Below are 115343 nucleotides of genomic sequence, written 5' to 3'. Positions count from 1 at the left end.
CGCCTGGATCGACTGGTCCGGCTTCAACGCGCTGGTGCGCACCGAGGCGCTGCAGATCTCGCCGTGGAGCCGACTGCAACTGGCCGAGCTGGCCACCCTGCCCGCCGACCCGGCGCAGTGGCCGATGCTGACCTCCGACTTACTGCCGCGGCGATGGCGCGAGCCACTCGGCGTGCCCGCTGCCGCCGCGACCACTTCCGGAAAGGAAGGGTAATGACCACCACTACCGCCGCCGGTGCCCTGCGCGAGACCACCCTCTCGCCCGCCGACCACGCTGTCGCCGAACGGATTCTGCGAATTGTCTTTCGCCGGCGCCGCACCGCCGAACCCGCCGATCCCTGCGCGACGAAGCCGTGCCCCGATTGTTTTGCGCCGCACCTGGAAACGGTCGGCCAGTTCATCGCGGCGAACAAGCCGATCCACTTCGTCATTCCCGCCTTCCCGGCGAAATCGCGCAACCGCCGCAAGACCATCGGGCGGCTGCCGGACCTGGGCGAGCAAATCGCGCTCGAATCCGTACAGGGCTTCTGCGAACAGGTCTCGGCGGTGTACAAGCCCGGTGCGGTAGTGACGGTCTGTTCGGACGGGCACGTGTTCAGCGATGTGCTCGGCATCCCCGACGAGCACATCGACGACTACGGGCACGAACTGATGCGGATGATCCGGTCCATCGGCGGTGGCGCGATCGGCCTGTACGGGCTGCGCGACGCGATGCCGGACCTGTCCTGGGACGAGCGCCGGGCGCGGCTGCTCGCCGAGTACTCCGAGTCCATCGCCGAGATCAGGGAGTCGGTGCGCACCGACCCCGCCGCGCGGCGCATGTTCAACGGCATCCACCGCTTCGTCACCGAGGACGACGCGGTGCTCTACGCCGAGCTCAGTGCCACGCGCAGGCGTAACCAGGCCAAGCAGACCGCCTACGAGGTGGTGCAGCGCAGCCAGGCCTGGAGCCGCCTCGTCGGCGAGGTCTTCCCCGCCGCCGTACGCCTGTCCATCCATCCGCAGGACCACCACAGCAGCAAGATCGGCTTCCACCTGCTGCGCACCGTCGACGGCTGGCTCACCCCGTGGCACGGCGTCGTGCTCGACGACGGTGTTCGCCACGTCCTCGTGAAGCGGGCGCGCGCAGAGGAATTGGGCGGGCGCCTGGTGTGGCGCAACAGCAGGCCGAGTCATTTCGTCATCGACGAACCGGTCGATGACCACACCGCATCAGCACTGGTAATTTCCGGAGGAGAGTTGTGAGCGACCAACTTCAGCAGACCCTGCTCGACGGCACCGACCTGGCGCCGTTCGGGCGCGTGGTGACCGCGCACGCGGGCGGGCGCACGCTGGCCGACGTGCCGATCGATCAGTTGCTGGCGACCACCCTCGCGGCCAAGGTCCTGGTGCTGCGCGGCTTCGACCTGCTCGACAAGACCGACCTGGAGGCCTACTGCATGGCCGCGGGCGAGCTGGTCCAGTGGGAGTTCGGCACCATCCTCGACCTGGTCGTCCAGGAGAACCCGCAGAACTACCTGTTCGACTCGGGGGACGTCCCGTTCCACTGGGACGGCGCCTGGTCGGAACGGGCCCCGCGCTTCTTCCTGTTCCAGTGCGTGCAGGGTTGTGCGCCCGGCGCGGGCGGGGAAACGGTGTTCTGCGATTCGACCCAGGTCTACCGCGAAGCGCCCGAAGAACTGCGCGAGCTGTGGGCCCGCACCTCGGTGACCTACCGCACCGACCGGCTCGCCCACTACGGCGGCACCATGACCCAGCCGCTGCTCGACACCCACCCGACCACCGGTGAGACGACCATCCGCTATGCCGAGCCGCTCGACCCGGCCCGGTACCGGAACCCGTTGTTCCTCACCGTCGAAGGGCTCGGCGCCGACGACGCGGTACGGGTGATGGACGACCTGCGCGACCGGTTGCACGACCCGCGCTACTGCTACGACCACGCCTGGCAGACCGGCGACATCGTGGTCGCCGAGAACCACGCACTGCTGCACGGCCGCAACCGATTCCTCGGCTCGACCGCCCGGCACATGCAGCGGATCCAGATCATCTAGCGCCGCCAGAGCTTCGACGCCAGACAACGACGGCGCTCGCGACGCGGGCGCCGAAGTTCTGCCGTCCGCCGCCGAGCGCCGCGTCGAACCTTGCAACACAACAAGATTGGACTACCAGTCGTGGTAGATGTCATGACACCCGTTAAGTCTGTGCGAGCGTACGGGCGGCTCGCCAATCTCTATTTCCTCGACTACAACCTCGCCTATCCGATGGTGGCGACGTTGCTGCCCGCCGCGGTCGTGCGCGAAGGGCGCACCTGGGCCGCGTTCGGGGTGATCATCGTCGGATACTTCCTGGTGCACTGCGCGCTCATCGCGTTCGACGACATCACCGGCTTCCGGGACGGCAGCGACGCCAAGAACTATCGCGACAACCCGAGCGCCCTGCGGCGCGCGCACTGGAAACCCTTGGTAACCGGGGAACTACGGCTGCCGCAGGCGCTGCGGTTCTCCTGGATCTGCCTGCTGTCCGGGCTGGCCCTGCTCGTGGTGGGGCTGCTCATCGCCCCCTACCATCCGCTGTGGTTGATCGTGCTCGCCGTCGTCGGCGCGTGCATCTCGGTGCAGTACTCCTACGGATTGAAGTTGAGCCACATCGGTTTTCAGGAACTGGTGCTGTTCCTGTTCACGATGCAGCTGGTCTTCGTGCCGTTCTGGGCACTGACCGGCGGTGTCACCACGCGCAGCATGATCGAGGGCGGCCTGTTCGCGTTCTGGCTGATGATGGTGTCCTGGTACTCCAACCTGCGCGATATCGAAACCGATCGCGGCGTCGGCCGGATCAACGTGGCCACCATGACCGGCGAACGCACCTACATCAACCTGCTCGGTGTGCTCGCGGTCGCCGACATCATCGTGGTGTTCGCGCTGATCGCCGTCGACGAGTTGCCGCTCGCCTTCGGCTTGCTGCTGTGCCCGGTGTTCGCGCTGCGGTTCGTCCAGTTCCGGCTCGGCGCGATCAAGCGCAATCCGCTCGTCGGCCGGCTACTCGGTCGCCGGCTGGCCTGGACCGGTGCGGTGTTGATGGCCATCGGCAACCTGTTCCTGGCGAACTGAGCTCGCAGCGAAAGGACACTGATGAACATCTCGAAAACCACACGGCGCAGCAAGATCTGGGTTCGCTGGCTGGTGCTGCACGGTGCGGCGGGCGTCATGCTGCGGATGATGGCGCGCCGCGGCGACCCGTTCGCCACTCTGCTGGTCGGGCCGGGCCGTGGCATCGACCCCTACCCGGACATGGAACGAATCCGCGCCGCCGGCCGGATCGTGCCGACCCCGCTGCTCAACCTCACCGTCGACCTCGAGGTCTGCCGGACCATCATGCGGGACAGTCGATTCGGGGCTACCAAGCCCAGCCACATGAGCATGCCGAAGCCGGTGCGCTGGATGCTGGAGCACACCGGAGGGGACCTGCCCAACCCCACCGATCCGCCCGCGCTGATCGCCCTGGACCCACCGGATCACAGCCGGTTGCGCCGTCCCGTCGTCGCCGCCTTCACCGCCGCCGCCATGCGGGACATGACCGATCGCATCGGCGTGGTGGCCGATCAACTGCTCGACGAGCTGGAACCGCGCTCGCACGCCGACCTGATCGCCGATTTCGCGGCCAAGCTGCCGGTCGCGATCATCGCGCACCTGCTCGGCGTCCCCGAGCAGGATCATCCGAAGCTGCTCGAATGGGGCAACAGCGGGGCGCCGCTGTTCGATATCGGGGTGCGGCACGAGGGCTACCGCACCGGCATCGAGGGCCTCACCGACGCGCAGCAGTACTTCAGCGACCACGTCGACCGGCTGCGAATCCAGCCGGGCCCCAGCATCTTCGGACACGTAGTGGCGACCAGCGGGCTGGCGCAGCACGAACTGATGGCCACCGCATCGATCATCATGGGCGCCGGGTTCGAGACGGCGATGAACATGCTCGGCAGCGGTATCGTGCTGCTGCTGCGCAATCCCGGCCAACTCGCCAAACTCCAGGCAGACCCGGAGCAGTGGGCCAGCGCGGTGGAGGAGATCCTGCGCATCGAAAGCCCCGCACAGATGACCATGCGCACCGCGCACGAGGACGTCGAGGTCGCCGGTCACCGGATCCGTGCGGGCGAGGTGGTGATGCTGCTGCTCGGCGGCGCCAACCGCGATCCCGAACGCTTCACCGAACCGGCGACATTCGATATCGGCCGCGAAAGAGTGCGTGAACACATCGCTTTCGGCCAAGGCATCCACACCTGCCTCGGCGCCCGCCTGGCCCGGCTCGAAGGCACCATCGGCCTGCGCAAGCTGTTCGAACGCTTCCCCGACCTCGCCCTCGACGGCGACCCCGAGCTGCGCGGCCTGGCCGTCCTACGCGGCTACGACCGCGTCCCCGTCCGCCTCCGCTCCCCCTCAACCCACCCAACCCCCCACCTCGCAGTCCCCACCCCCTAACCCCCCGCACCCCCTGGCCGCCCGCGAATTTCGGCATCACCGACCGCGGGCGGCCGACACGTTTCAGATCAAATCGCGTGTGCTGGAGCAGATCTCGCGACGGCAGCCAACGGTCCACTCGGCGTGGGCCAGTTCAGGTGCAACGGCTCCGCGCGATCGAGGGTACGTAGTTTGATCGGGCTGACCACGGAGTAGATGCCGCGGATCGTGTGGGCGTCCGGGTCTACGTCGAGTGCGACCAGGGCGAACGGGGTGTTGTCGCGGGAGAGCAGGATGGCGGGTCCGCCGTTGGCGTGCACCAGGGACGGCGTGAGGTGGTCCAGCAGTAGGACCGCGGCGCCGTCGCGTAGGCGCAGTACCTTGTCGCGTCCGATGATGACGCGCCGGGCGGTCTTGGCGAAACCGCCGCTGTCGGTCCACATCGCGACGTCGGGGGCGAGCAACTCCAGCAGCGCGGTGAGATCGCCGCCCTGCGAGGCGACCAGGAAGCGTGCGGTCACCGCCCGCCGCACCTCGGGGTCGGCCCGATAGCGTCCGCGCCGCCGGCGAATGTGCTGCTGGGCGCGATGACCCACCTGACGGACGGAATCCGGGCTGCGTTCGATGATTTCGGCGATCTCCCGATAGCTGTAGCCGAATGCCTCGTTCAGCACGAAAACCGCGCGTTCCAGCGGTGTCAGCGATTCCAGCACGACCATCATGGCGAACGAGATCGCTTCGGATTGCATCGCGTTCACCTCGCCGTCCACGTCGGTCGGTAACGGCTCCGGCAGCCACAGGCCGGGGTAGGTCTCCCGCTCGCGGCGGGCGCGCTGCAGCCGGGCGAGCGCGTCGTTGACCCCGATCCGCACCAGGTAGGCCCGCACGTTGACGATGTCGGCCCGGCGGGCCGCGGCCCAGGCCAGCCAGGTCTCCTGGACGACGTCCTCCGCCGCGGCCACCGAGCCGAGCAGGTTGTAGCTGACCGCGAAGATCAGGCCCCGGTGCGGTTCGAACTCCGTGGTGGCCTCGTCCAGCGCCGCCGAGACCGTCGCATCGCCCGGTGTGACATGAACCACCCAATCATGATGTCACACTTCCGGTTCGCCAAATCTCCTACAGGTACCTGAACCCTATGACGGGAGGAAAGTCATGTCGGAGCGGCTTTCAGCGCTGATCGTGCGCCGATCGCGAAGCTTTCTGATCCTCGCTGTTGTGCTCGTATTCGCCGGTGGCGCAGCGGGTTCCGCGCTCTACCCGAAGTTGTCGGCGGGTGGCTTCGCGGTGGCGGATTCGGATTCGGCACGCGGTGCGGACCTGCTGCAGTCGGAGTTCGGCCGGCATGCCTCGAATCTGACCCTGCCGGTGTCCAGCCCGGACGGAGTCGACGCTCCCGACGCCGTCCGGGACGGGCAGGCCCTGGCGCAGCGGCTGGCCACCGAACCGGAGGTCGCCGGTGTCAGCTCGTATTGGACCAGCGGGCACGCACCGCAGCTGCGTAGCCGCGACGGTAAGCAGGCGCTGGTCCTGGGAACCATCGCGGGCGACGAAACGGCTGTCGAGAAGAGAAGTGGCGGGTGCTCAAACATCGGCCCGCCGCGGTCGAAACCGATGTGACCGAGGGGTTCTGGCATCGACTGGCCTCGGCCGTCATGCGGCGGCCGATCCCGGTCGCCGTCCTGGTGACCGCGGTCCTGCTGCTGCTCGGCGCACCGGCGCTCGGCATGAAACTGGGTATGCCGGACGAGCGGATCCTGCCGACATCGACGACGGCACGGCAGGTCGCCGACACCATCCGCAGCGACTTCGACACCAGCGGTCAGAACAGCCTGCTGATCGTCGCCCCCGAAGCGAACGCCGATCCGGCGGCTATCACCGAATTCGCCACCCGACTCTCGGAGTTGCCCGCCGTCGCACAGGTGGACACGGCCACCGGCACGTTCGCCGTCGCGGTCGGGCTGGAACGCACCGGCCGGATCGTCACCGCGGCCGCACTGGTCATCTCGGTGGTCTTCCTGGCGTTCACGGTGTCCGGGATATCGCTGTCGAAGGCGTTCGGCATCGGCTTGCCGTTGGCGGTGCTGATGGACGCCACCCTGGTGCGCGGCGCCCTGCTGCCCGCAACGATGCGGCTCTGCGGAAAAGCCGCCTGGTGGGCACCGCCCATCCTGCGCAGAGTATTCGAGCGGACCCGGCTGCACCACGCGGCCGAGCCCGATGTGCCCGTTCGCTCGGCCGCGAGTTAGCTCAAAGTGCTTGTGCTGGAGCAGATCTCGGTTCGTTGGCCGGGTCCTGCCTGCCGTGCAGGTGGTGGGAGAGGAAGCGGTCGACGAGGTGGAACATTTCTATCTCGTTCTCCTGGTTCACGAAGCCGTGGCCTTCGTTGTCCTTGACCAGGTATTCGACCTCGACGCCGCGCTCGCGCAGGGCGGTGACCAGGTTGTCGGACTCGGCCTGGACTACTCGGACGTCGTTGGCGCCCTGGACGACCAGCAGGGGCGTGCGGATTCGGTCCACGTGGGTGATGGGCGAGCGCGCCAGCATGTCGGCCTCCTGGGCCGGGTCGTCCGGATCGCCGACGAACAGGTACCAGTTGTTGGCCATCATCGGGCGGGTGAACGGCGGCATGGTCCGCATGAAGTTCGCGAGGCTCGAAATACCGCAGTAGTCGATGGCGGCGGCGAAGACATCCGGAGTGAAGGTGACACCGACCAGCGCCGCGTAGCCACCGTAGGAACCGCCGAAGATCGCCACCCGCGCCGGATCGGCGTAGCCCTGCGCCACCGCCCAGTCGACGCCGTCGATGAGGTCGTCGTGCATCTTGCCGGCGAACTCACCGATGGCCGCTTTGACATGGGCCTTGCCGTAGCCGGTCGAGCCACGGAAGTTGACCTGCAGCACCGCGTAGCCGCGATTCGCCAGCAGTTGCACGGCCGGGTCGTACCCCCAGGCGTCCCGCGTCCACGGACCGCCGTGCACCAGCAGTACCAGCGGCAATCGGCTGGGCGGCACGCCGACCGGCAGCGTCAGATACGACGGCAGAGCCAGTCCGTCGCGCGCGGTGATGGTCACCGGCGTCATCGGGGCCAGATCCGCGGGGGTCAGGTGTGGGTAAGCGCGGAACAGCAGGCGGCTCTCGCCTGAACCGTGGTCGTAGAAATAGGTGACGCCGGGGTCGCGGTCGTGGGTGAAGGTGACCACCCAGCGCTGACCGCTCAGATCCGAGGACAGGGTGTGCAGGTCGCCGTCGGACAGGCTGGCCAGCTTCGGCAGCACCTCGGCGAACTGCGGGTCCAGCGCATGGATCACCTGTCGTTCGCCGGAGTAGCGGGCCCCGATCAGTTCGCCGGTGCGCCTGCTGACGATGAGCGGCTCGGCGAAAGCGGTGATCCCGGCATCGAGATCGAAGGTGGGATGGCTGTCGACCTCGGTCTCCTGCCCGGTCGCCAGGTCGAGCCGGACCAGGCGGGTCCGGTCGGTGCCGCGGTTGGAACCGAGCCACACCCCCGCGCCGTCGGGCGTGATCTGCAGCGGGTTGATCCCCATCGGATAGTCGGCGCCGTCCCAGACCGCAATGGGGCGCAGCGTCTTCGCGGCGCTGTCCCAGCGGCGCAATTCGACGTCGCCGTCGGCGGTGAGCGCCATCGCGAACAGGTCACCGGCGTGACTGCTCAGCCAGCCGTAGGTGGCGCCCTGACCCTCGGCGAGCAGGGTGAGTTCGCCGGTGCCGAGGTCGAGTGCATAGGCGTCGAACGCCGCCGGCGTCCGCTTGTTCAGCTGCACGATCGCGGTGCCCGGCTTGCCTAGCGGCAACTCGAAACCGAGCAGCCGCACGCCGGGAAACGGCGTCAGGTCGACGGCCGCGGCGTCCACGTTCTCCGGATCGACGCGGTAGAGGTGCCAGTTCTCGTCGCCGTTGTCGTCCTGGAGGTAGAGCAGCCACCGCGAATCGCCGGTCCAGCGGTAGTGGAACACGCTGCGGTTGTCGTCCGCGGTGACACAGCGGGCAGGCTCGGCCCCGTCGAGACGCTGCACCCACACGTTCAAGCGGTGCTGCCATGGTGCGAGGTAGGCGATGCGCGTGCCGTCCGGCGAGATCGTCGCCGCGGCGCGCGCCGGTGAACCGAACAGTTCCTCGACGGGGATGACTGCTGGTAATGCCATGACTGTCCTTTCGCTCGGTACTCCGCTGCCAGCAGACACCGTGCCGTTGCGGCACACTCAAGCCGAATGTGCGCGAGGACACGGAGGAGGGACAGCCCATGGCGTGGAGCACCAGTCAGCTCGCCGAGCTGGCAGGCACCACTTTGCGAGCGGTCCGGCACTACCACGAGGTCGGGTTGCTCGCCGAGCCCGAACGCCGCGCCAACGGCTACAAGAGCTACGGCGTGGCTCACCTGGTGCGGCTGCTACGCATCAAACGCCTGACCGAACTCGGGTTCTCACTGGCCCAGATCGCCGCCATGGGCGCGGCCGACGTCCCGCCGGAACAAGCGCTGCGCACCTTGGACGCCGAGCTGGCCGCGAACATCGAACGCCTGCAACGGGTCCGGACCGAACTCGCCACCACCATGGCGCAGGGCACGCCGACCGATCTCCCGCCCGCGCTGGCCGCCGCCTCCGCCCACATCGAACTCTCCGAAGCCGACCGCGCTTTCATCGTGGTGCTGTCGCGAGTGCTCGGCCCCGCGGGCATCGAAACCTACATCGAACTGTTCCGGGACTATCACACCGAACCCGAAGCCCTCGAATTCGATCGACTCCCCGCCGACGCCGACGACCACACCAAACAGCACCTCGCCGAACGCACCGTCCCCCGGATCCGCGCCCTGGTCGCCGCTCACCCAGGCCTACTCTCCAGCACCGACGACGCACCCCGCGGCCGCCGCTTCGCCGCCGAAGCCATCGAGACAGCCATCGATGACCTGTACAACCCTGCGCAACTCGACGTTCTCGCCCGGGTGAGTCGACTACTCGAGCGCACCGCTGCGGACTAGACGGCGAATTGTCATACTCCGGCAGCCGATCACCCGTAGACGAACGATCCCGAAGCGACACCGAAACTGCCGCAAAGATCTATGCGCACGTCAGCAAGGACCGCTACTTCGCACGGGCGGGGAAGAATCCGGTGCGGAGGAAGGCGGTGATGTAGGTGTCCAGGGCGTGGTCGTCGATGGGGTGGCAGGTGATCGCGCTGCCGGCGAGGGCGCGGGCGGTGTTGGTGGCGTCGATGACCAGGTCGGGTGGGGTGGTGGCGAAATTGCCGCCGAGCAGGGCGGCGCGGACCAGGGAGTCGTCGCCGGTCTGGAAGCGGGTGTGTGCTTGTTCGGCGAGGCGGCGGCGGACGTCGTCGAATGTCGCTGTCTCGATGGGTAATCCGTGGCGACGCAGACAGTCGAAGAGGGTGCGGATCGGCACCGGCTCCTCGTTCACCAGATGGTAGGCGGTGGCGGTGGCGGGGCTGAGCGAGATTTCGACGATGGCCCGCGCCACGTAGGTCACCGGCACCAGCGCGATGCTCGCCGCGCCGACGTCGGGGGCGACACCGAGGATCACCGCCGCGCGGATCATGTTCCAGAACGAGTCATCGGGGCTGTTGATGCCGACCTGAAGGTCCCCGGACACCAATCCCGGGCGATAGACCCGCGCGGGTACACCGCGCTCGGCGGCTTGCAGGATCAATTGCTCGGCAGCCCATTTGGACGAGATGTATCCCTGTCCCGGTAGCTCGTCCGCCGCGAGCCGGGTGTGCTCGTACACGGATGCCCCGGGCGCGGCCGAGATCACGGTGTTGACGGTCGAGACGAAGTGCACGGGTTTGAGCCGGCGAGTGGTGGCCAGCCGCAACACTTCCCGGGTCCCTTCGACATTGGCGGCACGCAACCGCGAATAGTGCTCGAGGTGATTGACGCGGGCACCGTTGTGGTAGATGACGTCGATCCGGTCGGCGAGCCAAGCATGTTCGGTGTCGGACAGGCCGAACGCAGGTTGCGCGAGATCGCCTGGTACCGGGACGATCCGGGTCCCCAACGCGTCGTCCCACAGCTGGTACCGCTGCAAAGCCTCCTCGATGCGCGCGCGGCCCGCCCGGGCATTCTCGGCGCGCACCAGACACCACACCACAGCGTCGGTGCGGTCCAGCAGTTCGCGCAACAGGTACGCGCCGACGAACCCGGTCGCTCCGGTCAGCAGCACGTCGCGGGCGCCACCGCGGTGACTCGGAGGGAGACCGTCGACCGAGATGTCCGGCCCGAGCACCGCATCGGCGGCGACCACGGCCGGGTCGTGCAGCGCGCCTTCCTGACCCGCGATGCGCGCGGCGAGCGCACGCACGGTGGACGCGCCGAACACCGCCGCGACCGGCAACTCGATGCCGCGCGCCGCCAGTACGTGTTGCAGGGTGAGTGTGCGCAGCGAGGTGCCGCCGCGCGCGAAGAAGTCGTCGTCGGCGCCGACCTGCTCGAGCTCCAGCACCTCCGCGAAGACCGCCGCCACGATCTCCTCGGTCGGCGTGGCCGGCGCACGGCCCGTCGCGACACCGAAACTGGGTGCGGGCAATGCTTTTCGGTCGAGCTTGCCAGCCGGGGTCAACGGGATCTCGTCCAGCACGACGATCGCGGCGGGCACCATGTGCCGCGGCAGGATGCGCTCGGCAGCCGCGCGAAGCCGGTCCGGGTCGAGCGCGCGTCCCGGCTCCGCCCGCACGTAGCCGACCAGAACCATCTCTCCCGTGGGCGTCTCGTGTCCGACGGTAACCGCGAACCCGACGTCGTCGTGTGCGCCGAGCACCGCGTCGATTTCACCGAGTTCGATCCGGAACCCACGGATCTTCACCTGAAAATCGGAGCGCCCCAGGTACTTCAGTTCCCAGGTCGACTGCCCGTCGGCCGGCGCACACCAGCGCACCAGATCCCCGGTACGGAACATCCGCTCCCCCGGTGCACCCCAGGGGTTGGCGACGAACCGGTGCGCCGTGAGCGTGGCGCGGTCATGGTAACCACGAGCCAAAGTAGCCCCTGCTAAATACAATTCGCCCGTAACCCCCGGCGGCACCGGATGTAGCCGAGCGTCCAGCACCACCGCGGTCACCCCGCGCACCGGTGTGCCGATGGTGACCTCGCGCCCGGCGTGCTGGGCGCCGAAGGTGGCGGCGATGGTGACCTCGGTCGGACCGTAGGCGTTGACGTAGCGGCGGCCGGGCTCCCACTTCGCCACCAGATCGGACGGGGTGACATCGCCGCCCACCAGGAACGTACGGGTCGGCACCTCGGCCGGGTCGACGGTGCTGAGCACCGCCGGGGTGACGCTGCAATGCGTCACCCGCTCGTCCCGCAGCACCGCGGCGAACTCGGGGCCGCCGAGCACGGCGGGCGGCAGCACCACCAGGGTCGCCCCGACCGACAACGCGCACAGCCACTCCAACGCGGCCGGGTCGAAACTCGGCGAAATCGAATGCAGCAGGACATGTTCCGAACCAATACCCAATATGCCCACGGCATGCTCGACCACCCCGGCCAGCCCCGCGTGCGTCACCACGACCCCCTTCGGCACACCTGTCGACCCGGAGGTGTAGATCAGATATGCCGGATTGTGCAGGCGCAGTGGCGTTCTCCGATCGATATCGGTGACCGGCGCTGCCGAGCGGCGCGCGCAGAGCGCGGCGACGTCGGGATGATCGAGTTCGAGCCAGACCACCTCGTCCGGCAACCGCTCCAGCTGTTCGGTGGTGGTGACACCCAGTACCGCCGCCGAGTCGATCACCATGTGGCGCACCCGATCCACCGGATACGCCGGGTCGACCGGAACGTAGGCGCCGCCGGCCTTGCCCACCGCCAGCGCCGCGGCGAGCATCGCGTACCCGCGCGGCAACGCCACGACGACGAGTCGCTCCGGACCCACGCCATGATCGATCAGCACGCGGGCCAACCGCGAAGAATGCTCGTCGAGTTCGCCGTAGCTGATCGAGCGGCCGGCCGCACGGACCGCGATGCGGTCGCGCCCGTACACCATGCCCCGCAGCAGCAGCTCCGGCATCAGCACCCCCGGCGGCATCGTCGCGGGGTGGTGCCGGGTGAGCGCGGCGTACTCGTCGGCCGCGAGCAGCGGCAGATCCCCCACCGGCCGGCGCGGCTGGGCGACGATCGCCGCGAGCAACCGTGCGAACCACTCGGCGGCGTGCCGAATCGTGGCTTCGTCGAACAGGTCCCGAGCGTAGGAGAACCGGCCCGCCAGCCCCGCGTCGGTCTCTCCGATCACCAGGGACAGATCACATTTCTCGATATCGTTCTCGAAATCGACCGCGGCGACCGACAGCCCGGGTAGCTCGAAGGCCGCCGCCGGGAGGTTCTGGAACGCCAAACCGACCTGGAACAAGGGATTCCGCGCGGTCGAGCGGTCCGGCTCGAGCAGTTCGACCAGTCGCTCGAACGGAATATCGGCGTGCGCGAACGCCTGCAGGTCGCTGTCGCGGACCCGCGCGAGGAATTCCTCGAAGCTCTCCTGAGCGCGCACTTGCGTGCGCAGGACCAGCGTGTTGACGAACATGCCGATGAGATCGTCGAGTTCGGGTTCGCCCCGTCCCGCCACCGCCGTGCCGACGGCGACATCGTCGGTACCCGACCACCGGGACAGCAAGACCGCGAAAGCGGCGTGCACCACCATGAACAGCGTCGCGTTGTGGTCGCGGGACAGGTCCGTCAGTCCGCGATACACCGCGCCGTCGATCGAAAAGGCTACGTGCCCACCGGCGAACGAGCGCGTCGCGGGCCGCGGTCGATCGAACGGCAGGTCGAGTTCGTCGGGCGCACCGGCCAGCGCGGCGCGCCAGAACCGCGCCTGGCCGGTGAGCAAGCTGTCCGGATCGGTTTCGGCACCGAGCGTCGCCCGCTGCCAAACACTGAAATCGGCGTACTGCACGGGCAGCGGCGCCCACTCGGGCGCGACGCCGGTCGAGCGAGCCGCGTAGGCCACCATCACATCTCGGGTCAACGGCAGCATCGACCACCCGTCGCTGCAGATGTGATGCGCTACGAGCACCAGTACGTGCTCGGTGACCGCGGCAGCCCCGGCGTCGATCCGGAACAGCTCGACTCGCAACGGAACCTGCACTGCCACATCGAATCCGGTGGTAGCCACCGCGACGATCCGGGGCAGCACCGCGGCCGCATCGATCGTTTCCACAGCGAGATCGATCGCCGCCTGGGCCGGATCCAGGATCGACTGGTAGGCAACGCCGTCGGACTGCGGGTAGTAGGTGCGCAGCGTCTCGTGCCGCGCGATCACATCACCGACCGCAAGGCGCAACGCGACCGGGTCGAGTTCGCCGGTGAGCCGCACTGCGACCGGGATGTTGTAGACCGCCGAGGCTGGGTCGAACTGATTGATGAACCACATGCGCTGCTGCGCCATCGAGAGCGGGATGTGCTCCGGGCGCGGTCCGGCCACGAGCGGGCGGCGCGCCCCCGTGCCCAGGTGTCTGCCGACCTCGACGGCCAGCTCTGCGACCGTGGGCGCGTGGAAGAGCAGCCGCGCGGGCACGCGCGCATCCAGGGCCGCGCCGAGCCGGGCCGCGGCCTGCGCGGCCAGCAGCGAGTTGCCGCCGAGCGCGAAGAAGTTGTCGTCCAAGCCGATTCGGACATCACCGAGGATTGCGGCGAACACCTCGGCGACGGTCCGTTCGAGGGGCTGGGTCGGCGCACGGAATACCGCGGTATCGATCACCGGCGCGGGCAACGCCTTACGGTCCAGTTTGCCGTGCGTGGTCAGCGGCAGTGCGTCGATGCGGACGATCGCCGAAGGAACCATATGCTCTGGCAACAGCTTGGCCGCCGCGGCGCGCACCGCCGCGGGCTCCACCTGTCCGACCAGGTACGCGACGATCCGCCGAGCACCCGGGGTGTCCTCGCGGACCACCACAGCCGCCTGCCGCACCGACGCCACAGCCAGCAGCGCGGTCTCGATCTCGCCGAGTTCGATGCGGAACCCGCGCACCTTCACCTGGTCGTCGGCGCGGCCGAGGTAGACGAGCTTGCCGTCGGCCTGCCGGACGGCCAGATCACCGGACCGGTAGAGACGGGAACCATTGGGAGCGAACGGATTCGCCACGAACCGGCCCGCGGTCAGACCCGCGCGGCCGAGGTAGCCTCGCGCCAGCTGCACGCCTGCGACATAGATCTCCCCCGGCACGCCCGCGGGGACCGGACGCATCCGGTCGTCGAGCACCAGAAGTCGCAAACCGGGGATGGCGGCGCCGATTACGCTGCGCTCACCGATGGCAACGGAATGAAAGGTGGTATGCACCGTGGTCTCGGTGATGCCGTACATATTCACCAGACGGACGCCGGGACCGTACCGGTTCTGCCACGCGTCCACGCGCCGGAAATCGAGTGCTTCGCCGCCGAATACGATGTACCGCAAAGACAATGGCGCCTGGACCGCGTCGTCCGACGACGCCACGCGGTCCGCCTCGGCGAGCTGATAAAACGCCGACGGCGTCTGGTTCAGCACGGTAACTCGCTCCGAACGCAGCAATTCCAGGAATTGGTCAGGGACGCGGGAGGTTTCGTAGTCCACGACCACCAATCTGCCGCCGTGCAGCAACGGCCCCCACAGCTCCCAGACCGCGAAGTCGAAGGCGTACGAGTGGCACATCGTCCACACGTCGCGCTGATCGAAGCCGAACTGCGCCCTGGTGTTCGCGAACAAGGCGAGCACGTTGCGATGCGGGACCTGCACGCCTTTGGGCTGTCCCGTGGATCCGGAGGTGTAGATCACGTACGCGAGGTTCCCCGGACGCAAGGCCAGCACACGCTCGTCGTCATCGATCGGCGCGCCGTTGAGGTCGACCACCCGGCCCACATCGATCGTGGGTGTCGTGCCGGGCAGCGTGATTCCGGCCCGGGTCAGCACGCACGCCGGTGCGGCGTCGGCCAGCAGATAGGCGATCCGATCGGCCGGATAGGCCGGATCGATCGGCAGATAGCCGCCCCCCGCCTTGATGATCGCCAGCAGTGCGACCACCAGATCCACCGAGCGCGGCAGCGCCACCGCCACCACGTGCTCCGGGCCGATCCCGCGCGCGATCAGCCTGCGCGCCAACCTGTTCGACCGCACGTCGAGCTCGCGATAGGTCAGTGCCGCGGGACCGCAGGTCACCGCGGTGGCGTCCGGGAACGCCCGGACCACCTCGTCGAACGAGGTGGCCAGCGTTTTGTCCGGGCTCGGATACGCGGTGCGCGGGAAGACGGTGCCGAAGAAGACGCCGAGTTGACCCGGCACCTGTCCGCGCTCCAGGAGCGGCCTGATCGCCGCCACCTCGGCCTGCGTCACGGGCGCGACTTCGCTGCCCGCAGCGCACGATCCGGACAGATAGGCGATGTCCGCACCTTTCACGGGGCGTAGCCGATCCGCGTAAGTCACCGGCTCACTGGACAACTGGGCGAGTTCGCGCCGCACACCGGGATCGTCGACCACCAGCCATTCCAGCCCGGACGGCGTATTCGCGACGGTCGCTACCGCCGTACAGCCGATGACCGGCCCCGCGGCCGTCACCAACCGCTCCCGCCGCTCGGACTCGTGCGGGTCGAGCACGAGGAAGCCCGCGCCGGTCTTCGCCACCGCCCACAGCACGAGCACCGCCTCGACCGAGGATTCGATCGCGACCGCGACCAGATCCCCGGGGCCTATCCCCCGCCCGATCAGCAGGCGCGCCAAGCGCGACGACAGATCGTCCAGTTCCCGATAGCGCAGCGCGGTGCCGTCGAACGCGACCGCGGTCCCGTCCGGATCGGCTTCCACCGCAACCGCCAGCAATCGCGGCAGCGTGGCGCCCCCGGATCGCGGCGCCCGCGCCCGTCGCGCACGACCCGGTTCCCGCGTCGGCCCAGCCGCTACGGACGCGCTATCCCGCACTTCGGTCTCCCCTGCACATTTCTTCGTCCAGCCGCTTGCTCAGCGGCTGCTGTCGCGATTGGTCGCTTGACCAGTTCGCGACATGTCAGATTTCCCTACGAACGACGCCACGGACGCCGATCGCTCGCCGGATTTTTATCATGAACCGCACCTTCCCACTCCCGATCGAGGTTTTCATTTGAAAGTTGCTGTCAGATAGCTTCCATCCGAGGCTACCGCGCGGTCGGTATCGAAAGGTTGCCGCATGGGTGACCTAGGGCTTGCGTCGAGTACAGGCGGTTAACAATGAGAATCGATAATCTGAACACAAAACCGGATTCCCCTTTGCCCGTCGTTTGCGGCACAAGCGAACTCACGCCGATCGGTGACCCATGCCACATATGCGATAGGGGCATTATTAGGGGTTCATGAGATTTATTTGCAAGACGAGTCGGAACCGTCTCCGAAGGCAGCGCCGAGACGAACATCCTAACTCTTTACTCGAAATAATGAGCAGCAGCTTCATTCGATGTAGCCGGCATAAATGAGATGAATTCGACGAGGCGGCCCGCAGCGTGCCGGAAGCGGATGGAGCACCGGGAGCGGGCTGCCCGCGTAGCCGAACAACGCTGCCGTGTAACAGTTTTCCCGTAAGGACAGACATAACCGGTCGGGTAACCGTGGGTCCGCTCGGCGCACCGCAAGCAGAGGGAGTACGCAAACAGATGCATGTTCGACTGAAGAGACGATCGTCGCGGGCCGGGGTCGCGGTGCGTACCACCGTCGTGGCACTCGCGGCGATGCTGTCGGTGAGCCTGCTCGGTGGGACCGCCTCGGCCGAACCGCAGCGGCCCTCGGCCATCACCACCCTCACGAAAGACGGGCGGCTGTGGCACCTGAAGGTGTACTCGGCGGCGATGGACACCGAGGTCGCGATCGATGTGCAGCGCCCGGCGGACGAGTCGGTGCCCGCGCCGAACCTCTACATGCTCAACGGCCTCGACGGCGGCGAGGGCACGGCCAGCTGGCAGGCCCAGACCAAGGCGCTGGAATGGCTGGCCGACAAGCCGGTCAACGTGATCCAGCCGATCGGCGGCCGCGCGAGCTACTACACCGACTGGCGGCAGCGCGACCCGGTGCTGGGGCTCAACAAGTGGCGGACGTTCTTCACCGAGGAACTGCCGCCGCTGCTGGACAAGGCCTTGCAGTCCACCGGTCGCAACGCGTTGACCGGCCTGTCGACCTCCGGCACCTCGGTGTTGCAGCTGGCCGAGGCCAAGCCGGGTCTCTGGAAAGCGGTCGCCGCCTACAGCGGGTGCGCGCAGATGGCCGATCCCGCTGGGCGGCAGTTCGTCAAGTTCGCGGTCGAGACCTGGTCCGGCGGTAGCACCGACAACATGTACGGCCCCGCCGACAGTCCGCTGTGGGCCGCGAACGATCCGGTGCTCAATGCCGAAAAGCTGCGCGGCACACTGCTTTACATCTCCAGTGGTAGCGGCATCCCGGTGCTGGAGGACGTCAACTACTACCTCGGCAAGGCGCCGGGCCCGACGGGTGCGGTGAACCTCGGCCTCGGGGTGATCATCGAGGCCGCCGTCAACGGGTGCACGGCAAATCTGAAGAACCGCCTGGACTCGCTGCAGATCCCGGCCATCTACCAGTTCAATCCGGTCGGCACGCACTACTGGCCGTATTGGGAAGAGGCCCTGCACAATTCCTGGCCACTGCTGGCCGAGGGCATGGGTCTGCCGCACTGACCGCTTCGAGTAAGCGGCACAAGCGAATTCAGCACGATTGCCGACCGACGCCGTACGGCCCCACCCCCCGGGGGCCGTACGGCGTCGGTCTTTGTCTGCGGTACGTGCCTCGCTCAGGCGCCGACGTAGTCGGCGAGATGTTCTCCGGTGAGCGTGGACCGCGCCGCGACGAGTTCGGCGGGCGTGCCTTCGAAGACGATCTTGCCGCCGTCGTGGCCCGCGCCCGGCCCCAGGTCGATGATCCAGTCGGCGTGCGCCATCACGGCCTGGTGGTGCTCGATGACGATGACCGACTTACCGGACTCGACCAGGCGGTCGAGCAGGTTGAGCAGGTTCTCCACATCGGCGAGGTGCAGACCGGTGGTCGGCTCGTCGAGGACGTAGACCCCGCCCTTGTCGGCCATGTGCGTGGCCAGCTTGAGCCGTTGCCGTTCGCCGCCGGACAGCGTGGTGAGCGGCTGGCCGATGGTGAGGTAGCCGAGCCCGACATCGACGAGCCGCGCCAGGATGGCGTGCGCGGCGGAGATGCGCGCTTCGCCCGAGCCGAAGAACTCCTCCGCCTCGCGCACCGACATGGCGAGCACCTCGCTGATATCGCGGCCGCCGAGGTGATAATCCAGCACCGAGGCGTCGAATCGCTTGCCCTCGCACACATCACAGGTGCTCGCGGTACCCGCCATCATCCCGAGGTCGGTGTAGATCACGCCCGCGCCGTTGCAGTTCGGGCACGCACCTTCCGAATTCGCGCTGAACAGTGCGGGTTTGACATCGTTGGCCTTCGCGAACGCCTTACGGATCGGTTCGAGCAGCCCGGTGTAGGTGGCCGGGTTGCTGCGCCGCGAACCACGGATCGGCGTCTGATCCACGGCGACCACGCCTTCGGACGCCGGAATCGAGCCGTGCACGAGCGAGCTCTTGCCGGATCCCGCGACGCCGGTGACGACACACAGCACCCCGAGCGGAATGTCGACGTCGACGCCCCGGAGGTTGTGCCGCGTGGCATTCCGGATCTCCAGTGCGCCAGTGGGTTTACGCACCGACTCCTTGAGCGCGGCACGATCGTCGAAGTGCCGGCCGGTGATGGTGCCGCTGGCCCGCAGACCCTCGACCGAACCCTCGTAACAGATGGTGCCGCCGCCGGAACCCGCGCCGGGACCGAGATCGACCACGTGGTCGGCGATCGCGATCGTCTCCGGCTTGTGCTCCACGACGAGCACCGTGTTGCCCTTGTCCCGCAATTGCCGCAGCAGGTCGTTCATCCGCTGGATATCGTGCGGGTGCAGGCCGATGGTGGGCTCGTCGAAAACGTAGGTGACGTCGGTGAGCGCCGAGCCGAGGTGGCGAATCATCTTGACCCGCTGGGCTTCTCCGCCCGACAACGTGCCCGACGGCCGTTCCAGCGAGAGATAGCCGAGCCCGATCTCGACGAACGAGTCGAGGGTGGCCACCAGCGAATCGAGCAGCGGCTGGACCGACGGCTCTTTCAGTGCACGCACCCACTCGGCCAGATCGCGGATCTCCATCGCGCACAGGTCGGCGATGTTCTTGCGCTTGATCTTCGACGACCTGGCCTCTTCGCTGAGCCGAGTGCCCGCGCAGTCGGGACAGGTGGTGAAGGTGACCGCACGCTCGACGAACGCGCGGATGTGCGGCTGCATCGACTCCTTGTCCTTGGACAGGAACGATTTCTGAATCTTGGGGATCAAGCCCTCGTAGGTGAGGTTGACGCCGTCGACCTTGACCTTGACCGGTTCCTTGTAGAGGAAATCGTTGAGTTCCCGCTTGGTGTACTTGCGGATCGGCTTGTTCGGATCGACGAAGCCCGACTCGGCGTAGACGCGCACCGTCCAGAAGCTGTCCGACTTCCAGCCGGGGATGGTGAACGCGCCCTCGGCCAGCGACTTGGAGTCGTCGTAGAGCTGGGTGAGATCGATATCGGAGACCGAGCCGCGGCCTTCGCAGCGCGGGCACATGCCGCCGGTGATGCTGAAGCTGCGCCGCTCCCGGATGGTGCGCCCGGCCCGCTCGATGTTGACCGCGCCCGCGCCGCTGATCGAGGCGACGTTGAAGGAGTACGCCTGCGGCGAGCCGATATGCGGCTTGCCGAGCCTGCTGAACAGGATGCGCAGCATGGCGTTGGCGTCGGTGGCGGTGCCGACTGTGGAGCGCGGGTCCGAGCCCATCCGCTGCTGGTCGACGGTGATCACGGTGGTCAGCCCGTCGAGCACGTCGACCTCGGGCCGGGCCAGCGTCGGCATGAAACCCTGCACGAAACTGCTGTAGGTCTCGTTGATCAGCCGCTGCGATTCCGCGGCGATGGTGCTGAACACCAGAGAGCTCTTGCCCGAGCCGGAAACACCGGTGAACACCGTCAGCCTGCGCTTCGGTAGCTCGATGCTGACGTCCTTCAGGTTGTTCACGCGCGCGCCGACCACCCGGATCGCGTCGTGACTGTCCGCGGCGTGACGTGCGGCCTGCTTCGAGTTCGCCCTGGTGGCGCTGCTCATCCTGTCTCCATCTTGGTTGGGCGGGGCCGCGTGGGCACGGTGCCGGTGTGCCCGGCGCGACCCCGATCGCCGAATCGCTCAGCGCACTTGCTGAATACGGATCAAGTTGCCCGCGGGATCGCGGAAGGCACAGTCGCGCACGCCGTAGGGCTGGTCGGTCGGCTCCTGCACCACCTCGGCGTCGCCGGCCTGCACCTTCTCGAAGGTGTCGTCGACGTTCTTGGTCGCCAGCAGCAGCGCGCCGTAGGTGCCCTTGGCCATCATCTCGGTGACGACGCGGCGCTCTTCGTCGGTGATGCCGGGATCCGCAGCGGGCGGGTGCAGCACGATGGAGGTGCCGGGCTGGTCGGGCGGGCCGACGGTGATCCACCGCATGCCGTTGAACCCGACGTCCTTGCGCACCTCGAAGCCGAGCGTGTCGCGGTAGAACGCGATCGCGGCCTCCGGGTCGTCTTGCGGGAGAAAGCTGGAAAGAATGCTGATGTCCATGGCAATCACGCTAGATCCGGCTGCCGGGTCGACGCTTCTCGATTCCTGATCGGTCTGGTGACCTGTTTGGTGATGAAGGTCGGCATCTCCGTGGTCTGGTCGGCGATCGCCTTCCGGTACGCGCTCGGCGACATGCCGACCAACTCGGTGAAGCGCGTGCTGAAGGTGCCCAGCGAGGAGCAGCCGACCGCGAAGCAGATCTCGGTGACGCTGAGGTCGCCCCGGCGCAGCAGCGCCATCGCGCGTTCGATCCGGCGCGTCATCAGGTAGGAGTACGGCGACTCGCCGTAGGCGATCCGGAACTGGCGACTGAGATGCCCGGCCGACATGTGCGCGTCGCGGGCGAGCGCCTCGACGTCGAGCGGCTGTGCGTACTCCCGGTCGATGCGATCGCGGACTCGCCGCAACCGGGCGAGATCACGCAGGCGGTCCGCCTCGGATGTACTGCTCACCTGCGTGATCATCGCACATCGGCAGGACAGCCGACCTAGGACCGACCCGCACGGGTAGCGCCGTAGCAAATCATTGCCATGGCGTCTTTCGGCCATGCGACGGTCGGCGCGCACAGGGCGATTCCCGGTGACGGGGCCGGCGCGGCCCCGTCACCGGGAATCCATTCGGGACGGTTGCGGGGGTCAGTCGCGGATGTTCTTCATCTGGTCGTACTGCTCCTTGGTCATCTCGTCGGGGGAACGCTCGGGCAGCCTGCGCGACTCGGGGCCGACGGTGCCGATGCTGCCGCCGTCGAATACCACTGACGCCCAATTGTTCTGGGCCCGCAGGGTGTTGTAGCTACCGTCGTTGTTGATGCTGCTGCGCACCGAACCGGAGGCGATGGAGCCGTTGCAGTTCCAGTCGATCGGCTGGTCGGCCGCGCCGGTCCGCTTACGGGAGCCGTCGGGGCAGAAGTAGACCGTGCGCCAGCCCGCGGACACCGGGCCCATGCCCTGCCGCTCCTGCAGCGCGGTTTCGTCCAGCGCAGGCGGATTCACGCTGGAGTAGCCGAAATACGACGTGCCGTCGGTCTTCGGCACACCGGCGAACTGGAAGCTGTAGTTCATCACGCTGAGGTAGTTCGGCTTGTAGTTGGTGTGATCCACGCCGCCGTGTTTGAGCCCCAGGTTGTGGCCGAGTTCATGGATGAACGTGCCCACGTTCTCGTTGTCGTCCGGCGTCCAGTTGCACTTCGGGCCGAGTGCCACGATGAAGGTGTCGGCCGGGATGCCCAGCGAGATACCGCTGCTGCATCCGTTGTCGTACGAGTCGGCCCAGATCATGTAGTGGAAGATGCGCGACCGGTTGGCGGCGAAGTTGGTTCGCTTGATGGCCGCCACCTGGCTGTCCACCGGCGACAGGTTGTTGTCGTAGGGCACCTGGTTGCCGCCGCCGAGGTTGTAGGCGGCGCCCCGGGCATTACCGGCGTCCAGGTGGATCTTGATCCCGTTGCGCCCGTCCGGGTTGGTCACCGGCGAGGTGGCGAACACCGCGACGACGCGATCGAGCGCGGCGGTGGTCGGCAGGCGACCGCTCATGTAGTCCATCTCGACGAAGAGATCCTTGTGCTTCGGATCCGCGCCCATGGCCGGAAGATCCACATCGATCTTCCCGTCACCGTTGGCGTCGTAACCCTTCGTCTCCCATTCGTCGCTGAGTCCGTCACCGTCGGTGTCCACGGCGGGCGCCTGGGCCTGTGACTCGGCGAGTGCGGTCGGGACGGTGACCGTGCCCAAGGCGGACAGTAGGGCGAAGCAAGCGACGAGAGCTGATCTGTAAAGCGACACTTCGAACTCCTTTCGGGTATCCGGCTATTTCCAATCCACCTGCGGCGAGCGGTAGAAGTTGATGCCCTGCGCGGCCCAGATCAGCCCTTGCTTGGCCAGTCGCGCGCGGTAGCTGTCCCAGTTGTGCGTCGCGGCCGGGGACCAGCCGATCTCGGCCGCACCCGCCAAGCGCGGGAAGGCCATGAACTCGATGTCGGCGCTGGTCCGCAGGGTCTCCGACCACAGCGGGGCCTCGATGCCGATGACCTGCTTCTCCGAGACGCCCTGCAGGAAGGTCACCGGATCCCAGTTGTAGGCGTCCTTCACCTCGACATAACCGGCCCAGTGCAGGCCGAGCGGGGTATTGGGGTTGTATTTCATGTCCAGGTAGGACTTGTTGGCCGGCGACATCAGGACCTTGTTGCCCCGGGCCGCCGCGGCGGCGACATCGGCGTTGGTGTTGGCCGGATCCCAGTACTGCGCGATGGTCGAGGTCGGCGGGTTGGTGACGACGATGTTGTGCCAGCCGATGGCCTTCTTGTCGTAGGTGGCCAGCATCGGCGAGACCTTGTCGTAGAAAGTCTGGTAGTCCGCGGGCGAGGTGGAGTGCGCCTCGTCGCCGCCGATGTGCAGGTACGGGCCGGGGGTCATGGCGGCGAGCTCGCGGATGACGTCCTCGACGAACTTGTAGGTGATCGGCTTGCCGATGCACAGCGAGCTGTAGCCGACCTCGATATCGGTACGCGGCGGCACCGGCTTTCCGTCGCAGTTCAATTCGCCGTAGGAGGCCTGCGCGGCGTTGGTGTGGCCGGGCATGTCGACCTCGGGGATCACCGTGATGTGCCGGGACGCGGCGTAGGCGACGATGTCGCGGTACTGCTCCTGGGTGTAGTAACCGCCCGGGTCGCCGCCCACCGCGGTCTGGCCGCCGATCTCGGCGAGCTTGGGCCAGCTCTTGATCTCGATCCGCCAGCCCTGGTCATCGGTCAGGTGCAGGTGCAGCGTGTTGATCTTGTACTGGGCGATCTGATCGATGTAGCGCTTGACCTGGTCGGGCTTGAAGAAATGCCGGGCCACATCGAGCATCGCCGCGCGGTGCGCGAACCGGGGGTAGTCCACAACTTCACCACCGGAGACGATCCAATCCTGTTTCTGCACAGTGGTTTTGTTGATCGAGGCGGGGAAGAGCTGACGCAGCGACTGCACGCCGCCGAACAGGCCGGCGGTGGTGTTCGCCCGCAGCGTGACACCGCGTTTGGTCACCGAGAGCTGATAGCCCTGGTCGCCCACGCGCGGGCCGGCGTCGCCGAGTTGCAGGGTGATCCCGGACTTGGCCAGATCGTGCCGCTCGACCACCGGCAACCGAAAACCGGTGGCGGGCCGCAACAATGCGGCCAGATATTCGGCGACCGGCTTGGCCTGGTGTTCGGCGCGAATAACGCTGTCGGCGGCGAGCTTGAAATTCGCCTTGGTGTCCGGCCGAGCCTGAACGGGCACGGGAACGATATCGGTCACGCCACGTTCGGTAGCCGGCGGCTTGTCCGCCGCGGCGGTAGCGGTCAGGCCGGGTAGCACAAGGGCGATGAGCGCGATTACCGCGCCGAAAACATAGGGGAAAAACAACTTCCGCATTGCGGACCTCCGAATGAACAGCAGGGTGCACACAGCAGTATGGGTCAGCGCCCGAGTTCCGACTGGGGACCGCAGAACTGGGGATACCTGCCGGTCGGACCGTAATTCAGGGCGGCGGAAGCGGTTCGGCGTCCTCCCCAGTGGGACTGGGGAATCCGTGCCCGCACATTTCGTGTCATGATTGCGCCGCTTGTTCGCCAACCGCACGACAGGAGTACCGGCGCCTACTGAGACATCCACTCGTACAACACTTCTCGATTACACCCGTCGACACCTTCGGGGTGAATTGTGGTGGTCAGCGAAATGCGGATGTCCCGGTAGATATTCGCGTGCGTGCTTTGCGTCGATGACGAACTTTCGGAAATCGTGGTGGTGCCGCGCAAGTCGCCGCCCGCGCTGTAGACGTACGAGAGATTGGTGTGCCGATGCGAATGTCCGGTCCATTTACCGTATCCGCGCTGGCAATGACCGGGTTGCTGATGACCGGCTCGGCCGCGCACACCGCGCCGCCCGCACACGCACCCGACAGCACGCTCGCGGCCGCGACCACCTCCACCGACCAGACCTACCCGGTCACCGACCAGTCGGCGAGCGTCACGCCCACCGGCACCGAACAACTCGGTGACTCGTCGACGGAAACTCCGCTGTCCGAGGGTGATTCGCTGATCAACGGCCCGTTGGACCTGCAGGACGTCGAGGTGCCGCAGGACGGCACCCGCGGCATCCCGGAGCCGCTGCTCGCCGCCTACCGCAACGCCGAACTGTCCGCGGAATCATCGATGCCCAAATGCGGCCTGCCCTGGTATCTGCTGGCCGGTATCGGCAAGGTGGAGTCCAATCACGCGGCCAACGGGCGGATCGACGAGAAGGGCACCACCAAGGGCACCATTTTCGGCCCCGCGCTGGACGGCACCCTGCCCGGCAACGAGATCATCAAGGCCAGCGACGGCAGTTTCGTGCGCGCCGTCGGCCCGATGCAGTTCCTGCCGGGCACCTGGGCGATCTACGCCGCCGACGGCGACGGCGACGGCAACACCGACCCGAACAACGTCTTCGATGCCACGCTGGCCGCGGGTAAATACCTCTGCTCGGGTGGACTGGACCTGCGCGATCCGCAGCAGGAGATGCGAGCGGTGTTGCGCTACAACAATTCCCGCGACTACGCGACGCTCGTGCTGAGCTGGGCCAACGCCTACAAGACCGGCGGTGCGACGCCGGTGGAGATCTCGGCCGCCGTGCCGGACAGCATGCCCGACGGCAGTATGCCCGAGGGCACCGGCTCGAGCATGGTGGTGGACGATCCGGCCGCGCTCGCCCCGCCCGCTGATCCGCCGGCCGATCCGGCGGCGCCCACGACGACCGAGACGCCGTCCACCACGCCCGCGCCGACGACCACGGTGGAGCCCACCGGTACCGCGACCCCCAACGGCACGTTGACGCTGCAGATCCATGTCCTGATCAATGTCCCCGGCCGGGGACAGATCCCGTGCGGGATCTTCTGCACGCCCCCGGCGCCCGGCACACCGGCGCCCAAACCCGGCCCGCTGCGCCTGCCCGGACCGCCGCCGACGATGCCGCTGACGATCCCCGGCTTGCCGGACAACAAGCGGCCGACCACGACGGTGCCGGTGCCCCCGAAGACCTCCGCCCCGGCCACGACCACCACACCGGCGCCGACCACCAGCACACCGCCGCCGGTGACGACGCCGCGCACAACCACGCCGACTACCTCCCCCAGCACCACCGTGCCGACCGTCGTCGAGCCGAAGTCGCAGCGAACACCGTCCACGGCACCGGGTTCGAGCCCGGCCCGGCCCGCGCCGACCTCGACCGCGACGCCGCCACCACCCGCACCAGCCGTAGCGCCCCCGCCCGCCGCGGCACCCTCGGCACAGCAGTCCGCGCCCGCACCGCAGCAACCACCGGCCGCGCAGTCGCAACCGGCGCAGCAGCCGCAGGCTGTACAGCCCCCTGCGGCGCCACCCGCGACCAAGCAGCCCACGGCGCCCGCACCGGCCCCGACCACTGCCGAACCGAAGCCGACGCCGGCGAAACCCGCGCCGACTCCGGCCAAACCGGTACCCACCACCACGCCGCCCCCACCCGATAAACGGCCGCTTTTGTCCGGATTCTTGCCCCGTTCACTCCGTGCGAATACGATCTGGCGCTCGTGGGAGCAACTGCGGTGGACGCGTCGCGGAAAGACACGCGAATCTGGGGAGCGGTAACCGTAGTCGGAGTGATCGCCGGGTACGCGGCGGTCCTGCTGGCCGACGCTCGGCACTACTACACCGACGACACCGAGGCGCAGTACGCGCCGATGTGGGTGGCCCTCGGCACGCACCTGCGGGAGGGACGTTTCCCCGCGCTGGTGCCCTGGGAATGGATGGCGGGCAACTACTCCCTGGAGGAAGCCGGCCTCTACAACCCGCCCCAACTGCTCGTGCACCTGCTCGCGCCCTCGATGGACAACCTGGCCGTGTACGCCACGGCCGTGAAGCTGATCTTCTCGATCATCGCCGCGCTCGGCGTGTTCCGGATCTGCCGCGCCTACGGTGCGCACGCCCCGTGGGCGGCGCTGGCCGGTGTGGCCTTTCCACTGAGTGGTTGGTTCCTCTTCTTCGATCAGGCCAGCTGGATGACCTCGCACACCGCCACCGCATGGCTCGTGCACGCCTGGGCCTCGGCGGTGTACTACGCGCGCGGACGCAGCGGTCCGATCCCGGTCTTCGTCTTCCTGTACCTGACCCTGACCGTCCAATACGCTTTTCCCGCAGTCGAAGCCGGGTTGATGATCGCGGCCGTCGTGGTCGGCGAGGTCATCCACCAGCGCCGCTGGGGGCCTTCGCTGCGGCTGATGGCGGCGGCGGGGTGCGCCGCGCTGGCGGCCATGGCGGCCAACCTGCCCGGCATCCTCTCCTCGCAGGTGACCTGGCGGGGCAACGCCAAGATCCACAATGATCCGTTCCTGACCGTGCCCTGGTCGGAGTCGTTGAACGCGAGCCTGCCGAGCACGACGCCCGCGTTCACCGCGTGGTGGGGGCACGTGCAGCCGTTGCCGATGGTCTATATCGCGTGGTTCCTGATTCCCGCGCTGGCCTTCATCGGCTGGCATGCCGCGGCGCGTTCCGCGCGCGAGTTCAGCGGAATCGCGATCTTCGCCGCGGCCATGCTGATGTGGACGGCCGGGCCCGGTGCGGTCGGCCCGCTGCGCTGGCCCGCCCGCGTGCTGCCCATGCTCGCCATCGCGCTGCTCGTGCTGGTCTGCGTATTGCTCAGCCGCCACGGCACTTTCGCGTCCTGGCGGCGGCGCGGCACGGCGGCCGCCGTGCTGATCGCGCTGCTGTTCGTGCGCTCGTTCTCGGCGGCGCCCGCGCTGGTGCTGCGGCATCTGCTCGCGGCCGCGGTGGTGCTCGCGGTCGGCGCCGCGACACTGTGGCTGCTGCGCAACCGCGGACCGGCACTGGCGTGCGCGCTGGCCATCTTCGTGATGTTCCCGATCGCCTATGCCCAGGTGCGCAGCGCACCCGAGACGCCGATGTCCTACAACTTCCCCGAGCGGCGGTCCGACATGACCGCGGCCTTCCCCGATTTCGACGGTCTCACTCTGCAACTCGCCGACCGCGCGGTGCTCGGCCCGCAGGACCGCTCGCTCGCCGGTGCGTACGGTTCGCTCGCGATCGGCAACTACGCGAAGAATCTGCAGTCCCGCTACGTCAACGGGTACACCCCGATCGGCCACGCGCCGTTCGCCGGGGTGCTGTGCATGGCCTGGGACGGCAGCACCTGCCCGGACGCATTCCGGCGCGCCTTCGAGACCGAACCGAGCACCGGCACCACGATTGTCGACCTGATGCAGGTCGATCGCGTTGTGCTGCACCGAGCCCAGTATCCGGACACGCGTAACTCGCCCGCGCCCAACGGCTGGCGGTGGGTCGACTACCCGGGCCACGAGCGCTACATCTCGGTCCTGGAACGCGTGCCCGGTGCGCAGCCCGCGCGCAACGGCGCGATCGCCGCCACCGCGGCGGGCGTGCGCGCCACCGCGCTCTCCGACGGTGACTACACCAGCCGGGCCACGGTGAGTTCCGCGAACGGCGGCCGGGTCGTGTTCGCCCGGCTCGCCTGGCCGGGGTATCGAATCACCTTGAACGGCCAGGAGATTCCGACCGCCGCCGTCGCGAAGACCTTCCTCGCCGCGGACCTCCCGGCGGGCACCCGCAACGCCGAACTCACCATCACCTGGCGCCCGCCGGGGTGGCAGATCAGCATCGGGACGGCCTTGCTCGGCCTCGCCGGGATCGGCGTGCTCCAGTACTACCGTTCGCGTCGGCGCGACCTGGACACCCCGCCGGAGACACCGGCGCAGGAGCCGACCTCCGCGCTGGTCGGCGCGGACACCTAGGACCGACCGCGCTGGATATGATCTCCGGAGCGAACCCGACCGCGCTACCGAGATCGAGATCCGCCGCTGATGTCCGCACATCCCCACCTGGCCGACGTGGTCGCCGCCCTGCACTTCGATCTCGCCGAATGGCTGAGTTCGAACGCACCGCCCAAGGTGTTCGACCGGTTCGCCAACGCGCTGCACGACGGGTTCTCCGCGGTGACCACGGTCGGCCAGGTGGTCGACCGGGACACCCTGCTCGCCGGTGTGTGGTCGGCGAAGAACAGCCAGCCCGGCCTGGAAATCGAGGTCACCGGCCTCGAGGAGCTCGCGCACAGCGGCAAGATCGTCACCGTCCGCTTCGTCGCGGAGAACAGCCTGGCCGAGGTGCGCACCCGCCGTTTGGTCACCGCCATCCTGTTCGTCGCCGACCACGGCTATCTGTGGCGCTCGGTGCACGAGACCGCCGTGCCCGCCGCCGAGTGAATCCGTCGGAAGCGGCCCGCCCCAGTCGTCCCGTTTGGTACCAAAGGTAAAGAAAAGGTAAGGTACCGGTCAGGATCGGATGGGGTTTGCAGTGAACATAGAGGTGACATCGCTGCCGGGAATCGGTGTGCGAAAAGACTCTCCGCTGACGAAATTGGGCCGTCGCATCGGCGTCGTCGAACACCGTGACGGCACCATCGACCTGATCTACACCAAACTCGGCGACCCGGACACCACCGTCCAGATACCGCTGACCGCCAAGGAGGCGGGTGTCCTGGCCAACCTGCTCGGCGCCCCGCAGCTGGTGTCCCAACTGCTGAAGGAACACCGCGGCATGGCCGGGGTGCGGACCAGGACGATGCCGATCATCGGCGGCTCCCCCTACGACGGACGCACCCTCGGCGAGACCGAGATGCGTAGCCGGACAACGGCTTCCACCGTCGCCGTGATGCGCGCCGGTCAAGTGCAGCCCTCCCCCGGGCCGGATTTCACGTTCACCGCGGGCGATCTGCTCGTCGTCGTCGGCACCGACGAGGGCCTGGACGCCGCCGCCGAGATCCTGACGGACGGGTGAGCCGATGGTGATCGAGGGAACCGCAATGGCGCTCATCCAGCTGGGCGCAGTCTTCTTCGGGCTGGGCGTGCTCGGCCGGATCGCGGCCCGGATCGGCCTGTCGCCGATTCCGCTGTACCTGCTCGGCGGACTGGTCTTCGGCACCGGCGGTCTGGTCGAGTTGCATCAGGTGGACGAGTTCATCCATCTCGCCAGCGAGATCGGCGTCGTGCTGCTGTTGCTCCTGCTGGGGTTGGAGTACACGGCCGCCGAGCTGGTGACCGGGATGCGAAGATCCTGGCCGGCCGGACTGCTCGATATCGCGCTCAACGCCACCCCCGGGGTGATCGTCGCGCTCGGCCTCGGCCTGGGCGTGACCGGAGCGATCGCGATGGCCGGGGTCACCTATATCTCGTCCTCGGGCATCGTGGCGAAGGTGTTGAACGACCTCGGCCGCCTCGGCAACCGGGAGACACCGGTCATCCTGTCGATCCTGGTGTTCGAAGATCTCGCGATGGCCGCGTATCTGCCGGTGCTCACGGCGGTGCTGGCAGGCGTCGGTCTGCTCGCGGGCCTGAAGACGCTCGGCATCGCGCTCATCGCGGTCACCATCGTGCTCGTCATCGCGCTGCGCTACGGGAAGTACGTCTCCGCCGTCGTCGCCAGCGACGACCGGGAAGTGTTCCTGCTCAAGCTGCTCGGCGCGGCGCTGCTGGTGGCGGGTCTCGCCTCGGCGGTGCAGGTGTCCGCGGCGGTCGGCGCCTTCCTGCTCGGCATCGCCATCTCGGATTCCACCGCGCACAGTGCGACCAAGATTCTCGAACCCCTGCGCGACCTGTTCGCCGCGATGTTCTTCGTGCTCTTCGGCCTGTCCACCGATCCGGCGAGCATTCCGCCGGTGCTCGGCTGGGCGGTGTTGCTCGCGGTGGTGACGACCGCGACAAAGATCGCCACCGGCTGGTGGGCCGCCAAGCGGGCCGGTGCCACCACCCTCGGCCGCGCCCGCGCCGGGACCGCGCTCGTCGCCCGCGGCGAGTTCTCCATCGTCATCGCCGGCCTGGCGGTGGCCGCCGGTGCGCTGCCCGCCGAATTCGCCGCCCTGGCCACCACTTACGTGCTGCTGATGGCGATCCTCGGACCCATCGGTGCGCGCATCGTCGAGCCGGTGGTGCGGCGCTTGATCATCCGGCCGCCACGACCGCAGGCCGATCTCGCGACCGAGTAGGCCGCACCGGATCACCGGTGCGCGTCGAGGAATGCGGCGGTGTCGGCGGCGATCTCGTCCGGGTATTCGCCGTTGATCGCGTGGCTGGCTTGGTCGTAACGACGCACCGTCGCGTGGCTCAGCGTGGCCTCGGCCTGCCGGGCCGCGGCGGCCGCATCGTGGATGACCGACCGGCCCGCGAGGATGACCAGGAACGGCATCGTCAGGCTGCGCAGCTGGTCGTCGGTGAACTGCTCGGGCGTGGGCAGTTTCATGGCGTAGTGCCGCATACCCGACTCGATGAGGTCGGCGACCGCGACATCCTCGACCGGCGCGCCGCCGGCGGTCCAGCTGTTGAAGGAGTCACGCCAGCTCTTCGGAAACCAGCGCACGGACGCGGGAATCGAACGCAGGATCGTCTCGAGCGGCATGGGCGCGAAGGTCATCGCCGGATCCAGCGCGATCACCCCGGCGATCTTCTCCGGCTGGTGGATCGCGAGATTCGTCGCGGTCCACCCGCCGATCGAGACACCGAACAGGTACACCTTCGGCTCGGGCAGCGCCGCCAAGGCCTGATGCAGCCAGCGGGCTTGGTCGCGATGACTTTCGATCGGCCGGTCCTGGATGCTCGCGCCCGGCTCGCCGAGCAGGTCGAGGGTGTAGACCGTGCGCAGCTTCCGCAGCGAGGGCAGATTGGCGGCCCACATCGGCGAGGACGCGGCATGGCCGGGCAGCAGCACGAGCGGCGGCTCGGATGGGTTCGCCCCGTCGAAACGGTACATCCGCACCACGCCGAACTCGGTGCGCAGATCCAAGGTGGCGTTCGGCGTGGGCAGGTCCCGCATCGCCCGGTCATACGCGCTGAAGAACTGGTCCCGGCCCGCGGCGGAGGTGAAGTGGCCGACCGGGGCGGTGTCGCGCAGGGCGAGCCAGGCCAGTAAGCCGAGCGAGACCGTCGCGCCCGCGAACATCAGGAGTCTTTTACGTCGCATGACTATCAAAATAGGACATTGATGTCTCATTAACAACACCTTATGTCTCATCGCGCCGATCTGGATGCTACTGTTCCGCCATGGTCAGGAGCGGGACGGCAGACGCGCAATCGATCGCGTCGAGCGGCCCGCGCGCCCGCACCCGGACCGCCATCATGACCGCGGCGCTCACGGTCTGGGCGCGTGATTTCACCGCCGCGCTGAGCGATATCGCCGAGCGCGCCGAAGTATCCCGCAGCACGCTGCACCGCTACTTCCCCGAGCGGCAGGATCTCGTCGACGCCGTCCTGCTCGACTCGCTGCAGACCATCGACACGATCGCCCGCGCCGCGGACGACGGCACCCGCTCGCCCCTGGACCACCTCATCTATCTGCTGCGCTCCTTCGTCGAAGTCGCCGACAACGTGGTCTTCCTCTTCACCGATCCGGGCCGCTTCACCGGCAACCCGCACTGGGGCGATACCGGCGACGCGTCACTGCGCCCCCTCATCGCCGCCGCGCAAGCCGACGGCGCACTCGATCCGGACCTGCCCACCGAATGGGTCGAAGGCATCTTCAACGCGCACCTCTACGTCGCTGCCACCACAGCCCAGCAGGCGAATGTGCCCAAGCACGTGATCGCCGACAATGCCATCCGTACCTTCCTCGGCGGCGTCGCCACCCGCAGGCCCGCCGCCGACGAAGCCAGGTAATGCGCGCGGCGGCATAGAGTTTCCCCATGACGAGCAACCCGTTCTTCGAGCGCAGCACGCTGCCCTACCAGTTGCCTCCGTTCGCCCTGATCCGTGAGGAGCACTACCTGCCCGCGTTCGAGCGCGGCATGGCCGAGCAGCTCGCGGAGATCGCCGCCATCACTGCCCTCGACACGGTGCCCACCTTCGCCGATACCGTTGTGGCACTGGAGCGTTCCGGCAGCCTGCTGACCCGGGTGGCCAACGTCTTCTTCAACATCGCCTCCTCGAATTCCACCCCCGGCACCGACGCGATCGAAGCCGAGATCTCGCCGCGCCTGGCCGCGCACCGGGACGCCATCTTTCTCGATCCGGCCCTCTTCGCGCGGATCGAATCGCTACACGAGCGCGCGGCCGAACTCGAATCGACCGCCGAGGAATCCCGGCTGCTGACCGAGTATCACACCAGGTTCGTCCGCGCGGGCGCGCGCCTCGGCCCCGGCGAGCAAGCGCGGCTGCGCGAGCTGAACAGCGAGTTGGCCACCGCCGCAACCGAATTCGGGCAGAACATCCTCGCCTCGACGAACGCCGCCGCGCTGGTGCTCGACCGCACCGAGGAACTGGCCGGGCTCACCCCCGCCGCCGTCACCGCCGCCGCCGAGAACGCCCGGGCGCTCGGTCATGCCGGCGCCTGGGCGCTGCGCCTGCAGAACGTCTCCAATCAGCCCGTGCTCGCCGAACTGGAGAATCGCGACGTCCGGCAGCGCGTGATGACAGCCTCGCTGAGCCGCGGTTTCGGTGCGGACGAGCCGAATCACGCGCTCGCCGTCCGGATCGCCGCCCTGCGCGCCGAGCGGGCCGCGCTGCTCGGCTACCCGGATCACGCCGCGTACGCGGTGGCCGATCAGACCGCTAAAACCGTTGCGGCGGTAGAAGATATGCTTGCGAAGTTGGTGCCGCCCGCGGTCGCCAACGCCGAACGCGAGGCCGCCGAGCTGGCGGCGACGATGCGCGCGGCAAACGGTGCGCCGGACGGCGAACTCCACTCGTGGGATTGGCAGTTCTGGTCGGAAAAGGTCCGGGCCGAACAGTTCTCGGTCGACAGCGAGGCCCTGCGCCCGTACTTCGAACTGAACCGGGTACTGCGCGACGGCGTCTTCTTCGCCGCCGAAAAGGCCTACGGGATAACCCTTGTCGAACGCGAGGACCTCGTCGGATACCACCCGGAAGTGCGGATCTTCGAGGTCTTCGACGCCGACGGCGCCCCGCTCGGGTTGTTCCTCGGCGACTTCTTCGCCAGGCCCGCCAAGCGCGGCGGGGCCTGGATGAACGAGTTGGTCAGCCAGTCGCACCTGCTCGACCAGCGCCCGGTGGTGGTCAACAACCTCAATATCGCGAAACCGCCCACCGGCGAGCCTGCCCTGCTGACCTGGGACAACGTCCGGACGCTGTTCCACGAGTTCGGCCACGCCCTGCACGGTCTGTTCTCCGACGTGCGCTTTCCGTTCTTCGCCGGCACCGAGGTACCCCGGGATTTCGTCGAGTTCCCGTCCCAGGTCAACGAGATGTGGATGGCCAGGCCGGAAATACTGGCGAACTACGCGCGTCACATCGAGACCGGTGCGCCGATGCCTGCCGCCTTGATCGAGCGGATGGCGGCGGCCGAGCGTTTCGGCACCGGCTTCCGCACGGTGGAGTATCTCGGTGCGGCGCTGCTGGATTGGGCATGGCACCGGGTGCCGGACGCCGACGCGCTGGCGGGCACCGACGCCGAAGCGTTCGAGGCGGCGGCCTTGCAGCGGGCGGGCCTGGCCATGGCGACGATTCCGCCGCGGTACCGCACAGCGTATTTCGCGCACATCTTCTCCGGCGGCTATGCGGCGGGCTACTACTCCTACATCTGGAGCGAGGTCCTGGACGCGGACACGGTCGAGTGGTTCACCGACGGCGCGGCCACCCTCCGCGACAAAGGCGAGGTGTTCCGGCGCGAATTGCTCGCGCGCGGCGGCTCGGTCGATCCGATGGCCGCCTTTGCGGCGTTCCGCGGTCGGACGCCCGAGATCGAGCCGCTGCTGGTCCGGCGAGGGCTGACCGGCTGAGCGCGCGGAAATTCGGTGTCCCCGTTTTCCGCCGATCGGTAGCGTGACCGACATGGACTCCGTTGCGGTCAGACTCATGCGCACGACGGACGTGCCGGGGGCGGAACGGGCGTCCGGCCTCGGTTTTCTCGAAGTGGACCGGCACTATCGGCGAGTCGACGAGCCGGAACCGGAACCGCGATCGGAGGCCGACGCGAAGCAGTGGTCGGATCGGTTGCGCTATTTCCTGACCGCGGATCCGGCGGGCTGCTGGGTGGCCACGCGCGACGACGAGGTGGTCGGCCTCGCAGTGTCGCAGAATCGGGAACAGCTCTGGTATCTGGCGTCTTACGTGGTGCTGCCGGGCCAGCAGGGCACCGGCATCGGCAAGCGGCTGATGGACGCGGTGCTCGCGCACGCGGGCGACCGCGCGGGGATGATCTCGGCGTCCGGGCACCCGGGCGCGACCCGGCGCTATCGACTGGCGGGATTCTCGCTGCACCCGCAGATGCGCATGGTCGGCACGGTCGATCGTTCGACGCTACCTGCCGTCACCGGTGTGGCCGAGGGCACCGCCGAAGACTTCGACTGGATGGATCGACTCGACCAGCAGTTGCGCGGCGCGGGGCACGGCCCCGATCACGGCTACCTGCTGGGCGCCAACCGGCTCGTCGTCTCGCGCGCCGAACCCGGCTACGTCTACCTCGACGCACACGGCAATACGAAACTACTGGCCGCCGGGCAGCCGGACACCGCGCGAAAGCTGTTGTGGGAGGCGCTCGCCACGGCACCGGGCGCGATGATGGTCAATTCGATCACCACCGCCAACGAATGGGCGATCGATGTCGGGCTCGCGGCCCGCCTCGACCTGTTCCAGGAGGGGTATCTGGCGCTACGGGGAATGACCGAGCCGAGGCCCTATCTGATCAACGGCGCGTTCCTCTGAGTGCTCGCGGTACGTCTCGGTACCGGAGTGGCCCCGCGATGGGCGGATAGGCCGTAATGTCGCATTTGTGATGCCGAATCTGGTCCACATATGGCGCGATGGCGGGCAACAGGTGCGTACCCGAGCGGGCTCGGTGTTCGTCCGCTCCGCGCCCGGTGACGGACCGACCGTCCTTCTGCTGCACGGATACCCGTCCAGTTCGTTCGACTTCCGCGGCGTGGTCGACCGGCTCGGCGGGCGTGGCTGGCTGGCCCTCGACTTCCTCGGCTTCGGCCTCTCGGAGAAACCCCGGCCGCACCGCTACAGCCTGTTCGAGCACGCCGATACCGTCGAAGACGTGGTCGCCGCGCTCGACCCGGGCCCGGTCGTGCTGCTCGCGCACGACATGGGCACCTCCGTCGCCACCGAGCTGATCGCCAGGGACATCGACGGCACGCTCCCCTTCCCGCTGGAGCGGGCGGTGCTCGGCAACGGCAGCATCATGCTGGAAAAGGCGACGCTGCGGCCGATTCAGAAGATCCTGCGCGGCAGGCTCGGGCCGATCGCGGCCCGTCTGGCGAACCGGACGATGTTCACCCGCGAGTTCGGTGCGGTGTTCTCGAAGGCGCACCCGCTGACCGAACGCGAGGCCGCCGCGCAGTGGGAACTGCTCGCACACGCCGACGGCCACCGGATCGCCCACCTGCTCACCGCCTACCTGGACGAACGAGTGACGCACGCCGAGCGCTGGCACGGCGCGATCCGCGACTGGGGCAAGCCGATCGGCTTGCTCTGGGGCACCGCGGATCCGGTCGCCACGGTCGAGGTCCTCAAAGGGTTACGCGCACTGCGCCCCTCCGCGCCGGTGATCGAATTGCCTGGCCTGGGCCACTATCCGCAGCTCGAGGACCCCGAAGCGTATGCCACCGCGGCGCGCCGACTGCTCGGCATCGACATCAGCCGCGAGCACCCGATCATCCGCCCCTGAGCGCGGCGGGCGAATTCGACTGCGCCATACTCTGTTTGGAATCGGTCGACCCGGGAATGCCGCGAACACCCGGTGATACGGCGCCGGAAGTCCGACCAAGAGGAGTCCTGCTCGTGACCCGAACCGCCCTCGCCCTCGCCGCCGCAGCAGCTGTACTCGGCGCTGCGCCCGTTGCCGCCCAAGCCGCGCCCGCTGTCGCGCACCCCGATTCGGCGCTGGCCCCGGCCGATTCGACCGTCGGCACGAATTCAGGCCCGGCGATCGGCGGTGGCTCCGGCATCGTGGTCGACGGACGCGCGGTGTGCACGTTGACGACCATCGGACGCGACAGCGCGGATCGGCTGGTCGGACTGACCGCCGGACACTGCGGGAAAGTCGGCGCGACCGTCGTGGCCGAAGCCGACCCCGACTCCGGTGTGCTCGGCCGGTTCGTCCACTCCGATCCGGCCCTCGATTACGCGGTCATCGAATTCGACCGAGATCGCGTCGATCCGGTGAACCGCATCGGCGGCACCACCATCACCGAACTCGGCGCACCCGCGCAATTCCCGGCGATCGTGTGCAAACGCGGCTCAACCAGCGGCACGAGCTGCGGCGTCACCTGGGGTGACCTCCGCGCGAAAAACACCGAAACCTGGACCCAAATGTGTGTGCTGCGTGGCGATTCCGGCGCCCCTGTCGTCCTCGGCAGCACCCTCGTCGGCATGGTCAACGCCTATTTCGCCGTCGGCTGCTTCGGGCCCGAGGTCGGCACCACGATCAGCGCCATCATGGCCGACCTGAACGCGCGCAACGACGTCGGTGCCGGGTATCGGCCCGTGTGAGCGGCGCACCCCTTCTCACCTCGCGCACCCGTTTCGTGTTCGCGCACCCGCTGTGGCGGGCCATAGGGGGTGCGGGAACACGAAAGGGGTGCGCGAATCGGCCGCTAGTCGAGGAAGGTGGCGGGGGTGCGGCGGTGGCGGTTCACGGTGACGGAGAAGATGTCGGGTCGGGCGTAGTGGCCGGTGGGGTCGAAGTTCTGGCGTTCCTTCGCTACTTCGGCGGGGTCCAGGTCGGCGAGGATCAGGCGTTCGGTGCCGACGACCGGCTCGACCAGCCAGGTGCCGTCGGGGGCGGCGACGGCTGAGCCGCCGTCGTAGCCCGCCGGTTTGTCCAGGGCCGAAAGCTCTTCGTACAGGGGGAAATCGGTGGGCACGTCGGCGTAGTCGAGGACGGCGCCGACCGCCAGGGAGTACACCCGGCCCTCCAGCGCGATGAAGCGGGTGATGTCCTTGGTGTTGCGAATCGAGCCGGGCCAGGTGGACACGTGCAGCGTCGTGCCGTCGGCGTAGAGCGCGTGCCGCGCCTGCGGCATCCAGTTCTCCCAGCAGGACAGGCCGCTGACCCGGAACACACCGAAATCGTGCGCGCGCAGGCCATTTCCGTCGCCGATGCCCCAGACCATCCGCTCCTCGTGGGTCGGCATCAGCTTGCGGTGCGCGCCCACGATGCCGCGGTCCGGATCGATCGCGACCAGCGTGCAGTACACGGTGCCCCGGACGCGCTCGGTGATGCCGAGGTAGCAGAACACGCCCAGGTCGCCGGCGGCCGTGCGCACCGTGTCCAGCTGCGGGCCGTCCAGGGTCACGGCAGCACCCAAATAGTAGGCGTAAGCGGCCTTTTGGGCCGGATTGTCGAAGCGGGCGCCGCCTGTTCGGGCCAGCCAGATCGGATAGCCGGACAGGAACGTCTCCGGAAACGCCACCAGCTCCGCACCCGCCGCCGCGGCCTTGGTCAGCCAGTCCACCACGATCTTCGTGCCCGCCGTCGGGTCGAGCCAGGCCGGGCGGGCCTGCGCCGCAGCAATCCGCATATCCCCGATGGTAAATGGCGCACAGAACTAGCGCAGGTACGCGACGGCCTGCGGTACCGCGTCTGCCAGATGACTCGCGTAGATGCCCGCGCCGATTCCGGCGTAGTACCAACACTGCTGGGTGCGAACGAGTTTGCCGATCACCAAGCCGGTGTGCTGACCCCCGCTCAACAGGTAGCGGGTGAGCTCGACCCCCGAAGTGGTGTCCAGCACACGGCAATACGCGTTCTCGATCCGGGCGAAACTCTGTCCCGAGTAGGACGTCGCGACGAACAACACCGTGGTCACCTGCGGTGCGACCAGCGTCAGGTCCACGGTGATCACCTCGTTGTCACCCGCGCCGGCCCCCGTCGGATCGTCCCCGCTGTGCGCGATCGCGCCGTCACGCGAGGCCAGCTGCTCGTGATAAACGGTGTCCACCAACGCATCTGCGCTGAACACCAGCGCGGCCGAATTCACGTCGATCCTGCTGTCCGCGGTCACCGAGCCGTCGACATCGACCCAGACCTCGGCGGGATCCCACCCCAGCGAGACGCCGACGTGCTCCAGCGGCAGGCCCGCGGAGTCGACCAGAGCTATGGACACCGGGTGTCCCCTTTCGCAGGGGCGACCACGGCAACCAACTACCGCAACGCCGTCTATCTCGATATCTATTCGGCGAACCCGTCGTCGTCCGGACCGGTGCGTCCCCGAACCGCCCGCTCGCCGTTGAGCGGCTCGTCGCCGTTGACGAGGTCAGGAACCAACCTGTCCGACCGCCGAAGCGGCCCGCCAACGGCGACATACCCCGGTCTGCCGCCTTCAATCACAGAACGACCAGTCTCGAATCAGAAGCGCCGTGCGCCGGCGAAGGGCATGGAAGAGATCGGCGCGATCGTGACGCCGGTGCTCTCGGTGCCGGCGTGAATGACGTTGCCGTCGCCCGCGTAGAGCCCGGAATGTCCACCGCCGTTGAAGGATACGAGATCACCGAGGCGCAGGTCGGCCTGCGCGACCGGGGTGCCTGCGGCAAGTTGGTCACCACTGGTGCGCGGCACTTCGCGACCGGCCAGGCGGTAGGCCCACACCACCAGGCCGGAGCAATCGAACGCGTCGGGGCCGGTGCCGCCCCAGCGGTAGGGCGAACCGAGTTTGGTCCATGCGGCGGCGAAAGCGCGTTCCGCGATCGCGCTCGGCGCGATCCCGTGTCCCGCCGCGATCTTGTTCTCGACCGGCTCCTCGACCGCGCCGGCGGCGCCGGACTGCGGCCTGGCCTGCGCCGGCGCAGCGGCGCCGAACAGCGAACCCACGGCGGCGGTAGCGATCAGCGCGGTCACCACGAGGCGGCGTCCACCCCGGTCGACTCGCGCGATATCGATGGATTTCATCGTGCGTTCCTCCGATCTCCGTCGACGACCGGCGGGGAGAACCACCGGCCCTGAATGGATTTCGAGAACACCCTGGTGTTTGTGATTCCATCGGATCCGAATGCCATATTCCGCCTCTTCGGATAAAACACCAAGCCCGACACGCGGCCTATAACGAATCAATTACCGAACAGATCTCCGTGCAATCACAGGAAAATCTCATAGCAATCTCCTGCCTGACCTGCCCTACTGTCGTGCCATGGCGACTCCTGACTTCATCCGAACCATCCGTGCCGACGCGGGCACCCAACTGCTCTGGTTGCCCGGGGTGAGCGCGGTGGTGTTCGACGACCAGGGCCGGGTACTGCTGGGGCGACGCGCCGACAGCGGCCGGTGGGCGATCATCGCGGGCATGCCCGAGCCCGGTGAAGATCCGGCCGCGTGCGCGGTCCGCGAGGTCTACGAGGAGACGGCCGTGCACTGCGTCGCCGAACGTCTCGTCGCGGTGCGCGCGATGCCGCCGCACACCTACCCCAACGGCGACATCTGCCAGTTCATGGACATCACGATGCGCTGCCGGGCGGTCGGCGGCACCGCACAGGTCAACGACGACGAATCACTCGAGGTCGGCTGGTTCGAGCTCGCGGCGCTACCGGAATTGCCCGAGCACGAATCGCTGCGCCTCGCGCACGCGCTGTCCGACGGCCCGGCTTGGTTCGAACCGGCACCATGAAAAACCCCACCCCGGGGCGAGCCGGGGCGGGGCGCAATCCGTGCCGCGCTAGCGCGCGATGGTGAACGCGGTGCCGCTCTTGGCAATCGGACCGGGACTGAGCTCACCGTTGGTCGCCCCGATGGAATAACTCACCGGTTCGAACGCCGAGAGCGGCTTGCCGTCGATCTTCACGTTGGTGAAATTGATCGGGCTGAAATCCGGCAGGGCGCTGTTGAGCTGGCCTTCGACAATGATTTCGGCGGTCTGCGCGGGGGCGGTGGAATGCGCGACGGTGGTGCGCGACCAATTCTGGGTCACGTTCGCGACGGTCATCGTGTAGGCCGAACCGTCGAAGGTCACCGAGGCCTGCATCTTGTCGCCGGGGGCCATGGTCACGTCGGGATAGATCACCGGGTTCGCCGGATACGCCTCCCACAGGGCCATTCGATACGTCTGCTGCGCACAGACCGCCGCGCCGGGCGCCGAACCGCTGCCCACGGTCTGGCACGCGCCCACCGCCGCCTGCCCGAGCTGGGTGTTCACGCCCTCGGCGGCCCGGACCGCGTTGCGGAACCAGGTGGGATTGTTCGCGATGGTCGCGCTGGCCAGGTTCACGATGGCCAAGCCGGGCAGCGAGGCGATCGCACCCGCCACGCTGACGCAGATGGCTTCGGCACCGGTCTGCATGAGCGGCAACGCCTGTTTGCCGTCGACCACGGTTCCGTTCAAGCCGACCCAGGGTACGACCCGCTGGATGACGCCGGTGTCGGTGCAGGACACCTCCGGCTCGACCCATTCGGCGGAGACGCTTTTGAAGTTGCCCGTCACCACGTACCCGGCCCAGTTCGTGCCGCGAATGCGCGGTGGCGAACCGCCCGGCGGTTCGTCCGGTGCGGCGGGCACCGAGGTCGGGGAGGCAGGCGCGGGCGCCCGGTCCGCCGAGGCCACCGGCGGCGAGAGCAACGCCGCGACGATCGCCCCCACCACCGAGGCGGTGAGACGGCTTCGAATTCGCGTCCGACCCGGGCTACTCATCATGAACAGGGACAATAGCCCATAGGCATCACTGCCGCGCGCCGCCGCGCGGCAGTATTTTGGCAGGTCGCAGCGGGTTTCGTGGGAACACGAACAGAGCTGACCTGGTTCCCCGGCGATCACGCGGACCGGCGTGTCGTCCGCGCGTCGACGACGGGCGACGCGCCCGAAATTTCCCATTCGATACCCGGACACTCCGGAGTGGCTGCACCACCGCGTCGATCACCAGTGATTTGCTGAATTCGCAGCACGGGCTTCGAGCTTCAACCATTGAAGGCGAAAGGACCGACGATGCGGTACGTCATTCCCACCCTCGCAGCAGCCGTATGTGCACTTTTCCTAGGTACGGCCCCGGCACACGCCGTGGCCACCGACTGCGCGGCCGCCGACGCGCCGGCGATCTGTGCGACCCCCTCGAAAGGGGGACAATTACACCCCGCCGGTTCGGTCCTCTCGATGCCGCGCGCCGCGGTGAAAGCCTTGGCGATGACCATGGTGCCACCGCACCATTTCTGGGCATTCGACAACATCATCACCCGCGAAAGCGGCTGGAACGTTTTCGCGGTGAATCCGGAAAGCGGCGCCTACGGTCTCGGTCAGGCGTTACCACCGGAAAAGATGGGAACCCACGGCCCGGATTGGCAGTTCAACCCGGTCACCCAGATCCGCTGGACCTACGACTACATGAACAAGCGCTACGGCAGCCCGATCGCCGCCTGGGACTTCTGGCAGGCAAACCACTGGTACTGAACTCAGCCGACCGCAATATCCCTGCGCCGGGCGATCATTCGCAGACCGTGCCGCGGCCGCAGCGTCAACGTGGCCTCCGGCGTGACGGGATGCCCGGGCACCAGATCGAAGACGAAGCGCTGACTCATCGCCGCGGTGATCAACACCGACTCCATCACGGCGAAACTCGAACCGATACAGATGCGCTTGCCCCCACCGAAGGGGAGGTAGGCCGAGCGCGCCCGCTCGCGGCCCGCGCCGGGCAGGAAGCGCGCCGGATCGAACTCCTCGGGATTCGGCCACCAACGCGCATCGTGGTGGATGTGATGGGTGGAGATCACCACCGTGGTGCCCTTGCGAATGTGATGCCCGTCGATCACGTCGTCCGCGATCGCCACCCGCGGAATGGCCCATGCCGGTGAGAAATAGCGCATCGCCTCTTGGAAACAGGCTGCCGTCCAAGGCAATCGGGGCAGATCAGCGGCCGTCGGACGACGCCCGCCCAGCACCGAATCGACCTCGTCGAGCAAACGCGTTCTGGCCGTGGGGTTCAGCGCGAGCAGATACCACATCCAGGACAGTGCGTTCGCCGTGGTCTCGTGTCCGGCCAGCATGAAGGTGAGCGCTTCGTCGCGGACCCGGCGCACCGGCAGGCTGCCCTGCTCGTCGGCGGCGTGCAGCAGGTGATTGAGCAGATCCGGGCCGTCGGTGGGATGCGCACGACGGTCGTCGACGACCTGCCAGACCTCCCGGTCCAGCGTCCGCGCGATCCGCTGGATGCGACGAAACGGCGGCGGCAACGGAACCGGCGTCAGCGCCACCCAGGCGACCGCGCGCCAAGCCTGTTTGGGCGGCGCCGCCACGATGAACAGCCGCTCCAACCGTTCGGCGAACCGCAGACCGTCGGTGACCAGCGGCGACATGCCCACCGCGAGCCGGCCGAACTGCCGGCCGAACAGCGCGTTGCCGACGACGTTGAGGGTGAGTTCGACCATTTCGCCGACCATGTCGACCTCGACCCGGCCATCCTGCGCGTCGAGCCGGGCGATGCTCGCCTCGATCGGCTCGAGCATCAGGTCGATCAGCCCGTGCAGGTGCCGTTTGGCGAACATCGGCGTGAGCATCGTCCGGTGGCGCTGCCAGGACTCGTCCTCGTCGGTGAACAGGCTGACCCCGAGCAGCGCCCGCAGGATCTCGTATTCGAAGGACTTGTGATACTTCGACCTGCCGGCGTGCAGCACGTGGTCCACGTAGTCGGGGTGCGTGAATGCGACGAAACGCCTTGTGCCCGCACGGAATCGAAGGATGTCGTGGCCCTTCGTCCGGCCGATCATCCCGCCCTCGTAGTCCAGGCCGATGGTCAGCGCCTCGATCGTCGCGGTGAGCGTGCCGGTGCGGGCCGAGGTCTTCGGCCGCGGCGCGGACGTGGTGGTAGCCATCAGGTCTCCTGAGTCGCGCGGACCGAGGCTCTCTACCAATTGGTGTCGTGTGACACCATTGTCCGCACCTGCCACCAGTTTGTGACCGGTCACGCCGAATGTCAATGGTCGCGGGGCTTTTGCTTCTACGCTTGACCGCGTGCGTCGGCTGCTCCTGCTCTTGCTCGTCCTGCCCACCGCCTGCGGTACCGAGGCGCCGCCCGCCGCGCCGCCACCGCCGCCCGCCCCGACCGCATACGTCCGCACCCCGCAGGATTGCGCGAAACTGACCGTCACCGCGTCGACCGTCGAGCCGGGTATCGGCTACATCCTCGGTACGCACGCCGAATGGCTGCCCAAGGGGCAGTTCATCCGCATCAGGGTGGCTATCGTCAACACCGACAACACTTTTCACACCACACGGCCGGCCGACTACCAGCTCGACGACACCGCGGACGCGGCCCATCCGCCGAGCGTGGACGCGATGGCGATCAAGCGGCAGCCGACCGAGCTCACCCTCGGCGCGGGCAATCGCCTGGAAATGGATCTCTGGTACGACATTCCGGCGAACTCAGGGCCGCGTCAGCTGCGGGACGCGGTGTGCGCCAACACAATTCCGCTGCCCAAATGAGCCCGCCGGACCACCGACCGATCGGTCGGACTTATCGCGATAAACTGGACCGATGGCGCAGAGCACTCCGGGCGACGGACGCCGGGCCCGCGGCGATCGCGCACGGACCGTCGTGCTGGACGCCGTCATCGAGCTGGCCTCTGTCGAGGGATTGGACGGATTGAGCATGGGCCACGTCGCCGCCACGGCGGGCGTGAGCAAATCCGGGCTGTTCTCCCTCTGGCGAGACAAAGAAGAACTGCAACTAGCGGCCATCGAGCGCGCCCGGCTGCAGTGGGCGGAGCTGGTCGTGGCGCCGGCCTTGCACGCGCCGGCCGGTGTGCGGCAATTGTGGGCGCTACACGAAGCGCGGCTGCGGTTCTACACCGATAAGCAGCTGCCCGGCGGCTGCTTCTTCGTAGCGATCCAAGCCGAGTTCGACGACCGGCCCGGGCCGGTGCACGATCGCCTGGCCGAACTGGCCCGCGAATGGGATGTGTTCGTGCGGTCGATAATTCGCGACGCGATCGAGTCCGGCGAACTCCGGCCGGAGACCGATCCGGGCGTGCTCGCCTTCGAACTCGACGCCCTCGGTTCCGGCGCGGTCCCGCGCTCGCGCCTGCTGAATTTCGAGTCGGCGTTCGCGCAGTCGCGCGCCGCGGTCCTGTCGCGCCTGCGGGCGCTGTGCACGGACCCTGCACTGCTGCCGGAGTCCTGAGCCGGGGCCGGGGCTGACAACGCGCCCCGCACCCTGGACACTGGACTGGCAGAGCCAGATGCGCCGCGTCGGCCTCCTGCCCGAAATCGAGGTAGACCAACCGATGACCAGCACAGTAGCCGGGCCGCCGAACACCGGGCAGTTCGTCCATCCGGCGCTGTTCTATCGCGATGCCGAGGAATACCTGGCGGGCACCATCGGGTTCATTCGGGCGGGACTGGCCGAAGACGAGCCGGTGGCCGTCTCGGTCCCGGGGCCGAACCTCGCGCTGATCCGGGACGCGCTCGGCCCGGACGCGGCCGCGGTGCAACTCATGGACATGACCGTCGAGGGCCGCAACCCCGGCCGCATCATTCCCGGCGTACTGCGTGCCTTCGCCGATCGCTACCCGGCCGGACGGGTGCGGATCATCGGCGAACCCATCTGGGCGGGCCGCTCTGCATGGGAGTACCCGGCGTGCGCGCAGCACGAGGCATTGATCAATGCCGCGTTCGCGAGGCGCGAGGTCAGCATCCTGTGCCCGTACGACACCACCGCCCTAGACGCGACGGTGCTCACGGACGCCACCGCGACGCATCCCACGCTGATCGACGGCGACGGCGAACGCGCCAGTGCCGCCTACGATCCCGACCATATCGTCAGCCGGTACAACGAACCGCTGCCCGCTCCCCCCGCGGCCGTACCTGTCATCGCCTTCGACGCCGCATCGCTCACCGGCACCCGGCACCGCGCGGTCGAGTTCGCCCGCCGCACGGGCATGAGCGCGGACCGCCTCGTGGATCTCGAGCTGGTGATCGGGGAAACCACCACCAATTCGGTGGTGCACGGCGGTGGCCGCGGCACGCTCGCCCTGTGGGTGGACGGCACGCGGATGCGCTGTCAGATCCGCGACGCGGGACACATCAGCAACCCCCTCGCCGGCCGCGTGCCGCCGCAGCCGTTCCAATTCGGCGGGCGCGGACTGCTACTGGTGAACCAGCTCGCCGACCTGGTCCGCATGCACACCGGCGGGCACGGCACCACGCTGCAGGTGGATCTGCAGCTCGACGCCCCGGTCAACGGCCGATGAAGTTCGCCTTCCGCCGCTCGACGAACGACTGAATGCCTTTCGCGCCGTCCGCGGTGGCGAACACCCTATCGAACGTCCGAAAGCCGACGATGCACCGCGGCCACGACCGCGTGGGCGCGGTCGTCCGGTTCTGACGGCAGCATCAGGTCCACGCTCAACCGCCCGTCGAAACTCGTGATCACGAAGTTGAGCGGCAGTCCCGACTCGGCCGGCGCCACGCCGACCACCGGGTTGTACTGGAACATCGGCCGGAAGTCCGTCAGTGTCAATTCCGGCGGATGCCGCAATGTCGGTACCCGGCCCCAGTTCGTGCCCAATGCCGAGGCGCGTGCCCGTTGCAGTTCGCGGATCAAGCCGAGCCCGGCGAACTCCCCGGCCCGGCGGTGCACCGCCCGATCGGCCAGGTCGGCGGCGAGTCGCGCGTTGATCGAGCGGGCGATGTCCACCAGTTCGAGCGCACCGTTGTCGGGCCGGTACAAGACCGGCCCCAGCGCGTTCGTGACTGCCGTGAAGGCGACGGGCGGCGCGACTCGCGACCGCAGATCGACCGGAAACATATACAGCACACGGTCGGCGCCAACTGTCGAATCGCTTGTGTAGCCGTCATGCCCGACCTCTCGGAGTCGCTGGAACGGTCGCCGGTACAGCACCGGCACAGGCCACGCTACAATCTGACCGATCGGTCGTACAGTCTCGTGCTCAAGCTCACAGAGCGCTGATCTGCGCCCCGCGAGGTGGTCTCAGGAACTCGGCTCGATGCGCCCGTGCTCGGCGATCAGATACTGGAAAACACCGGAGAAGTATTCGATGCGCGCGTCTTCGAGTTCCGGCCGCGGATAGGCGGCACGCAAGATCGCTTCACCGTCGAACATGTGCACGATCGAGGTGACCAGCAGGCGGGCGATATCCGCAGGCACCGCCGGCGTCAGCGCGGCGACCGCGACGCGTTCGACATCATCGATCAGCGCCTTGGTCACCGGCGCGAGGCGAGCGCGCAGTTCCGGTTCGGTGCGCGCGGCCACCAGCAGTTCGAACCAGACCGTGTTGGTTTCCTGCCGGATCTGATTGCGTGCCCGGTGCAGCACATGCGTCACGTCCAGTGGACGATCGGCCTGCTCGCGGGCCCGGATGTTGTCGAACGCGCGCATGTGCCGGCGACCGACCTCCTCCGCGGCCGCCACGACCAGGTCGATCCGCGAGTCGAAGTGCCGGAAGATACCGCCCTTGGAGACACCCGCGCGCCGGCTGATCTCGCCGAGCGAGGCGTTGTGGTAACCGATTTCGGCGATGGTCTCGATGGTCGCCTCGACCAGCTTGGCGATGGTCGAGGCGCGCCGTTCGGCCTGGGTCCGGCGCAGCGCCGGTGGTCGTCGCTGCTGTTCGCTCACCGGGCCAGTGACCTGAGGAAACGACCCGTGCGCCTGGTGCCGAGGGCAGGCGCGGCCGTGCCGTCGCCGAAGACGTACTCGCCGCCGATGAAGACGGCCGAGACCGCGCCGTCATTGCGATTCACCATGCGGGACAGGTTGTCATACTGCGCGACCGGGCTTTCCGCGTAGTCGTCCAGCGTGGCGTCCAGGTGCGCCGGGTCGATCACCACCAGATCGGCGCGATCCCCCTCGCGCAGGTGGCCCGCATCGATGCCGTACCAGTCCGCGAGTTCACCGGTCATCCGGTACACCGCGCGCTCGAGCGAGAGGAACGGTCGGCCCGCCTGCTCCGCCTCGTGCACCCGGCGCAGGAAGCGCAGCCCGAAGTTGTAGAACGCCATATTCCGCAGGTGCGCGCCCGCATCCGAGAAGCCCAGTTGCACACCGGGATCCGCGCCCAGTTTGGCCAGGAACTCCGGCCGGTGGTTGGAAATGGTGGTCCGCCAGCGCACCTTGGTGCCGTGCTGGAGCACCAGATCGAGGAACGCGTCCACCGGGTGCAGGCCACCGCGCTCGACCCCCACCTGCCCGAAGGTCTTGCCGATCACCGAATCGTCCGGGCAGGCGACGATTTCGGCGTCGAAGAAGTCGCGATGCCACACCCGCATGCCGAATTTCGCGTCGTAGTCCTTGCGGAACTGCCGCCGATAGGTCTCGTCCTGCAGCAGCGCGTTGCGCTCGACCTGATCGGCGAGGTGCAATGCCGCTGCGCCGGAACCGAATTCCTCGAAGATCACCAGATCGATGCCGTCGGCATAGACCTCGAACGGCACCGGCAGGTGCTGCCAGCGGAAATCGCCGCCCAGCGCGTTCAACACGCGCGCGAGCGGTCCCATGATGTGCACCAAGGCCGGGTTCGCCTTGATGTCCGCGGCGGAGAGCAGCGTGGTCTTCAACTGCTTACGGAAAATGCCCAAGGTGCTCAGTGTCATCGCGGCGATGCTGCGCACCGACGCGATATCGGGACCAGCCTGCAGGATTCGCCCGCGCTTGCGCAGAATCGCGTTGAGCCGACGGCGTTCTCGCGCCTTGGCATAGGTCGAGGGCAGCGTCCGGGACCGGCAGGTGTCACCGTCGAGCTTGTCGAACAGCAATTGCTGGGCCGACATTCCGACGAACCCGGCATCGAGCGCTTCGGTCAAGGCCGCTTCCATCGCGGCGAGTTCGGCCTCGGTCGGGCGCACGTCTGCGCGGGTGGCCCGGTCCAGCCCCAGCAATGCGGTGCGGATATCGGAATGTCCCAGCATCGCGGCGATATTCGGCCCGAGCGGCAGCTCCTCCAGCGCGGCGATGTATTCGCGCGCCGAACGCCACGTCTTGGTCTGCTCGACCGCCTCGATGACGTGCCGGCGCGGGATGGCCTCGACGCGGCCGAACAGGTCGCCCGCGTCGGTGGCGCCGACGTGCACGGTGGACAGCGAGCACGACCCGAGCAGCACCGTGGTGATGCCGTGGCGCACGGACTCCGACAGGGCGGGCGTTTTCAGCACCTCGACGTCGTAGTGCGTGTGGATGTCGATCATCCCGGGCACCACCCACTTGCCCGCGGCGTCGAGGACCCGCGCGCAGCCGGTCTCGTCGAGCGGGTCGGCCGAGACGGTGACCACGCGGTCACCGCGGAGTCCGAGATGGCGCACCGCGGAGGCGGAGCCTGCCCCGTCGAACCAGCGGCCGCCCTTGATGATGGTGTCGTAGCTCACTCCAACATTGCAACCGATCGGTCACTAACTGTCAATGCCCGGACGCTCGGCGCTCCGGCGCGGGTGGTAGCGCGCGGGACGAACTCGGGACACACTTGATGCCGTGAATCGGATGGCATTCGACCCGGGCGGGTCGCGATGACGGCCCTGGCTCGCGGGGAGAACCGGCCCGCACCTGCCGATCGGATGACGGTCACCGTCGCCTGCGCCGCCGGGGTGGACGTGTCGGCGCTGTTGCTCGGCACGGACGGACGGGTCCGTTCCGACGCCGACTTCGTGTTCTTCAACCAGCCGGTCGGTCCCGGCGTCACCTACCGGCACGGCAGCGGCCGCGGCGACATGGTGGACGTGCAGACCAGCGCCCTGCCGGCCGATGTGGACAAGGTCGTCGTCACCGCGAGCCTGGACGGCAGCGGACCGGCCACCTTCGCGGGCGCGGGCACGCTGCTGTCCACCATCGGATCCGATTCCGGGGCACTGACTTTCCCGATGGACGGACTCACCACCGAGACGGCCGTGGTCTGCGTGGAGATCTACCGGCGCGGCGGCGCATGGAAGGTGCGCGCGGTCGGCCAGGGCTACGACAACGGCTTGGCCGGTATCGCGACCGCGTTCGGCGTGAACATCGACGACGAGCCCGCGCCGCCACCGAGTCCGCCCGCCGCCGCGCCCGGTTACGGACAGGCACCGCCCGCGACGCCACCGCAGTACGCCGCACCGCCCCGATATTCCGCGCCGCCACAGCAACCGGCCGCACCCCAGTACCCTGCGGCGCCCGCCTACCCGCCGCCCGCCGCGCCCGCACCTCAGCAAGGAGCACTGCCGATGCAGAGCGATCTGTTCAACCCCAGCCACGCCGAAGTCACCGGCGTCGGTATCCAGAAGCAGGGCAGCAAGATGATCAAGGTCGCCGTCAACGGCGAGGTCATGGCGCGGGCCGGCTCGATGGTCGCCTACCAGGGCGACATGCAGTTCAAGGCGCTCGGCTCGGGCGGCATCGGCCGCGCCATCCAGCAGCGGCTCACCGGCGAGGGCGTGCCGCTGATGAATGTGTCCGGCCGGGGCGATCTTTTCCTCGCCGACAGCGCCGCCGACGTGCACCTCATCGATCTCGACGGCTCCGACGGACTCACCATCAACGGCTCCAACGTGCTCGCGTTCGATACCTCGCTGTCCTACAACATCCAGCGGGTGCAGGGCGCGGCCGGCGTCGCCAGCAACGCGGGCCTGTTCAACTGCGTCTTCACCGGCCGCGGCCGGATCGCCATCACCACGCACGGCTCGCCGGTGGTGCTGAACGTCGATCAGCCGACCTACGCCGATCCGCAGGCCGCGGTCGCCTGGTCGTCGAGCTTGCAGACCGGGATCAAGCGCAACGACTCGTTCGGTCTCGGCAGGCTGATCGGCCGCAGCACCGGCGAGGGTTTGACGCTGTCGTTCTCGGGTCGCGGCTTCGTCATCGTGCAGCCTTCGGAACTGCCGCCGGGCGGCCTGCTCGGCGGGACCGGCGGCGGTCAGCAGGCCGGGCAGAGCGGCGGCGCATTGGGGGGATTGTTCGGCTAATAGCGGGATAGTTCGGCTAACAATTCGCGCGCCGCGATTGACCACGTGCGCACCGTCCGCGATGATCTCAGCACCTCGGATTTCTGGAGCTTTTGCGACGAGGTACTCCTATTCACCCTGGCATTCGGCACGCAGTGTGGCGGCAAGGCGAAGAGAGGTCGGAAATTTGATGAGCAGTAAGCGTTTTCGGAATTGGGCGGTCAGATCCGTGGCGGTGGCCGGGGTCGTGGCGGCCGGATTCGCCATGACGGCCACCGCGCAGGCCGAACCGCTATGGCCCGGCGGCCCCGATATCGGCACTCCGGCGATCATCCAGCCACCGCCGCCCCCGCCGGTCTACGCGCCGTGCACCGCGCCGAAGACGCGCGCGTGCATGCGGCTGTCCACCAAGGAAGTGTGGCTGATGGAGGACGGCAAGACCATCTACGGTCCCAAGCCGATCGAGATCGGCAGGCCGGGCTACGAATCGCACGTCGGCGTCTTCGACGTCGATTTCAAGCGGGAACACTTCTGGAGCACGATGCACAATGCTCCGATGGAATTCGCCGTCTTCTTCGACGGTGACATCGCCACCCACATCGGCCCGCTCGATTCGATGTCCCACGGCTGTATCCGAATGAACCCCGACGCCGCCGAGGCGACCTACCGCCACCTCGAGCCGGGCGACATCGTCCAGGTCGTGGAATAACCACCCGGCACCGTTCATGACCCGAAACGGGATGTCCAGCACGGACATCCCGTTTTCTTTCACCCGGCCGGCCCCGGCCCCTTCGAGGAAGCGAGTCGATCGTGCGCGTAGCAGCGGAGATCCTGGTCGGGCTGGTCGCGGCCCTGCACGTCTACATCCTGGCGATGGAAATGTTCCTGTGGACCACGCCGCGGGTGCGGGCGGCGTTCGGCAGCTCCGCCGAATTCGCCGAGCAGACAAAGGTGCTCGCGGCGAACCAGGGACTGTACAACGGTTTTCTCGCCGCCGGTCTGATCTGGGGATTGCTCGCCGCGGACCCGGTCGGGCATGCGGCGATGATCTTCTTCACCGCCTGCGTGGTTGTCGCGGGAGTCTACGGCGCTGCCACTGCGAGTCGGCGAATTCTGCTGGTACAGGCGTTGCCGGGCGCGATCGCGCTCGTCGCCGTGCTCGTCGCGGGCAGCGACGGGTAGTCGGCGTTACGGGACCGGGCCGGGATCGGTGCAGCCGTTGTACCAGTCGACGACGTGGCAGGGGGCGGGCTCGCGGGTCGGTTGGTAGTCGGCGGGGACGCCGCCGTCGCCGATGATCGCGGTATAGGTGGCGACGGCGTCCGTCGGCTTGCGGGCCAGACCGGGATCGACCGCGACGTCCACCTGGTAGAGCCCGAATCGCGGTGTGTAGCTACCCCATTCGTAATTGTCGGTGATGCTCCAGTAGTTGTAGCCGATCAGGTTCATGCCATCGGCCTTGGCCCGCTGCAGCCAGTAGATGGTGTCGCGCAGATGGTCGCTGCGGGTGTAGCCGTCCAGACGAGGCGTGCCGTCCTCGGTGGGCATGCCGTTCTCCACCACATAGAGTGGCTTTCCGGGAAACAGTCGCGAATACCGTTGCAGCGCATAGTAGATGCCTTCGGTCCGCAGCGGTAGCTGCCACATGCCGATGGACTGCGCGTCGGCGATGGCTCGGGCCGGGGCGGACACGCTGGACGGGGCGGCGCCGCGCGCGAAGTAGTAGTCGACGCCCACGTAATCGAGCCGGTCCCGGATCTTTTCGATGATCTGGCCGTTGGCCTGCTCGTCCTCGCCCGCGACATAGCCGAAGTTGCTGGTCACCTTCGCCGTACGACGCTTCTGGTGGATGTAGTCGTAGATCGCGTTGTGCGCCTCGACGACCCGGTCCTCCATCACCCGCTGGTCGGTCTCGTTCTTGTGCACCTCGTGCATGATGTAGGCGACCGGCTCGTTGATGGTGACCCACAGGGGATCTCGCCGGTCGTACCGGTCGACCACCTTCTTCATGTTGGCCAGCCAGTGTTCGACCATGCCGTCGGAGTCCCAGCCGCCCTCGTCGAAGGCCCAGCCCGGATACACCCAGTGATCGAGGGTGATCATCGGCCGCATGCCCGCCGCGACGATCTTGGCGACCACCTTGTCGTAGAACGCGAAACCGTCGGCGTCCCACTGGTCCGGGCCGGTCGGTTGCAGCCGTGCCCACTCGATACCGATGCGGAACACCTTGACGCCGAGCGATTTCGCGAGATCGATGTCGGCGGCGTACCGGTCGAAGAAGTCGATCGAGTTCCCATACGGGTCCAGACCTTCGTCTTCGATGTAGTTGGTCCAGTTGCTCTTCGGTACATGGCCTTCGGATTGAAAGCCGGACGCGGCGACGCCCCACAGGAAATCCGGTCCGAGCGCGGGCACGCCTGCCGCGGGTCCCGGCGGCACGGCCACCGCCACGCCGGGCACCAGCAGCGCAACCAGCGAGGCCGCGACCGCGTTCGCTGCCCGCCGAGTCCAAGTACGCATAAACCGTGAATATAACCGGAAGATAGCTGAACTCGGCGCAGGCCCGCTTCGCCCGGCGAGTTCGCGGACCCCCGGGGCCGCGGCTAGCTGCGATCGATGCGTGGGATCGACACGGTGTGCGGGGCACCGTATGCGCCGTTGCTGACCGCCGCCGCGGCTTCCTCTGCGGCCGCGGCCAGATCGGCGATCGCCACATCGTCCGGGGCGAAGGCGGCCGCCTTCGCCGCCTCGAGCGCCCGCGCGGCCGCCAGTTGCACCCTGGTCACGGCCTCGGCGGCGGCCACGGCGTAGCAACTGACCTTCAGGGCGTGGTTCGCCGTGACGTAGGCATGCCAGGCGGCGTCCCGGGCGTTGTCCGCCGTGGCTACCGCCCGCGCGGAACCGTACGCGGAACCGACGTGTTCGAGTACCTTCTCCCGGTTCACCGCCCGCCCGCTCGCGGCGCCGGCCCGGTTGGCCGCGCTGTCCGACCGGGCCTTCGCCTGCGCGAGCAGGTCACGGGTGATGTCCGGCTCCAGCAGCGCGGTCGCGCCGGCACCGCCGGAAAGCAGTGGAATGACCTTGCCTACCAACGGGACCCGCCCAGCGCCGGTGCCACGGACCTCTCCGTCATCAACGAACCTCCTCGGTCGACAGTCGGACGCCGGCCCGCCGATGGCCACCACCGCCACCCCGGACCAGCCGCAAGGAAACAACGTGAAATAGGGATATTCCGTCTTGAATGTGACGGAAACATATCGATGTCATTTGCCGAACGCGAACAACATGAAGGACCGGAAGAAAGGCTAGCGCACCAGTCCCACTCGGGACAAAACGCCTGAGCCGACGCGCCGGAGACATCGCCCGGAACGACCGTCGCGGACCGCATCGACCCACGTCACCCGGCCGACAGTCGCCTGAAATTCTTTCCATCCGAACGTAGTTGGGCTACGAAGGCACTGCGGGCCGCGGCGGCTCGGGGCCGTGGCCCGAGCAGATCCACGGTCGATCTGCCCCGAAAGCCGACCGCTGTCCGCGAAACACAAGCAATCGCCCTATTGTTGCGAATTCGATACACAGGACCAGCTGGAACCAAGGGCATTCGAACCCGACGATGGCCCGGATAGGAAGAATTCCGCAGAGCATCGCCCCGCGTCAGATAAATCACCGGTATGCGCGTGAGTCGCGCGGCAAATGTCCGCCGCCGAATACACACCAATGAGGCCCGAGGATTACCCGGGCCTCATCGGACTGTGTACAGCGATAGTGAGCCGCAGGGGCGACCACGACCCACTCTGCGGAGCTGTCCCGAACTGCGTGGGACTCCACCAGATTACCCACATTCTCCACGTTATGGGGCGATTCCGGATGGAATGATCCCCTGACCCGGCATATGCCGGAAAACGCACTATTGCATTCGGAATAGACCACACATTGTGGTATGAACCCATCGTCGAAATAGGCCATCCGGCCATTACTGGACACTTGTGCAATTCATATATCCGCTGGTCTCCACTGATTTCCGCGCCGTCGGCGCAGAGCCGGTGAACTGCGCCAACCGCGGCGTGTCGGCAAGTGCGACGCACTCGGCGCTGGATAATTCCTCTGGTGGCAGACGTGCCGATGAGTCGCAGATCCGCGCTGGCCTTGGCGGCGGCGGTGCCGATCGCCCTGTGCGCGCCGCATCGGGCCGCGGCGGCCGGACCGATCGTGCGGTACACGATGACCGCGTTCACCGACGCGAGCGAATCCGATTTATATGTCTACGAATCCGCCGACGCGCTGAACTTCGAACTGCTGCGCGGGCCCGCCTATCGACCACCCACCGGGCTCCTGCGCGACCCGTCCGTCTTCCGGCACGTCGATCGCGCCTACTACCTCGCCTACACCACCGCGTGGGAGGGCCAGACCATCGGCTTCGCGCGCAGCACCGACCGGCGTACCTGGAATCACCTGTACGACTTCACTGTTCCGATACCGGGCGTGACCTCCACCTGGGCGCCCGAGTGGCTGATCGACGCGCAGCGACGGGTGCACGTCCTCGTCTCACTGTCCGACGGCTGCTCGTTCACCCCGCATCTGATGACCGCCACCGACCGATCGCTGCGCACCTGGACCGACCTCACTCCGGTGTCCGTCCTGCCGCCACCGGACGAACCGGCCCCCGTCGATACACCGGGACCCGATGGAAAACCCTGTTCGCTCTACGGCTATATCGACACCACCGTCGTGCGGCGCGACCACCGCTACTACGCGTTCACCAAGAACGAGACCACCAAATACGTCGAACTGGCGGTCGGCGCCGAGCCGCACGGGCCGTACACCCTGATCAGGACCGGCGATTGGGCCGGTTGGGGCAGCCCGCGGGAAGGCCAATGCGTGGTTCCGCTCCCAGCTGGTGGGTGGCGGATCTTCCTCGACTCCTACGACGAAGGCAAATACTTCTACAGCGACTGCCGCGACGACTTCACCACCTGGACCGAACCCCGGGAGCTGCCGGGCCTGTCGGGCACCGTCCGGCATTTCACGGTGCTACCCGAGTACGGCAGGGAGTCCGGCTGAACGACCTGCCGCGCACCACCTTTCGACACGGACCTCGTTCCACCCCGACCCCGGGCCGATTGCGGAGGCATAACCGAAGCGGCCAAACCGGGGGCATTCTGACCCGAATCAGACTTCCGGCGAGCCGCGCGGCGGACGAAACTGGTACTCGCATCCGACGTCGGGCGCTCTGCTCCCTTATCTCGGGTACGCACAGAACGACCGGCCGAGCTTCGAGGACATGGCTGGTCGCCGGCGTCGGGTGCACCTCGACCGTCGCCAGGGAAGGCCTACCTTGCCCACGCCATCGGACATCCGAGAGCTGCCCGACACGTATCGCCGCACCCGTTCGTCGCGGCCACCACTACGCGGCGAGGCTCGTGCGGGTGGCGTTTGCCACCGGCACGCCCGGCGGCGGCGCGACCCCCGCTGTTGACCGTGCAGACCGCCGACGGACCGCGATCGCGCCTCCTGCCGATCGAGGGCAGCGGACTCCGCCCGATCCTGCCGGACTGGCACGAGCTGTCGGCCGCGCTGCGGCTGCAGATCGGCGACCGGCCGGGCGACCACCTGGTCACCCAGCTGGCCCGCGCGTTGGCACAGTTGCACCACACCCGTCGCGCCCAACCCGAGCGGGCCGCCGAAATCGACCGTCGCCGAGGTGACATCGTCACGGTGATCGACGGCTGGGTGGCCAAGCAACTCGCGCCCCGGCAGCCACGAGACCGGGCGACCGCCTCGCTCGGCGGCGCGGTCGACCGGATGGCCGCCGCCCAGATTCTCGCCGACCACCTGCTGATGACCGCCGAGAACGTTGCCGAGCAGCGCGTGCACGTGGCCTGGTCGCGGCTGGCCGCGCTGGCGAACGAGTGGACAGATCTGGTTCGCGAGGTCGGCGCGCGCCGAACTCGCCCGATCGAACGCCGATAGGTGCGCTCCACGAATTGCGTTGCCGCCGGGAAAGCCTCGGCAGATCAGGTCGGGAGGGTCCAGAAATATTCGGACAACGGGGGCAGTTCCGCGGTGTCGACGAGCGGATCGACCCGGAGTAATCCGATGAATTCTTCGATCGACTCGTACCGCGCCAATATTTCCTCCAGTAGTCGGCGCGCGCCTTCCTCCGGTTTCATGAGCCGGTTATGCCCGGCAACGGACCGGACAAACGTCAGAACAGGGTCATCGGTTCAACCGGTACGGGCTGCGGCAGCGGTGCCAACTCCGGCACCCGCGCCGCGACCTCCTCGTGGAAACGGCGGGCCAGCGACACGGCGTCGGCATTGTCCGGGGTGTGGATGAACACGGTGGGTGAACGTCCTTCGCGCAGCCACTGCGCCACCGTGCCGAGCCAGGGCTGCCACCCCTCGACGGTGCGTTCGATCGCGGCGCGACCGTGATACCGGACGATCGGATGCTCGGTGAGCGCCCGGGTCCGGCGCGGCACCCGCGGCTTCTTCGACCAGGCCTCCTGTTCGGTGGGGCCGATCGGTTGTCCGTCGAACAGCGTGGTGGTGTCGAAGGTCACCCACTCGGCGCCGAAGCGGCCGAGGACGCGCTCCAGGTGCGTCGCGGCGTGCTCGTTCTCGAAGAAGGCGCGGTGGCGGACCTCCACGGCCGGGCGATACCCGCCCGGCAGCTCACGCAGGAATCCGGCCAGCGTGCCGAGGTCGGTCGGAGCGAACGAGGCGGGCAACTGGATCCACAGCGCGTGCACGCGCGAGCCCAGCGGTTCGATCGCCGCGAGGAAGGCGCGCAGTTCGGCGTCGGCCTCGGCCAGCCTGCGCTCGTGGGTAATCGACTTGTGTACCTTCACCACGAACCGGAAATCGGGTGCGGTCTGCCGGGCCCAGGACTCCACGGTGCGCCTCGCCGGTACGGCATAGAAGGTCGTATTGCCCTCCACCGCGTTGCACCGCTGCGCGTACGCCGCGAGCCGGTCCCCCGAGGCAGGCTGCCAGTCCTGCCAATTCGCGTGCGTCCACATCGCACATCCCACGTGAAGCCGCATGCCAGCGACGGTAGTACAGCGCCGGGAATGAAAGGGACGGCCCCGAGGTAGGACAACACATGAAACTCGACGACTCCGCTCGCGCGCTCATCGGTGCCGGCGCCGATGCCACCCTGGTCACCCTCAACCCCGACGGCAGCCCGCAGGTCAGTCTGGTCTGGGTGGCGCTGCAGTCGACTCCGGACGGCGACGAACTGGTCACCGCCCATCTCGGCGAATACAAGAAGGTACGCAATGTCCGCCGCGACGGCCGGGTCGCGGTGACCATTCAGGCCGCCGAACGCGGCGAGCTGATGCGGCCCTACCTGTCGATCACCGGCACCGCCCGGATCGTCGAGGGCGGCGCACCGGAACTGCTGAAGGAGCTGGCGGCGACGCTGGCCGATCCCGGCGTCGACTTCCCACCCGCCGACGCGCCGCCCGGCCTGCTCACCCGGATCCGCATCGAGAAGGTCGGCGGTATCGGTCCCTGGGCATCCTGACGAGGACTTACGCCACCGCATCGGCAAAATATTGCTATAGTGGCAATTAACTCGCCGACCCCTCGAATTATGCAGTGTGGCAGAGGGTTTCGTGTCGTGAGTAGTGGATCGCGGATGCCCGGGCAATCAGCGGTCCGGTAGCTGCTCGGACGGAACGTCAACCTTGGGTCCCCCGGCGTTTCGACAACGCCGTTACGGGCACCCCGCGTTCGCGGGGCTGCCCGTGCACGTACCGACTCCAAGGAGATCGTCGACCGTGTTCCGCCAAGACAACTCGACACGCGCCAACCAATCATCCGTCGATATCGCCGACGACACCGATTCCACTGTCGTATGGCCGGATCCGAGCCCACTGGCTTCCTGGTGGGCACAGGTCATGCAACCCGGTGCGGGTTCGCGCACCGCGGCCCGCGGACGCTGAATCAGCGGTCTGGGCCGGGCAGTCCGAGGACCTCGGCGGCGATCGCCGCCGCCACCGCGTCGACATCGCGGTAGGCCCGCACCTGCCGGGTCGAGGCCAGGTCGTTCAGCATCGACTGGGCGGCTTGCACCCTGATGCGGGCGGGAATCGGCTCCCACTCCGGCCGAAGCCGACGCAGCAGATGCACCCACTCGGCGATGTAGGCGCGCTGTGCCGCTTTTGCGCGCCTGCGATCGGCCTCGGGCAGATGCCGGGTCTCGGAGACGAGGGTCTGCATCAGATGCGGGTTCTCGAAAACGAAAGCGCTGTAGCTCGCGAGCAGTCGTTCGAGCGCGTCGCGCGGACCGGCGGCCTGCGCCAGCGCCCGGTGCAGGTCGCGGCGCAGCCATTCGTCCCCGCGCACGATGGCCGCGAGCAGGATATCGGCCTTGCCCGGAAAATGGTTGTAGACACTGGGGCCGGCGATGCCGACGGCGGCGCCGATCTCGTCCATCCGGACGCTCGCGAAACCGCGTGCCGCGAACAGCTTCGTCGCCTCGGTGAGAATCGCTTCCCGGCGGTCCAGCGCAGCGAGCGGCACGGGGTCACGCTCGCGATCGCGAAGTTCGCCGAATACCGGCCGCGGGGCACCGACCACCGAGTCGACGAGTTCGCCGAGCAACGTGCCGAATTCGGGCTCGGGCAGCGAAAGGCTGTGGAACGAGACGCTGTTCGCGACGGCGAGCGCGGACCAGGCGAGCAGATCCGCGGCCGCCGGGGTCAGATCGGGGCGGCGGACGGCGATGAGCGCGGCGAGGCGGGCGCCGATGCGGCGCGCGGCGGCACGGAATTCGGCGCGGTCGTCGACGGACAGGTGGCGCGCCTCGCGGCGCCACAGCACGCCGACATCGCGGCGGGCGAGCGTGGTCGCCGCGAGCGTGGCACCGATCTCGTCCGGCTGTGCCGCCGCGGCATCGACCGCCCCGGCGAACGCGGTCAGTGCCTCGCCCACCACGGTGGCCAGCAAGCTTTGTTTACCGCGGAAATGCCGGTACAGCGCGGACGGCCCGATCGCCACCGCCGCGGCCACATCACCCATCCCGACATCGGCATATCCGTTACGGCAGAACAGCTCGGCGGCAGCGGCGACGATCAGTGCACGCCGGTTCGCCGGCCTGGTGCCGCGGGCCGGACGGACCAGGTCCGGCCCGCTCACCATACGATTTCGCTCCCTCAGGACACTTGACTCGCGTCCGGCTCCCAATACTTCCTGCGCAGTTCGCGCTTGAGAATCTTACCGGCACCCGAGACCGGCAATGCCGCGGCGAACTCCACGGTGCGTGGCGCCTTGTACCCCGCGATCAGCGATTTGCAATGCGCGCGCAACTCCGCTTCCGTGGCCTGCGCGCCGGGCAGCAGCACGACGACGGCATGCACCCGCTCGCCCCACTCGTCGTCCGGCACGCCGATCACCGCGCACGAGGCGACGGCGGCGTGCGCGGCCAAGGCGTTCTCGACCTCGGCGGAGTAGACGTTCTCCCCGCCGGTGATGATCATGTCCTTGAGCCGGTCCACGATGAAGACGTAGCCGTGCTCGTCCATCCGGCCGCCGTCGCCGGTGTGCATCCAGCCGTCCCGGACCGCGGCCGCGGTGTCCTCGGGCCGATTCCAGTAGCCGAGCATGACGTTGTCACCGCGCACGACCACCTCACCGACCTCGCCGCGCGGCACCTCGTTGTCGTCGGCATCGACGATGCGGACCTCGACGTGCGGCGTCGCCCGGCCCGCCGAGCGCCGCAGCACCGGGTCGTCGTGCTCGGCCGGCCCCAGCAGCGTCGCGACGGGTGCCAGCTCGGTCATGCCGTAAGCCTGGGTGAACCCCGCCATCGGAAAGACCTTGCGGGCGCGGGCGAGTACCGCCTCCGAGATCGGCGAAGCACCGTAGGTGACCGTGCGGACACCGCTGAGATCGAAATCCGCGACGGCCGGATCGTCGACGAGCAGCTGAATCATGGTCGGCACCAACAGCATATTGGTGACGCCGTGCGTACCGATCGCCTGCAGCACGCCGCCCGGGGTGAACATCGGGACGAAGACGTGTGACGCGTTCACCAGATTGCCCGCGACCCACATGGCGATATCCGCGAGGTGGAACATCGGCGCGACATGTAGCACCGTGCCGTACGGGGTGACGAAATCCCCCACGGCACAGCTGCCGAGCGCGGAGATGATCATGTTGTCGTGGCTGAGCATGACCCCCTTCGGGTGCCCGGTGGTGCCGCCGGTGTAGAAGACACCGGCCAGCTCGTCGCCGCCGGTTCTGGTGTCCGCGACCGGCTCGTGCTCGGCGACCAGTGTCTCGTAGTTCAGCGCGGCGTCGGGCGTCGGGCCGTCACCGCAGAAGATCACCGTCGTGAGGCCCGGAAATTCTTGCCGCAGTTGCGGAATCAGGGCCGCGAACGCGTCGTCGACAAGCAGCACCCTGGTATCGGATTCCCGCAGCGAGTAGCTGATCTCCGCCGGGCTCCAGCGAATGTTCACCGGGTTGACCGCGGCCCCGAGCCAGGGCACCGCGTAGAGGTATTCGTAGTAGCGGTCGGAGTTCAGCGCGAGGATGCCGACCCGATCGCCGCGCCGGACACCGAGTTCGGCCAGTGCGCCCGCGAATCGCGCGATGCGATCGGCGGATTCGGCAACGGTGCGCACGCGGTCGCCGAAAACCGTGAGCACACGATCCGGATGCTGCTGCAGCGTGCGGTGCAGCGATTGGGTCAGATACATCGTCGTCCTAGATGTTGAAGCCGCCGCCGCAGACCAGGGTCTGCCCGCTGACGTAATCCGATTCCGGAATGCAGAACAGGTAGACCGCACCCGCGGCCTCTTCCGGCGTCCCGCCGCGCCCGAGCGGCACCATCTGCTCCATCGCGGCGAGCAGATTCGGGTTGACGCCGACCTTGATCTCCTTGCCCGCCACGTCGATCGTGCCGCCGGTGCCGGCCGGCGCCTCGGTGAGCCGGGTCTTGATCAAGCCGAACGCGACCGCGTTCACGGTCACGTTGTAGCGGCCCCACTCCTTGGACAGGGCCTTGGTGAGACCGAGGATCCCGGCTTTGCCCGAGGAGTAGTTCGCCTGTCCGGCATTACCGCCCGTGCCGGCCAGCGAGGAAATATTGACCACCTTGCGGCACGGCACCGGCTCGCCCGCCTCCTTGGCCCGCTTCGCGGCCGCGGCGATCACCGGCTGCGCGGCCCGCAGGATCCGGAACGGCGCCTTGAGATGCACGTCGAGGATGGCGTCCCACTGCTCGTCGGTCATCTTCTGGATCACCGAATCCCAGGTGTAGCCGGCGTTGTTGACGATGATGTCCAGCCCGCCGAACTCGTCCACCGCGGCCTGCACGAACCGCTCGGCGAAGCCCTCCTCGGTGACGCTGCCGACGCACGAAACCGCCTGTCCGCCCGCGGCTTCGATCGCCGCGAGGGTTTGCTTCGCCGGTTCCGGATCGAGGTCGTTCACCACCACCCGCGCGCCCTCGCGGGCCAGCTTCAGCGCGATCTCCCGGCCGATCCCGCGGCCGGAGCCGGACACAATGGCGACCTTGTCATCCAGAGTTCCCATGTGCTGCAAATCCTTTCAGAGTGCGACGACGGCGTCGCCGAGCAGGGTGACCGTGCCGTCGGCGAGGACGACGGCCAGTTCCAGGGTGGCGCGGCGCTCGCCGTCCACCTCGTCGATCGCCACGACCTTGCCGGTCGCGGTCGGCTGGGCGTGCACCGGCGTGATCGCGGCGAAGCGCACCCGATACGCGCGGATCGCCCGCAGGCCGAACCGATCCGAGACCAGCCTGCCCAGATAGGCCATCGACAACATGCCGTGCGCGAAGACGTCGTCGAGCCCGGCGGACTTCGCCACGTCGAGGTCGATGTGGATCGGGTTGTGATCGCCGGAGGCACCGGCGAACAGCGCCAAGGTGGTTCGGGTGATCGGCGCGAGGCGCAGCGGCGGCAATTCGGTGCCGACCTCGATGGGCACGAGACCAGTCATGCTGCGGTGACCTCCGGGTTGCGTACGACGATCACGGATTTCAATTCGGCGACCAGGGTGCCATCGGCCCGCGTCACGGTGGAGGTCTTCTCGATGAACTCCAGTGCGCCGCCTTTTTTGCTGTACACGTTGCCGATGGTCGGCGTCGCGGTCAGCACATCGCCCGCCACCGCGGTGCTGTGATAGACGAACGACTGCTCGCCGTGCAGCACCCGGCGCAGGTCGACGCCGAGATCGCCGAGCCAGCCGAACGAATCCGGACTGTCCAGCTCGATGCCGAACAGAAAGGTCGGGGGCACCGGTAGATTCGGATAGCCCGCCGCCTGCGCGGCGGCGAGATCGGTGTAGATCGGGTCGGTCTCGCCGATCACCTCGGCGAAGAAGCGCAGCCGCCCTGCCTCCACCGTCAGGGTGCTCGGCGGCAGCTGTTTGCCGATCACACTCGGGTCCACGGGCATCCGCTCAACCCACCTTCTCGTACAGGGTCACCACGGCCGCGCCGCCGAGACCGATGTTGTGTTGCAGCGCGATTTTCAGGTCGTCGGCGACCTGACGGCCTTCGGCCTCGCCGCGCAATTGCCAGACCAGCTCGGCGCATTGCGCGAGTCCGGTCGCACCGAGCGGGTGTCCCTTGGACAACAGGCCGCCTGAGGGATTGGTGACCACCCGTCCGCCGTAGGTGTTGTCACCGTCGTTGACGAACTGCTCCGCGGTCCCCTCCGGCGTGAGGCCGAGCGCCTCGTAGGTGAGCAACTCGTTGGCGGTGAAGCAGTCGTGCAGTTCGACCACCCGGATATCCGTCGGCGCGACACCGGAGGCTTCGTAAACCTGGTGTGCCGCAGCCTTGGTCATGTCGTAGCCGACGATCTTCGTCATGTCCTTCTGCTCGAAGGTGGACGGAAAGTCGGTGGTCATCGCCTGCGCCCGGATCACCACCGAGCGGTCGATGCCGTTGGCCGCGGCGAACTCTTCGCTGACGAGCACCGCCGCGGCGGCGCCACAGGTGGGCGGGCAGCACTGCAATCGGGTCAGTGGACCGTAGATGTGCGGGGAGGCGAGCACTTCACCGACCGTCAGCGGGTCGCGGAAGACCGCGAACGGATTGTTCGCCGCATGCCTGCGCGATTTCACCGAGATCTTCGCGAAGGTCTCCGGGGCGGTGCCGTAGCGCTCGGCGTAGGTACGCCCCGCACCGCCGAACATCTGTGCGGCGAAAGGAGATTCGTCGCGTTCCTGGATCTCGTCCATCACCTCGTCGAAGCGGGCGAACGGACTCGGCCGGTCGGCGTAGCCGCGCGCGAGCGCACCGCGCTGCATCTGTTCGAAACCGACCGCCAGCACCGCGTCCGCCGCGCCGGACTCGACCGCCTGGCGCGCGAGGAACAGCGCCGACGAACCCGTCGAGCAGTTGTTGTTGACGTTGATCACCGGGATACCGGTCTGGCCGAGCCCGTAGATCACCGCCTGCCCGCAGGTCGAATCACCGTAGACGTAGCCGGCGTAGGCCTGCTGGATACGGGAGTAGTCGAGGTCGGCGTCGAGCAGTGCGGCCCGCGCCGCTCTGGTGCCCATGACGTCGTAGGTCTCGCTGCGGCTCGGGGTGGTGAACGGGATCATTCCCACACCCGCCACGACTGCACGTCTGCTCATGTCCGTCCCATCAACATTGACTAGCGACTGTTCACTTATTGAACAGCACAATGCGATGAGCATCCAGGAATTCGCGAAAGTTCCTGGTCAGCGGCGTGAATTACGCTATCGATGATTCACTTAGGCCGAAAGGAACGGCCCCCGGAACGGCTAGAGCCCCCGCATCTCCGGTGGAGGTGCGGGGGCTCGCGCGTCATGTCCGGCGTCAGGCGTGCGGCGGAGCGACCTCCCCGACAACAGAACCGGAGCCGTCCTCGGCCCTACTGAACACCGGCTGATGATGTACTTCACTGCTCTCGGCAGGCTTATACACCTGGATGGGAATGGTGTCGTGGCTGAACAGCCCCGACCCTTGCCCGCTTTCCTGACTCATTCGTCGAGCCTCCTCCGATCGGCCGCCAATAGCCGATCCCCTCTATTCAACCCTCTCCGCGCCGAGAACCTCGCATGATCCCCACCGTGGTGTCGAAATTCCCCTGCCGGAACGCGTGATTCGCGGCGGCCACGTGCCGTTTGTCTCGCATCCGCCTGCTGTTGCGCCTACCGTCGCCGCGGCGGTGGTAGCGTCGAGGGCAGGAATCATCGACGTCGGCTCTCAATCTCCGACCGTCCCAGCTCGAATTCCGAGCAACGCCGATCGAGACGCGCATCGGCGGCCGGTCCGGCGTCCCCTGCGCTGGGCGGCGATCAGCCGAGAAGGACCTATGGCCATCACCGATATTGCCGTGTATTCACACCTGAGCAAGGAGGACATCGAGTCGCTCGGCGCCGAGCTCGACACGATCCACCGGGACACCAGCGAATCGCTCGGTGGCCGCGACGCGGCCTACATCCGGCGCACCATCCGCTTCCAGCGGGCCCTGGACATCGCCGCCCGCCTGCTGATCGCGGTCAACCGCAACCGGACGACGTGGTTGCTCGGCACGGTGTCGCTGGCCGCCGCCAAAAGCATCGAGAACATGGAAATCGGCCACAATGTCTCGCACGGCCAATGGGATTGGATGAACGATCCGGAAATCCATTCCACCAGTTGGGAATGGGACATGGTCGGGCTGTCCGCCCAGTGGAAGTACTCGCACAACTTCCGCCATCACGTCTACACCAACGTCATCGACATGGACGACGACATCGGTTTCGGCGTGATGCGGGTGACCAGAGACCAGGAGTGGAAGCGCGAGCATCTGTTGCAGCCGCTGCAAAACCTGATCCTGGCCACCACTTTCGAATGGGGCATCGGCTTGCACGGCCTGTACGCGGATCGCGACCGGGTCGAGACCAAGGCCGAGAAGACCGCGCTGACAAAGGCTTTCCTGCGCAAGGTGGGACGCCAGGCGGTCAAGGACTATGTCCTGTTCCCCGCGCTGAGCGGAAAACGCTGGCGGCGTGCGCTGACCGCGAATATCGCCGCCAATGTCCTGCGCAACGCCTGGGCCTACGTGGTGATCTTCTGCGGGCACTTCCCGGACGGCGCGGAGAAATTCACGCCCGCCGCGCTGACCGCCGAGACCAGATCCGAATGGTATCTGCGGCAGATGCTGGGCACCGCGAACTTCGATGCGGGACCGACGCTCGCCTTCGCCAGCGGAAACCTCTGCTATCAGATCGAACACCACCTGTTCCCCGATCTGCCGAGCAACCGCTACGCCGAGATCGCCACCCGGGTTCGCGCCCTCTGCGACAAGTACGACCTGCCCTACACCAGCGGCTCGCTGCTGCGGCAGTACCTGCTCACCATGCGCACCATCCACAAGCTCGCGGTCCCCGACCGCTGGCTGATCGCCACCTCCGATGATGCGCCGGAAACCGCGTCCGAGAAGAAGTTCCAGGCCGGCGCCGCGCTGGCGGTCGCCGAACTCTCCGATGTGACAACGGGTTTGCGCACCGCGCTGCACAACGCGCGGCTCCGCCTCGAACTCGAAGCGGGCCTCGAGGGCAATGCGCTGCGCCGCGCCGTGGCCAGGGTCAGGTCCAATATCGCCGGTTCGTTGCGCAGGCCGGTCGCCGACGCCGGATGATCATGGCGTTCGCGCCTCGTCGCGACGGCGCTTCGAGCGCAACCAGCCGAAGGTCAATTGCACTGCGCGCTGCCAGTTCTCGTACTCGTCGGCGCGGTGCAGCGGGTCCATCTGCGGGACCCATTGGGCGGCCAGGCGCCAATTGTTGCGCAGGCCCTCCAGGTCCGGCCAGTAGCCGACGGCCAGACCGGCGGCGTAAGCCGCTCCGAGCGAAACGGTTTCGGCGACGAACGGGCGCATGACGGGCAGATCCAGCACGTCGGCCACGATCTGCATGAGCAGGTTGTCCGAGGTCATGCCGCCGTCGACGCGCAGGGCGCGGGCCTGTAAACCGGAGTCGGCGTTCATCGCGTCGACCACCTCACGGGTCTGCCACGCCGTCGCCTCCAGCACGGCCCGTGCGATGTGGCCCTTGGTGATATAGGACGTGAGACCGGCGATGAGACCGCGCGCGTCACTGCGCCAGTGCGGCGCGTACAGCCCGGAGAAGGCGGGCACGATGTAGCACCCGCCGTTGTCCTGCACTGTGCGGGCAAGGGTTTCGATCTCCGGGGCACTGGTGACCAGGCCGATGTTGTCGCGTACCCACTGCACCAGCGAGCCGGTCACCGCGATCGGCCCCTCCAGCGCGTACACCGGCTTCTCGTCGCCGATCTGGTAGCCGATGGTGGTGAGCAGACCGTGCGAGGACTGCACCAGTTCGCGGCCGGTGTTCATCATGAGGAACCCGCCCGTGCCGTAGGTGCACTTGGTTTCCCCACGCGCGAAACAGGTTTGACCGAACAGCGCCGCGTGCTGGTCACCGAGCGCGGCAGCGATCGGGATACCGGGCACGACGCGGCGGGTGGTCCCGTAGGACGCGGTCGAGGGCTGGATCCGCGGCAGCATGGCCGCGGGGATACCGAAGAAGCTCAGCAGCTCCGGATCCCAGGTGAGCGTGGTGAGGTTCATCAGCAGGGTGCGGCTGGCGTTGGTGACATCGGTCAGGTGCAGGCCGCCGTCGACGCCGCCGGTGAGATTCCAGATCAGCCAGGTCTCCATGGTGCCGAACAGCACCTCACCGCGTTCGGCCCGGTCCTGTAGTCCGGGAATGGAATCGAGCAGCCAGCGCAGCCGCGGCGCCGCGAAATAGCTGGCCAGCGGCAGCCCGCACAGCTCCCGAATGCGGTGTGCGCCAGGCTTTTCCTCGTACTCGCGGACCAGGTCCTCGGTCCGCACGTCCTGCCAGACGATGGCGCGCCGGATCGGTGCGCCGGTGCGGCGGTCCCACACCACCGTGGTCTCGCGCTGATTCGCGATGCCGAGGGCGGCCACCTGTTCGGCGGCGATGCCGGAGTCCCGCAGGGCTTGCGGCACGATCCGGTCGACATTGCGCCAGATCTCCATCGCGTCCTGCTCGATCCAGCCGGGCCGCGGATAGTGCTGCTTGTGCTCGCGTTGCGCGACGCCGACCAGGCGAGCGCGCTGATCGAACAGGATGCACCTGGTGGAGGTGGTGCCCTGATCGATCGCCAGCACGAAACGTTGGGTCATCCGCGTCCTCTCCTGCGATGAGTCAGTGGGTCAGTGTCCGCCGCCCAGATCTCGCGAGACCGCGTGCGCGGCGTCGCGTACCTGCCCGACCAGGGCGGCCCGGTGTCGTAATTGCGCGTCGCAGAGCCGGTCGACCGGTCCGCTGATGCCGATGGCGCCCACGACGAGTCCGCCGTGCGCGCGGATCGGCGCCGCGATGCCCGCCTCCCCCGGCCGGTATTCCTCGGTGTCGCCCGCCCAGCCCGCCTGCCGGACCGCGGCGAGCGTACGAGTGAGGACCGTACGGTCGATGATCGTGCGCCTGGTGAGCGAGGGCAGGTCGGTGCCGCGCATGTCCGCCAAGAGATCGGCGTCGTAGGCGAGCAGCACCTTGCCCAGGGCGGTCGCGTGCGGCGGGAGCAGTTCGCCCAGTTCGAGCGCCTGTTCGGAGTTGTCGGGGCGAAAGACGTGGTGCACCACCACCACGCTTCCGTCGACCGGCGCGCCGATGCGCACGGCTTCGCCCGTGCGCGCCGCCAAAGCATCCGCCCAGTTGATAGCGCGCGAACGTAGCTCGTTGGCATCCAGATAGCTGGTGCCGAGGTGCACGAGGGCCGCGCCGAGCTGATACTTACCGGTCGCCGGATCCTGCTCGACGAAACCGACGCCTTGCAACGTGCGCAGGATTCCGTGCGCGGTGGGTTTGGCGAGACCGAGCGCGCCCGCGATTTCGCCGACGCCGAGCCGGCCTGCGCCGCGGGCGAGCAGGCGCAGGATGGCCGCCGCTCGCTCGATCGACTGGATCGGTCCGGGCATGCCCCGAAACTAGCGGCCGGATTCGACAATGTCGAACATACGGTGAACAAACAGCAACACTCCCGGCGCTCAGTGTGACGTGCGTCATGCCCGCTTCCTCGGCCGCCCGACACTAGCGGCAGCAGCTGGGGGCAGCCAGGCTCACCGTTCGGCATTGTCGAACGCGCACTATGTCCGGGTTCGCGGCCGGGTCGTAACGTCTCGATGCGCAGGGTCGCGTGGGGCGACCACGGGCGAACGGAGACTCAACGATGAACTTCGGCTCGATCTTCCTGAGTGAGGCACTCGGCACAGGGATGCTGGTCTTACTCGGTGTCGGCGTAGTCGCGAACGTATTGCTGACCAAATCCAAGGGCTTCGACGGCGGCTGGCTGTTGATCAACTTCGGGTGGGGTCTGGGCGTGCTCGCCGGTGTCTACGTCGCCTACAAAACAGGCGGTCACCTGAACCCTGCGTACACGATCGGCGTGCTGGCCAGCGGCGCGGACGAGTACACGGCCGGCGTCGAGATCACCCTCGCCACCACGCTCGCCTACATTCTCGGCCAGTTGGTCGGCGCCTTCGTCGGCGCGAACCTCGCCTACGTCGCGTACAAGCGGCACTTCGACGAGGAAACCGACGAGGAGAAGAAGCTGGGCGTCTTCGCCACCGGCCCCGCGATCCGGGGGCTGTCCTGGAACTTCGCCACCGAGGTGATCGCCACCTTCGCGCTCGTGCTGGTGCTGCTGGCCATGGGCCACACCGCCACCGGCCTCGGGCCGCTCGCCGCCGCGCTGCTGGTGGTCGGCATCGGCGCCTCGCTCGGCGGGCCCACCGGCTACGCCATCAACCCGGCGCGCGACCTCGGGCCGCGGCTGGCGCACGCGCTGCTGCCGGTGAGCAAGGGCGCCGCGGTCCGGCCGGTGCGCGAGCCCGCCACCGTCGGCGGCGGCGCGGCCGAGCTCCGGGCCGATCCGGGCCCCACCGATCTGCCGGGCCGTAAGAACTCCGACTGGGGTTATGCCTGGGTGCCCATCGTCGGCCCGCTGCTCGGCGGCGTGCTCGCGGGTCTGGCCGCACAGGTCCTTTTCTGAATACCTTTCTCTTTCCACAGCTTTCCCCGAAAGGACCACCGATGACCCAGTATGTCGGCGCCATCGACCAGGGCACCACGAGCACCCGCTTCATGGTGTTCGATCACAGCGGCAACGAGATCGCCCGCCACCAGCTCGAACATCAGCAGATCCTGCCGCAGGCCGGCTGGGTGGAACACGACCCGACCGAGATCTGGGAGCGCACCCGCGCGGTCATCCAGAGCACGCTCACCAAGGCCGATCTGCAGGCGAGCGATCTGGCCGCGGTCGGCGTCACCAACCAGCGCGAGACCACCGTCGTGTGGAACCGCCGCACCGGCCGCCCGTACTGCAACGCCATCGTCTGGCAGGACACCCGCACCGATCGCATCGCGGCGGAACTGGAGCGGGCCGGCCACGGCGACACCATCCGGCACAAGGCCGGATTGCCGCCCGCCACTTACTTTTCCGGCGGCAAGCTGCGCTGGATCCTGGACAACGTCGCCGGCGTCGCCGAGGCGGCCGAACGCGGCGAGGCCATCTTCGGCACCACCGACAGCTGGCTGCTGTGGAACCTGACCGGCGGGGTCGACGGCGGCGTGCACGTCACCGATCCGACCAACGCCAGCCGCACCATGCTGATGAACCTGGAGACCCTGGACTGGGACGACGAACTGTTGTCCATCTTCGGGATTCCGCGCTCGATGCTGCCCACCATCGCCCCGTCGTCGAATCCCGAACTGTTCGGAAAGACCAGGGCCGACGGCCCGTTCGGTGGCGAGGTGCCGCTGGCGGGCGTGCTGGGCGATCAGCAGGCGGCCACGGTCGGCCAGGTGTGTTTCCGCCCGGGCGAGGCGAAGAACACCTACGGCACCGGAAACTTCCTGCTGCTCAACACCGGCACCGATATCGTGCGCTCCGAACACGGCCTGCTCACCACGGTGGCCTACCGGCTCGGCAACGACAAGCCGGTGTACGCGCTGGAGGGCTCGATCGCGGTGACCGGTTCGGCGGTGCAGTGGCTGCGGGACCAGCTGGGCATCATTTCCGGTGCGTCGCAAAGCGAATCGCTGGCCCGGCAGGTCGAGGACAACGGCGGGGTGTACTTCGTGCCCGCGTTCTCCGGGCTGTTCGCACCGTACTGGCGCTCCGACGCGCGCGGTGCGATCGTCGGGCTCTCCCGGTTCAGCACCAACGCCCACCTGGCGCGGGCGACGCTGGAATCCATTTGCTACCAGACCCGTGACGTCGTCGAGGCCATGCAGGCCGACTCCGGCGTGCAGCTCGACGTGCTGCGGGTGGACGGCGGCGTCACCGCCAACGAGCTGTGCATGCAGCTGCAAGCCGACTTCCTCGGCGTGCCGGTGTCGCGCCCGGTCGTCGCGGAGACCACCGCGCTCGGCGCCGCCTACGCGGCCGGCCTCGCGGTCGGATTCTGGAGCAGCACAGACGAACTCGTGCAGAACTGGCACGAGGACAAGCGCTGGAACCCCACCTGGACCGAGGAGCAGCGCGAACGCGGCTACGCCCGCTGGAAGAAGGCCGTGGCGCGCACCCTCGACTGGATCGACGTCGACGAGTAGCTCGTCGGCGCTTGGCGACTTATCACCGAAGAAGGAGAATGCAATGTCCGCGAGATTGGATCCGAGCTACCGCGCCCGCGCGGTCGAAGCCCTGGGCGACAACGACATCGATGTGCTGGTGATCGGCGGCGGCGTGGTCGGCGCCGGTGCCGCGCTGGACGCCGCGTCCCGCGGCCTGAGCGTCACCCTGGTGGAGGCCAGGGATTTCGCCGCGGGCACCTCGAGTCGTTCCAGCAAGCTCATCCACGGCGGCCTGCGCTATCTCGAACAGCTCGACTTCTGGTTGGTGCGTGAGGCGTTGAAGGAGCGGGGCCTGCTGCTGAACAAGCTGGCCCCGCACCTGGTCCGCCCGGTGTCGTTCCTGCTGCCGCTGCAGCACCGGGTCTGGGAACGCGCCTACATCGGTGCGGGCGTCGCGTTGTACGACACCATCGGCGGTGCGCGGGCGCTGCCCATGCACCGGCACCTGAGCCGCACGCGCGCACTGGAATTGGCGCCCGCGCTGCGCGAGGACTCGATGACCGGGGCGATCCGCTACTTCGACGCGCAGGTCGACGACGCCCGCCACACCATGATGATCGCGCGCACCGCGGCCCAGCACGGCGCCACGGTGCTGACCCGCACCAAGGTCACCGGGCTGCTGCGCGACGGCGAGCGGGTGATCGGCGCGCAAGTGACCGATCTGGAGACCGGCCGCGAACACACCGTGCGAGCCCGTCGCGTGATCAGCGCGACCGGGGTGTGGACCGATGAGATGAACCGCATGACCGGCGTCGACTTCCCGTTCCACGTCAGGATGTCCAAGGGTGTGCACATCCTGGTGCCGCGCGAACGGCTCGACCTGGACACCGGCCTGATCATGCGCACCGAGAAGAGCGTGCTGTTCGTGATCCCGTGGCACAACCACTGGATCATCGGCACCACCGACACCGATTGGTCGCTGGACAAGGATCATCCGGCCGCGAGCAATGCCGACGTGCAATACATTCTCGACCACGTGAACGCGGTGCTGCGCGAGCCGCTGACCCGGGACGACATCGTCGGCACCTACGCCGGGCTGCGTCCGCTGCTGTCCGGCGCATCCAGCGACACCTCCACGCTGTCGCGGGAACACGCAGTGGCCGAACCGGTTCCGGGGCTGTTCGTGATCGCGGGCGGCAAGTACACCACCTACCGGGTGATGGCCGCCGACGTCGTCGACGCCGCGGTGCAGGGTCTCGGCCGCGCCGTCGCGCCGTCGGTCACCGACAAGCTGCCGATCCTCGGTGCGGTGGGCTACCAAGAGATGCGGGCCGATCTGGACAGCCTGGCGCAGCGCGTCGGCTTGCCCAAGGCCACGGTCGAGCACCTGCTCGGCCGGTACGGTTCCGGCGCGCACGACCTGTTCGAGCTGATCGCGACGGATCGGGCCCTGGCCGACTCGCTGCCCGGCGCCGAAGAGTACCTGGCCGCCGAGGTGGTGTACGCCGTAACCCACGAGGGCGCACTGCATCTCGACGACGTGCTCACCCGCCGCACCCGGATCTCGATCGAGGCCTCCGACCGCGGACTGCTCGCGGCCCCCGAGGTCGCGCTCCTGATCGGCCCGCACCTCGGCTGGGATACCGCGGACGCCGAGCGGGAACTCACCAGGTACCGGGATCGCGTCCAAGCCGAACTGGCCGCCAACAAGGCGGCCGACGACGAAGCCGCGAACGCCGCCCGCCTGGTCGCCGTCGCCTGACCCGTACACTCCGGCGGGCTCGAAGTGCCGGTCCGGCTTGCGATTCCGCACCGCACCGCCGAGTCCGCCGGTCAGTGCGCGCTCAGCTGGAAATCCCAGATGAGCAGGGCAGGCACGCCCGCTCGGGCCGCCTGCGCCGCCTCGGGCACCATGGCGGCCAAGGACCACGGCCAAACATCCCAGGGGCCAAGGTCTTCGGCCGGTGCAGGGGTGGGTCCGGTCGGCAACTCCGGTTCTTCGCAATGCCGCAGCTGGAACCCGAGCGGCAGTGCGGCACGCAGGTAGTCACCGACGAGGTAGCGGTAGACCGGAAGGCGCCCGGGTTGTCCGGCGCTGTCGCGCACCGTCGGCACCGAGCCGAACGCGACAGCATCGGGATGCGTATCGGCGATCACCAGATGCCCGCCCGGGCGCAACACCCTGGCGAACTCGGCGAGGATCGGCTCCAACGCCGAATTGTGGTTCAGCGCAAGGGCACACACGATCAGATCAACCGCGTCGTCGGGGACCGGCAAGTCGTGCAGATCTCCCGTTCGGAACTCCGCCTGCGGCACTCGGGCCCGCGCCTTGCCGAGCATCTCGGGTGAGCTGTCCACCCCGATCACCTGATGCCCGCGCTCGACCAGCCATCCGGCATGCCGCCCGGTCCCGCAGGCGGCATCGAGGACCGCGCCGACGGGCAACGCGTCGACGAGCCGCTGCACCACGGGGGTGTCGATATCGAAGGCCGCGTTCCCCGGCTCGTCGTAACGCGCCGACCAGATCCGGTACCCCGTCACCGTGTCCACCCGCTCGACCTCGACGGCGGCATCGATCAACGCCTCGTCCGCCAGCAGTTCGCGCACCTCGGCGATCCGGGCCGCCACGAAGTCCCGATCGTGCGCGCCGGTGAACGATCGCAACAACGCGATACCTTCGAGGCCCAGCAGGTACGCCAGCGGATGTTCGTAGCCCATGCCGGGTCACGGTACAAACCATTTCGCCCCCGCTCCAGCGATTTTCGGCCGTTGACCTCGAGTGCGGTTGAGGTCCGATAGTGGGGGTATGACTCAATCTGTCGAGCAATGGAATGCGGTTTACGACGAGGATGCGGCACCGTGGTTGATCGGACGTCCGCAGCCCGCGATCGTGGAATTGGAGCGCGCGGGATGGGTGCGGGGGCGGGTGCTCGATCCCGGGTGCGGCGCCGGTGAGCACACCATCCTGCTGACCAAGCTCGGGTACGACGTGGTCGGCATGGACCTGTCGCCCAGCGCGATCGAATACGCCCGGAGAAATGCTGCCGCGCAAGGGGTTCCGACCGCGCGCTTCGAGGCCGCGGATCTGCTCGCCCTGGGCGGCGCGCAGGCTGCGCCGACCTACGACACCATCGTGGACAGCGCGCTGTTCCACATCTTCGGCACCGAGCCGGAGAACCGTGCCGCCTACGTGCGCAGCCTGCACGCGCTCTGCAAGCCGGGCGGAGCGGTCCACATCCTGGCGCTCTCGGATGTCGAGCCCGGCTTCGGCCCTCGGATCAGCGACACCCTCATCCGTGAATCCTTCAGCGAAGGCTGGGAATTGGAGGATCTGCAGCCCTCGAAGTACCACGGCACGGTGACCGCTTCGGTACTCGGCCAGGACACCGGTTTCGATCTGCCCGCGGGCACCGCCGTCGAACTCGCCGCCTGGCAGGCCAGGTTCCGCCGGCTCTAACCGTCCATGCCCGCGTGTCCGTCCGGTGTCGATTCGTCGGTCTCCACATCGGCGCCGGACGGGTGCTCGTCGGCGTGGGTCGCCTTGGTGTGCTCGTCGGCGAAATCCGCCTCTTCCAGCTTCGATTCGGCCGTCGCCCGATCCATCTCTGGTCCGCTCATACCCGCCGCATACCCGATTCCGGCGCCGCGACGCTCCTCGGCTGCGCGGATGGTGCGCCGAAGCATATTTTGTGCGTGGCCGTGGCAGGTGAAGCACGTTTCGTGTGCGTGCCCGCTGCGTACAGACCGGACGGTGCGCGACGGGTTAGGGTCGAATTATGGAGACGGTGGGTGTGGACGAGGCGGCGCGGGTTTCAGCCCTGCTGGCGGCCGAGGCCAATGCGGTGGCTTTGTTCGATGAAGTGGTGGCGCGGGGCATCATCGCGGCGGGCGCGACCGAGTCGGAAGTCAGCGACGCGGTCCGCGACCTCGCGAACGAGATGTTCGGGACACGGCGGTTCTGGCACAAGCGCATCGTGCGTTCCGGGGTGAACACACTCGAGCCCTACAGCGCCAAACCGCCGAACCGGGTCATCGAAGCCGACGACATCTGCTTCCTCGACTTCGGCCCCATCTTCGAGGAATGGGAAGCCGACTTCGGCCGCACCTACGTACTCGGTGACGACCCGGCGAAACTGGCCCTGCGCGACGCGCTCGAACCGTTGTGGGAGCAGGGCCGCGCCTACTTCGAAGCGCACCCCGATATCACCGGCGACCAGCTCTACCAATTCGTCGTAGACCAGGCCGCCACCCAGGGCTGGGCCTTCACCGCCGAGATCGCGGGCCACCTGGTCGGCGAATTCCCGCACAAACAGATTTCCGGTACCCAGGTCACCTCGTACGTGGCCCCGGGCTCCACCCTGCCGATGCGCCGCCTCGATCCCAAAGACCGCCACTGCCACTGGATTCTCGAAATCCACCTCATCGATCAGGCCAACAACATCGGGGGCTTCTTCGAACAGCTACTCGACCTGCGCCCGCCGGCGAATTGACCGGTGGCTCAACGCCAGTGGTGATCGCCGAGGGCTGATACCTCGGAACCGCCGTCGGCGAAGACGATCTGGCCGGTGACGAATCGGTTGTCGGCGCCGGCCAGCCAGCAGATGAGGTCGGCGACCCATTCGGGCCGGCCGGGAAAGCCGCCGAACGGTTGCGGCGCAGCGGTTTCGACGGCGGCGCGGATCTCGGCGTCGGTAAGGATATAGGCGGCGGCGGGCGTATCGACGACGCCCGGTGCGACGACGTTGAGGGCGATACCGGAACCGGCCCACTCCTGCGTCGGGGCAACTCTGCGCACCCAGCGGTTCAGTGCGCGCTTCGCGATCCCGTAACCGCCGGTCACACCACCGGCGGCGGGATCAGCGGCGAGACGGGCGACCGCGGCGGCCTCGTCGCCGTCGAGGCAGGCCTGCACGATGCGTTCATCGGCCGGGGCCAGCGAGGCGGTCGACGACACCGCCACCGCGCGGGGCGCCGGACTCTGGGCGAGTAACGGTCGCAACCCGGCCAAGGTCGCCACCGCCCCGAAGTAATTCGTTTCCAGCAGACCGGTTCTGCCGCCGCCGGCGATAGCCAGCACGGCGTCGATCGGCCCGCGCACCTGCTCGATCAGCGATTGCCTACCGGCGGGGGTGGACAAGTCGGCCTGGATCTCGGCGTTGTCCAGATCGCAGCCGATGACGATGGCGTCGCGCTCCCGCAGCAGGGCGGCGGTCGCCGCACCGATACCGGAAGCGGACCCGGTGATCACATATCTGCGACCGGCAAAACCTGTGTGCGACATCGCATTCCCTCAGTCGGCAGCGGATTCCGCGGCCTTGGCGATATCGTCGAGATCACGCTGCAGCATGCGGCGGGTGGGACCTTCGAAGAGCCTACCGATGAAAGCTGCTGTGCGCGTGACCTTGCCGTGCGGCTTGCCTTCGAAACCCATGGCCAGCAGGGTGTTCTGGCCTTTTGCTGTGAGCGTGAAGATGGAGCGGTAGTGGGTGCCGTGCGAATCGGCTTCGGTGGTGTAGGTCTGGCCGGGTGCCAGTGCGGTGACCGTCAGGGTCTCGGTGGCTTCTTTACCGAACATGACCCGGGTTTCCCGCCACTTGGTGCCGACGGTGAATCCGGCTCCGTTGTCGAGGCGTTCCAAGCGGGTGATTCCGCGAATCACCTCGGCGGTGCGCTCCAGATCGGTGATCACCGCCCAGACCCGGTCGGGGGTAGCGGCGACCTCGCGGGTAACCGTGATCATCGACACAACGCCTCCTCGGACCGTGGACCGTGTTCGGCCCGGACTAAGGCAACACCGTAGCGGGCAGCTCAGGCGGCGTCGTGCTGATCCGTCCCATCGGCCCGGTACGAGCCGACACCGTAGCCGGGAACATTGATCCCCGGCACGTCCGCGCCCAGCGCGATGACCTCGTGCAGCGCGTTGTGATACTGCTGCACCCCGGCGATCCGGCCGTCCCGGAAACGGACCTCACTGAGGAAAACCGCGTGATACCGGCGTTCGCTCTCGCGCGCGGTCAATTCGCCCTCGATGGTCGCGAACCACAGGTGCGGCGCGGCGAACGGACGGACGGTGATGCGGGCGAGGCTGCCCGCGTGCCAGAGTTCGGCACCCCAGGAGTCGAGGCTGTCCCGCAGTTCGTCACGGCTCACCACCATGTCGGGCAGCCCGGGCAGTTGCCACGGCGCGTGGAATCGCACGTCGGCGGTGACCAGTTCCATCGCCTGCTCGTGGTCCTGCAGGAAGATGAGTTCGTAGAAGCGCTCGACCACCGCGCACTCGTCGGCCGCGTCGAGCAGGCTCGCGACGGAGCGGTCGCATCGGACAGCCGCGCGCCTCCGGTCCTGCGGAGCGGTTGTCATGTCGGTCATCACAAGCCCTTCCTGTCCCGCCGGTTGATCGCTCAATAATTACAGCAAACCAACAGCAAACAAGTGGTGTCAATGTCAGCTTTCGCTAAGATCGCGACATGCGGATGGTCGCCATCCTCGTACCGGCCGGTGTGAACGCCTTCGATCTCGTCCTGGGCGGTCAGGTGTTCGCGTCCTCCTTGCTGCCCGACTATCGCCCGGCCTATGAAGTGCGCATGTGCGGCGACGCGACCACGGCACTTGCGGCCGGACAGCAACTGTTCGCACTAGGCACGCGCTGGCCGCTCGAGACCGCGGAGCAGGCGGATGTGGTGATCGTGCCCGGTGCCGAAAGCATGCTGTCGCCCGATCCGCGGATGAGCGAAGTCCTGCGTGCCGCGGCGGCGCGCGGCGCCGTCATCGCCTCCATCTGCACCGGAGCCTTTCTGCTCGCCGATTCCGGCCTGCTCGACGGACTGCGCGCCACCACCCACTGGCGGCTGGCCGACCTGTTCGCCGCCCGGTATCCGCGGGTCGAGGTCGACCCCTCGGTGCTGTTCATCGACAACGGACAGATCCTCACCTCGGCCGGCTCCGGCGCGGGCCTGGATCTGTGCCTGCACCTGGTGCGCCGCGACTACGGCTCGGCGATCGCGGGCGACACCGCACGGCAGATGGTGCTGCCGCTGCAACGCGACGGCGGCCAAGCACAATTCATCACCCGGCCCGACCCGCCGCAGGACGCCACCGCCTTGCAACCCCTGCTCGACTGGATCGAAGAGCACATCACCGAGCAGCTCACCCTCGCCGATATCGCCGAACATGCAGGTCTGAGCGTCCGAACGGTGCAGCGCCGCTTCGAAACCCAGCTCGGCACCACCGCGTTGCACTGGATTCTGAACGCCCGCATCCGCCGTGCTCAACGTTTGCTGGAAACCACCGATCTGCCGATCGACCGCGTCGCCGAGCAAGCCGGCTTCGGTTCGGTGGCGTCGCTGCGATATCACTTCACCCAGCTGGTGGGCACCGCACCGCGCAACTACCGCAAGGCATTCGGCGATCCCGCGAGCGTGTCGCGGTGACACGCCGCGTAATTCGACAGTCGACCAGATTCGCGCCCACAGGTTGCCCAGTGTCAACGGCACCCTTAGCCTGAAATGGACAGTGTGCAAGGTCACGCTGCGCCGCCGAGACAGCGCCTGTGGCGCCGCGGCCTGGTAGTACCGCATTACACGATCGGGGCTGTGCCGATGTCCATGATTCTGTTCCTCCTCCTGCAGCCGTTCCTCGGTGACGAAGTCGCACGCGGCTTGGCGACCCAATTCCGGATCGGCCCCGACAACTGAGCTCCGCCTCGACCAGGGCACCCCTCGCGGGCCGGTAAACTCGCGGGGCGGGATCGAAAGTCGAGGGTGCGCAGCGGGAAGCGCACGGCGAGCACAGGAGAAATCATGTCGAGTCGCCGCTTCCGATCCAGCGCCGCCGGGATCGCCGTCCTGGTTGTGGCGCTGGTGGTTGCCGGTTGTTCAGGGTCGGATTCGAAGGCACCGGCATCGAAGGACCCCGCGCCCGCCGCGATCGCCATCACACCCGCTCCCGGCGCGAAGGGTGTCGACCCCACCACCCCCGTTCAGGTGAGCGCGGGTGACGGCGTGCTGACCTCGGTGACCATGACCAACGAGGCGGGCAAGCAGATCGAGGGCATCTTCACGCCCGACAAGACCGCGTGGAAGCCCGCCGACGCCCTGGGTTACGGCCACACCTACACGATCACCGCCGAGGGCCTCACCATCACCGGCCGCAGCGGACCGCTGACCTCGACGTTCGCCACGCTGACGCCGAACAATCAGACCAAGGTCTACTTCGAGACCACCGGCGGCGGCCTGCTCGACGGCGGCACCTTCGGAGTCGGCGCCGTCATCGCCGCGCATTTCGACGAGGACGTCCCCGACCGCGCACTGGCCGAGAAAAGGCTGTCGGTCACCACCAACCCGCCGGTCGAAGGTTCCTGGTACTGGCTCGACAACCGGCACCTGCACTGGCGGCCCAAGGACTACTACACGCCGGGCACGAAGGTGAACGTCGCCGCCAACATCTACGCGGTCGACCTGGGCGGCGGACTCTACGGCCAGGAAGACAGCAAGGCCTCGTTCACCGTCGGCGCGTCGCACGTGTCGATCGCCGACGACAACACCAAACAGGTGCAGGTCTTCGAGGACGGCAAGCTGATCCGCACCATGCCCACCTCGATGGGCATGGGCGGGAGCGAGAACGTCGGCGGCAAGACCATCACCTTCTGGACCCAGCCCGGCACCTACACCGTGATGAGCAAAGCCAACCCGGTGATCATGGACTCCTCCACCTTCGGTCTGCCGGTCAACTCCCGGCTCGGCTACAAGGAAACCATCAACTGGGCCACCCGGATCAGCACCGACGGCATCTACCTGCACGAACTGGCCTCCACCATGTGGGCACAAGGCAACACCAACACTTCGCACGGCTGCCTGAATCTCAGCCCGGACAATGCGCGCTGGTTCTACGATTTCGCGGTGCCCGGCGACGTGGTCGAGGTCCGCAACACCGGTGGCGCGCCGCTCGAGGTCTGGCAGAACGGCGACTGGGGCGTGCCCTGGGACCAGTGGCAGCAGGGCAGCGCGCTGCGCTGAGTGACTGTCGGAGCAAGGTCACTTTCCGAAGCAAGGCCAGCACCTTTCGACTGGCTCCGGACACGCCGGGGCGCGGCTCGTAGCGTCGAGCTGTGGATCAGAACCTTGCCGGCGACCTCGCCGAACTGCCCGCGCTGCTGGACGCGGTGCGTGCATCGGCGACCGAGCTGCTGACCGGCCTCGGCACGCGACCGGTCGCGCGGTCGGCGAAAGAAGTTGGCCCGGAACCGCTTCCCGAGCAGGGCCGCGGCTTGCGGGCTGCGCTCGCGGAGTTCCGGGAACGCTGGGAGCCGCAGTTCTCGGCCAGCGCCGGCCCCCGGTATTTCGGCTTCGTGACCGGCGGCGCCACGCCCGCCGCGGTCGCGGGTGACTGGCTCACCGGCACCCTGGACCAGAACGCCATGTCGGGGGAGGACTCCTCGGCGGCCGAACTCGAGCGTCGAACGGTCGACTGGATCGGGCAGCTGTTCGGATTGGCCGGGCACACCGGCGCTTTCGTCAGCGGCGCGACCATGTCGAACTTCGTCGGCCTGGCCATGGCGCGAGAGTGGCTCGGCGACCGGCTCGGCGTCTCGGTGGCGCAGGCCGGCGTCGGGGTGCTCGGCCCGGTATCCGTGCTCTCGGGTACACCGCACTCCAGCATCAGCAAATCGCTGTCCATGCTCGGAATCGGCCGGGACAGCCTGAAATACGTACCGACCCGGCCCGGTCGCGAAGCCGTCGACGTGCGCAGGCTCGCCGAGGCGCTCGACGCGCTCGACGGCCATCCGGCCATCGTGGTGGCGAACGCGGGCACGGTGAACACCGTCGATTTCGACGATCTGCGCGCGATTGCCGCACTGCGCCAACGGTATCCGTTCTGGTTGCACGTCGACGGCGCGTTCGGCGCGTTCGCGGCACTGGACCCCGAGCACGCCGAGCTGGTCGACGGACTGGCCGAGGCTGATTCGGTGTGCGTCGATCTGCACAAATGGCTCAACGTGCCCTACGACGCCGCGGTCCAGTTCAGCAAGCACCGCGAGCTCCAACTGCGGGTCTTCCTGAATTCCGCCGCGTACCTGACCGCGCCCACCGGCACACCGGATTTCGGGCACCTGGTGCCGGAGAACTCCCGTCGGCTGCGCGCCTTGCCCGCGTGGTTCTCGCTGACCGCTTATGGTCGCGACGGTCACCGAGACATCGTGCGGCGCAACATAACCTGCGCGAATCACCTCGGCGAGCTGCTCACGGCCGCCGGGTTGCTGCGGCTCGTCGCACCGGTGCGGCTCAACGTCGTCTGCTTCACCCTCGCCGACCGGCCGACACCGGAGCGGATCGCCGCGCTCGCCGAATCTATCGCGGAGAGCGGCGAAACCTTCGTCACCCCAACGGTTTATGAAGGACTGCCCGCACTGCGTGCAGCGTTCAGCAACTGGCGCACCAGCACCGACGACGTGGACCGTGCGGCCGCGGCCATCACCGCCGCGGCCCGCGCGCTCGGCTGACGCTCAGCCGGTCGCCTCTGTGATGGGCGAGGAATGGAAGCCCGGGCCCGGCCGCGCCTCGACCTCGCGCGGGTCCAGCTCGGTCCGGCAGTGATCACACACCATGACCGGGGTGATCGTGTGCCCGCAGGTGCGGTGCTCGAGCACGAGCGGCGGGCCCTGCGGATCGGTGAGGTGACGATCGCCCCAGGCCATCATGGCGATGATGATCGGGTAGAGCTCACGACCGGCGGCGGTGAGGTGGTAATCGACCCGGCCGCCGCCCTCGTCGGTGCGGGCGAAGATCTCCGCGTCGATCAACATGCGCAACCGGCTGGTGAGCAGATTGCGATTGGTGATGCCGATATTGCGGGCGAAATCGCTGAACCGCCGCACACCGAAGAACGCCTCGGCGATGAGCAGGATCGTCCACCGATCGCCGAGCAACTCGACGACGCGGGTCACCGAATCGTCAGGCGGACGTCGGATGGTCATGGGGCACATCCTCGCATGCGGTGATGGTATTGCATTCCTACCATCAGTATCGCAATAATACTAACAACCGGTCGCCGCCGGGCGATCAGATGCCGACCCGCAACGACGCGGCGCGTCAGGTGGGAGCCTCATGACTACAGCCCGAGAACCGACCGCCGACTACGTGCGCCTGCTCGATCCCGCGCTCAGGCCGGACCCCTATCCCCTGTTCGCACGGATACGCGCGGCCGGGCCGTTCCGGATCGGCACCGCGCCGGTCGTCGTGTTCTCCAGCCATGCCGACTGCACGGCGGTACTGCGCGACCAACGGGTGAGCGTGGACCGCTCGCTCGCGACGTTGCCCATGGGCCCGATGCCGCTGTACACCTCGTCGAAAACCCCTGCGGAACAAGTGAAGCCGTCGTTCCTGTTCCTCGATCCGCCCGACCACACCCGGCTGCGACGGCTGGTGTCGAAGGCGTTCACGCCGCGGGTGGTGCAGCAGCTGGAGCCGCGGATCACCGAAATCGTCGATGATCTGCTCGACAAGCGTTCTGCGGCAGGGGCCTTCGATGGTGTCGCCGACTTCGCGTACCCACTGCCGGTCACTGTCATCTGTGAATTGCTCGGCGTGCCACTCGAAGACGAAGCGCAACTCAGCCATTGGTCCGGGCTACTGGCCCGCACACTCGACCCGACCTCCCGGCGCGCCGCCGAATTCCAGGCCGACCCGGCGGAAATGGCACGTGCCGGCACCGAACTCAGCAACTACTTCGAGGAACTCGCCGAACGCCGCCGCGCCACACCGGGGCCCGATCTGCTCTCACAGCTCATCGCGGCCGAAGACGAGGGCGACATGCTCTCGCATCAGGAACTGATCTCCACCTGTGCGCTGCTGCTCATCGCCGGACACGAGACCACCGTCAACCTCATCTCGAACGCGACACTGGCCCTGCTACGCCGCCCGGACGAGCTGGCTGCCCTGCGAGCGAATCCCGCACGGGCGCAAGGGATCGTCGAGGAGACGCTGCGGTTCGACCCGCCCGTGCAGTTGATGCCGCGGATCGCCGCCGATGCGTTCACCGTCGGCGGCATGGACATCGCACGCGGCGACCTGTTGGTCATGCTGATCGCCGCCGCCCAACGCGACCCCGCCGTCTATCCCGACCCCGACCGCTTCGACCCCACCCGCGAAAGCCGCCACCTCACCTTCGGCCTCGGCGCCCACTTCTGCCTCGGCGCTCCCCTGGCCCGCCTGGAAGCCCGAATAGCCCTCACCCGCTTCGCCCAACGCCTGCCGCACCCCCGCCTCCTCATCGACCCCCCGCCCTACCGCGAACACGTAAACCTCCGCGGCCCCGCCCACCTACCGATAGCGGTTCCCGAAATCCTGCCCTGCTAGGGCCGCGGAGCCGGCACCGAACGAAACCCACCGAATGCCACGCACCGGGCGACCCGCCGCGCGATTCAGCCTCCCGCGCACGAATTCGCACTGCTGTGCATAGATTCTTGCGTTACCCACGGATCATCCGGCAACGCGGCAGCCCTCGCGCAGCGCGCGAATCATCTCGCCACGCACGGATTGCCCTGCCGCGTGTAGATTCTCGCGTTGCGCACAAATCACCGGATCCACGACAGCCCGCGCACCGCACACTGATCACCCGCCAGACGGCAGCCCGCGCACGGCGGGCAAATTGTCCTGCCGCGCACGGATTGTCTTGCCGCGCACTGATTTGCCGACGAATTCGTGCGCGGGGTGCTAGAAGGTGCGCGCGGGGTCAGCCGTTGTAGGAGGTGTGCGGGGTCCAGTCGGTGAGGGGGCGGGTGGCGGCAGCGTGCAGGGCGGCGGCGACGCGGTCTCGGGTGAAGGCGCCCTCGCCGAGGACGCCGTTGATCTGGACTGCGACGGCGCGGAAACCCTTGGGGGCCAAGGTGGTGTCCAGGCTGGTGACCAGGTTGCGGACGGCCGCCTTCTGCACGCCGAGTGAGGCGGCCTGATTCCACGGCTTGTCCGCCGCGGCGCTGCCGGTGACCAGCACGCGGGCGCCTGCCGCGAACAACGGCAGGGCGGCCTGGACGGCGGGCAGCAGCGCGGCGGCGCCGATGGTGAAGTCCTCGATCAACTCCGGCACGGTCAACTGGAGCGGATCGGACTGGCGGAACATGCTCGGGTTGAAGTGCAGCACGTCGATCCGGCCGTGCCGCTCCCCCACCCCGGCGACCACCCGGGTCACATCGGCGGAGTCGGACAGGTCTACACCCACCCCGTCCGCGTCGAACCCTTCCCCGCGCAATTCGGCAACGAGCGGCTCCGCCTCTTCGGCCAACCGGCAGGCCAGCACTACCGCGTATCCGTCACGGGCGAAGAGTCGGGCGACAGCCAATCCGACACCGGGGCCGGCGCCGAGCACGAGAAGAACGGGAGCAGACATGGACCCGAGCCTACGGCCGCCCCGGCGATCCCGGCGAAACCCCCGGTTGACGCAGGCTGTGTGCCGATTTCGCCGCAACAATACGCGCAGGGGCGTGTAGAGTTGTGGTCGTCACCTAGTGATGCTGGGTGGCGGGACGCCGAGGGCTAGTCGACGCCCCGCCTGGTGGGTTACTCAGCCAGCGGACCAAGACGAGTGCTCCGGCGATTACAGCAGCTCCGGTTAAGAGGATGCCGTAATCGACCGGAGCCTCTCGCTTTTTCCGGCGATGTTTCGCCATACCCACCACCTCCTTCCTCGGCACGATGCGGCCTGGACCAACTGCCGCATCGTCCCTCGAGGGGAGGTGCCATCACCCTAGTACAGGCCGTCGACGAAAACCATTGATCCCCAACCACTTACGACCTTTCCATACTGGAATGGTCAGGTTGGAACGTTCGCGTTGGAACAGGTCGGACGGCGACTTGCAGCGGTTGCGCCGAAAGAGGTGGTCAGGCCCCCTGCCGATGGTTGCCCCGGCGTAGCCAGCGCAACATCCGTACTCTCGATGGGAAAGCGCGTAGAACTGACGACGAGGATGATCCGGTGGAGCGAGTGCCGAAGAGGAAGCCGGGCACGGAACCTGCCGCGATGCTGGACGACGACACCGTCGAGTTCGCCAAGGTCGGCGACGAGACCAGTGGCCGGGCGCGGCATCGCAGGGCGGCCAAACCGCGCCGGGTGGCCACCCGGCGCGCCTCCGCCCCGCGCGAGCAGTCATCGCGTCGCGCGACCAAGGTGGCGAAGAACGCCGTCCGCGCGGTGGTGGCCCTCACCGCCCTGGCGGTGGTCTCCGGCACCGGTTTCGCCTGGTCGGCGAAGCTCGAATTCGATCACGGGTTCACCCGCACCGACGCGATCGGCGAGGACGCGCCGCACTCGCTCGGCGGCGACCTGAACATTCTGCTGATCGGCTTGGACACCCGGAAAGACCTGAACGGCAAGGACTTACCGAAAGAGATCCTCGATCAATTGCACGCGGGCGACGGCGACGACGGCGGTTACAACGCGAATTCGCTGATCCTGATGCATATTCCGGCGGACATGAAGAAGATCGTCGCGTTCTCCATCCCGCGTGACGACTACGTGCCGGTCACCGGCATCCCCGGCTACGAGCGCGCCAAGATCAAGGAGGCGTACGGCCTGAAAAAGGCCGCCGCGCAGGACAAGCTCGTCGCGGCCGGCGAGAAGGACCCGGTCACCTTGGAGCGGAAAGGTCGCGAGGCCGGTCGCGCGTCGATCGTGTCCACGGTGCGCAACCTGGTGGGTGTCCCGATCGACCGGTTCGCCGAGATTTCGCTCGCCGGGTTCTACGACTTGGCCACCGCGCTCGGCGGCGTCGACGTGTGCCTGAACAAGGCGGTCGACGACAGCTACTACTCCGGCGCCAAGTTCCCGGCGGGACCGCAGCATCTGAACGGTTCCGAGGCGCTGGCGTTCGTGCGGCAACGGCACGAACTGGAGAACGGCGACCTGGACCGGACGCACCGGCAGCAGGCGTTCCTCACCTCGGTGGCCAAGTCGCTCAAGGAATCCGGGACGCTGACCAATCTGAGCAAGCTGTCCGCGCTGATGGACGTGGCCCACCGCGACGTGGTGCTCTCGGACGGCTGGAATCTGATCGACTTCGCGAGCGATCTGGGCGCCGCCGGGTCGATCGCGATCGAATTCCGGACCCTGCCCGTGCTGCGCTACGAGACGATCAACGGCCAGGACGTCAACATCATCGATCCGGCGGCGATCAAGAAAGAGGTCCGCACCGCGTTCGGGGTGCAGCCGCCCGCCACCGCGGCACAACCGCCGACGAGCACGGTCGATATCCAGAACGCGGGCACGGTGTCCGGCGCGGCCGCCACCCTGTCCGCCGCGCTGACCGCGCGCGGTTACCGGGAGGGCGCCCTCGGCAATCGGAGTACGGCGAGCGGCGCGGTCTCGACGTCGATCACCTACGGTGCGGGCGCCGAAGCGGACGCGAACCAGTTGGGCGAAACCCTCGGCGGTCTCACCCCCACCGCGTCGACGAGCGTCGCGCCGGGACACGTCCTGGTAGTTCTCGGCGGCGACTTCACCATGCCCACCGAGCTGACCGCGAGCACGTCGACCTCGACCGCACCGACCACTACGACGACCACACCGGCCGAGCCCGCACCGGACGCAGGCAAACCGGTCACCACGACGATCGGCAATACGATCCCCTGCGTGAACTGACCTACTCGACCACGGCTTTGATGCGCTCCAGCGTCTCGCGCATCCCCTCGACGTTCGTCTTGCGCCTGGCCCGCCCGGCCAGCAGCCAGTACAGCCGGATCGGCGGGCTGGCGTGCAACTGGAACGACTCGGTGACGTCGGTGCCACCCGCGACCGGTTCGAAGCGATAGGTCCAGGTGTTGATCGCCATGCCGCCGGGCCCGAGCACGGTGAACGCGAATTCGCGGCCGGGTTCGCTGGCGATGATCCGGCACACGGTCCAGTACTTCAGACCCCAGCCGTTGCGGTTGACGTGTCCGCGGAATTTCACCCCGACCGCCGGGCCGGTGGCGCCGCCGAGCCACTCGGCGGCGAAGGTCTCCGGACTGAACCGTCCGGTGTTGGTGATATCACTGACCAGTTCCCAGATGGTTTCGGCGGGTGCGGCCATCCGCACCGTCACGCTGTCCTGCATGCCCGAACGCTAGCAGGCCTAAGGTTTTTCGCTACCCCTGCGCGCGTGGCGCATGCGGCAGCACCGCGTCGAACGCGGCGTCCCAGGAATCCGGATCGTCCAGCAGCGCGCCGGGCGGCAACGCCCAGCAGGCGGCGAGCAGGTCGTAACCGAGATGGGCGATGGCCGCGTGCACCGGCCAGTGCGCGGCGGTCCATTTCGGTTCCTCGGTGGCCGAGTCCAGGCCGGTCCGGGCCACTCCGACCAGCTCGAACTGCAACTGCTGAACCAGCACCACGGCTTCGGCGCCGGCCGGTTCGGCACGAAGCAATTCGACCAGCGCATGCGCGGCGGCACGAACCCGCAACTCGATCCAGCGGAAGGTGCGCCGGTGCGCGCGCGGCGTGACGACATGCGGGGCGAGCATCGCGACCGCCACGCCGAGCACGGTCTCCACGAACCGATCCCGGATCAGCGGCCCGACCGCCACCTGCGGCGACGCGCCGACGGCGAGCAGCGCGATCGGCGTGATGAAGACGGCCGCGATCGCGTAGTTGCGCGGGACGTACAACTCCATGAGGAAGATCAGCACGGCCACCAGCGCGGCGAGCGCGTAACCGGTCGGCGCGAGTTGGTGAATGCCCGCGAAAAGCGCCAGCCCGACGACGGTTCCGGCGAAACGGTGAATGCCGCGGACCTTGCCGCGGACCCGGTCGGGGCCGATCTGCAACACCATCACGGCCGTGAACACCGCCCAGTGCGGCCGGTCCTGGCCGAGCAACGCGCTCAGACCGCCGGCGACCAGGCAGGCGAGGCCGACCCGGTACGCGCTGATCATCGCGTGGGAGTCGAACGACAGCGAGCGCCGCAGCCGGAACCCGACACCGGGCCGGACGAACGAGATGAGCGGATCGACGACCACATCGTCGGTGTCGTCGTAGGCCGGTCCGGCCAGCCGGTTCCGGGCCGCGACCAGGGTGCTCAGCAGCTCGGAATCCGGCATCCTGGTCGGCAGCCGCGCGTCGTAGACCGCGGCCCACGCCTCCGCGATCGCGCCACCCGCCTGATGGCGCAGGTCGATGGCGGGTCGACCGGTCGCGCGCGCCGCCAAGTAGGCGTCGACGGCGTGATCGGCGGCTTCGACGGCGACCCGCTCGGGCTTGCGCCGATCGCGCAGCACCCCCGCCATCGAGACGAGAACCGACACCGCCACACCGAACGCCGTGCAAGCCAGCAACACCGCGGCCGAGATCCCCGCCTCGGTGGCCATCATCGAGCCACCGCACACGATCACGAACAGCAGCGCGCCCGGCGGACCGAGCCGCATCGCGTCGATCACGTAGACGGCGACCGTCGCGACCGCTGTCAGCAACGCCACCGTGAGCAGCGCGGCACCGAGCCCACCGGAGAGCACCTCGCCGAGCAGCGCGCCGACGGCACACGACATCAGTAGGGCCAGTCCCGCGGTGAGCACCACGCCGGCCCGCAGCAGATAGGCCCGGCGCTCTCCGTACATGACGGCGAGCGCGCCAAACAACACGAACAGCGCGTACCCCGGATGCCCCAGCGCGACCACCACCGCGGCGGGCAGCAGGAACGCCAGCGCCGAGCGCAACGCCGGACTCCATCGCCGTCCCGCCGGCGGCAGCGCGAACAGCAGCGAACCGATCCGCACCTGCGGCGGCAACGGGTCGGAGACCGGCGAAACCATCTACTTCCTTTCGAGATAGCTCAGAGTGACCTGCCGTTCCACCGTAAGCGCCGGTCGTTGTGCCACGAACAACCGCCTCCGGCGGCCCGATCGGCCGCTAAGTTCGAAATGTGACCGCTGACGCTCCGCCCACCCGTTTACATTCCTTCACCGACGACGCGCTCGGTACGCACGACGCGGTCGCACTGGCCGAGCTGGTGCGGCGCGGCGAACGCAGCCCCGGCGAACTGGCCGAGGCGGCGGTGCGACGGGCGGAGCAGGTCGAAGAACTCGCGGCGGTCGCCTATGCGACGTATGCGCAGCCGCTGGCCCCGCCCGAGCCGGGCGGCCGCCTCTACGGCGTCCCCACGTTCATCAAGGACAACATCGATGTCGCGGGAATGCCGACCAACCACGGCAGCGCGGCCTTCCGCGCGCGGACCGCTCGCAAGGACGGCGACTACACCAGCCAATTCCGCAGCGCCGGAATGACGGTGCTCGGCAAGAGCGCACTGCCGGAGTTCGGCTTCAACGCGACCACCGAGCCGCCGTTCGCGCCGCCGACCCGAAACCCTTGGCACACCGGCTATTCGGTGGGTGGCTCGTCCGGCGGCACGGCCGCCCTGGTCGCCGCCGGGGTGGTGCCGATCGCACACGGCAACGACGGCGGCGGATCGATCCGCATTCCGGCGGCGTGCGCCGGTCTGGTCGGGCTGAAACCCAGCCGGGGACGGCATATCGACGCCCCGATGTCGCGGAAGCTGCCGGTCCGGATCGTCAGCGAGGGCGTGCTGACCAGAACCGTGCGCGACACCGCGGCGTATACCGCTGCGGCGGAAGAATATTGGCACAATCCGGCACTGCCGCCGATCGGCCGGGTCGAGGGGCCGGGTTCGAAGCCGCTGCGCATCGCGCTCATCCTCGAAGGCATCGGCGGACCGGTGCCGCCGGGCCCGATTCGCGACGCCGTCGAAAACGTCGCTGCCACACTGGAATCGCACGGGCATCGGGTGGAGCCGGTCGCGCTGCCGTTCGATGCCGCGCTGGAGAACGCGTTCGTGCACTATTGGGGCCTGCTCGCCGCGGTGATCGCCTCGACCGGCAAACTCGCCGACCGTCGCTTCGACACGGGCAAGCTCGACGATCTGACGATCGGCCTGCGCCGCCTCTATCTTCGCGACGCGTGGCGCACACCGCTGACGTTGTATCGGCTACGCGCGGCGGCCGCAACCTATCGGCGCGCCTTCGATCCCTACGACGCGGCGCTGCTCCCCACCCTCGGGCACGAAACTCCCGAGCTCGGTTTCCTCAGTCCGACAGTGCCTTTCGAAGTGCTGATCGAGCGCCTGCGTACCTATGTGGCCTTCACCCCGATCAACAACATCACCGGCACACCCGCGATCACCGTGCCCGGCGGCTACACCGCCGCCGGGCTGCCCATCGGTGTGCAGTTCGCGGGCACCATGGGCACCGAACGCACCCTGCTCGAACTCGCCTATCTCGTCGAAGCCGAACAACCGTTCCGGCGCTTGGACACCTAGGTTCTGTCTCGAAGTGGTGAGGCGGGGCCATTAGCAGCTGTGTGGCTTTCGCATGTCGACACGGGGCTAACTGTCGCTTGGTTTGCTTGCGTTCGGGGTTGTCGGCTGGCTGCCGAAGTGTGACTTGCCCGGATTGGTGTGCCTGCCGCGGGAGTTACCGGGATAGTGCTGAGCACGTCGGGTGGGGTTCCCGGCTTTAGGCGCAGGTCAGATCCGTGAAGGTGGGGTTTCGGCGTGGCCGTCTGGCTGTGGTGCTGTTTCGAGAGTTCCTTGACGAGGTGTCAGCGGTTTCGGGTGGGTGACGTTGTGGCTCGGCGTGTTTTGCTGGGCGAGTCGGGGGGTCACAGACCTTCCATACCCTTCACAGCAGCTACAACCCCTGTGAACCGTAGGAAACCCCTGTGACCCCCCACCTATCTGTCGCTTGGTCCAGACCAACCGGTCCGCTCCCCAACCGCCCTCTCTTTCCCAAGCCGCTCGAGACGCCACCACAGCCAGATGACCACGCTGGAACCCGTCTCATGCACTTGACGTGCACCTACAGCCGGGTACGGCACACGACGTGCTCAGCACTATCGCTGTAACTCCTGCGGCAGGTACACCGCACTAGGCAGGCGCGGATGGGACTTCGAGACAGAACCTAGTGCCGCGGGTGGGTTTCGCGGTGCACCGGGCCGTGCGCGTCGTCGCAGTGCTCTGCCAGCACCGGGAGCAGCCGTCCGGTGTCGGAGGTCGCTGCGGCGGAGACCAATTGGGAGTGGTCGACCTGCAGGGTGGTGTGCGTGATCTCGTAGTCGTGGTCGAGTAGGCGCTCGATCTGCTGGCGCAGGCCATGGCAGTCCGCGCCGGGCTGGACCAGGACATGCGCGGACAGCGCCACGTTGCCCGAGGTGATCTGCCAGACGTGCAGATCGTGCACCTCGTCGATGCCGGGCATCTCGACGAGCCTGCGGCCGAGTGCGTCGGGGTCCAGACCGGCGGGCGCGGCCTCGAGGAAGATGCGGCCGGACTCCCGGACCAGGCCCAGGCCCGCCTTGACCATGAGGGCGACGACGACCAGGGTGGCGATCGCGTCGGCGCGGGCGAAGCCGGTGAGCAGCACGACGACACCGGCCACCGCGGTCGCGATGAACCCGTACAGATCGTTGAGCACGTGCTGGAACGCGCCTTCGACATTCAGGCTGGATCGGTTCGCCTTGCTGATCGCCCAGGCCGCGGCGATATTGACGGCGATGCCGAACAGCGCGGTGATCACGACCAGCCCACCGGTCACCTCCGGCGGCTCGAGCAGGCGCCGGATCGCCTCGTAGGTCAGCCAGCCCGCCAGCACCAGCAGCGTGATGCCATTGGCCTGCGCGGACAGGATCTCGGCGCGCTTGAAGCCGTAGGTGTATTTGCCGCGAGCCGGCCTGGCGGCCAGCCGAATCGCGGTCAGCGCCAGTACGATCGAGGCCGCGTCGGTGAGCATGTGCGCCGCGTCGGAGAGCAGGGCCAGCGAGTTCGCCAGCAAGCCCACGACGACCTCGATCATCATGAAGCCGCCGATCAACGCCAGCGCGACCGTCAGCCAGCGGCGATCGGCATCACCGGACACCCCGTGGGAATGCGTGTGTCCGCCACTCCCATGGCCGTGTCCGTGCTCGTGTTCGTGTCCCATCAGCCGCCCGCCTCACCGCGATGTATGCGCATATCTGCATCGGTCGTACCCACCTTAGCCGACCCTATGCCGACCGCGGCGTGCTACCTGGGATGACCTGGGTCACACGCCGCGGTCGGGCTTCATCAGCTGTAGAGGCCGCGAGCGAGCACCGGCCAGGACGCGATGAAGGCGTCCTGCCAATAGCCCCACGAATGGGTGCCGGTGAGGGTGAAATCGAAGGTCGCGGGGATGCCCAGCTCGTTCAACCGGTTCTGCAGATTCTGCGAGCACATCCGGATACCGGCCTCGATCGCGCCGCCGACCACCAGCTGATCGGCCCACTGCTGGACGCCGGGCTTGATCTGGAACGGTCCGTCGAGGGTGTCGTGCGGACCGGGCAGCCCGCTACCGCTGGAGACGAACAGGTTGACGCCGCGCAGCTTGTCCGCGTGCACCAGCGGATCGTTGGCCGCCCACAGCGGGTCGCCGGGCGGGCCCCACATATTGTCGATCGTGCCGTGCCCGCGTTCCACCGTCATCTGCACGAAGGCCTGACCGATCGGGTCGCTGGTCTGCGCGCACCCGCTGTAGGAGGCGACGCTGCGATACAGCTCCGGGTTCGCCTCGGCCAGCGCGAGCACCGAGGTGCCCGCCATGGACAGACCCGCGATCGCGTTCACCCCGTTGGCGCCCAGGGCCGCGTCGATCAGCGGGGGCAATTCCTCGGTGAGATAGGTCTTCCATTTGTTCGGCCCGAGTACCGGGTCGTCCTTGATCCAGTCGGTGTAATAGCTGAACTGCCCGCCCACCGGCTGGACCACGTTGACGTTCTTGTCCGCCAGGAAGTCGAGCACGTTGGTGCGCAGCTGCCAGCTGGCGTCGTCGACACCGCCGCCCGCGCCGTTCAGCAGATACAGCGTCGGCCGCGGCTGCGCGTCGTCGGCGGGTCGCTGGATATCGACCGGGAAGGTCGCGCCCTGCATCGCGGTGGAGCGCACCCAGATCCGGATGTTGCGTCCGTCGGGTTCCTCGACCCGCGCGATCACCGACCCGTCGGGCGCGGCGGGCGTGGACACCCAGTCGCGCGGCACGCTCGCCTGTGCGGGCGCGCCGGCCGCGACACCGAGTCCGAGACACAGTGACGCCGCCAGTACTACTGCCCGAGCTCGAACCACCCAGGTCGATCTGCGATCCACGAACACACTCCCAAAACCCCGACCCGCACGGCTTCGAACTCACGCACAACTCCCCCAGCGTGTCGGTCGGGTGTTCAGCGGCGTTACCCGATCGCGTTGTTCGATCGGACACAGTTGTTCGATCAACACAGTTGTTAGATCAACACAGAGGCCGGGCGAGGAACCGCCTGAACGCGTGACAACCCCTCCGCGTTCAGGCGCCCCTCCGGCGGGCGACCCAGTTTCGCCCGTGCTTCAGCGCGCTCCCTCGGCGCCGCGGCGGGCCACCGAATCGATGGCGACGGAGACCGCGAGGACGGCGCCGGTGACCATGAAGCGCACCGAGGAGTCCACATTGAGCAGCAGCATGCCGTTGGTGATCGACTGGATGACGAGAATGCCGAGCAGCGCGGCATAGGCGCGCCCGCGACCACCGAACAGGCTGGTTCCGCCGATCACCGCGGCCGCGATGGCGTTGAGCAGGATGTCGCTGCCGCCGGAACTCTGGTTGACCGCGACCAGCCGGGACGCGGCCAGGATGCCGCCGAGGGTGGCCAGCACCGAGCACCCGATGAACGCGGAGATCCGGATCCAGGTGACGTTGATACCGGCGCGCCGCGCCGCCTCGGCATTGCCGCCGACGGCGTACATGCGCCGGCCGAAAACCGTTCTGCGCAAGATCAAGTCGAGGCCGAGGACCAGCCCGCCGAAGATCACCAGGGTCAGCGGCACGCCGCGATCGGAGTTCAGCACCAGCACGGTGGCGCCGAGCAGCGCCGCGAGCGCCGCGGAGCGCAGCACGATCCACACCGGCGCCGAGGCATCGAGCTCGGCGTGCACTCGCTGGTGCCGGGTGATCAGGCTCGCCACGAGATGCCCGCCCGCGAGCAGCACCACGAGAATCCAGCCGAGCAGCGGCGAGAGCCAGGTATCGCTGATCGTGGCGATGCCGCGATCGAACGGCAGGTTCACCGTGCCGTCCTTACCGAGCAGATACAGCATCAGCCCCTGCCAGCCGATCAAGCCGGCCAGCGTCACCACGAACGACGGCATGCTCAGCATCGTCCGCATCAAGCCGTGCAGTAGTCCGATGGCCGCGCCGACCGCCACCGCGGCGAGCACCGAGAAGATCGGATTCCAGCCGTGCTGCACGTACAGCAGCGTCATCACCACGGCGGTCAGGCCGCTGACCGAACCCGCGGACAGGTCGATCTCGCCGAGCAGCAGCACCAGCACGATGCCGAGCGCGATGGTCCCGGTCGCCGCCATCTGCAACGCGAGGTTGGTGAGATTCTCCGCGGACAGGAAGTGCGCGTTGAGCCGATAGAACACCGTGGCGATGATGACCAGCCCGATCGCCACCGGAACCGATCCGACTTCGCCGCGGCGCAGCCGGTCAATCGCGGCGTCGACCAGACCCCGCCCCCGATCTTCCTGTAACACAGGTCTTTTCATAACAGCTTCACTCATGACCTACCTCGCCGTCGCTCGGCTCGGTCATGTGCGATACCCGCTGTGACATGATTCGCTCACTGCGTTCTTTCATGCGGCCGCTCCCGTGATCGCTGCCACGATATCTGCTTGAGTCGCCTTAGCGGTCTCGAACTCACCAGCATTGCGGCCCAGCCGCAGCACCACGACGCGGTCGCTGACCGAGCGCACGTCCACCAGATTGTGCGAAATCAGCAGCACCGCGAGCCCGCGCTCGCGCAGCCGGCCGATCAACGCGAGCACCTGCGCGGTCTGTTCGACGCCGAGCGCGGCGGTCGGCTCGTCCAGAATCACCATGCGCGGCCGCCCGAGCAGTGCCCGCGCGATGGCGACCGACTGGCGCTGACCACCGGACAGCGCGGAGACCGGCGCCCGCACGTCCTTGATCCGCACGTCCAGCGAGGCGAGCAGATCGCGTGCGCTGCGCTCCATTTCGATCTCGTCGAGCACCGAGCAGATCCGGGTCTCCGCGCCGAGATGCAGGTTGGCGACGACATCGAGGTTGTCGCACAGCGCGAGATCCTGGAACACCGTGGTGATGCCCAGCGCCTGCGCGTCCTGCGGGCGCGCGATCCGCACCGGCGCACCGGCGAAGACGATTTCGCCCTCATCGGCGACGGTCACTCCCGAAATCGCCTTCACCAGTGTCGATTTGCCCGCGCCGTTGTCGCCGACCAGGGCCACCACCTCACCGGCGCGCACCTCGAGATCCGCGCCCGCCAGCGCCTGCACCGCGCCGTAGCGTTTGGTCAGGCCGCGGGCCGAGAGAACCGCTGTGGGAGCTGTCATTTGATACCCGCGGCCTGACATGCCGCCGCGACATCGGGCGTGCAGATATCGGCGACGGAATAGAGACCGTCCTTGACGATGGTGTCCTTGATGTTGTCCTTGCCCACCGCGATCGCATCGAGCAGGAAGGACGGGATATCGGTGGCACCGTTGTTCGTCTTCGCGGGCGCGGTGGGCTTTTCGCCCTTGGTGAGCGCGACGGCGAGTTCGGCCGCCTTCTCCGCCTGGGCCCGATAGTCCAGGTAGATGGTCATGGTCTGCTCGCCCGTCAGGATCCGTTGCACGCCTGCCAGTTCCGCGTCCTGCCCGGTCAGCGGAGGCAGGGTGGCGTAGCCGGCCCGCTTCAGCGCCGCGATCGCGCCACCCGCCATGCCGTCGTTGGCCGAGTACACCCCGACGATCGCGTCCTTGCCGAGGGCGGTGATGGCCTGTTCCATCTGCTGCTGCGCCTTGTCCGGCGACCAGTCCGGGGTGTCGAACTCGCGGCCCACCTTCACCTTTCCGTCCAGGGCCTCGTGCGCGCCCTTCTTGTAGTCGCCTGCGCTGGGGTCGGTCGGCGAGCCGTTGATCACCACGACCTGGCCCTTGTCGGTGGTGCCGCGCTTGCTCAGTTCGGCCAGCAGCGCGTCGCCCTGCACCTTGCCGACCTTCACGTTGTCGAAGGACACGTAGTAGTCGTAGGCGATGCCGGAGATCAACCGGTCGTAGGCGATCACCGGGATCTTCTTCTGCTGGGCGGTATTCACCTGCGGGGCAACGGCATCGGCGTTGACCGCGTCGAACACGATGACGTCGGCGCCCTGGGTGAGCGCGGACTCGAACTGGCCCTGCTGCTTGGCCGCATCCTGGTCGGCGTTGAAGTAGAGCACCTTGCACTTGTCGCAGAGCTGCCTGACCTTCGCCTCGAACAGCGGGCGGTCGAAGGCCTCGTAGCGGGTGGTCTTGGATTCGGGCAGCAGCAGCGCGATTGTCGGGGTGTCACCGCCCGATTTCGCGTCTTTTGCGCTGTCGCCGGAGCTACAGCCTGCCGCCAGGACGAGTGCGGCCGCCGCCGCGGTGAAGAGCTGAATTCGACGCATGAGGTCACCGTGCCGAGTGGAGTGAGAGCGCCCGGTTGAGCGTTGGTAAGAAAGGTAGTTTACTAACAACGAGGTGTCCAGTGGTGCGAGCAGGAGGATTCATGAGCGAGCGAATCGTGTCGCGGCGTGCCCGCGCGTGACGAGGCCGCGCGCCGCCGAGGCGAAGTCATGAGCAGGGTGGGCAATCCCCAACTGCTCCGGACGATGAACGAACGGCTGCTGCTCGACTACCTGCGGGTCAGCGGGCCCGCCTCGCGCGGCGAGCTCGCCAAAGCCAGCGGATTGTCCAAACCTACCGTGTCGGCGGCACTTTCGGGCCTGGAACAGTCCGGGCTGGTACAGCTGGTCGGCTCGCTGAGCGGCCGGCCGGGACCGACCACCGCGCTGTACGACGTGAACGTACGCGCCGGGGTGGTGGCCGGCGTCGATATCGGCCGGAACTGGATCCGGCTCGCCATCGCCGACCTGCGCGGGGATTTCATCGGACGCCGCGATGTGCGCAATTCCGCCCGTTCGGCCGCGGATCTGGTGCGCCGGGTGCGCAGCCTGGCCGACGAGGTCGCCGCCGACGCGGGGATCGACTGGGCCGCAGTACATTACGCGGTGATCGGCAGCCCCGGCGTGCTGAATCCGAGCACCGGGCGACTCGACTACGCGCAGAACCTGCCCGGGTGGGGCCGGGCCGGGCTGGTGGGGCAGTTGCGTGCCGCGCTCGAGGTCGAGTCGAGCATCGAGAACGACATCAACCTCGCGGCCGTCGGCGAATTGACCTTCGGCGCCGGGGCGGGCGTGCGCAATTTCGTGCTCATCTCGATCGGCACCGGTGTCGGCATGGGCATCGTGATCAACGGCGAACTCTACGTCGGCAACACCGGTGCGGCCGGTGAGGTCTCGTTCCTGCCCGCGACCGAGGTCGACGCTCCCCCGCTCGACGCCCGCGAACGCGGTATGACCGAAACCGTCGCCGCGGCAGGCGGTGTCGCGCGTGCGGCCGAACAGGCCGGACTGCCGGGTACTTCCGCGAAGGAGATCTTCAGTGCCGCGGCGGGCGGCGATGCCCGCGCGATCGCGGTGGTCGAAGCCGAGGGCCGCCGCATCGGCGCGCTCATCACCGCGGTCGCCGCCATTCTCGATCCCGAACTCGTCGTGCTCAGCGGCGGTATCGGCAACAATCTCGACCTACTCGGCAGCGCGATCAGCCGCCGGATGAGCGAACTCGGTCCGCTACGCCCCCGCATCGTCGCCAGCACGCTGGGCGACGACGGCGTCCTCACCGGCGCCGTCTCCCGGGCGCTCGCCGTCGCCCGCGACCGGCTCTTCGAAAGACGTTCCGCGGGCGCGTGATTCGCTATCGGCGACGGACGGCAGGACCGTACATCCTGGGCAAGAACGCTATGCGGATCGGCCGAGCAGCCGCGGCACGGGACGGCAGGAACAGCATTGCGCGCGGCCCGACGCGAGTTCAGAGTCCGCCGCACCAGCTTGCCGCACACGAAAGCATCGCCGACCCTCCGGACGTTGTGGCCGCATCCGCCCGAACCGAGTCGATCGAGCAGATGTCGAAGTCTTGGGCAAAGAAATTCGACGTCATGGGCGAGTGTGTCCGTGGCATAGTCGGGATGCGCCGACCTACTGGGGACTATAGGGTGCTGACGGCTAGGGCGGTCAGCACCGGTCGATCCAATGCGGGTCCCGGAACGCCGAGTGGAGGAGAACCCATGAGTACGCAGCTCACCATCTACAGCGTGAGCCTCGAGAACGTGCAGTTGTGGGTTCGGCGGCCGGGACCCGGAGTGCTGGAGGACAGCCGCCGGCGAGCGATCGCCATGGACGCGCAGAACAGGGAATACGGGTCGCCGTCCGTGGTGGAGGCCGTCGACGACATCTTCGGTGACCGCCCCAAGAACCCGGCTGCCGGGGACGCCTACGCCTGCGTGTGGCAGGACCTGATCGAGTACGGCGAGTCGACCCGCTTCGAACTCGGGCCGCTGCGGCGGGGCGCACAGTTTCTGGAAGAAGCGAGTGCGGAGCTCGAGGCCGCCGGAGTGCCCCGGGAACTCACCCCATCGAGCTTCGTCTTCGACAACCCCTTCACCAGTACGCCCCAGGCCGGCAACGCGCCGGTCGTCGGACATGTGGTGGCCCAACGAGTGCCGGATTTGCGCGAGGTCTACGGCGCGGTCACCGTCGGGACGCAGACGGCAGCTCTGGTCAACGTCCTGCTCGACGCTGCGGACGAGACCCTCCACTTCAACGCGTTCGCCTTAAGCTTTGATAACCCATGGCCACTGCAGGATCTGGTCACCTTCTATGGCTGAGTGGTAGATCACCTACGCCTGCACGTCACCTTGCCGCTGACGAATCAGGGCTCGTGAATGACCTTGGTCAGAGGTGATCGTCGGTGAGGGTGAAGGGGTCCTGGCCGGATTTGTAGGCGCACCATTCCTGCCAGAGATTGTCCGGATCGATGTCGCGGTATCCGCGCGACTGATTCAGCCCTCGCTGCATCGACAGTGGCAGCATCACGGTGGCGGCGTTGTCGCGGGTGTCGAGAAGCTCGGCCTCGGTCAACGCTGCGCCCTTGTCTTCTTCCCGGCGGAGCAGCACGGCGATCAGCGCGGGAATCGGGGTGGGGACCAAACGATCATCGTCGCGCGTTGCCTGGCCCGGTCGGGGCTGATGGGTGTTCACCACAGATCCATTCCGTACGACGGGGTCGTGCTTCGCTCGGGGTTGACTACAAGGCGGCGACGGCGTCCGTGTGGATCATCTCGACCTGCAGTGGGCCGACACCGCGAGGTGGATCCAGCTCGAAATCCATGCGTGGATCATTGCAGAGCAGCGGGAAACCCCGCACCCCCAGTTCCCCCGTCTCCGCCTCGGAGATCCGCGGCCCGTGGCTCGCGGCAGTTCACGCACCACTTTCGTGTTCGCGCACCCGCTATGGACAGCCGTAGGAGGTGCGGGAACGCAGAAGGGGTGCGTCGAGTCGGAAAGGGAAACCGGCCCGGTTCCCGGGCCTCGCGGTCGCTCGCGACCGGCTTTACGAAAGACGTTCCGCGGGTGCGCGATTCGCTATCGACGGCGGACAGCGGGACCGTAGGTCGGGCTCGGTTGGTCCGGGAAGACGGTGGGGCAGGCGCGGCGCATGCGGTCCATGGCGGTGTTGAGCGAGGTCAGGGCGGTGCTCACGGCATCGGCGGCCGGCTGGGCCTGCTGATCGGCATCGAGTGCGGCGGCGAACTCGGCCAGCGCGGAACGCAATCCGCCGCCTGCGGTGGCGACGTCGCGATAGGTGCTGCCGATGAGGGGTGAACCCATGCGCTCGACCGCTGGATGGATCGTCGCGGTCACCTGGTCGGACAAGCGTATGCCCTGGGCGACACGGGATTTCACGTCGGTCAGGTCACCACGTTGCGCGGCGGGGCCGAGGCCGTTGAGCTGATCGGACAGCGCGCGGAAGGTGTCGCGCAAGCCCGCGACGGCCTGGCCGCCCGCCGCGCAATCCGCGGTGCCCGGATCGGTCACCTTGAGCTGTGCAGCCGTCGACCCATTGTCGGAGCACGCACCGAGCAGTCCCGCGACGAGCAGGAAGAAGACGGCGACGGCCGTCGCGCCGAGGAAGGTCGTCCCTCGACGCGACGGCCGCCCGCTACCCGGCATGGGTCAGCACCGTGAGGATCGCGTTCTGCACGGCAGGCACGAAAGCGAGCGTCGTGATCAACGCCAGCCCGAAGCCGGTCTGCGCGTGCCGGTGCCGATTCCACCACCCGATCGGGGCGGTCCGGGACCGGGTGTTCCACTCGACACCGGCGTCCGCGGTGGCCTCGTTCTGCTCGTAGTAGCCGAACGTGACCGGTGCGGATCGCACGTCGAGCAGGCCACCGAGGGCGTCGGTGGTGAGCCCACCCGAGCCGATGTTTCGCGAATCGAACATGATGCCGACCTCTTCCCGCTACTCGTCGCCGCGCTCACCCGTCGATGCTGGTGCTCCACGGACGCATCAGCTCGTCATAGACGTCCTGGGTGAAATCGCCTTGCCCGACAAGGTCACTCAGCACCGCCGCGGTCACCGCCTGGCCGACCACGGTCACCACGCCGATCGAGCCGAACGACTCGAGCAGGCCGGTCAGATCGCCCGGGCCCGCCGCCGAATTGGGCGCGACCGCTTGGCCCGCGATCATTCCCGCGACCTGTACGTTGCGCGAGCGGCCGAAGGCCTTCGCCGTGGCGGTGGCGATATTGATCGGCATACCCGGCGCGGCGGCGTTCGTGCCCTGGCCCAGCCCCGCCAGCAGGCCGGCGAGGCCGCCCTCCAGGCCGAGACCGGTGCCGTTGGACAGCGACGAAACCTTGTCCTGCACCATCTGTTTCGCGGCCGCGTTGAGCTTCTCACGTTCAGCCGCGGTCAGCTGGCCGGACCGTTCGATGATGCGGACGGCGTCCTGCCAGCGCGGGCCGTAGAGGTATTCCAGATGCAGGGTCTCCGTTGTGTGCGTCATGTCTGACTCTCCTTGTGCTGAATGCGTTGGGACAATGCAGGATTCGTCACAGCGAAACACTGACGAGGTGCGGCGCGCGGTCCCGCGCCACGGCTTCGGCAGCCCCCTTTCCGGAGTAGGGCAGATCGGCGTAGGCGACCGGTGCGGCCGCGGGTTTCGGAACTGCCTGCGGTTGGCTCGGCAGCGGGGCGAGCAGTTTTTGCAGCGAAGCAGCCAGCTGCTCCAGGGACGGGTCGTCGGGGATGTCGTCGAGGAACTGACTGCCGGCCGCGGCCGCGCCGCCACCCGAAGCCCCGAGCGGCCCATTGCGATCCAGCGCGGCCCGGATACCGGAGATGATGCCGACCCGCGCGCCGGGCGTGAGCAGCACGGCGAGCGCGAGCGCCAGCGCCGCGGCGGTCACGGCCCCGAGCACGGCCAGCGGTGTGCCGACCAAGGCGGCGAGCGCGACCAGCGGCGCCGCGACGAACGCGGCCACACCGAACGCGGCGGCCGGAGCCAGCGCCGCGGCCACCGCGGCCGCGATCGCACCACCGAGCAGCAGCTTCGGAATCTCGATCAGCGCGAACAACCCGAACGCGGCCAACGGAACCCCCACCAGCGCCGCCACCGCACCACCGGCCAGCAACACCGGAAGCGCCAGCAACGCAAGCACACCCACCGCAGCGAGCGGAATCCCTACCAGTGCCGCCAAGCCCGCAAGCGCACCACCAGCCAACAGCACCGGAAGCGCCAGCGCGCCCACGGCAGCGAGGGGTACACCGACCAGCGCCGCGAGGCCCGCGAGCGCACCACCGGCCAGCAACACCGGGAGAGCAAGCAGCGCAAGCGCACCCACCGCGGCGAGCGGGACACCGACCAACGCTGCCAAGCCCGCGAGCGCACCACCAGCCAGTAGAACCGGAAGGGCAAGCAGCGCAAGCGCACCCACTGCGGCGAGGGGGACACCGATCAGTGCGGCGAGGGCGATGAGGCCGCCGCCGATGACCAGGATCGGGAGGCCGAGAACTGCGAGGGCGGTGAGCGCCAACGGGATACCGACCGCGAGCGCACCACCCGCCAGCGCGAGCGCACCCGCGACTGCGAGGGGCGCGCCGATCAGCGCGGCCAGCGCGAGTGCGCCCACAGCCGCGACAGGCACGCCGATCAAGGCTGCCAAAGCGCCCCCGATCAACAGTGGCACGGCGAGCAGTGCCGCCGCGCCCAGCGCCAGCGGGAGACCCACCACCGCGGCCACACCGAGCAGCGCAGCGCCGACCAGCAGCACCGGGAGGACGACTGCGCCCAGTGCCGCCAACGGGATGCCGATCAGCGCGGCCAGGCCGGCCAGCGCGCCGCCGATCAGGACCGCGGGCAGTGCCAGCAGAGCGAGGGCACCCACTACTGCCAGCGGGATGCCGATCGCGGCGGTGAGCGCGCCGCCGATCAGCAGGACCGGCAGGGCGAGCAGCGCGAGCGCGCCGACGGCCGCGAGGGCCAGCACCGCGATGACGGCCAGCGCCGCCACCGGAGCACCGAGCGCGAGTGCGCCGAGCACCGCGACGGCGAGGGCGGTCGCGCCCACTGCCGCGCCGGCCACGAAGGTCGCACCGAGCGCGGCCAGTCCGGCCAGGGCGAGTAGTGGCAACGCGACCAGTGCGAGCAGTGCGAGCACCGGCAGCGCAAGCACGGCGATCACCGGAACCGCCACGGCGGCAAGCACGCCGAGCGCCGCCAAGGCCAGCACCGGCACCGCCACCACCGCCAGGACCGGCAGTGCCACCAGCGCAAGCGCGCCCAGTGCGGCCAAGCCGAGCACCGGAAGCGCCAACAGCGCCAGCACCGGAAGCGCAAGCAACGCAAGCGCACCCAGGCCCGCGAACCCGAGCACCGGAAGCGCCAACAGCGCCAGCACCGGAAGCGCAAGCAACGCAAGCGCGCCGAGGCCCGCCAGTGCGACCAAAGGCGCGAGCACTGCGGCGGCGACACCGAGGGTGGCGAAGTCGAGCACGAGGCTGATCGCGACCAGGGTGGCCGCGAGCGCCGTCGTGATGGCCACCAGCGCCGCCCCGATCACCAGCGCCAGCACCGGCAACCCGACGAGGCCGAACAGACCGACGCCGACACCGAGCGCCGCGATCGCCGACCCCGCCACCAGGATCGGCGACCACAGGGCCAACAACGCCAGCGCGAGAACCGGCGACAGCGCCGTGGAAACCACCACCGCGAACGGGCCGAAGATCAGGAACGGCAGCGTGAGCACCGCGGCGAGCACGAACCCGGCCAACCCCACCACACCCGTCGCCAGCACCGCGGCGACCGCCAGCACGGCGGCGATCAGGTTGCCCGCCAACAGGATCGCGCCCAGCCCGGCACCGCCGACCAGCAAGGTCGCGAACGCGAGCACCGCCATCACCACGAAGGCCGCGGCCGCGAGCGGAACCGAGATCAGCAGCAGCGGCGGGAACAGCGCCGAGACGGCGACGAAGGTGCCCAGCGCCAGCACGCCGAAGAACATCCAGGCGGCCACCAACCCGAGCCCGAGCGCCGCGACGAACCCGCCGAGCAGCGTGCTCACCACGGCCACGGTGCCGAGGGTCGCGAGCGTGCCGAGCAGCACGCCGCCGAAGAGCAGCGGCAGCGCGATGAGCGCCAGCGGCGGATTGACGACGATCAGCGCCAGCGCCCCGAGCGCGAGCAACACGAACGACAGTGCCGAGACCACGAGTCCACCCGCGAACACGGTCGCCACCACCGCGAGGGCGAAGGCGAGCAGCCCGAGCACGATCGCGCCGCCACCGATCCAGGTGGCCACCACGAAGGCCGCAGCGACGACACCGATACCCGCGCCGGCGATGATCGAAAAGGCCAGCGCGCCGAGCAGAATGAACGGAATCGCGTACGGCATGGTGACCATGAACACCACGGTCGCGAGCAAGGTGAACGCCGCCAGACCGGCGATCGCGAGCAGCGCCACCGCGGTGACGGCGAACGTCGCGAACGCGAGCAGACCGAAGCCGGCGAACAGCATGGTCAACCCGATCGCCGCCGGAATCGCGACCAGACCGAGGAACAGCAGCGGAGCCAGCAGCGGCCCGAGGATCGGCACGGCGATCACGAGTGCGATCGTGGCGAGCAATCCGCCGACCACCGCGAGCGCCACGCCGACCGCGCCGAGCGCGGCGAAAGCGATTGCCGCGGCGGCGAGTCCGGCCCAGACCAGGGCGGCTGCCACGAGCTGCAAGGCGGTCGCCACCACAGCGAACGCGAGGAGCACGATCACCGCGGCCCCGCCCGCCACCGAGAGCACCAGCAGCCCGGCCAGCGCGACCACCGCCAGGATCGCGCCACCGGCCAGGGCGACCGCGCCGAACAACACCACGGCCACGACGGCGAGCACGGCCAGGATCGGCAGCGCGATGAGCCCGAACGGCGTGAGCAGCGAGAGCAGCCCCACGCCGACAAACAGTGCGGCAGTGACCAATCCGGCGATCCCGAGCACCCCGAAGAACGCCACCGCCGTCCCGATCAGGCCGACGGCCAGGAACGCGAGCGCGACCGTGAACAGTACCGGCGCCACGATCAGGCCGAGGAACGGCACGAAGATCGAGGCGAGCAGCGCCGCGGCGATCAGCACCACGAAGCCGACGAGGGTGAACACCAGGCCCGCCGCCAAAGCCAGTACGGCGAGCGCGATTCCGACAACGGTGGCGACCGCGATCGCCGCGATGCCGCCCACCAAGAGGACCGGCGCGAGGACGGTGAACGCGACGATGGCGACCGGAATCGCGATGAGCAGCACCGGTATCGCGATCACCGCGAGCACGATCAGCACCGGAATCGCCAGGACCGCGAGCACGATCGCGCCCACGATCAGCGCACCGATCACCAACGGCGCGAGCAGGATCGCGCCGAGTACCACCGCACCCAGGGTGAGCACGGCGGCCAAGCCGAGTCCGCCGACGATGGCCAGCGGCACGACGGCGAGCAGCGCGATCGCGGGCAGCGCGAGCAGGCCGAGCGCGGCCGGATGCCTGGCGTCGGAGACCATCCCGCGCACGGCGTCGCGCAGCTGGGTGAAGACCACCCCGATCGCGGCGGCCGGATTCGACGCCATGGCCAGCAGCGGCACGATGAGCGCGAGGGCCGGTGTCATCGCGCCGAGTTGCGGCGCGAACAGGCCGAGCAGGGGTGCGGCGACGGCGAGCAATCCGGGTGGTAGCTGCTGAGCGGATGGATCCTGTTGTCCAGCAGTGGTTCCGGTCAGCAGGTCGCGGAGCCCCTGGACCGGATCGGGCCCGTCTTTGGGGAAGCCGAACAGCGTTTTGGCCTGGCTGATCAGATCGTCGATGGCCGGTGTCGCGGTACTGCGGCGCGTGCCCGCCAGCTGTGTGGCCTGTTCGACGAAGACGAGCAGGTCGTTGACCGGTCCGCGCAGCGGGCCGCTGGGGAAGGTCTGGTCCGCCCAGGAGGCGAGTTGTTCGAGTGGCAGACCGCCACCGGTGATCTGGGCGACGGTGGCGGCGAGATCGGCGATCGGTGCCGCTACCGCGCCCGGGGCGCTTTCGGCTCCGGCGGGCGCCACCGCGGGCACGATCCCGGGGCCGAAGTAGAGCGGTTGCGGCGCACCGCCACCGCGAAACGCGTCGATGGCTGCATTGATGTCACCCGCCGCGGGGGTGTAGCCGCCGACCGTGCCCGCGACGCCGATGGCATCGTTCAGCACGGCCTGCTGCCCGGGATCGAGCATCTGGCTTGCCATTTCGCCGCCCACGGCAGGCAGCGTGCCTTCGAGGTCGCCGGGATCGATGCCCGGCGGCAGTCCGGGAAAGCCGAAGTCGTCGGCGGCGGCCTGGCCGGTGCCGAGCATGACGGTCGCCATGGAGGCGAAGGTGGCGGCCGCGTACATGCCGCGCCTGGAGCGTTGGACGACCTTTCGGTGCCGTCCGGATGCCTTGGTCTCTCGTGAACGTTCCTTCGTGACTACACGCATCAGCTTGAAGCCTCTCGTGAACGCGCCCTAGGGGGCGTGCCTGGTCAGACGCGTCCTGGCCCTGGTCGAGCGGTGCACGGGCAATCGACGCGAAAAGTGTTGCGGGAACTCCCGCTTGGTCAGATCGGACCGTTTTCGTACGGGGCGCATACGGCCGTGGACCAGCCGCCTTCGGTGCCGATGGCCGGACCGATATGGGTGTGCGGCATGCCGAGCAGGTCGCGGCAGCGGATGAAAGCGTGTTCGCCTGCTCCCGCTCCGGGTTCACACCGGAGTGTCAACTCATTGGTAACCGAGGTGTCGGTGGTGCACCCGGTCGGATCCGCGGCCGCCGTTCCCGTCCCGCCGGCCCAACCGGCCGCCAGGACGGAGAACAGCATCAGCAGCACGGCCCCGAGCGCGGGTGAGTTCTTGCGGACAACTCCCCTTTGCTGAAGATTTGCTAGCTGCGTCATGCGGTCCATGGTTCGCCTTGGGCAGAATCTCAGTCAACATAACGCAGATCACTTTCCGCCATTTCCCCCGCTCGGAACGCACTTATTTGCCGTAAAAGCCCGCGATACCCAAATGTTGTGCAAATAAGTCTGTACCGATGCTGGTCAGCGGTCTACGATTCGAATCTCAAATACCGATGTTTTAACCCCTGGTACAGCGGCTTTCGGGCATTTCGGCGTTATTGCCCGAATTATTGCTATCGGCGAGCGGACACCTCCGCAGCCGCGCGTTCACCGGAGCGAATGGCCCCTTCGATATAGCCCGACCATTCGGTGGCCGTCTCACTACCCGCCCAGTGGATCGCACCGACCGGATGTCGCACCCCCGATCCCACAGTGGTCAGCACACCGGGCGGGAAGAACGCGCCGTAGCCACCACGGACGAAGGGATCGTCGGCCCAGACCTTCTCGTGCCAGCCGATCGGATCGCGGGCCCGATGCCCGAAAGCGCGCACCAGGGAGCCGACGATCATGCCGCGCCGCTCCGGCGCCGACAGTGCGGCGAGGCGATGCGCGGCCCGGCCGGGCACGAGCGCACCGAGGCAGCCGGGTCCGCCGGGGCGGGTGGCGTCGAACGTGACCGGGACCGGGTCGTGCAGGTTCAAGGCCTGACCGGTGAGGAACTCGTCGCGCCAGAACGGGCGCTCGTAGACGGCGAACGCCTTCAGCACCGAACCCATCGGCATGCGCTGAGTCAGATGGTCGCGCGCGGCGGGCAACGGTGGGTCGTAGGCGATGCGCCCGGCCAGCACCGGCGGCACGGCGACGATCACGTGCCCGGCCGCCACCGCGCCGAACCCACCCCGCACCGAAACCCCCTGCGCCCCTTGCTGAATAGACGTCACCGCGGAACAGAGCCGGAGTGCGTCGCCCAGTTCCGCCGCGATCGACAGGGCGGGACCGTCCGCACCCTCGACGAAAAGTCGGGTGACCGTTTCCGCCGTCACGCCCGCCTCGACACCGCCGGCCGCGCGAATGGTGGTCAACAGCGCGAGCATCGAGACGCTGCCGACATCGACGCACAGTTCCTCGCCGATCATCACCTCGGCGAGTTGCCTGGCCCGTCGTTCGGGCAGATTGCGGCGCAACCAGGTCGCCGCGGTCATCGCGTCGAGCCGGTCGGCGCCCGGAGTGGTCCACGGGTGGGCGAGGTCGATCCGGGCGGCGAGCCGCTCGATCCGCCACATGGCCTGGCCCAGCACGAGCAGCACGAGCGGCGACAGGGGTGGACGCGTACCTCGGAACGGGCGGCGCACCGCGCCCTCCACCAGCAGATTCGCCCCGACGGACGGGGAGGGATAGGTCTCGGCCCCGTACTCCTGCGCGAGCGCCGCCAATCTGGTGTGTCCGCCGGAGATCCACTGCGCCCCGAGGTCCACCGCCCAACCCCCGTCGATCCGGGCACTCAGCGCCCGACCGCCCGCGCGGTCACTCGCCTCCAGCACGACGACGGTCCGACCGGCCGCCCGCAGCGCCCGCGCCGCACTGAGCCCCGCGTATCCGGCACCGACCACCACCACGTCCACGCGGTCCATGCTGGCCTCCCGTCGCCACATCCACCTCGGACACCCCACTGTTGATCACCCACGCCGGATGCGCAACCGAAAACGGTGCGGCGCTGGTGGATACCGCCTTCGCCCCGCCCGGCCGGACGGCGGAGGGAAATCGGCAGCGGCGTGGGTTGCCTGGAAGTGTGCGGTTGGGGTGAGAGACTGCGGGAATGGCGGAGTCGTTGGCGGGTGCGGCGGGGCGGCAGGCGCGCAAGCGGGTGGCACGGCGGGCGCTGGGCGGGTGGGAGGCGCCCGCGAATCGAGCGGATCCGGTGGCAATTCTGGAGGAGCAGGCCGCTACCCGGGTGCCGGAGTTGGTGCCTATCCGGTATGCGCGCATGGCGGCCGGGCGGTTTCCGTTTCTGCGTGGCGCGCCCGCGATCATGGCGGCGGATCTGGCGGCCACGCCGGATACCGGGCTCACCGTGCAATTGTGCGGCGACGCGCATCTGTCGAATTTCGGGTTGTTCGCGTCACCGGAACGCGCACTGGTCTTCGACCTGAACGACTTCGACGAGACGCTCCCCGGCCCGTTCGAGTGGGACGTGAAAAGGCTCGCCGCGAGTATCGCGGTGGCGGCTCGCGCCAACGGCTTTGCCGATACCGATGCCGAAACCTCGGTCGGGGCAGCGGCTTCGGCTTACCGGGCGACGATGGGCCGCTTGGCCGGCCTCGGCGAACTGGCGGTCTGGTACGAGATGATCGACGCCGACAAACTGGCCGCGCTCGCCCAGAAGTCGAAGCGGCGCAAGGGAGTTGAGCAAGCCCTCGCCGACGCACGGGCCCGCACCAACCTGCAGGCGCTGGAAAAGCTGACCGAACCGGACGCCGACGGCGTGCCGCGCATCCGGCATCGGCCACCGCTGTTGACCCCGATCGAGCAGGTCGACGCCGACACGGTGCGGCGGGTGTTCGCGGACTTCCGGCGCACCCTGGCGGAGGAACGGCGGGTGCTGCTCGACCGGCACGAAATGCTGGACGTGGCAGTAAAAGTCGTCGGCGTGGGCAGTGTCGGCACTCGCTGCTTCGTCGCGCTGCTGGCCGGACGAGAAAGCCGTAGTCCGCTGTTCCTGCAGGTGAAGGAGGCGCAGGAGTCGGTGCTCGCGCGGCACACCGCGCCGAGCAAGTTCCGCAACCAAGGGCACCGAGTGGTGCACGGGCAGCGGCTCACCCAGGCCGCGAGCGATATCTTCCTCGGCTGGGCGGCCGGATCGGACGGCAGGCACTACTACTGCCGCCAGCTCCGCGATATGAAGGGTTCGGCGACGATCGAAGAGATGTCGCGCCGTTATCTGCGCGACTACTCCGCGCTCTGCGGCCATACGCTCGCCCGGGCGCACGCCCGCTCCGGTGATCGAGTCGCGATCGCCGCATACCTCGGCACCAGCGACGCCTTCGATCGCGCCATGATCGACTTCGCCCTCGCCTACGCCGACCAAACTGCCGCCGATCACCAAACCTTGCTTGCCGCAATCGAATCGGGCCGAATAGTAGCGGCGGACAGGGCCTACTGAGCCGCGCGGCCACAGCGAGCCGACCCGGACGAGAACGACGTTTGCAAGTACAGAATGTGGCGACACAGCGTCGACATGATCGCCGGACACGCCACTGACGGACACCGGGCCCAGGCTCTACTGCCATTCTAGTCGCTCGGCGGGCCCGGCGATTTCGGCCGTCGAGAGTGCCGCACCACACGCCGGAACGGTGGTTCCACCGGAAGAAAATCGCGGCGCGAACGGTCACATCGGTAAAGGGCTGTTGACAATTCGCAAGTTATTACGAGATCTCTTTTCCGCCACAAGCACTCGGTTTCACGCAGATCGAGAAATGAAAGCGACATCTGCAAGTGCAAAGTGCTGCGACGAATGTCATCACAAAGGAGCCGGCAGCCTGCCTGATCGCATTCCGGACCAAGCCCTCGAGCCCCACCGTGGGTGTGCCGAAAGCCCCACGCCCGCATTCGCGCTCAGACCGTTCGGTTCGCGCCGGCACAGACATCTGCAATTGCAGAAGATGGCGACGAAACGTCGTCATACGCGCCACGCATCGGTAAAGGCCGAGGCCAGCGCACTCTCAGCCCGCCCGGCGGGAGCGATGCTCGGCCACGTGCACCCGGGTCGAGCAGCGAGTAGAGCAGAAGCGCCGCCTGCCGTTGCGGGAGGTGTCGACGAAGACCTTGTCGCAGCCCACGCGGGCGCAGCGGCCGATCCGCGTGGGGTCGTCACAGAACAGCGCGGCGAGGCCGACCGCGGTGTAGGCCTTGACCCGCTCGTCGACCGGGGCGGTCTCCTGCGCGAAATGCAGGTGCGGCGGGCGGTCGTCGTGCGTCGAAATATAGGGCTGACTTGTGGTTTTGGCGAGCAGGGCGTTGAGCCGGCACACGGTGGGGTGATCGAACATCGCATCGAGTTCGTGGATCCATCGGCGCAGTTCCGCGGCTTGCGCGGCGGTCACCGAGCCGAGCGGTCTGTAATCCGCGTCGGCCAGCAACTGCCGCAGATCTTGGTCCGGGCCTGCGTTCACCAGCCGCGCGGCGAGCTCGGCGGCCGCGCCACCGTAAGGGTTGAAATGCACTAGACCATTACATCAGGCTGAGTTCATGGACGTAACCTGCCCCGCATGTTCCTGGCCGGCACCCGCACTGGTGTCGTCGCACGGCACCGTCCGCTACCTGCGCTGTGTGTGCGGGCAGTGGCTGATCATCGATGCAGGTCTCGTTGTGGCCACAACCGGAAACAGCATGTTCGGTACGGGCGATACATCACCGAGGCGATGATTCCGAAAGACCGTGGTGTGCCCGGTCTTAGAGCTAGCCTCGATGGGGCAGTCTCCTGTGGAGGGATTTCGACATGACCACGGCTACCGTCATCCGGCCGTTGGCACCGAGTGAAGAGATCTTCGCGAGCAGTGAAGTCGTCGTCGGCTATTCGATGCGGCTTTCCGGTCGGTTGAATCTAACCGCACTGTCGGTAGCCTTCGACACCGTGCTCCGGGCGTACCCCGCGCTCGGGGCACGTCTGGAGCCGGACGGCAAACGCCACATCCTGGCCGAATCATCAGGTAACACAACACAATTGACCGTTTCCCAGGGAGATCCGGAACTACTGCTCACCGGCGCGCAGCTGGATCAGCGCAGTGCACTGGCCGCGCTGTGCGTCGTCCTGGACGGCGACCGGGCGGGCGTGACACTGGTGACGCACCACAGCATCGCCGACGCCTGTCATTCGCTCGCGGTGCTCACGGATCTGTGGGCCTGCTACACCGAGGCGTGCCGCGGACGCGAACCCGCGCTGCCGATGCACGGCTATCCGGAAGCGGTCGAGAATCTGCTGGGGTGCCGGGGCATCGAGAAGTTCTCGGACCCGTCCGCACCGTTACGGCCGTTCGTGCACGACACCGCGCACAGTGTCGCACTCCCGGTGGACGACGCCCCCTACCTGATTCCCTTGACGGCCCGTTGCCGCCTGTCGAAACAAGACACCGCCGCACTCGCCGACCTCGCGCACCGCGCAGGCACCACGATCAACGGCCTGGCCTCCGCCGCGATTCTGCTGACCGAGGCCGAGATACGCGGGCTGGCGCTGCGCGAACTCACCTACACCTACTCCGTCGACCTGCGCAGCCGCGTCACCCCCAGCATCGGCAGCACCGAAGGCTCCAATGTGCTCGGCTTCGCCGATTTCGTCCCCCCTGCGGGCGCGACCACCATGGTCGGCTTGGCGTGCGCGATCAGCGATGCCCTGCACGCCGGACTGGCCACCGGACTCGTGCAGCAGACCCCGCTGCACATCCCCGATATCGCGTCCGGTCCCGCGCCGCGATCCCCCGGCATCGTGCTCGCCACCAACTGGGGCCGCATCGAGCGCCCCCTCCTGCCGAAAGGCTTGTACGTCAACGACTTCCGCACCCTCATGGTCGCGAAGCCGGACAAGACCGGGCATCGGTTACAGCAGCCGAGCGGCACGATCATCATCAGCACCTTCGACGACCGGCTGAGCATCGAGATCCACCACCCCGAGGAAACCACCGCCGAGCAACGACTACGCGTCCACCTCCTCGGCAGACATCTGCGCATGCAGTCACAGATCGACGCCGCCTGACCCACCGATGCCGAATCGGCTTCCGCGGCGGGCGTCCCATATCCTGCAAGCACGAGCGGCAGTGAGGTGTGGGGTGATGGTGGAAACCGCGGTGATCGGCGCAACGGCCAGGACACGGTGGGCTGAGCACACGAGCTGGCGAGGGGCCGTGCGGCGCATGGAAATCCCTGGTGGGCACAAAGTTTGGGTCATTGCGGGATACGAGGAGGTATCAACGTTGCTGGCCGATCCACGGCTCAGCGTGGACAAGCAGCACGCACTGGACGGCTACACCGGCTTTGCGCTGCCGCCCGCGCTGGACCGCAATCTGCTGAACATGGACGGCGATCAGCACTCCCGCATCAGAAAGCTTGCGGCACCGGCGTTTTCCCGCCGTTCTGCGGATACTCTGCGCAGCGCGGTGGACCGGATCACGGCAGACGTCCTCGCGTCGCTACCCGAAAAAGGCAATACCGCAGTCGATCTGCTCGACCGTCTGTGCGCACCGGTGCCGGCGATCGTCATCGGCAACCTCCTCGGCGTACCCGCCGATCTCTACCCGGACCTTCGTGACGCGGCGACAGCGATGTTCACTGCCGATACCGCGTCGCCGGAGTCCGTGCTGCGACTGAAGAAGGCCATCGGCTGGCTGACCGCCACCTTCGCCGGGTTGATCGACACGAAACGCGCGGCACCCGGCGACGACCTGATCAGCGGTTGGATCCGCGCAGGTGACGACCAAGGATCGCTCACGCCCGACGAACTCGTATCGCTGGCATTTCTCATGATGATGGCGGGCATGGAGAACGCGGTGCACTCGTGCGCGAACATCATCACTACACTGCTGATCTCGGAGTCGGGAACCGCAGCGACCGCAGATTGGCAGGCACAACGCGGCAAGCTCATCGAGCACGCCAATCCGATGCCGTTCGCCTTCCGCCGGTTCGCGGTCACCGATCTAGCCGTGCGCGAAACCACGATTCCGAAGGGCGACACCATCCTGCTGTCGCTGTTCGGTGCCGACGCCGATCCCGCTCGCGGCGACCGCCCGAGTCTGCTGTTCGGCCGTGGTCCGCACTACTGTCTCGGCGCGCAAGCCGCGGACCTGATCATCGACGCCGTCGTCCCGGGATTCTTCGCGCGCTACCCTCGGGCCCGACTCGCTGTTGCGGAGAGCGAACTCGTCTACCGGCAGTCCTGGCGCTCGCACGGCCTGCTCAGCCTGCCGGTGCAGCTGGTTCCCTGACTGCGAAACACCGCTGAGACGCGGTTGAAACGCGGGGCGGGGAGGGTGGGCGACGGCCGGAAAACTGGTTGCTCCGGCGTGCGTGTGGGGGCTTTGATCGTCCGTTGGGCACGCTAGTCGTCTAGGTGAAGGGGAGCTCTATGACCACGTCTACGGTTGTTCGTCCGCTGGCGCCGAGCGAGCAGATGTTCGCATGGATCGGTGTTTACGTGGGGTACGCGGTGCAGGTGGCGGGACGGCTGGATCTCGCGAAATTGTGCGCGGCCTACGAGGCGGTGGTGCGGGCCTACCCGGTGCTCGGGGCACGGCTGGAGCCGACCGGCGACGGCGGCTACTCGCTGGTCGCCGGGGCCGGAGCCGCTCCGGCGATCTCGGTCGTCGACGACGATCCGGACCGCCTGCTGATCGATCAGAAACTCGATCAGGGCGAGACGTTGAGCGCGGTATGTGTGACCCGCGCCGGCGACACGGCGAGCGTGACCTTGCTGACCCATCACAGCATCGCGGACGCGTATCACTCGCTGGCCGTGCTGGCCGAATTATGGTCGTGCTACACAGAATTGGTGTCCGGGCAGACACCGGTACGGCCCGTCCACGCCTATCCGGTATCCATCGAAGAGGTGCTCACCGCGCGCGGCATCGAGAAGCGGGAGCTGCCGAGCGCCGGAGATCAGACCGGCACGCCCACCGAACCGCATCCGGCGCCGCCCGCCACCGAGCCGGACGCGGGAGAGAACCGGCAGACCGTGCCGGATTCGTCGCGGTGCCTGCTGTCCGAGGCGGAGACCACGGCCCTGGTCGAGCTGGGGCACCGGGCCGGGGTGACGATCAACGGCTTGGTCTCGGCGGCAATCCTGTTGACCGAGGCGGAAATTCGCGGTCTGCCGTTGAACGAGATCGTCTATGTCTACCCGGTCGATCTGCGCACCAGGCTCACGCCGACGGTGGGCCGAACCGACGGCACCAACCTGCTCGGGTTCGCCGACTACCACCCCACCGGGGACACCACCGACCTGGTCGAACTCGCCAAGGACATCTGCGCGGCCTTGCACACCGCCCTCGCCGACGGGACCGTACAGCAGACACCGCTGCACATCCCCGACCAGATCGCCGCGGGGCCGCCGCAGCTGCCCGGCATGATGATCGTCTCCAACTGGGGTCGAGTGCCCGCGCTCGCAGCCCCGGATGGGTTGCGTATCACCGACTTTCGCTCGACAGTCACGGCCGCTCCCCCCGCGGGCACGCCCCCGCCACCGGAGCAGCCGGAGGGTGGTGCGGCCATCGTGAGCACGTTCGGGGGCCGCCTGAGCATCGAGACCCACCATTCGAAGGAACGCACCGCGCAGGAGCAGCGCCGCGTCGACACCTACGCGGCAAAACTGCGCAGCGTAATCTCCTAGCCACCAAACCCCCACCACACCAACAGGTCCGGCGCGAGCAAGAGCTGAGCCGAGCGCGCAGCCCCCGCGCCGGACCAACCGTGCGCCCACTTCGAGCGGCAACTAACGCTTGCCGCGCTACTGTCGCGCGTCGATG

General features: G+C 68.0%; 99 protein-coding genes (1 of these 99 running past the window's edge). 48 read left to right on the top strand and 51 right to left on the bottom strand.

The window, feature by feature from the left end:
- From idi to TY25_RS36725, 5 genes are all read left to right on the top strand, one after another.
- Window positions 1-214 carry the 3' end of an isopentenyl-diphosphate Delta-isomerase gene (gene idi, locus TY25_RS36745; protein ID WP_042264313.1) on the top strand. Its footprint begins 410 nt before the window's first position, so 214 of the gene's 624 nt are visible here — the last part of the coding sequence; its start codon lies beyond the left edge, outside the window; its stop codon occupies window positions 212-214.
- On the top strand, window positions 214-1245 hold the full coding sequence (locus TY25_RS36740) for an L-tyrosine/L-tryptophan isonitrile synthase family protein (RefSeq protein WP_052383438.1): 1032 nt from the start codon (window positions 214-216) through the stop codon (window positions 1243-1245). The genes idi and TY25_RS36740 overlap by 1 nt, the downstream gene beginning before the upstream one ends.
- Complete coding sequence (locus TY25_RS36735; protein WP_042264311.1) at window positions 1242-2051, top strand: TauD/TfdA dioxygenase family protein; 810 nt, start codon at window positions 1242-1244, stop codon at window positions 2049-2051. Before TY25_RS36740 ends, TY25_RS36735 begins: the two co-directional genes overlap by 4 nt.
- A 132-nt stretch (window positions 2052-2183) precedes the next feature.
- Complete coding sequence (locus tag TY25_RS36730) at window positions 2184-3107, top strand: UbiA family prenyltransferase (protein WP_081869343.1); 924 nt, start codon at window positions 2184-2186, stop codon at window positions 3105-3107.
- Between the two features lie 21 nt (window positions 3108-3128).
- On the top strand, window positions 3129-4472 hold the full coding sequence (locus tag TY25_RS36725; RefSeq protein ID WP_052383437.1) for a cytochrome P450: 1344 nt from the start codon (window positions 3129-3131) through the stop codon (window positions 4470-4472).
- A 68-nt stretch (window positions 4473-4540) separates the two neighbouring features.
- Here the strand turns inward: TY25_RS36725 and TY25_RS36720 are convergent, their stop codons facing one another.
- Window positions 4541-5530, bottom strand: coding sequence for a sigma-70 family RNA polymerase sigma factor (locus TY25_RS36720; RefSeq protein WP_063602794.1), 990 nt, complete (start codon window positions 5528-5530; stop codon window positions 4541-4543).
- Between the two features lie 73 nt (window positions 5531-5603).
- Here TY25_RS36720 and TY25_RS43765 point away from each other — a divergent pair, with 73 nt between their 5' ends.
- Window positions 5604-6068: a hypothetical protein gene (locus TY25_RS43765; protein WP_146154072.1), complete on the top strand. Its 465-nt coding sequence runs from the start codon at window positions 5604-5606 to the stop codon at window positions 6066-6068.
- Window positions 6029-6697, top strand: coding sequence for an MMPL family transporter (locus TY25_RS43760; RefSeq protein ID WP_042264307.1), 669 nt, complete (start codon window positions 6029-6031; stop codon window positions 6695-6697). The genes TY25_RS43765 and TY25_RS43760 overlap by 40 nt, the downstream gene beginning before the upstream one ends.
- Before the next feature lies 1 nt (window position 6698).
- Here TY25_RS43760 and TY25_RS36705 read toward each other — a convergent pair whose 3' ends face one another.
- Complete coding sequence (locus tag TY25_RS36705) at window positions 6699-8615, bottom strand: alpha/beta hydrolase family protein (RefSeq protein WP_042264305.1); 1917 nt, start codon at window positions 8613-8615, stop codon at window positions 6699-6701.
- 98 nt (window positions 8616-8713) lie between these two features.
- Between TY25_RS36705 and TY25_RS36700 the strand changes: the two genes are divergently transcribed.
- On the top strand, window positions 8714-9448 hold the full coding sequence (locus TY25_RS36700) for a MerR family transcriptional regulator (protein ID WP_042264303.1): 735 nt from the start codon (window positions 8714-8716) through the stop codon (window positions 9446-9448).
- Window positions 9449-9551: 103 nt separating this feature from the next.
- Here TY25_RS36700 and TY25_RS36695 read toward each other — a convergent pair whose 3' ends face one another.
- Window positions 9552-16262, bottom strand: coding sequence for a non-ribosomal peptide synthetase (locus TY25_RS36695; protein WP_052383436.1), 6711 nt, complete (start codon window positions 16260-16262; stop codon window positions 9552-9554).
- 803 nt (window positions 16263-17065) lie between these two features.
- Between TY25_RS36695 and TY25_RS36690 the strand changes: the two genes are divergently transcribed.
- The gene (locus tag TY25_RS36690) at window positions 17066-18097 is read left to right on the top strand and encodes an alpha/beta hydrolase (RefSeq protein ID WP_172595845.1); all 1032 of its coding nucleotides are present in this window, start codon (window positions 17066-17068) and stop codon (window positions 18095-18097) included.
- Between the two features lie 113 nt (window positions 18098-18210).
- On the opposite strand, the gene TY25_RS36685 is transcribed toward TY25_RS36690, so the two are convergent.
- The 5 genes from TY25_RS36685 to TY25_RS36665 all read right to left on the bottom strand — a co-directional run bounded on the left by TY25_RS36685 (window position 18211) and on the right by TY25_RS36665 (window position 24485).
- Window positions 18211-20604, bottom strand: a complete 2394-nt coding sequence (locus TY25_RS36685; RefSeq protein WP_042264301.1) for an ATP-binding cassette domain-containing protein — start codon at window positions 20602-20604, stop codon at window positions 18211-18213.
- 78 nt (window positions 20605-20682) lie between these two features.
- Window positions 20683-21093, bottom strand: a complete 411-nt coding sequence (locus TY25_RS36680; protein ID WP_042264299.1) for a VOC family protein — start codon at window positions 21091-21093, stop codon at window positions 20683-20685.
- A 5-nt stretch (window positions 21094-21098) separates the two neighbouring features.
- Window positions 21099-21557, bottom strand: a complete 459-nt coding sequence (locus TY25_RS36675) for a helix-turn-helix transcriptional regulator (RefSeq protein WP_042264297.1) — start codon at window positions 21555-21557, stop codon at window positions 21099-21101.
- 171 nt (window positions 21558-21728) lie between these two features.
- Window positions 21729-22874, bottom strand: coding sequence for a hypothetical protein (locus tag TY25_RS36670; RefSeq protein WP_042264295.1), 1146 nt, complete (start codon window positions 22872-22874; stop codon window positions 21729-21731).
- 24 nt (window positions 22875-22898) lie between these two features.
- Window positions 22899-24485: a beta-N-acetylhexosaminidase gene (locus TY25_RS36665; protein ID WP_042264293.1), complete on the bottom strand. Its 1587-nt coding sequence runs from the start codon at window positions 24483-24485 to the stop codon at window positions 22899-22901.
- Between the two features lie 464 nt (window positions 24486-24949).
- Between TY25_RS36665 and TY25_RS43755 the strand changes: the two genes are divergently transcribed.
- From TY25_RS43755 to TY25_RS36640, 5 genes are all read left to right on the top strand, one after another.
- The gene (locus TY25_RS43755; protein ID WP_052383434.1) at window positions 24950-26713 is read left to right on the top strand and encodes a lytic transglycosylase domain-containing protein; all 1764 of its coding nucleotides are present in this window, start codon (window positions 24950-24952) and stop codon (window positions 26711-26713) included.
- An 11-nt stretch (window positions 26714-26724) separates the two neighbouring features.
- Window positions 26725-28890, top strand: coding sequence for a hypothetical protein (locus TY25_RS36655; protein ID WP_063602793.1), 2166 nt, complete (start codon window positions 26725-26727; stop codon window positions 28888-28890).
- Between the two features lie 69 nt (window positions 28891-28959).
- A complete protein-coding gene (locus TY25_RS36650; RefSeq protein WP_042264287.1) occupies window positions 28960-29358 on the top strand; it encodes a hypothetical protein in 399 nt (132 codons plus the stop codon).
- A 91-nt stretch (window positions 29359-29449) separates the two neighbouring features.
- Window positions 29450-29932, top strand: a complete 483-nt coding sequence (locus tag TY25_RS36645) for a cation:proton antiporter regulatory subunit (RefSeq protein ID WP_042264285.1) — start codon at window positions 29450-29452, stop codon at window positions 29930-29932.
- A 4-nt stretch (window positions 29933-29936) separates the two neighbouring features.
- Window positions 29937-31136, top strand: coding sequence for a cation:proton antiporter (locus TY25_RS36640; protein ID WP_042264283.1), 1200 nt, complete (start codon window positions 29937-29939; stop codon window positions 31134-31136).
- Window positions 31137-31147: 11 nt separating this feature from the next.
- On the opposite strand, the gene TY25_RS36635 is transcribed toward TY25_RS36640, so the two are convergent.
- Window positions 31148-32107: an alpha/beta fold hydrolase gene (locus tag TY25_RS36635; RefSeq protein WP_042264281.1), complete on the bottom strand. Its 960-nt coding sequence runs from the start codon at window positions 32105-32107 to the stop codon at window positions 31148-31150.
- A gap of 80 nt (window positions 32108-32187) precedes the next feature.
- On the opposite strand from TY25_RS36635, the gene TY25_RS36630 reads away from it, so the two are divergent.
- The 5 genes from TY25_RS36630 (at window position 32188) to TY25_RS36610 (ending at window position 37593) form a co-directional block, all read left to right on the top strand.
- Window positions 32188-32799, top strand: coding sequence for a TetR/AcrR family transcriptional regulator (locus TY25_RS36630; protein WP_042264279.1), 612 nt, complete (start codon window positions 32188-32190; stop codon window positions 32797-32799).
- Between the two features lie 26 nt (window positions 32800-32825).
- Entirely contained in the window at window positions 32826-34877 is a 2052-nt protein-coding gene (locus TY25_RS36625) for a M3 family metallopeptidase (RefSeq protein ID WP_042264277.1), read from the top strand.
- A 76-nt stretch (window positions 34878-34953) separates the two neighbouring features.
- Window positions 34954-35802: a GNAT family N-acetyltransferase gene (locus TY25_RS36620; protein ID WP_226887044.1), complete on the top strand. Its 849-nt coding sequence runs from the start codon at window positions 34954-34956 to the stop codon at window positions 35800-35802.
- 70 nt (window positions 35803-35872) lie between these two features.
- On the top strand, window positions 35873-36769 hold the full coding sequence (locus TY25_RS36615; RefSeq protein WP_042264275.1) for an alpha/beta fold hydrolase: 897 nt from the start codon (window positions 35873-35875) through the stop codon (window positions 36767-36769).
- A gap of 56 nt (window positions 36770-36825) precedes the next feature.
- Window positions 36826-37593, top strand: a complete 768-nt coding sequence (locus TY25_RS36610; RefSeq protein WP_370466284.1) for a S1 family peptidase — start codon at window positions 36826-36828, stop codon at window positions 37591-37593.
- A 104-nt stretch (window positions 37594-37697) separates the two neighbouring features.
- Here TY25_RS36610 and TY25_RS36605 read toward each other — a convergent pair whose 3' ends face one another.
- The 3 genes from TY25_RS36605 to TY25_RS36595 all read right to left on the bottom strand — a co-directional run bounded on the left by TY25_RS36605 (window position 37698) and on the right by TY25_RS36595 (window position 39991).
- Complete coding sequence (locus TY25_RS36605) at window positions 37698-38624, bottom strand: carbon-nitrogen hydrolase family protein (protein ID WP_042264273.1); 927 nt, start codon at window positions 38622-38624, stop codon at window positions 37698-37700.
- A 27-nt stretch (window positions 38625-38651) separates the two neighbouring features.
- Window positions 38652-39209 carry a TerD family protein gene (locus TY25_RS36600; protein ID WP_042264270.1) on the bottom strand — a complete coding sequence of 186 codons (558 nt, stop codon included), beginning with the start codon at window positions 39207-39209 and terminating at the stop codon, window positions 38652-38654.
- A 242-nt stretch (window positions 39210-39451) separates the two neighbouring features.
- On the bottom strand, window positions 39452-39991 hold the full coding sequence (locus TY25_RS36595) for a C40 family peptidase (RefSeq protein WP_042264269.1): 540 nt from the start codon (window positions 39989-39991) through the stop codon (window positions 39452-39454).
- 238 nt (window positions 39992-40229) lie between these two features.
- On the opposite strand from TY25_RS36595, the gene TY25_RS36590 reads away from it, so the two are divergent.
- Complete coding sequence (locus tag TY25_RS36590; protein ID WP_014982268.1) at window positions 40230-40703, top strand: NUDIX hydrolase; 474 nt, start codon at window positions 40230-40232, stop codon at window positions 40701-40703.
- A 48-nt stretch (window positions 40704-40751) separates the two neighbouring features.
- On the opposite strand, the gene TY25_RS36585 is transcribed toward TY25_RS36590, so the two are convergent.
- Complete coding sequence (locus TY25_RS36585; RefSeq protein ID WP_162184252.1) at window positions 40752-41723, bottom strand: G1 family glutamic endopeptidase; 972 nt, start codon at window positions 41721-41723, stop codon at window positions 40752-40754.
- A gap of 453 nt (window positions 41724-42176) precedes the next feature.
- On the opposite strand from TY25_RS36585, the gene TY25_RS44340 reads away from it, so the two are divergent.
- On the top strand, window positions 42177-42470 hold the full coding sequence (locus TY25_RS44340) for an aggregation-promoting factor C-terminal-like domain-containing protein (RefSeq protein ID WP_226887045.1): 294 nt from the start codon (window positions 42177-42179) through the stop codon (window positions 42468-42470).
- A gap of 2 nt (window positions 42471-42472) precedes the next feature.
- Here the strand turns inward: TY25_RS44340 and TY25_RS36575 are convergent, their stop codons facing one another.
- The gene (locus TY25_RS36575) at window positions 42473-43888 is read right to left on the bottom strand and encodes a cytochrome P450 (protein ID WP_042264263.1); all 1416 of its coding nucleotides are present in this window, start codon (window positions 43886-43888) and stop codon (window positions 42473-42475) included.
- 139 nt (window positions 43889-44027) lie between these two features.
- Here TY25_RS36575 and TY25_RS36570 point away from each other — a divergent pair, with 139 nt between their 5' ends.
- The 3 genes from TY25_RS36570 to TY25_RS36560 all read left to right on the top strand — a co-directional run bounded on the left by TY25_RS36570 (window position 44028) and on the right by TY25_RS36560 (window position 46264).
- Entirely contained in the window at window positions 44028-44498 is a 471-nt protein-coding gene (locus TY25_RS36570) for a hypothetical protein (RefSeq protein ID WP_052383432.1), read from the top strand.
- 52 nt (window positions 44499-44550) lie between these two features.
- Window positions 44551-45195, top strand: a complete 645-nt coding sequence (locus TY25_RS36565; protein ID WP_042264260.1) for a TetR/AcrR family transcriptional regulator — start codon at window positions 44551-44553, stop codon at window positions 45193-45195.
- 103 nt (window positions 45196-45298) lie between these two features.
- Window positions 45299-46264 carry a sensor histidine kinase gene (locus TY25_RS36560; RefSeq protein WP_042264796.1) on the top strand — a complete coding sequence of 322 codons (966 nt, stop codon included), beginning with the start codon at window positions 45299-45301 and terminating at the stop codon, window positions 46262-46264.
- Between the two features lie 65 nt (window positions 46265-46329).
- On the opposite strand, the gene TY25_RS36555 is transcribed toward TY25_RS36560, so the two are convergent.
- The 3 genes from TY25_RS36555 to TY25_RS36545 form a co-directional block, all read right to left on the bottom strand.
- Window positions 46330-46830, bottom strand: a complete 501-nt coding sequence (locus TY25_RS36555; protein ID WP_042264259.1) for a phthiocerol/phthiodiolone dimycocerosyl transferase family protein — start codon at window positions 46828-46830, stop codon at window positions 46330-46332.
- Between the two features lie 174 nt (window positions 46831-47004).
- The gene (locus TY25_RS36550) at window positions 47005-47652 is read right to left on the bottom strand and encodes a TetR/AcrR family transcriptional regulator (RefSeq protein WP_042264256.1); all 648 of its coding nucleotides are present in this window, start codon (window positions 47650-47652) and stop codon (window positions 47005-47007) included.
- Entirely contained in the window at window positions 47649-49394 is a 1746-nt protein-coding gene (locus TY25_RS36545) for an N-acyl-D-amino-acid deacylase family protein (RefSeq protein ID WP_042264255.1), read from the bottom strand. Before TY25_RS36545 ends, TY25_RS36550 begins: the two co-directional genes overlap by 4 nt.
- Window positions 49395-49532: 138 nt before the next feature.
- On the opposite strand from TY25_RS36545, the gene TY25_RS36540 reads away from it, so the two are divergent.
- The 3 genes from TY25_RS36540 (at window position 49533) to TY25_RS36530 (ending at window position 52118) form a co-directional block, all read left to right on the top strand.
- Complete coding sequence (locus TY25_RS36540) at window positions 49533-50957, top strand: AIM24 family protein (RefSeq protein ID WP_042264253.1); 1425 nt, start codon at window positions 49533-49535, stop codon at window positions 50955-50957.
- A gap of 169 nt (window positions 50958-51126) precedes the next feature.
- Window positions 51127-51645, top strand: a complete 519-nt coding sequence (locus TY25_RS36535; RefSeq protein WP_226887046.1) for a L,D-transpeptidase — start codon at window positions 51127-51129, stop codon at window positions 51643-51645.
- A gap of 101 nt (window positions 51646-51746) precedes the next feature.
- Window positions 51747-52118 (top strand): DUF1304 domain-containing protein, encoded by a 372-nt coding sequence (locus TY25_RS36530; RefSeq protein ID WP_042264251.1) that lies wholly within the window; start codon window positions 51747-51749, stop codon window positions 52116-52118.
- A 6-nt stretch (window positions 52119-52124) separates the two neighbouring features.
- On the opposite strand, the gene TY25_RS36525 is transcribed toward TY25_RS36530, so the two are convergent.
- Together TY25_RS36525 and TY25_RS41045 are read right to left on the bottom strand one after the other, a co-directional pair.
- The gene (locus tag TY25_RS36525) at window positions 52125-53456 is read right to left on the bottom strand and encodes a family 1 glycosylhydrolase (RefSeq protein WP_042264247.1); all 1332 of its coding nucleotides are present in this window, start codon (window positions 53454-53456) and stop codon (window positions 52125-52127) included.
- Window positions 53457-53539: 83 nt separating this feature from the next.
- Window positions 53540-54028: a hypothetical protein gene (locus TY25_RS41045; protein WP_052383430.1), complete on the bottom strand. Its 489-nt coding sequence runs from the start codon at window positions 54026-54028 to the stop codon at window positions 53540-53542.
- A gap of 1024 nt (window positions 54029-55052) precedes the next feature.
- Here TY25_RS41045 and TY25_RS36515 point away from each other — a divergent pair.
- Both TY25_RS36515 and TY25_RS36510 read left to right on the top strand, forming a co-directional pair.
- Entirely contained in the window at window positions 55053-55997 is a 945-nt protein-coding gene (locus tag TY25_RS36515; RefSeq protein ID WP_052383477.1) for a glycoside hydrolase family protein, read from the top strand.
- Between the two features lie 417 nt (window positions 55998-56414).
- The gene (locus tag TY25_RS36510) at window positions 56415-56906 is read left to right on the top strand and encodes a DUF4254 domain-containing protein (protein ID WP_226887507.1); all 492 of its coding nucleotides are present in this window, start codon (window positions 56415-56417) and stop codon (window positions 56904-56906) included.
- A 44-nt stretch (window positions 56907-56950) separates the two neighbouring features.
- Here TY25_RS36510 and TY25_RS43050 read toward each other — a convergent pair whose 3' ends face one another.
- Both TY25_RS43050 and TY25_RS36505 read right to left on the bottom strand, forming a co-directional pair.
- Entirely contained in the window at window positions 56951-57106 is a 156-nt protein-coding gene (locus TY25_RS43050; protein ID WP_156055175.1) for a hypothetical protein, read from the bottom strand.
- 35 nt (window positions 57107-57141) lie between these two features.
- Window positions 57142-57981 carry a DUF72 domain-containing protein gene (locus tag TY25_RS36505; RefSeq protein ID WP_042264242.1) on the bottom strand — a complete coding sequence of 280 codons (840 nt, stop codon included), beginning with the start codon at window positions 57979-57981 and terminating at the stop codon, window positions 57142-57144.
- Between the two features lie 59 nt (window positions 57982-58040).
- On the opposite strand from TY25_RS36505, the gene TY25_RS36500 reads away from it, so the two are divergent.
- Window positions 58041-58463 (top strand): PPOX class F420-dependent oxidoreductase, encoded by a 423-nt coding sequence (locus tag TY25_RS36500; protein WP_014982251.1) that lies wholly within the window; start codon window positions 58041-58043, stop codon window positions 58461-58463.
- Window positions 58464-58885: 422 nt separating this feature from the next.
- Here the strand turns inward: TY25_RS36500 and TY25_RS36495 are convergent, their stop codons facing one another.
- From TY25_RS36495 to TY25_RS36470, 6 genes are read right to left on the bottom strand one after another with little or no spacing between them, the layout of a single operon-like run.
- Complete coding sequence (locus tag TY25_RS36495) at window positions 58886-60082, bottom strand: TetR/AcrR family transcriptional regulator (protein ID WP_042264240.1); 1197 nt, start codon at window positions 60080-60082, stop codon at window positions 58886-58888.
- A gap of 14 nt (window positions 60083-60096) precedes the next feature.
- The gene (locus tag TY25_RS36490; protein WP_042264238.1) at window positions 60097-61644 is read right to left on the bottom strand and encodes a long-chain-fatty-acid--CoA ligase; all 1548 of its coding nucleotides are present in this window, start codon (window positions 61642-61644) and stop codon (window positions 60097-60099) included.
- A gap of 7 nt (window positions 61645-61651) precedes the next feature.
- A complete protein-coding gene (locus TY25_RS36485; protein ID WP_042264235.1) occupies window positions 61652-62482 on the bottom strand; it encodes an SDR family NAD(P)-dependent oxidoreductase in 831 nt (276 codons plus the stop codon).
- A gap of 15 nt (window positions 62483-62497) precedes the next feature.
- Window positions 62498-62908, bottom strand: a complete 411-nt coding sequence (locus TY25_RS36480; protein WP_042264232.1) for a MaoC/PaaZ C-terminal domain-containing protein — start codon at window positions 62906-62908, stop codon at window positions 62498-62500.
- Window positions 62905-63366, bottom strand: coding sequence for a MaoC family dehydratase N-terminal domain-containing protein (locus TY25_RS36475; RefSeq protein WP_042264231.1), 462 nt, complete (start codon window positions 63364-63366; stop codon window positions 62905-62907). Before TY25_RS36475 ends, TY25_RS36480 begins: the two co-directional genes overlap by 4 nt.
- Before the next feature lie 4 nt (window positions 63367-63370).
- Window positions 63371-64558, bottom strand: a complete 1188-nt coding sequence (locus TY25_RS36470) for a lipid-transfer protein (RefSeq protein WP_042264229.1) — start codon at window positions 64556-64558, stop codon at window positions 63371-63373.
- Window positions 64559-65262: 704 nt separating this feature from the next.
- On the opposite strand from TY25_RS36470, the gene TY25_RS36465 reads away from it, so the two are divergent.
- Window positions 65263-66573: a fatty acid desaturase family protein gene (locus TY25_RS36465; protein WP_042264226.1), complete on the top strand. Its 1311-nt coding sequence runs from the start codon at window positions 65263-65265 to the stop codon at window positions 66571-66573.
- Here TY25_RS36465 and glpK (TY25_RS36460) read toward each other — a convergent pair whose 3' ends face one another.
- Together glpK (TY25_RS36460) and TY25_RS36455 are read right to left on the bottom strand one after the other, a co-directional pair.
- On the bottom strand, window positions 66574-68106 hold the full coding sequence (gene glpK, locus TY25_RS36460; protein ID WP_042264224.1) for a glycerol kinase GlpK: 1533 nt from the start codon (window positions 68104-68106) through the stop codon (window positions 66574-66576). It lies immediately after the preceding gene.
- A gap of 30 nt (window positions 68107-68136) precedes the next feature.
- Entirely contained in the window at window positions 68137-68901 is a 765-nt protein-coding gene (locus TY25_RS36455; protein ID WP_042264222.1) for an IclR family transcriptional regulator, read from the bottom strand.
- Between the two features lie 251 nt (window positions 68902-69152).
- Between TY25_RS36455 and TY25_RS36450 the strand changes: the two genes are divergently transcribed.
- The 3 genes from TY25_RS36450 to glpD are packed head-to-tail and all read left to right on the top strand — an operon-like array spanning window position 69153 to window position 73259.
- Complete coding sequence (locus tag TY25_RS36450; RefSeq protein WP_042264221.1) at window positions 69153-69974, top strand: MIP/aquaporin family protein; 822 nt, start codon at window positions 69153-69155, stop codon at window positions 69972-69974.
- 41 nt (window positions 69975-70015) lie between these two features.
- A complete protein-coding gene (glpK, locus tag TY25_RS36445) occupies window positions 70016-71536 on the top strand; it encodes a glycerol kinase GlpK (RefSeq protein ID WP_042264218.1) in 1521 nt (506 codons plus the stop codon).
- Between the two features lie 43 nt (window positions 71537-71579).
- Window positions 71580-73259, top strand: a complete 1680-nt coding sequence (gene glpD / locus TY25_RS36440) for a glycerol-3-phosphate dehydrogenase (RefSeq protein WP_042264216.1) — start codon at window positions 71580-71582, stop codon at window positions 73257-73259.
- A 71-nt stretch (window positions 73260-73330) separates the two neighbouring features.
- Here glpD and TY25_RS36435 read toward each other — a convergent pair whose 3' ends face one another.
- Window positions 73331-74215, bottom strand: a complete 885-nt coding sequence (locus TY25_RS36435) for a class I SAM-dependent methyltransferase (protein WP_042264214.1) — start codon at window positions 74213-74215, stop codon at window positions 73331-73333.
- Window positions 74216-74303: 88 nt separating this feature from the next.
- Here TY25_RS36435 and TY25_RS36430 point away from each other — a divergent pair, with 88 nt between their 5' ends.
- The gene (locus TY25_RS36430; protein WP_042264212.1) at window positions 74304-74954 is read left to right on the top strand and encodes a class I SAM-dependent methyltransferase; all 651 of its coding nucleotides are present in this window, start codon (window positions 74304-74306) and stop codon (window positions 74952-74954) included.
- Here TY25_RS36430 and TY25_RS43045 read toward each other — a convergent pair.
- Complete coding sequence (locus TY25_RS43045) at window positions 74951-75115, bottom strand: hypothetical protein (RefSeq protein WP_156055173.1); 165 nt, start codon at window positions 75113-75115, stop codon at window positions 74951-74953. The two genes, TY25_RS36430 and TY25_RS43045, sit on opposite strands and share 4 nt — an antisense overlap.
- Before the next feature lie 158 nt (window positions 75116-75273).
- Between TY25_RS43045 and TY25_RS36425 the strand changes: the two genes are divergently transcribed.
- Window positions 75274-75987 carry a M24 family metallopeptidase gene (locus TY25_RS36425; protein WP_042264211.1) on the top strand — a complete coding sequence of 238 codons (714 nt, stop codon included), beginning with the start codon at window positions 75274-75276 and terminating at the stop codon, window positions 75985-75987.
- An 8-nt stretch (window positions 75988-75995) separates the two neighbouring features.
- Here TY25_RS36425 and TY25_RS36420 read toward each other — a convergent pair whose 3' ends face one another.
- The 3 genes from TY25_RS36420 to TY25_RS36410 all read right to left on the bottom strand — a co-directional run bounded on the left by TY25_RS36420 (window position 75996) and on the right by TY25_RS36410 (window position 77866).
- A complete protein-coding gene (locus tag TY25_RS36420) occupies window positions 75996-76778 on the bottom strand; it encodes an SDR family oxidoreductase (protein ID WP_042264209.1) in 783 nt (260 codons plus the stop codon).
- 9 nt (window positions 76779-76787) lie between these two features.
- A complete protein-coding gene (locus tag TY25_RS36415) occupies window positions 76788-77237 on the bottom strand; it encodes an SRPBCC family protein (protein ID WP_042264790.1) in 450 nt (149 codons plus the stop codon).
- 68 nt (window positions 77238-77305) lie between these two features.
- The gene (locus TY25_RS36410) at window positions 77306-77866 is read right to left on the bottom strand and encodes a nuclear transport factor 2 family protein (protein WP_042264207.1); all 561 of its coding nucleotides are present in this window, start codon (window positions 77864-77866) and stop codon (window positions 77306-77308) included.
- Window positions 77867-77964: 98 nt separating this feature from the next.
- On the opposite strand from TY25_RS36410, the gene TY25_RS36405 reads away from it, so the two are divergent.
- From TY25_RS36405 to TY25_RS36395, 3 genes are all read left to right on the top strand, one after another.
- Complete coding sequence (locus tag TY25_RS36405) at window positions 77965-78927, top strand: GlxA family transcriptional regulator (RefSeq protein WP_042264205.1); 963 nt, start codon at window positions 77965-77967, stop codon at window positions 78925-78927.
- Window positions 78928-79296: 369 nt separating this feature from the next.
- Window positions 79297-80511 carry a L,D-transpeptidase gene (locus tag TY25_RS36400; RefSeq protein WP_042264788.1) on the top strand — a complete coding sequence of 405 codons (1215 nt, stop codon included), beginning with the start codon at window positions 79297-79299 and terminating at the stop codon, window positions 80509-80511.
- Window positions 80512-80603: 92 nt separating this feature from the next.
- Window positions 80604-81995 (top strand): pyridoxal phosphate-dependent decarboxylase family protein, encoded by a 1392-nt coding sequence (locus TY25_RS36395; RefSeq protein WP_042264204.1) that lies wholly within the window; start codon window positions 80604-80606, stop codon window positions 81993-81995.
- A gap of 3 nt (window positions 81996-81998) precedes the next feature.
- Here TY25_RS36395 and TY25_RS36390 read toward each other — a convergent pair whose 3' ends face one another.
- Window positions 81999-82469, bottom strand: a complete 471-nt coding sequence (locus TY25_RS36390) for a winged helix-turn-helix transcriptional regulator (protein ID WP_042264200.1) — start codon at window positions 82467-82469, stop codon at window positions 81999-82001.
- Between the two features lie 130 nt (window positions 82470-82599).
- Between TY25_RS36390 and TY25_RS36385 the strand changes: the two genes are divergently transcribed.
- Complete coding sequence (locus TY25_RS36385; RefSeq protein WP_042264198.1) at window positions 82600-83850, top strand: cytochrome P450; 1251 nt, start codon at window positions 82600-82602, stop codon at window positions 83848-83850.
- 376 nt (window positions 83851-84226) lie between these two features.
- Here TY25_RS36385 and TY25_RS36380 read toward each other — a convergent pair whose 3' ends face one another.
- On the bottom strand, window positions 84227-84880 hold the full coding sequence (locus TY25_RS36380; RefSeq protein WP_042264196.1) for an SDR family NAD(P)-dependent oxidoreductase: 654 nt from the start codon (window positions 84878-84880) through the stop codon (window positions 84227-84229).
- Window positions 84881-85600: 720 nt separating this feature from the next.
- On the opposite strand from TY25_RS36380, the gene TY25_RS36375 reads away from it, so the two are divergent.
- Complete coding sequence (locus TY25_RS36375; protein WP_042264787.1) at window positions 85601-87127, top strand: LCP family protein; 1527 nt, start codon at window positions 85601-85603, stop codon at window positions 87125-87127.
- Window position 87128: 1 nt separating this feature from the next.
- Here the strand turns inward: TY25_RS36375 and TY25_RS36370 are convergent, their stop codons facing one another.
- On the bottom strand, window positions 87129-87581 hold the full coding sequence (locus TY25_RS36370) for an SRPBCC family protein (RefSeq protein WP_014982225.1): 453 nt from the start codon (window positions 87579-87581) through the stop codon (window positions 87129-87131).
- Window positions 87582-87612: 31 nt separating this feature from the next.
- A complete protein-coding gene (locus TY25_RS36365) occupies window positions 87613-89271 on the bottom strand; it encodes an FUSC family protein (protein ID WP_042264194.1) in 1659 nt (552 codons plus the stop codon).
- A 110-nt stretch (window positions 89272-89381) separates the two neighbouring features.
- Between TY25_RS36365 and TY25_RS36360 the strand changes: the two genes are divergently transcribed.
- Window positions 89382-90791, top strand: coding sequence for an amidase (locus tag TY25_RS36360; protein ID WP_042264192.1), 1410 nt, complete (start codon window positions 89382-89384; stop codon window positions 90789-90791).
- 640 nt (window positions 90792-91431) lie between these two features.
- On the opposite strand, the gene TY25_RS36355 is transcribed toward TY25_RS36360, so the two are convergent.
- From TY25_RS36355 to TY25_RS36335, 5 genes are all read right to left on the bottom strand, one after another.
- On the bottom strand, window positions 91432-92451 hold the full coding sequence (locus tag TY25_RS36355; protein WP_370466287.1) for a cation diffusion facilitator family transporter: 1020 nt from the start codon (window positions 92449-92451) through the stop codon (window positions 91432-91434).
- Window positions 92452-92573: 122 nt separating this feature from the next.
- Window positions 92574-93626: an alpha/beta hydrolase gene (locus TY25_RS36350; RefSeq protein WP_370466283.1), complete on the bottom strand. Its 1053-nt coding sequence runs from the start codon at window positions 93624-93626 to the stop codon at window positions 92574-92576.
- 234 nt (window positions 93627-93860) lie between these two features.
- Window positions 93861-95075, bottom strand: coding sequence for a sugar ABC transporter permease (locus TY25_RS36345; RefSeq protein ID WP_042264188.1), 1215 nt, complete (start codon window positions 95073-95075; stop codon window positions 93861-93863).
- 72 nt (window positions 95076-95147) lie between these two features.
- Window positions 95148-95885 carry an ATP-binding cassette domain-containing protein gene (locus TY25_RS36340; protein WP_029901590.1) on the bottom strand — a complete coding sequence of 246 codons (738 nt, stop codon included), beginning with the start codon at window positions 95883-95885 and terminating at the stop codon, window positions 95148-95150.
- Window positions 95882-96964, bottom strand: coding sequence for a sugar ABC transporter substrate-binding protein (locus tag TY25_RS36335; protein WP_014982218.1), 1083 nt, complete (start codon window positions 96962-96964; stop codon window positions 95882-95884). The genes TY25_RS36340 and TY25_RS36335 overlap by 4 nt, the downstream gene beginning before the upstream one ends.
- 168 nt (window positions 96965-97132) lie before the next feature.
- Here TY25_RS36335 and TY25_RS36330 point away from each other — a divergent pair, with 168 nt between their 5' ends.
- Together TY25_RS36330 and TY25_RS36325 are read left to right on the top strand one after the other, a co-directional pair.
- Window positions 97133-98308, top strand: coding sequence for an ROK family transcriptional regulator (locus TY25_RS36330; protein WP_042264783.1), 1176 nt, complete (start codon window positions 97133-97135; stop codon window positions 98306-98308).
- 374 nt (window positions 98309-98682) lie between these two features.
- Entirely contained in the window at window positions 98683-99282 is a 600-nt protein-coding gene (locus tag TY25_RS36325) for a DUF7691 family protein (protein ID WP_042264185.1), read from the top strand.
- Between the two features lie 67 nt (window positions 99283-99349).
- Here TY25_RS36325 and TY25_RS43520 read toward each other — a convergent pair whose 3' ends face one another.
- From TY25_RS43520 to TY25_RS36290, 7 genes are all read right to left on the bottom strand, one after another.
- Window positions 99350-99658 (bottom strand): hypothetical protein, encoded by a 309-nt coding sequence (locus TY25_RS43520; protein WP_174484646.1) that lies wholly within the window; start codon window positions 99656-99658, stop codon window positions 99350-99352.
- A 381-nt stretch (window positions 99659-100039) separates the two neighbouring features.
- Window positions 100040-100627 carry a hypothetical protein gene (locus TY25_RS36315; protein WP_042264181.1) on the bottom strand — a complete coding sequence of 196 codons (588 nt, stop codon included), beginning with the start codon at window positions 100625-100627 and terminating at the stop codon, window positions 100040-100042.
- Entirely contained in the window at window positions 100617-100901 is a 285-nt protein-coding gene (locus tag TY25_RS36310) for a hypothetical protein (protein ID WP_042264180.1), read from the bottom strand. Before TY25_RS36310 ends, TY25_RS36315 begins: the two co-directional genes overlap by 11 nt.
- Before the next feature lie 34 nt (window positions 100902-100935).
- The gene (locus tag TY25_RS36305) at window positions 100936-101466 is read right to left on the bottom strand and encodes a hypothetical protein (RefSeq protein ID WP_042264179.1); all 531 of its coding nucleotides are present in this window, start codon (window positions 101464-101466) and stop codon (window positions 100936-100938) included.
- A gap of 46 nt (window positions 101467-101512) precedes the next feature.
- Window positions 101513-106438 (bottom strand): V-type ATP synthase subunit I, encoded by a 4926-nt coding sequence (locus tag TY25_RS41040; protein WP_146154073.1) that lies wholly within the window; start codon window positions 106436-106438, stop codon window positions 101513-101515.
- A 119-nt stretch (window positions 106439-106557) separates the two neighbouring features.
- Window positions 106558-106902, bottom strand: a complete 345-nt coding sequence (locus tag TY25_RS36295; RefSeq protein WP_226887048.1) for a hypothetical protein — start codon at window positions 106900-106902, stop codon at window positions 106558-106560.
- Between the two features lie 227 nt (window positions 106903-107129).
- On the bottom strand, window positions 107130-108467 hold the full coding sequence (locus TY25_RS36290; RefSeq protein ID WP_042264175.1) for a flavin monoamine oxidase family protein: 1338 nt from the start codon (window positions 108465-108467) through the stop codon (window positions 107130-107132).
- A gap of 185 nt (window positions 108468-108652) precedes the next feature.
- Between TY25_RS36290 and TY25_RS36285 the strand changes: the two genes are divergently transcribed.
- On the top strand, window positions 108653-109996 hold the full coding sequence (locus TY25_RS36285; RefSeq protein WP_042264173.1) for a DUF2252 domain-containing protein: 1344 nt from the start codon (window positions 108653-108655) through the stop codon (window positions 109994-109996).
- A gap of 559 nt (window positions 109997-110555) precedes the next feature.
- Here the strand turns inward: TY25_RS36285 and TY25_RS36280 are convergent.
- Entirely contained in the window at window positions 110556-111056 is a 501-nt protein-coding gene (locus tag TY25_RS36280) for a CGNR zinc finger domain-containing protein (RefSeq protein ID WP_042264171.1), read from the bottom strand.
- Window positions 111057-111331: 275 nt separating this feature from the next.
- Here TY25_RS36280 and TY25_RS36275 point away from each other — a divergent pair, with 275 nt between their 5' ends.
- The 3 genes from TY25_RS36275 (at window position 111332) to TY25_RS36265 (ending at window position 115207) form a co-directional block, all read left to right on the top strand.
- On the top strand, window positions 111332-112582 hold the full coding sequence (locus tag TY25_RS36275; protein ID WP_042264169.1) for a phthiocerol/phthiodiolone dimycocerosyl transferase family protein: 1251 nt from the start codon (window positions 111332-111334) through the stop codon (window positions 112580-112582).
- A gap of 217 nt (window positions 112583-112799) precedes the next feature.
- A complete protein-coding gene (locus TY25_RS36270) occupies window positions 112800-113807 on the top strand; it encodes a cytochrome P450 family protein (protein ID WP_088607006.1) in 1008 nt (335 codons plus the stop codon).
- A 140-nt stretch (window positions 113808-113947) separates the two neighbouring features.
- Window positions 113948-115207, top strand: coding sequence for a phthiocerol/phthiodiolone dimycocerosyl transferase family protein (locus TY25_RS36265; RefSeq protein WP_115347081.1), 1260 nt, complete (start codon window positions 113948-113950; stop codon window positions 115205-115207).
- Window positions 115208-115343: the final 136 nt, after the last annotated feature.

Source organism: Nocardia brasiliensis NBRC 14402 (assembly GCF_000308475.2).
In the GTDB taxonomy this organism is placed as follows: Bacteria; Actinomycetota; Actinomycetes; order Mycobacteriales; family Mycobacteriaceae; genus Nocardia; species Nocardia brasiliensis.
This window is presented reverse-complemented; position numbering and strand designations above follow the sequence as displayed.

What these genes read in the sequence shown, in the direction of transcription:
- TY25_RS36610 (WP_370466284.1), top strand. Translation starts at nt 36,826, where the DNA reads ATGCCGCGAACACCCGGTGATACGGCGCCGGAAGTCCGACCAAGAGGA.
- TY25_RS36505 (WP_042264242.1), bottom strand. Translation starts at nt 57,981, where the DNA reads ATGCGGCTTCACGTGGGATGTGCGATGTGGACGCACGCGAATTGGCAG.
- TY25_RS36345 (WP_042264188.1), bottom strand. Translation starts at nt 95,075, where the DNA reads ATGAGTGAAGCTGTTATGAAAAGACCTGTGTTACAGGAAGATCGGGGG.
- TY25_RS36575 (WP_042264263.1), bottom strand. Translation starts at nt 43,888, where the DNA reads ATGGCTACCACCACGTCCGCGCCGCGGCCGAAGACCTCGGCCCGCACC.
- TY25_RS36335 (WP_014982218.1), bottom strand. Translation starts at nt 96,964, where the DNA reads ATGCGTCGAATTCAGCTCTTCACCGCGGCGGCGGCCGCACTCGTCCTG.
- TY25_RS44340 (WP_226887045.1), top strand. Translation starts at nt 42,177, where the DNA reads ATGCCGCGCGCCGCGGTGAAAGCCTTGGCGATGACCATGGTGCCACCG.
- TY25_RS36330 (WP_042264783.1), top strand. Translation starts at nt 97,133, where the DNA reads ATGAGCAGGGTGGGCAATCCCCAACTGCTCCGGACGATGAACGAACGG.
- TY25_RS36535 (WP_226887046.1), top strand. Translation starts at nt 51,127, where the DNA reads ATGAGCAGTAAGCGTTTTCGGAATTGGGCGGTCAGATCCGTGGCGGTG.
- TY25_RS36605 (WP_042264273.1), bottom strand. Translation starts at nt 38,624, where the DNA reads ATGCGGATTGCTGCGGCGCAGGCCCGCCCGGCCTGGCTCGACCCGACG.
- TY25_RS36700 (WP_042264303.1), top strand. Translation starts at nt 8,714, where the DNA reads ATGGCGTGGAGCACCAGTCAGCTCGCCGAGCTGGCAGGCACCACTTTG.
- TY25_RS36325 (WP_042264185.1), top strand. Translation starts at nt 98,683, where the DNA reads ATGAGTACGCAGCTCACCATCTACAGCGTGAGCCTCGAGAACGTGCAG.
- TY25_RS36685 (WP_042264301.1), bottom strand. Translation starts at nt 20,604, where the DNA reads ATGAGCAGCGCCACCAGGGCGAACTCGAAGCAGGCCGCACGTCACGCC.
- TY25_RS36690 (WP_172595845.1), top strand. Translation starts at nt 17,066, where the DNA reads ATGCATGTTCGACTGAAGAGACGATCGTCGCGGGCCGGGGTCGCGGTG.
- TY25_RS36265 (WP_115347081.1), top strand. Translation starts at nt 113,948, where the DNA reads ATGACCACGTCTACGGTTGTTCGTCCGCTGGCGCCGAGCGAGCAGATG.
- TY25_RS36635 (WP_042264281.1), bottom strand. Translation starts at nt 32,107, where the DNA reads ATGCGACGTAAAAGACTCCTGATGTTCGCGGGCGCGACGGTCTCGCTC.
- TY25_RS36525 (WP_042264247.1), bottom strand. Translation starts at nt 53,456, where the DNA reads ATGCGTACTTGGACTCGGCGGGCAGCGAACGCGGTCGCGGCCTCGCTG.
- TY25_RS36405 (WP_042264205.1), top strand. Translation starts at nt 77,965, where the DNA reads ATGCGGATGGTCGCCATCCTCGTACCGGCCGGTGTGAACGCCTTCGAT.
- TY25_RS36705 (WP_042264305.1), bottom strand. Translation starts at nt 8,615, where the DNA reads ATGGCATTACCAGCAGTCATCCCCGTCGAGGAACTGTTCGGTTCACCG.
- TY25_RS36285 (WP_042264173.1), top strand. Translation starts at nt 108,653, where the DNA reads ATGGCGGAGTCGTTGGCGGGTGCGGCGGGGCGGCAGGCGCGCAAGCGG.
- TY25_RS36435 (WP_042264214.1), bottom strand. Translation starts at nt 74,215, where the DNA reads ATGGGCTACGAACATCCGCTGGCGTACCTGCTGGGCCTCGAAGGTATC.
- TY25_RS36630 (WP_042264279.1), top strand. Translation starts at nt 32,188, where the DNA reads ATGGTCAGGAGCGGGACGGCAGACGCGCAATCGATCGCGTCGAGCGGC.
- TY25_RS36585 (WP_162184252.1), bottom strand. Translation starts at nt 41,723, where the DNA reads ATGATGAGTAGCCCGGGTCGGACGCGAATTCGAAGCCGTCTCACCGCC.
- TY25_RS36565 (WP_042264260.1), top strand. Translation starts at nt 44,551, where the DNA reads ATGGCGCAGAGCACTCCGGGCGACGGACGCCGGGCCCGCGGCGATCGC.
- TY25_RS36290 (WP_042264175.1), bottom strand. Translation starts at nt 108,467, where the DNA reads ATGGACCGCGTGGACGTGGTGGTGGTCGGTGCCGGATACGCGGGGCTC.
- TY25_RS36400 (WP_042264788.1), top strand. Translation starts at nt 79,297, where the DNA reads ATGTCGAGTCGCCGCTTCCGATCCAGCGCCGCCGGGATCGCCGTCCTG.
- TY25_RS36725 (WP_052383437.1), top strand. Translation starts at nt 3,129, where the DNA reads ATGAACATCTCGAAAACCACACGGCGCAGCAAGATCTGGGTTCGCTGG.
- TY25_RS36595 (WP_042264269.1), bottom strand. Translation starts at nt 39,991, where the DNA reads ATGAAATCCATCGATATCGCGCGAGTCGACCGGGGTGGACGCCGCCTC.
- TY25_RS36340 (WP_029901590.1), bottom strand. Translation starts at nt 95,885, where the DNA reads ATGACAGCTCCCACAGCGGTTCTCTCGGCCCGCGGCCTGACCAAACGC.
- TY25_RS36500 (WP_014982251.1), top strand. Translation starts at nt 58,041, where the DNA reads ATGAAACTCGACGACTCCGCTCGCGCGCTCATCGGTGCCGGCGCCGAT.
- TY25_RS43050 (WP_156055175.1), bottom strand. Translation starts at nt 57,106, where the DNA reads ATGAAACCGGAGGAAGGCGCGCGCCGACTACTGGAGGAAATATTGGCG.
- TY25_RS36625 (WP_042264277.1), top strand. Translation starts at nt 32,826, where the DNA reads ATGACGAGCAACCCGTTCTTCGAGCGCAGCACGCTGCCCTACCAGTTG.
- TY25_RS36385 (WP_042264198.1), top strand. Translation starts at nt 82,600, where the DNA reads ATGACTACAGCCCGAGAACCGACCGCCGACTACGTGCGCCTGCTCGAT.
- TY25_RS36465 (WP_042264226.1), top strand. Translation starts at nt 65,263, where the DNA reads ATGGCCATCACCGATATTGCCGTGTATTCACACCTGAGCAAGGAGGAC.
- TY25_RS36450 (WP_042264221.1), top strand. Translation starts at nt 69,153, where the DNA reads ATGAACTTCGGCTCGATCTTCCTGAGTGAGGCACTCGGCACAGGGATG.
- TY25_RS36590 (WP_014982268.1), top strand. Translation starts at nt 40,230, where the DNA reads ATGGCGACTCCTGACTTCATCCGAACCATCCGTGCCGACGCGGGCACC.
- TY25_RS36415 (WP_042264790.1), bottom strand. Translation starts at nt 77,237, where the DNA reads ATGATCACGGTTACCCGCGAGGTCGCCGCTACCCCCGACCGGGTCTGG.
- TY25_RS36370 (WP_014982225.1), bottom strand. Translation starts at nt 87,581, where the DNA reads ATGCAGGACAGCGTGACGGTGCGGATGGCCGCACCCGCCGAAACCATC.
- TY25_RS41040 (WP_146154073.1), bottom strand. Translation starts at nt 106,438, where the DNA reads ATGCGTGTAGTCACGAAGGAACGTTCACGAGAGACCAAGGCATCCGGA.
- TY25_RS36410 (WP_042264207.1), bottom strand. Translation starts at nt 77,866, where the DNA reads ATGACCGACATGACAACCGCTCCGCAGGACCGGAGGCGCGCGGCTGTC.
- TY25_RS36275 (WP_042264169.1), top strand. Translation starts at nt 111,332, where the DNA reads ATGACCACGGCTACCGTCATCCGGCCGTTGGCACCGAGTGAAGAGATC.
- TY25_RS36680 (WP_042264299.1), bottom strand. Translation starts at nt 21,093, where the DNA reads ATGGACATCAGCATTCTTTCCAGCTTTCTCCCGCAAGACGACCCGGAG.
- glpD (WP_042264216.1), top strand. Translation starts at nt 71,580, where the DNA reads ATGTCCGCGAGATTGGATCCGAGCTACCGCGCCCGCGCGGTCGAAGCC.
- TY25_RS36390 (WP_042264200.1), bottom strand. Translation starts at nt 82,469, where the DNA reads ATGACCATCCGACGTCCGCCTGACGATTCGGTGACCCGCGTCGTCGAG.
- TY25_RS43765 (WP_146154072.1), top strand. Translation starts at nt 5,604, where the DNA reads ATGTCGGAGCGGCTTTCAGCGCTGATCGTGCGCCGATCGCGAAGCTTT.
- TY25_RS36305 (WP_042264179.1), bottom strand. Translation starts at nt 101,466, where the DNA reads ATGACGCACACAACGGAGACCCTGCATCTGGAATACCTCTACGGCCCG.
- TY25_RS36420 (WP_042264209.1), bottom strand. Translation starts at nt 76,778, where the DNA reads ATGTCGCACACAGGTTTTGCCGGTCGCAGATATGTGATCACCGGGTCC.
- TY25_RS36380 (WP_042264196.1), bottom strand. Translation starts at nt 84,880, where the DNA reads ATGTCTGCTCCCGTTCTTCTCGTGCTCGGCGCCGGCCCCGGTGTCGGA.
- TY25_RS36295 (WP_226887048.1), bottom strand. Translation starts at nt 106,902, where the DNA reads ATGGACCGCATGACGCAGCTAGCAAATCTTCAGCAAAGGGGAGTTGTC.
- TY25_RS36485 (WP_042264235.1), bottom strand. Translation starts at nt 62,482, where the DNA reads ATGGGAACTCTGGATGACAAGGTCGCCATTGTGTCCGGCTCCGGCCGC.
- TY25_RS36615 (WP_042264275.1), top strand. Translation starts at nt 35,873, where the DNA reads ATGCCGAATCTGGTCCACATATGGCGCGATGGCGGGCAACAGGTGCGT.
- TY25_RS36455 (WP_042264222.1), bottom strand. Translation starts at nt 68,901, where the DNA reads ATGCCCGGACCGATCCAGTCGATCGAGCGAGCGGCGGCCATCCTGCGC.
- TY25_RS36425 (WP_042264211.1), top strand. Translation starts at nt 75,274, where the DNA reads ATGGAGACGGTGGGTGTGGACGAGGCGGCGCGGGTTTCAGCCCTGCTG.
- glpK (WP_042264224.1), bottom strand. Translation starts at nt 68,106, where the DNA reads ATGACCCAACGTTTCGTGCTGGCGATCGATCAGGGCACCACCTCCACC.
- TY25_RS36650 (WP_042264287.1), top strand. Translation starts at nt 28,960, where the DNA reads ATGTCCGCACATCCCCACCTGGCCGACGTGGTCGCCGCCCTGCACTTC.
- glpK (WP_042264218.1), top strand. Translation starts at nt 70,016, where the DNA reads ATGACCCAGTATGTCGGCGCCATCGACCAGGGCACCACGAGCACCCGC.
- TY25_RS36365 (WP_042264194.1), bottom strand. Translation starts at nt 89,271, where the DNA reads ATGGTTTCGCCGGTCTCCGACCCGTTGCCGCCGCAGGTGCGGATCGGT.
- TY25_RS36480 (WP_042264232.1), bottom strand. Translation starts at nt 62,908, where the DNA reads ATGACTGGTCTCGTGCCCATCGAGGTCGGCACCGAATTGCCGCCGCTG.
- TY25_RS36620 (WP_226887044.1), top strand. Translation starts at nt 34,954, where the DNA reads ATGCGCACGACGGACGTGCCGGGGGCGGAACGGGCGTCCGGCCTCGGT.
- TY25_RS36675 (WP_042264297.1), bottom strand. Translation starts at nt 21,557, where the DNA reads ATGATCACGCAGGTGAGCAGTACATCCGAGGCGGACCGCCTGCGTGAT.
- TY25_RS36470 (WP_042264229.1), bottom strand. Translation starts at nt 64,558, where the DNA reads ATGAGCAGACGTGCAGTCGTGGCGGGTGTGGGAATGATCCCGTTCACC.
- TY25_RS36740 (WP_052383438.1), top strand. Translation starts at nt 214, where the DNA reads ATGACCACCACTACCGCCGCCGGTGCCCTGCGCGAGACCACCCTCTCG.
- TY25_RS36730 (WP_081869343.1), top strand. Translation starts at nt 2,184, where the DNA reads ATGACACCCGTTAAGTCTGTGCGAGCGTACGGGCGGCTCGCCAATCTC.
- TY25_RS36495 (WP_042264240.1), bottom strand. Translation starts at nt 60,082, where the DNA reads ATGGTGAGCGGGCCGGACCTGGTCCGTCCGGCCCGCGGCACCAGGCCG.
- TY25_RS36430 (WP_042264212.1), top strand. Translation starts at nt 74,304, where the DNA reads ATGACTCAATCTGTCGAGCAATGGAATGCGGTTTACGACGAGGATGCG.
- TY25_RS36475 (WP_042264231.1), bottom strand. Translation starts at nt 63,366, where the DNA reads ATGCCCGTGGACCCGAGTGTGATCGGCAAACAGCTGCCGCCGAGCACC.
- TY25_RS36490 (WP_042264238.1), bottom strand. Translation starts at nt 61,644, where the DNA reads ATGTATCTGACCCAATCGCTGCACCGCACGCTGCAGCAGCATCCGGAT.
- TY25_RS36315 (WP_042264181.1), bottom strand. Translation starts at nt 100,627, where the DNA reads ATGCCGGGTAGCGGGCGGCCGTCGCGTCGAGGGACGACCTTCCTCGGC.
- TY25_RS36665 (WP_042264293.1), bottom strand. Translation starts at nt 24,485, where the DNA reads ATGCGGAAGTTGTTTTTCCCCTATGTTTTCGGCGCGGTAATCGCGCTC.
- TY25_RS43045 (WP_156055173.1), bottom strand. Translation starts at nt 75,115, where the DNA reads ATGAGCGGACCAGAGATGGATCGGGCGACGGCCGAATCGAAGCTGGAA.
- TY25_RS36310 (WP_042264180.1), bottom strand. Translation starts at nt 100,901, where the DNA reads ATGTTCGATTCGCGAAACATCGGCTCGGGTGGGCTCACCACCGACGCC.
- TY25_RS36560 (WP_042264796.1), top strand. Translation starts at nt 45,299, where the DNA reads ATGACCAGCACAGTAGCCGGGCCGCCGAACACCGGGCAGTTCGTCCAT.
- TY25_RS36540 (WP_042264253.1), top strand. Translation starts at nt 49,533, where the DNA reads ATGACGGCCCTGGCTCGCGGGGAGAACCGGCCCGCACCTGCCGATCGG.
- TY25_RS36640 (WP_042264283.1), top strand. Translation starts at nt 29,937, where the DNA reads ATGGTGATCGAGGGAACCGCAATGGCGCTCATCCAGCTGGGCGCAGTC.
- TY25_RS43755 (WP_052383434.1), top strand. Translation starts at nt 24,950, where the DNA reads ATGACCGGGTTGCTGATGACCGGCTCGGCCGCGCACACCGCGCCGCCC.